This is a genomic window from Sodalis sp. (in: enterobacteria) (genome assembly GCF_036327475.1).
Lineage (GTDB): Bacteria > Pseudomonadota > Gammaproteobacteria > Enterobacterales > Enterobacteriaceae.
Genome location: NZ_CP132913.1, coordinates 57672 through 173014 on the forward strand (window position 1 = coordinate 57672; position 115343 = coordinate 173014).

Genomic DNA, 115343 nt, shown 5'->3' on the forward strand with positions numbered 1-115343 from the left:
CAGTGATTTTATGCTGGGGCGCTGTGTCTGCTGGTCACACCCCTATTTCTTTAACAAACATCTTTGTCGCCGTTTCCATCATTTGCCGCTGATGCCGCTAATTTTTACGCCGGCGGCGCTGATCCTGTTGCTGGTACTGACCTATATCTCTTACTAGTACTACATGGGCGCGGCTCCCTGGCTATTGTGGCTGCTGTGGCCGGCCACCGTTGCTTTCGCGGTACCGGTTTATGAAGATATGGCCATCATCCGTCGGCATTGACTTTACTTGAGTGCTGTGGTAATCACCTCTACCATGGTGGCAGAGGGTAGCTCGGTGTGACTGGCGCTGCCGGAAGTAGTGCAGCGCAGTTTGGCTGTGCGCTTAATCACTACTTCTTTTGCGCTAGCGGCGGCGGAGCGGGTGGGTGGTTCAGCCAGATTTGGTCGCGCCGTTCGTTGTGATTACCGGCGTGTTCGTCATAGCGCGCGGAGCGGGATTGAGTGCCTCCTCGTACGGCGCCGGCACCACCCGCACTTAGAAATAGGGCAACGCGAAGTGGTGGTGTCCAAGTCTGGTAATGATACCAGAAGAGGTGGTAACGGTGCCACTGGCGCCATTAATTGGTCATATCATGTGAGAGCGCCGGTCACCCCCGCACCGGTTGAAATTCTGCTAACTGAGAATTGCGGCAGAAACAGTTCGCATTCCCTTGCTCCTTTCGCCAAGTGATCGGTTATGGGAAACAGACAAGTCCGATACACGCCACCAGCATTGAGAACAGCGAAATCGGTTTGATGCGCCCCAACACCTGCACCTAAATGGTCTGGCCGATAATTATTAGCACTACCACGGCAATTTTCGACACCTGCAGCTCGTCACACCCCGTTGTTGGCGTACAGATCGTGTGAAATCGTGGAAAACAGCCGACACGCCGGCCAGCCTTACCCCTGCCACTACCGCTTAAATAAAGCCGAGGGAAAAAGTTGCCGCCCACCGCATTGGCCGGATGGATCGCTGCTATGTTGTTACCGCAATAAACGTTGAGAAAGTAGCTCATAAAGCCGGTGGCGTATAACACGCTTTTACTCATTGACGGTAAAACACATTAGGATATGAGGCATGCCCGCCATCCCGAACATCAGCGCCAGCTCTAGCGACGGCGCCGAGACCGGATCGGCCCCCAGTTCCGGGCCGCACGATAGTCGCGCCCTTGGCATGTATTACCATAGCATCCTGTGCTATCAGGTATAGCGCTACCACCAGCGTGGCGCAGGCGGAAAGCGTGCGGATCGATTTCTGCCGCAAGCGGTATGGCGCGACATAGGCAACGTATAGCACCCGAGATTGCGTAGCCGTTCGAGTATAAAATACCGAGGAACGATCGCGGCGGACATGAAATCGCCGGAGATCGCCAGCCCGTTTTGTAAGCTGGTGATGTTTCTGCTAGCGGTGTAATATTTGCGCGAGCAGGTCCGTTTCCAAATAGGTAATACACAGTAGCGGCGACAAACAGCACAAACAGGATAAATAGCCTTGCAGGTTAAGCGGTTGGCGCGAATGACGTCGTTGACCGTTTCGGCCTGGATGAGCAGCGGAAAGGCGGCCAGCGGCAGCGTCACGGTCCAGAAGTATTTATTGGCCATACGGCATCTCACGCAATAGCTGTTGAGACAGACGATCGAACTTACCATTGGCGCGGATGATGTAAATACCGGTAGCATGGAAGGAGGCCACAATCAGACCGATGCCGAGCTGGATGCTACGCGTCACGCTGGCACCGGGATGCTTAGAGGGTCGTAGACAAGCCCTTCCAGCAACTTTTCGACCTCGCCGGGATCGGCGAGCATGAATGTGTCGCCCAGATCGCCGGTATCGCCGGCGACGATTTTGCGCAAGATGTGGCACATGATTTTGCCTGAGCGGGTTTTCGGCAGCGAATCGGTCCAGTGCGAGATATCGTGGCAGAGATAGCGCCAATCTCCTTGCGCATCCAGGCGCGGACCTTGTTATATAATTCCTGCGGCGGGGTTTCGTTAGCGTTGAGCGTAATATAGGCATAATATGGGGAATCCCCACTACCGCTTTGGCAATTTTCGGATGTGCCCCAAGCGCCGATTCAATCTCGGCGGTGCCGTTGGCGATGGCAGGGAACGTTCAGCACATCATCCACGCGACCGGTTATCCAGTAATAACCGTCCTCGTTGCGCCGAGCGCCGTAAAATAGGTCTGCGCGAAACGATCGTGATCGCCATACAGCATGCACGTCTGGCCGGGCCAGGTGGCCGGTGTTATCCACCAGCGCGGGCTACGCGCCGAAAAACGGCAGCGCCTTCTGGATTGATCGGCTCCCCACCTAGCCCGTGATCCGCAGCGATGTACAGTGGGTTCCGTCTATCGCTCTGCCCCTTTGGCCATGAGCGCGAGGATAGCAGTCGGCACGGTATAGAGTGTATTATGTATTAAATCAAACACTTAAGTCATACAGGCCAGTTGGGTACACCCTCGAACATGAGGGCAATAGCACCGCAGGTCATCGGACCATAGAGAAGATCGCTGTGGCCGGTTACCCAACCAACGTCGGCGGTACATCAGTAAATATCGCCGGGATGATAATCGAATACGTATTTAAAGGTCATGGCGGCATAGACCAGATAGTCGTTGGTGGTGCGTAACACGCCATTCGGGGTGTCGGTCGAGCCGGAGGTATAAGGAATGAACAGCGGATCCTCTGCGCCCATCGCCACGGGCGCTCAGCCCATCATCGGCGGTTATCACCAATTTGGCGCTGAAGTCGATAATGCGGCAGTCGATAATGCAGCCGGCGATCGCCTACGGAGCAAGCCCGGCGAAAATCACCGAGTGGACGGCGCCAATGCGGGCGCAGGCCAGCATGACTACCGCCACTTCCAGCACTATGAGCATATTACATGGCCACCACATCCCCTTTACCGATCCTTTGCGTATTCAAAACCTTATCGAAGCGGCACGCCGCCTTATGTAATTTGCAGTAGGTGAGGGTCTTACTTTGGCTGACGTCACTCCCTTCCCAGATAATCGTGGTTTGATCGCCTCGTTCTGGCAAATGACGATCGAGGCAATTGGCGGCCACATTTAATGTGCCGTCTTCAACCAGCGGATATTGACGTGAGCGGGATTGAAGGTAGTATTTCAGAAAGGGTAATCCATTCCACAATTTGAGCATATTCTCGCCAAAAGGAATCGGGTAGCGATTGGGTTGACTCATAGTTTCCTCCTTGTATTTGTTAATGATATGTCAACTCTTGGCTAATTAACCCTCCTTGGATTGGTTTTGTTTCTTTTTTGCGCGACAGATCACGCATCACCTATAAGGTCTCTGCACTTATTGGAAAAAACACCCCGCCAGACCTGGGATAACAAGCATTAATGGGGCCATCTCAGACCCTTTCAGCGATATTTATCATTTTATTCTGTTTAAAAAACGTATATAAAGGCGGGTAGCGCATCTGATAGTAGCGATTTCAGCGCGTTTTCTAATCCCTTTGATAACAAAGAGTTAAAGTCAATCTCCTGTAAAATACCTAGAATAACAGAAAAAATTGTCGAAATCTCTTATAAATCAAATCTTAAAGAAACACCATGTGTGCTCGACGTTTTTGAGGTTACGGTGGGGTCACGGTGGGGTCTACTAGGAAATAACTATTGTTATGAAAAAGTTAAAAATAACACTCGCCTGGCAAATTCTCATTGCTTTAGTCCTGGGTATCCTGCTCGGTGCGGTACTCCATAACCAGGGAGAATCACGCGATTGGATGATTGCTAATATTCTTTCTCCGGCAGGGGATATTTTCATCCGCATGATCAAGATGATCGTGGTGCCCATCATGGTCGCCACGCTGGTTGTCGGCATTGCCGGTATTGGCGATGCCCAAAAGCTCGGCAGCATCGGATTTAAAACCATCCTGTATTTTGAGATAATCACGACGCTGGCGATCATTCTGGGAATTACTCTCGCAAATGTCTTTCACCCAGGCCGCGGGATTGATATGTCGACGCTGGCGGTTGTGGATATCTCAAAATACGAGCAAACTGCCGTTGCAGTGCAGTCAAGCGGCCATAGTCTAGTCGGCACCATTTTGTCGATTATCCCGGCAAATATTTTTGTTTCGATGGCCAACGGCGACATGTTACCGATCATTTTCTTCTCTGTCTTGTTCGGGCTCGGCCTAGCCTCTTTGCCGGAAAATACTCGGGCGCCGCTGTTAAATGTGTTCAACGCTGTCGCGGAGACGATGTTCAAAGTTACGCATATGGTGATGCGCTATGCGCCGGTGGGGGTTTTTGCACTGATTTCGGTCACCGTGGCGACCTTTGGCTTCGCCTCGCTACTGCCGCTAGCCAAGCTGGCGCTGTTGGTATACGGCGCCATTATCTTTTTTGCCCTGGTGGTGCTGGGGACCGTGGCGCGGCTCTGCCGGTTGCGTATTTGGACGCTTATCTGCATTTTGAGGGAAGAGTTGATTCTGGCCTTTTCCACTGCCAGTTCAGAAAGTGTGTTGCCGCGCATTATCGAAAAAATGGAGGCGTACGGCGCACCTGAGGCGATTACCAGCTTCGTGGTGCCGACGGGGTATTCGTTCAACCTGGACGGGTCGACGCTGTATCAGAGTATCGCCGCCATTTTCATCGCGCAGCTGTACGGCATTGAACTATCCATTGGCCAGGAAGCAGTGCTAGTGCTGACGCTAATGGTTACCTCCAAAGGGATTGCCGGTGTACCAGGCGTATCCTTTGTGGTGCTGCTAGCGACGCTTGGCAGCGTGGGCATTCCGCTAGAGGGGCTAGCGTTTATTGCCGGCGTCGACCGGATCCTGGATATGGCGCGTACTGCGCTTAATGTTGTAGGGAATGCGCTGGCGGTGCTGGTGATCTCAAAATGGGAAAATCAATACGACAGCGTGCAGGCGCTGGTGTATGAGAAAGAGATGTTGACAACCAAAGACTGATTGTACGCGTCTTCCCGATAGCGCCCATGGCGCTATCGGCGGGGGGATGGCGGTACTAAGTAGAGATCACAAACAGCCAGATGTTAATGACATTATGACGTTTTGTAGATCGATGAAGTGTCAAGGTGGTGACCCACGCGGCCAAAGTGGAGTAAAACCGCGGATCGACCCAGAGGTGCGTTGACGCCATCAGCCGCGGCGGTGCAACAGCTTGTACAGCGCCAAAATGACCAGCATCGACAACAGCGGCGCGTACCAGATCGATATCCACACCGGTATAGCGCCCGCCCTTCAAGCGCTCCGCTAGCGCCGGCGATCATCTGACTAAAAGGGTAATTAAGCCGCAAGGTGTTTTGGTTGTAGCATCCCGGATTTGACTCACCAGCCGGGGACGAACAGCGTACAGCGCGTACCTGGGCCATTGATGACATCTACCGAGTAGTACTCTGATGGTAATTCATCGCTCATTAACCCAGCTTGCCGGTCGAGAGATGCTTGACGCGCCGTTTGGCTTCCTCTTGTTTGCCGGTGTTAAACGACTGCACATCCGGACTGTCAAGATAACCGCAGACCCGCCGGATCATCGACATGCGCGACGGGTTATGGTTGCCGCATTACGAGCAGGTCAAGCCTTTACTGGTGCAGGCGAATTCGCCGGTAAAACCGTACTCGTAACATTCATCGATAGGAGTATTGGTAGCAGCAGTAAGGCACGCAGTGATAGCTGTGGTCAAAAACATCTTCCAGCGCGCGGATTATGTTGCAGATTAGCAAATAAAGCCGCCGCTCGCCAGCGAAGGATATGACGCTTCGAAATCCAACATATCGCAGGAATTCACTTTTTAACGTCCAGATGGAAACTGTTGGTGCAATACCCCTCATCGGTCACGCCGTCGATAATACCGAACTCGGCGGAGTCCAGGCGGCAAAAACGGTCGCACAGGTTTTCGCTCGGCGTACTGGTAGATGCTGAAACCATAACCGGTTTTCGGTTGCTGCCTGCAACCACCGTGCGACGTCGCCAGCGCTCTCTCCCGCTGGTAGACGCTGTCGTAAAACGCGGGTGCGGTTGCTAAATGGCGCATTAATGGTTTTGTGAATGCCAATATAGCCCAGCGAAATGGTGGCGCGACCAGCGCTTTCACGCCATCCAGTCGAGCATACGTGTCATCAATACTTTTAGTCAGCTGCCGCTGCCCGTCCAGTAATGTCCAGAAGCGCGCTTTTTGATTCAGCTTACAGCGCAATGCGCGACAAATTGAGGCTGATGACGCCAAGATTATTGTGGCCATCGTAGACAAGTTGGCCATTTCTCTCATAAGCACCGAGGAAACTGCGGCAACCCATCGGCGTTTTAAACGATCCGGTAACCTTCAACACCTGATTATAATTGAGTATGTCGAGGTACATCCTTTTAGTGATGAGAATTTATGATTGACACCGTCGTGAATCGCGAACACCAACTTGGGGAACATTGCGGTTTTCCGGTTTTTACCCAAACCAGCGATGCGGTTGCGCAATATGGACTGCTGAATCAGTCGCGATTCCGCGTTAGTGCCCGGTCCAGAAGTTGAAGGTGACGAACGGTGTCTGGCCATTGGCGGTGTTTAGAGTATTGATCTCATATTCTAGCAACCGGAAAGCATCAAAACATTCTTTTTCGGTATGGGAGCGGGCATAGTCTTCCACATCCGCAATATGCCATTCACCGGCGGTGTTGCGGTGCTTGTCACGACTGGTGGTGACATGGGGTACCAGGATTTCATCTATCCGATCAGTGATGGTGCCGCCGTAAATATGGCGGGCGCCCTGGGCGATAATTCGCGCGGCGACCGTGGTGGAGACAGCTGCGTGAGGGTTTTATAAAGACCCGTTAAGCTGATTTTCCACCGCGCCCTGGATATCGCGGATATTCACATGGGAGCGGGACGCATCGCGTAATAATCCGCGTCGTCTACTACTCCTGGCGTTTGTGCAGCATGCAAAATCGCCTGGAAATACACTGTTCATCGAAATTGACCTGATATCCCTCCCGCTTGATCACTACCGGTTGCATGATGTGACTCCTTCTATGCCGAAAGAGGTTAAATGCCGCGCCTGCGGGCAGCGCTTGAAAAAGAAATTGCTCATGTTGCCAAAGTCAGCTTACGCCACCACGGAGCGTTTACGCGTACAAACCACGCATGCCGGCTAGGAACGCGCTGCGACGAAGCGGCTGATTATCGGCAGTGTGCGCACTGCATCGCATGGCACTATATGTAGTTTTTGAAAAGCATCGCAACAATCGCACTAAAATTGACTTTGCGCAATAAAGTTTATGTTTGGATAAATTGCTAGTCAGCGCAATTTTACCCGTCCACGCGGTAGCACTTGAAATAGCTAGGAAAAGGGAGGTAGGCGGATTTTGCCACTTTCCGGCAGCAAATTTGGACTTGACAGCGGTGATAAATCTGCGGCGCGTTGCGGCAACGCCGCCCCGTACCTGGGCAGCGGCAATGGGTGATAAAGAGAAAGAAGCCTTGCTAGCGATTAAGGCTGTGCCGAGGTGATCCTACGTCGAGGCGACGCCGGTTAATCTGCCGGGTGATGGCGTCGTAGGTTTGCTCATGCTTAATTTGCCCGCCATGCGCTCAAGGGAAACGCGCTTTAACAGTTCGGCAGTGATGGAGCGTCTTGCTTCTCGTTGTTAAACACCATCGCGAAACTCCGTGAACGGCTGTGATTACACCAATGTCATGATGAAATTTGCCTCCGATTCATGCTGACAGGCAGGAAATAAAGGGTATCGTCCAGTATCATGGCTTGCCATTCATAGGCACCACCTTTATGAAATTAAATAACTTGTAGAAGTCTGAGATAGCTACTTTCCAGTATGCAAAGGTATAGGCGCCGGCGCTAACTACAGAGAACAGAGAAACGCGGCTTTCTTCGATAGATAACATTGTCCGGGTATCGAGTCTATCCCTATGAGCGATATCCTCGCCGATCTCTTTCTGTGTGACGATCATGACACAGTTTGCACGGCTCCTGCCTTTCGTCACATCGAAGCTTTTGAGCAGCGGAAGACGATGTCAATTTCAAGATCCACACGCTCTCCTAGGCCATTTGTCAGTAGGCCGTCAACCCCTCATGGACAGCTCCATGACATTTGAACAATTATGCTGCACGCTGGAGCCAGACGTAATGCGCACTGCAATCAGATCGCGATGGCGGAGGTACGAGTCGACATTGGCGACCAGAAACTGATCGTGAAAACCGATGGTGAACTCCGGCATCAAGGCTTCAAGACTGGCAAGGACATCACGATCTTGCGAGTCATCCTTAACGGCTACCGGCAGGACAACAAGGTAAGCTTCGACGACAGTACCCAAATGCTGCATGGCATCGATCTTATAGCAAGCGGCTCGACCAACCCGGGTGCGTCTCGCCGCTACGCTTGCCGCAGCAATTTTTGCACCACCGAAGTCTTGAAGAGCATTGCTATCCAGCTTGAGCATCCACGACGCTATTCTAACTGCCTGAGCAGAATCCATTTGGAAATATCGAAGTTGACTTTTCCGGTCAGTGCGTCCAATCCCTTATGCCCTTGGAAATTACTTTTCGCAGGCAGATTGGCGCTCTGTAAACAATCCCAGTTCGGCATTGACGACCCAATGGAGTTACCCAATAATAACCATGGCCCAGGATCGCCAGACAGCACTGCGTCCAAGTCGAGGATAGAGAAACACCTTAGTCCACTCGGGTGGCGCGACAAAGGCGCATCCGGGCTCTTCTTGCACGTATGCGGCATTAATTTCAAGGCTCAGCACATGCCGCACTGCATGGAAATGTGCAACGACGGCATCAAGGGAAGCGCCTTTGTCACAGGTGGAATTGCGAGACGTTCCGCTCTTTTTGCCGGCCATGGTCAGCACATTCTTTCCAGACCGTCCACTGCCAGACCGTCCAGGGTACCCGCCTTATTACCCCAACTGACTGCATCTGTCATTACAGTGCGCTGAGATAATGAGGTAACCTTGTGGCGACGGTTCAGCAAAAATGATTTCGGCAATATGGTTTTGGCAACGTTACGCGCTTCAATTTCATCAACGGGCAAGTTCCTTTCCTGCAGGAAGGAGACAATATCGTCAGTATTTCCCTCACTAGCAATGATTTGTCGCAGGTCACGCGACGTCCGGAAGTCGGCGGTATGGCCCTGCACACGAAATCGTGTGCATCATGTTCAGCCGGCTCGTATGGGCGAACGGATCGCTACTTTCTCATAGACAACACAATGAGGTGGTGACCGAGATCATAGATCTTCTGACGCGCCGACTTAAGATGATTACGGTTGACGGATGCTCGCAACGTTGATATCAACGTTCAAGCTCGGCAAGATCGATGCCGTTGGCCGAGTTACCCGTGTCAAATCAATAACGCTCCATGAGATGGGGGTAAATGTGTGCTCAAAATAGATCCCGACCGCCTTGCCGTTACTCATATAACGCCGGCTCATCACACTTCAGGTCAATTTTATCGGCGAACACGGGTTTCCATCAACATTGTCATTGTCGCGACCTGCAACATACCATATAGCGCACTGTTACTCTATCTCGTTTCGCGCCTTCCCGCGACCCCTGGATTGGTTGGACTCCACCTTTACCCACTCTATCTGCGCGAGCCTTTCGGCATGTGGCAGGGCGTCTTTCTTGTCATCGGTAACGATGGCGCCTGAGCCACAGTGGAGGGAGCTTGATGACGCCGGCAGGCAACGCCTGCCGGCGCTGCGCCTAGCGGCGTACGGCAATAGCTTCAATCTCGATTTTCACGTCTTTCGGCAGCCGTGTAACTTCCACGCATGAGCGGGCCGGAAACGGTGCGTTATGTTCGGTAAAAAAGGCTTCATAGTTGGCGTTAATCGTCGCAAAATCGTCAAGATCTTTGACAAACACCGTTGTTTTTACGATGTCCGCAACCTGTAAACCCGCCGCTTCGACGATAGCTTTGACATTCTCCAGCGACTGGCGCGCCTGATTGGCAACCGCTTCCGCTATCTGGCCACTCTTCGGGCACACTGGGATCTGACCGGAGGTAAGGATCATATTACCGAGATCGACCGCCTGCACATAGGGACCAATGGCTGCAGGTGCGTTTCTCGTATTTATTACGCGGGTCATGATTACTCCTGATGATTGCACATTAAGCAAAATAGCGATACCGTCTAGCATAGGTCATAGACCGGCCGCTGCGAAGGGATCAGGCGCCTTGAATCACTGGTTGGTGTTCAATTCTTTCTCGCAATATTTGCACTATAAGTGCACCTGCTGACTACGGACCTTGACGCAAAACCGGGGGCGACTGGCTCGCTGGCGGTTAATATAATTACTGCTTGGGCGGGTGAGCACCCATCTACACGTTCCGGAAATTGCAGCGTCTGTTACGCACCACATCGTAATTATCAATATGGTTGACCGTGGCGTGCGGCACATAGATGGCGAGCTGGTTGGCTTACTTTTTAGTCACAAAGACATTTTCCAGCTTGATTAGATCCTTTTGCTTTGTTGGTTGGACGGCTGCATCGCGATGGCAGTCAGCTTAAACAGGCTCAACAATTTCCAGCTACCTACGCCGGGATATGGTCGATGACCGTGCCGCGGCGTATCGCTTCGACTTGTAGTTTATTATCATGCTGTCATAGGTGATTCCCCCTTGCTGTTCCGTGTCGTCGCCGGTGGTCATAATCCTCGTCAGGCTGTCACAAGCGGCTATCGGCCCACACTGTGCCGGCGAGCTGGCGAAAAGCATAGGCAGCGCAGCACCAACGATCGGCTGTGCTGCCGTCATCGTACTGCACCCTGCCATGGATGTGCAGGGTGCAGGAAGGCATCGCCAACATCTAAAATAGAAGTTGTCGTCGAATTTGGCCAGCGCTTGGGTTAGTGAGTGCACGGTGCGGCCGTATTTCAGAGCGCCCACCATAGCGACGCTGAGATGATCTAAACGACCATGAGTTTCTTGAATGGTGAATAGATCGAAAAGCGTCCAGGTCAAATACTGCTTGGCGCCGTCGTCGGCGTTCAAAATCGGCACCTATCAGGGAATTTAGTGGTGAGCTGAACTGCCCCTTCCTGCGGATAGTGCATCACGATGGCGTCGACATATGTGCTAATGCTGTGCATGATGCCTCCCGGCAAATTACCAAGCACGCCGATGATTTTCTGCTTCAAGCCTAAACTTGTCCGACGGCAACGAAAAGGAACCGTTTAGTCGGCGCGGTAAAATAACTGACGGATCGCTCTCACCGTTCACCCATTTCTTGCTCTACACTAAGTAACGGAACCGCGCCAGGCGCGCCGCGCTAAATATCATGCCAAATATCTTGATACCCAGATTTTTCTGCCTGACACCGAATCGCAATGTTACAGCACGCTGACGGGCAAATCGGATACCGATCAGCCGGAAGAAAGAGATATCGCCTTTCTGCCGTCGGGTCAACATGAAAAACAGGTAGTGCTACAAGCTTGGGATTTCGTGGTATATTTCCCCCGTGAAGTGCATACGCCGTTGCGCGCGGTGGCAAGCCGACGACATTCGCAAGGCGGTGATAAAAATCGACGTGGCGCGGGCGATGTAAGCGTGACGCTGACCTCCGCCGCCAGCAAGAAAGGCAGTCCCCGAATTTTAGCGGAAGTCATTCGGCGTTTAAGCGAGCGCTAACTAACCGGATGACGGCTGTATCACAGCGTCCCCGCCATGACGGCTTTGATGGTATGCAGGCGGTTTTCCGTCTGATCAAATACCACGCTGTGTGCGGACTCAAATACCTTGTCTGTCACTTCCATGCCGCTCGCTAAGCCGTAGTGTTTCACTATTTCCGAGGATGGTTTGATCGTCATGGAACGCGGACAGACAGTGCAAAAAACTTCGCCGCATGGCCATATTGACCTGATAGGCGCCTAGAAGCGCGATGCGTCCTGCCATACGCTTTTGTCCTCGCCCCATGGATACCCACAATCGGTATAGATAAAGTCCACCGCCTGCACGCCGGCGGTGATATCTTCGGTAAGGATAATCTCGCCGCTGTTTTGCTACGCCAATCGAAGGCGGATTGTCACCAGCTCTTGCCAGCAGGAGCTCGGCGCCACCAACCGCAAATCGATATCAGTTTACGCTATTGCGCGCATCTCCGAGACATTTGATTAAAAGGTTTTTCCGTCAAATATTCCTGCATGGTCATTAAGTCAGCCAGTAATTGGATAGGATCGGTCGTAAGCCCGCTCCATACTGGCACGCCGGCATGACGCGCCAGCGTTTCGACGATTCCTTGACCATAGCCGCGACATTGAATTCCGTCATACATACGGCTGAGTACCCGACTATCTGGCTGCCGCTCAGCCCCACATAGGTCACGCGTGCACTCTAACCAAAGGCGGCAACTTCGAAAGAGCAGCGGGTACAGGTCGAATCTTTTTCGAAGATAAGCGCAATATTTTTACCGGCCAGGCGCGGTGTCTCGCCGCTGGCGTGCTTCTGGCGCCTCAGGTCGGTGGTCAGCGTCAGTAACTGATTAATCTCGGCAGAGGTAAAATCCATTAACTTCAGAAATTTCGTTGAAATAACTGATTTATCATCCGTTTCTACATGAATACTTTGAGCCGGAGCCACATCCGTCGGTGTGTGAAAATAGCCCTCCTACGGGCTGACGGGCAGGGGTATGGCATTTCTTGAAGAGCAACGCGATAGAGACGCGTCTGATTATTGCCGAACTGCTGGAAGACGGCAGCGATCCTAAGGTGCTTTATATCATCGAACATCATTTTTCCGCGGACAATTTTGACACCCTGGAGAAAGTCGCAGTATCAAATTGGGTTACGAGGTCACCGATGCCGCAGAGCTTACAGTGGAAGGCGGCGAAACGCTAATGTGTTGCGATGCGGTCAGTGAAGTCGCATTACAGGTGGAGCTTATCGATGCACAGGTAGAACAGCTCTTTACCCCGGCGCAGCACTTGGGGGGGTAAATTACGACAGCTGGGGCACGTATTTCGAGGATTCTCACGGAGAGGATGAAGAAGGCGATGAGTTTGCTCAAGACGATGACTCGGCGGATAGCGACGAGGTGACCGCCACACGCCATTAATTGCCACCACCTCTGACCACGAAGGTCAGCTGAAGGATGACGCAAATAACGGCCGTCGCCGGCGCTATTCGCTCCTACCTAGACGGTTTATAACGTTTTCAACATGGTGACTCCGCGGTCGACGACGTGGCCAGTATTGCCCGTTGTCAGCGATATGGCAAAAGCTCAACTGCTTACAGAGGGCAATAGTGCAAGGCGGTGGTTTCCAGATAATATTGGCGTGGAACCCAACTTGGGGGCAAATGTCAGCGCGCTTGGCCAACTTCCAAGCTACTCCCCATCCATGCAGTGCGGGTAGGAAAATGCATTTTGCAGTTCGCAAACCTCTTCGTTTTCGCCGCTTCCGCCCGCCAGCTGCCCGTGCAACTCAATGACCCAATAAGCGCTGCGCGGCTGGCTGTAGAGCTCATAGAGATGATCGAGATTGGACCGGAAACGGCATAGCCTGTATCCGCCGTCAGGTAGAATGCGGCGAGAATCCGGCGGATCACCTGCGCGATGGCGTTATTGTCTGCTAGCGTTATCGGACGCACTCGTATGGCATCTGCAGGGGTAATGGGCACGGTCGTGATCCGGACATAAATAAAGGCAGTTAAAAGCAAAGGCAGTTAAAGCAATAGCACCGCAATGCTTGGCGATGCAACTGAAACCGCCGAGACGACCGGGCGATGCTCGGAGACGGCCGCCGCCTGACGGACGCGGTGACCGAGGAACGATCACTCGCCGGTGTTAGCGTGATGCCCTGGCGATAGCACCGTTGCCGACCGGGAGTCGCGCGCTTGCCGGCTAACGTCAGTGCGATTACAAACCGGCGATGATCGTTTGTTGTTCGAGCAATTTTGCCCTAGATTGCTGATATCTTTCCAGCTTCTCGCGTTCTTTCGCCACCACTGTCTCAGGCGCGTGGCCGATAAAGTCCTCGTTGCCGAGCTTGGCGGCGATACGGCCGATTTCGCTTTCGATGCGAGCCGCTTCTTTGGCCAGACGCTCCAGCTCGGCGTCTTTATCGACCGGGCTTGTCATCGGGATCAGCAGCTCGGCGCCGTCGATAAGTTGGGTAACGGAAACTGGCCCTTTATCGTCCGCAGGCAGCAAGGTAATGCTGTCAAGTCGTGCCAGGGTGAGTATAGAGCTCAAGTTTTCGTTCACTCTGCGCGTCACCGCCGGTGAAGCCTGGCGCAGTAACACCGTCATCGGCTTACCGGGCGCAATATTCATTTCGGCGCGAATTGTGCGCACCGCGACGATAGTTTGCTTGATCCACTTCAGGTCGGTGAGCGCGTCGGCGTCGGCCAACGCCGTATCATAGGCCGGAAAAGGCTGCAACATAATGGTCTCACCCGGTTCGCCGGTGAGGAGTTTCACCCGTTGCCAGATGGTTTCGGTGATGAACGGAATGATGGGATGCGCCAGGCGCAGCAATCCTTCCAGCACGTTGACCAACGTATGGCGGGTACCGCGCAGCTCGGCGTCGCTACCGCCGCTCATCACCGGTTTGGTCAGCTCCAGATACCAATCGCAGAACTGATTCCAGGTGAATTCGTACAAAATCCCGGCCGCTAAATCGAAGCGGTAAGTGTCCAGCGCTTCTCGAAACGCCTTCACTGTCTGGTTAAATTCCGCTAGGATCCAGCGATCCGCCAGCGACAGCACTTGGTTCCCGCCGTTGAAACCGCAGTCTTGTTCCTCGGTATTCATCAGAACAAAACGACTGGCGTTCCACAATTTATTGCAGAAATTACGATACCCTTCCAGACGCTTCATGTCCCAATTGATATCACGGCCGGTAGAGGCCAGCGCCGCCAGCGTGAAACGCAGGGCATCGGTACCGTGTGGCTCGATGCCCTGCGGAAACTGTTTTTCTGTGCATTTTCGGATCTTATCCGCCAGCTGCGACTGCATCATATTGCCGATACGCTTTTCAAGCAAATCGGCCAGCGAAATGCCGTCCACCATGTCAAGAGGGTCGATAACATTCCCTTTGAACTTGGACATCTTCAGTCCTTCTTCATCACGGATCAGACCAGTTATATAGACAGTATTAAACGGCACCTGCGGTTTGCCGTTGTCGTCCTTGATGAAATGCATAGTCAGCATGATCATGCGCGCTATCCAGAAAAAGATGATATCAAAGCCGCTTACTACTACGCTTGTGGGATGAAACGTGCGCAGTGCGTCGGTGTTTTCCGGCCAGCCGAGGGTGGAGAAGGTCCATAGTCCGGAAGAGAACCAGGTATCCAGCACGTCGTCGTCCTGGCGCAGCGGAATGTCGTCCGCTAACTGATGTTGCTGGCGCACCTCGGCCTCGCTGCGGCCCACATAGACCCGACTCTCGGCATCGTACCAAGCTGGAATGCGGTGGCCCCACCACAGCTGGCGGGAAATACACCAATCCTGAATATTCCGCATCCAGCTGAAATACATGTTCTCGTACTGCTTCGGCACGAACCGGATCTCGCCCTGTTCCACCGCTGCCACCGCCACTTTCCCCAGCGGCGCTGCACGCACGTACCACTGATCGGTCAGCATAGGCTCGATAACCACGCCACTGCGATCGCCATATGGGACAGTGAGATCATGGACCTTGACCTCGACCAGCAGGCCTAGGCGGTCGAATTCTGCCACAATCGCCTTGCGGGCGGCGAAACGTTCCAGGCCACGGAAAGCAGCCGGGATAGCGTCAGACAGCGCCTCGCTGGCTTCGCCGTTGGTGTCGAATACCTCGGCTTCCTGACGGATGTCTCCGTCAAAGGTCAGGATATTGATCATCGGTAGCGCATGGCGCTTGCCGACCTCATAGTCGTTGAAATCGTGCGCCGGCGTGATTTTGACGCAGCCGGTGCCTTTGCTCATATCCGCGTGCTCGTCGCCGACAATCGGGATGCGGCGGTCGACCAGCGGCAGCATGACGAACTTTCCAATCAAATCGCGATAGTACGGATCTCTGGGATTCACCGCCACAGCGGTGTCACCGAGCATGGTTTCCGGCCGTGTGGTAGTAACCACCAGATAATCCAGACCGTCGGCAGTGTGCACACCGTCGGCCAGCGGGTAACGCAGGTACCACATAGAGCCCTTCGATTCGCGATTTTTCACTTCCAGATCCGAGATCGCGGTGCGTAATTTCGGATCCCAATTCACCAGGCGTTTGCCGTGGTAAATCAGATCGTCCTGATACAGACGCACGAACACTTCCTTTACCGCGTTGGACAGCCCGTCGTCCATGGTGAACCGCTCACGCTCCCAATCCACCGAATTGCCCAGCCGGCGCATCTGGTTGGTAATAGAGCCGCCGGATTGCGCTTTCCATTGCCAAATCTTGTCAATAAAGGCGTCGCGGCCGTAATCGTGGCGAGTTTTACCCTCTTCGACGGTGATTTTTCGCTCCACCACTATCTGTGTCGCGATGCCGGCGTGATCGGTGCCCACTTGCCACAGAGTATTTTTACCCTGCATACGCTGATAACGAATCAGGGTATCCATAATGGTTTGCTGGAAGGCATGGCCCATATGCAGACTGCCGGTGATGTTCGGCGGCGGTATCACGATGCAGTAGCTACCCTGCTGTGTATCATTGTTCGGCTTGAAATAGCCCTGCTGCTCCCAGTGCTCGTACAGCGGCTGCTCGATATTTTTTGGATTGTATGTTTTGTCCATTATGCCTAGTTAATCACTGCGTTGGCGACGTGGGCCGTGGCTAATTGGAAGCCGATGCTGCGATACGCTTTATAACGGTCGCGCGCCAGCTGTTTCAAAGTGTCTTCATCAGGGACGAAGTCTATCACTTCATGGAAAGCGGAGGCAAAATTCGCGCAGGTTGACATCAGGCTTATCAGCAGATCCCGCGGCGCGTTACCGCGGCGCTGCGGCCAACAAATTTCCACCGGCGCGCCGTAGCGCGGGCCTTCACCCGCCAGGTTATGCGGCACGAACACACCTGGATCGCGCGCCCACAGCGCCTCGTCCAGTCTGAACGCTTGGGTATCGTCCTCACAGGCGATAAGCACCCGTTTCCCCCTCCCGCCATTTACCGACCGCCAAATCGCAGGCAAGCCGCTCCACGGCGGTCAGGTCGTCGCTGGCGATGTGTTGGTCAAGCAAATAGAAGGTTGCGTTTTTCATGTACTGCCTTGTAATCAGGGGATGACGGAAAACAACAGGCGGCAAAGGTCACCAGTGCAAGCATACCTTTTTTGCGGTTACTCGTCACCGTTGAGTCCGGCGTAGTTGAGCAAGAATTGTGACAGCATTACCACCGGCCACATCCCGTGACACGCTTGGCTTTACCGGAACGCCAGGCGGTTCCGGTTATGTTTAGGTGCGTACAAATATATTTGCGCGCGAACGCGATATGCAGCCGGCGGTTATCGCGCCGCCGGGCTCGCTGCCAATTCGCCATAATCGGCGAAATTCGATTCCAACTGCTCCTGGAGCTCATCCCCAACGGCAAACGCCAGGCGTGGTCGCGATCTGCTTGGCGGTGCCGATGAGCTCATGGGCCAGCGGGTTATGATTCGACATCAGCACGGTTAAATAATGATGGCCAAGGGCAACAACGCAGGTGCCGGTCAAAGTGGCGACATCAATGACCACGTCCGAGTTGAAGTGCTCGATACAGGTGAGATCGCCGCACAGCACTGGCCGGCCTCAACGTCGGTATTCAACACTTCCACCGTTTGGTTGGAGAGAGCAGTCAATACATCGCCGGGTCGAAACGCACGACAGTTCACCATATTTTCCGGCGGCAGATCACCATATTTTCGCAGAATTCAGCGGTAGATTAAGCCTCACCGCCATGTGCATCACGCTATAGACAGACCGTTGAGGCGCTGCGCATATCTATTTCATTGCATCCATGCTGTCGGCGGGCTTGATGGAAATGCCGCCCGCGTCAAAGGTCAATCCTTTCCCTACCAGCACGATCGGCCGCACTTCGATATCGGGGCTGCCTTTACACCCAATCACCAACATCAGTGATTCAGAGATGGTGGTTTTTCTGTATCCATCGGCCAGCTGGCGCGCCTGCAAGACCAGGTAGGCCGAATTGCAATATTGGAGCTGTTGCTCAAGTCTTTAGCGGCAGCGCGTTGATATAGCCTTCACTGATTTTATCGAGCTGTTCGGTGACGGGGCAGACGACGAGGTTCAAAAGCTCCGACGACGATACAGGCACTGCGTTGGTTTTCCGTGGTATCGCTTTTACACTGAACTCCGTGCATTCTCCTGAGTCTTAAAGACAAAGGCGATTTCGCAGGATAAATGGACTTTCCTGTCATCGTCCTGCCTTTGCATTTACTCTATGTGTTAATCTGAACAACATAAAGGACGCTATTCTGTCGACAACCAGTGCGTTCTCATGGCTCGATCGATAATGTTGTTATATACTTTATTTAGCGATAAAGGTGCACAGGCGAAATAAGCGTGATAATCACTAGGTATCTGGTTCGTGAGACATTTAAAAGCCAGCTTGCCATTCTGTTCATCCTGCTGCTGATTTTTTTCTGTCAAAAGTTGGTGCGGATTTTAGGTACGGCGGTGGATGGCGATATTCCGACAAACCTGATTTTATCTTTAGTCGGCTTTGGCGTGCCTGAAATGGCGCAATTGATCCTCCCTCTAAGTCTTTTCCTGGGGTTGTTGTTGACGTTGAGCCGCATGTACGCTGAAAGCGAAATTACGGTTATACACGCTTGTGGGCTGGGTAAAGGCGTGTTGATTCGCGTGGCGCTCGTGCTCAGCCTGATTACCACGATAGTCGCGGCGGTGAATGTGGTATGGCTTTTACCCTGGTCGTCGCGTCATCAGGATTTGGTGATATCGGACGCTAAGGCCAACCCGAGCATGACGGCTCTGGTTGAGGGGCAATTCAAACCGACGGAAAACGGCAATTCGGTACTGTTTGTCGGCAACGTGAAAGATAAGGGGTTTGAACGTGTGTTTCTGGCCCAGCTCAAGCCGCATGGCAATGCGCGTCCTTCCGTAGTTATTGCTGACCGTGGTCATATAACCCAGCGGTCGGACGGATCGCAATTGGTCATGCTGGATAAAGGCATCCGCTATGAAGGGACTGCGCTGTTGCGCGATTTTCGCATTACCGATTTTACGCAATATCAGGCGGTTATCGGCCATCGGGCGGTAGCAATAGACATCACCGATGCCGAGCAGATGACGCTGCACCAGCTATGGCGCTCGCCGGAACCGGAGGCGCGCGCCGAGTTGCACTGGCGGCTCACGGTGGTGGTGTCGGTGCTGATCATGGCGATGATGGTTGTACCGCTATCGGCGGTCAACCCGCGGCAGGGCCGGGTTCTAAGCATGCTGCCGGCGATGCTGCTGTATTTGATTTTTTTCCTGCTACAAACCTCGCTGCGCTCCAACGGCGCCAAGGGCAAGCTTGACCCGATGTTATCGATGTGGTTAACCAATGTGGCGTACCTGTCGCTGGCTTTGGTACTGAATTTATGGGACAGCGTACCGGCACGCAGGCTTCACTGGCGGCTGCATGCAAGAGGAGCAGCCTAAATGTTTGGCGTATTGGACCGCTATATCGGTAAAACAATTTTTAATACCATCATGATGACCCTATTCACGCTGGTGTCGCTTTCTGGCGTTATTAAATTCGTCGAGCAGCTGCGCAAGGTGGGACAAGGTGGTTACTCGGTCCTAGGTGCAGGCCTGTTTACTTTGCTCAGCGTGCCAAAAGATATCGAAATCTTCTTCCCGATGGCAGCGCTGCTGGGCGCGCTGCTGGGGCTGGGTTCGCTGGCGACCCGCAGTGAACTGGTGGTGATGCAGGCATCCGGTTTTAGCCGGCTACAGGTGGCCGGTTCGGTGATGAAAACCGCCATTCCACTGGTGTTCTTGACCATGTCCATCGGCGAATGGGTGGCGCCAGCGAGCGAGCAAATGGCCTACAGCTACCGCACTCAGGCGATTTACGGCGGCTCCATGCTCTCAACTCAGAACAGGCTGTGGGCCAAGGACGGTAATGACTTTATTTTCATCGAGCGAGTGGTAGGTAGTGATGAGCTGGCCGGCGTCAATATTTATCATTTCGATAAGGCCGAACGGCTGCAATCGCTACGCTATGCTGCCATAGCCACCTTCAGCAACGGCAGCTGGAAATTATCGCAGGTGGATGAATCGGATTTGACCAACGATAAGCAGATAATCGGCCGGCAAGCCCTGGACGGCGAATGGAAAACCAACTTGACTCCGGATAGACTGGAGGTTGTCGCGCTGGAGCCAAATTCGTTGTCTATCTCGGGGCTGTATAATTACGTCAACTACCTCAAGCAGAGCGGGCAGGAATCCAGTCGTTACCGGCTAAACATGTGGAGTAAGATTTTCTCGCCGTTCTCGGTGGCGGTGATGGTGCTTATGGCGCTGTCGTTTATTTTCGGACCGCTGCGCAGCGTACCTATGGGGGTACGGATTGTCACCGGGATAAGCTTTGGTTTCTTGTTTTACGTGCTGGATCAAATCTTCGGGCCATTGAGTTTGGTGTACAACATGCCGCCGGTATTCGGGGCTTTGCTACCCAGTATGGCATTTCTTATCATCAGCATTGTTATGCTGTTAAGGCGTCGATGACGCTCATTTTTGGACCTTAATGCTGCGTCATGTGCCGACAGCGGCAAATTATTTCATGCTGTAAATAAACATGTCTTTGGTCAAATCTCGCAACTATTTATGCAGGGTGAATGATTATGTTTTGAATGCCATGCCTGAATACTGCGCTTACCGCTGATCGAAATCAGCGCCGAAGAATTCCACCGCCACATTCAATTTTTCATTGCGGTGACCACAAAATCGGACGTGATAGCCAGCGCATCGAAATGCGTCATGGTGTTTATCGTCGCCATGTAGCCGGGGTAACCCCATCACGTGACGCGCCAACAAAAAGTATTTCGCTGACTCGTCGGTTCCTGTCGGATACTTCTCCTTGATCTGAACAAATGATATTAGAGTAGATTGTCCATGCTTTTATCGCTGGCCAGAATAGGATGCCCATCGGCACATAAGGTATGTTCGCCGAGTGTGTAGTACGAATAGTAATCTTAGGGTTTAAATCACACATCTCGCCGATATAGAGATCAATATCAGACGAGTTGCCTAACATCTTCCTTCTCCTTTAATGCAATCGCTTTTGGTGTAGATCTTAATTTGATGACGCTAAGAAATAGCCGTACCATCGTGGTAATCGACACCGATGATGAGCGAGTGGTTGAGCGGATAGCGGCCCCTTCAGCTAACATGCATCGCCTAACCATTATGCCCTCGCCTAACCATTATGCCCGCATGGAAAAAGCTTCTTCACCGAGAATGAAAAGGACGCCGGATTACCGTGGTGTCGGTCCCGCTATATCTATGTTGTGGCCACAGCTGCTGACCATCCGGCGCCGCATAGCATATTGTCGATAGCGACGCCATCAGCTGCGCGGAACGTTACCTATTAACGATCACCATCACAACAACAGGTCGTTCGCTTTAATCACGGCGGTTCGCTGTTAGTGGTCGTGGGCGACGGCTAGCCGGTGTTAAAACTCTCTTTGACGCTGAACTCACGCCGCTAGCCAGCCTGCGCGTCGGCAATAAATCGATGGGATAGCTGCTTCAGCCCCGGGCTACTGAATCACCTTCACAACGCGCAAAGCGGCCCACTAATGGCATTGTGCCTGAATGGTGTTTAGCTGTGAGCTGCTATGGCGCCACAAGTTTTATTTGCGCGAATCTCGGTCTTCGTGATGGCGTCTCTTATAGCGGACGGTTGAACCATCTGCGCGCATTTCACGGTGAGCGTTGTGGGTTGGTATGTAAAAACAATTTTTGAACGGTCAGTCGCATAATCGCCCTCACGCTTTCACCGTAAGCGACTGCAGGCCTGCCGCTAACGATTTGCTCATGCCTTAGGCGGGCTGAGTGGCTAGCACGCTGACGCTTCTCCAGCGGTGAGCGCTTTTAAGTCGTCTTGAGGTGCTAGTATCCCGGCTCGGGCGCCTAGCATGTTTTCCGCTGGAGCGTGCAGCGACAGGCACCTCGCCGGTATACGCGTCAGGAAATTTACTCTGCTTAAAGACCAAATCGCAGGCTTTAGTTTTGATCTTTCAGCCAGCTGTGAAAGTGCTAAGGGCACTCAAATTCGCGGTGTTGCCCTGGCGGGCATTCAAGACCCCGCCAGACCGGACTGGTAATCCTGTGTTTTCGCAGCGGAGGAGCTGGTCGAGGTGTTATTATTGATGCCAAGCTTATCCAGCAACTGATCTTTCACCGTACAGTTGGCCGCTTGCGGCACACCGCAAGACATGGCGGTGCAGACGCACATCGTACATAACAGGCGGCATACCCGATCACGACACTTACATAAGTGTCGCGACCCTTAGGCGTATTGGAACAGCATACCGCATCAATACCTGCTAGGTAGCGGAATATCGGACAAACCTACTCCAATCCGCTATTTTGGGACTTATTTCTGCCGGCGGCAATATTATTATAAGCTAGCTTTCGACCGCGCGATTTAAATGAGGAGCAGTTACGGCTTTTGTGTCAGGCTATTCTCGACATTCCGCACTCATCTTATGCTACCTGAAACCAGCTGAGCGCGAAAATCGCCATGGCGCCACGTTCGCTTTCGTGTCTTTCCTCGTGCAGGTAAAGCCTGTCGCCGGCGCCGTGGATACTCTGGCTGTTAATGTAAGCCAACAAATACGTGGGCGGTAAGGTTGCTTCGCCTACCAATCCACCTTAGCCAACGGGCGCCAAAATGCATCGTAAGGCCGTTTTTCAGCAGTTGCGCACTAGATAGGTGGATTAATATTGCGCCGGAATCTGTTAACGGTATAATGCGCGTCGGGATCTGTGACCCTTGCCGAAGTGGCGAAATCGGTAGACGCAGTTGATTCAAAATCAACCACCCCTCGGGTGTGCCGGTTCGAGTCCGGCCTTCGGCACCATAGGAACATCAATGGATGTCAACGGATGTCTTTTTTATGATTGAAATCCAGTAGTTACCCATCATTATAGCCATATAAACTCTCTCAAATCGATAAGTGAAAACGCGGTGAACAAGGCGCTACGGTAATAATGGGTTTGACATAACGGTGGGGTTTGTGGCATGTAGTTCATTGATAGAATCGGAGTTATGGTTGTGAACTGCCTATCCTTATCTCCTGACAAGGAGAGCTGTTCAGAGGCCTCCGGACTGACGCCACCGAGCCCCGGTTGTAGAACATTTCAATGTAATCGCATTAGCCCAGTAGTTGCCATATCAGCTCATACTTTGCACCAGGTTGTTGGCCCGGCAGAAGCGCTACCGCACTGGTTTCCTTGATCTGAGTGTACAACACCTGATTCGTGCCACCGCCACATACAGCCACCTCTGAACTGATTAGCCCACACAAGGCAACGGTAAACTGCCACTGTACACAGTTAGGGGCAACGACTGCATGATCCGTGATTTCACACAGGTCACCGTTGACTCTGCGATTGTTCTTTCTGATGTTTCTTGTGCAATGTCTTTCGCCAATAAAACTCCTCACCTCTGAGTTTACGCGCACCAGAAAGTGAGACGGCAGGGTAGGCATCGAAGCTCTGCTTAGTTCGCTACTTGGTCTGAGGCCGTAACGGAACTGTCAGAGCTTGCTGCCGCGGGCTTTATTAGCAGAGCAAGCCCGCTATCATCACACAGCTGGTAATCGGCATCTCTGGGTTTGGGTTTTGCTTTCCGTCAGTTAACGGCTTGGTTTTCTTGCCGTGGGTAGTCTCCATGTGTTTAGGCTCAATAATAGGGCTCTCGTTGGGCCTGTCAGTGGGCTCAAAAGATTCAGATTAATTAGTTGGCTTCAGATTTCACGGGACAAATCGAAGGCACGAATAGAGCCGTGTCTTAGTGTCCCCAAGACTTCTTCACTGATAGAGAATTTTGGTGGAGCTGGCGGGATTTGAACCCGCGTCCGGAACTTCTATGCCCTCGGCACTACATGCTTAGTCCAGTCTTTACATTCACCTGTCAGCTGCGAACGGACACGCCACTAACAGACTAGCCTGATTAAATTTAACGCTTCAGCCCCAGGCAGTACATCCACGCGATCTCTTTTGGGTTTGACCTCTCTTGATCCCTGTCCTAAGAGCGGAGGCTAGAGAGAGAGGGAATCTTCAGTTTATTAGGCTGATTAAGCTGCTAACGCAGCAGATTCGTATTGCGAGTCGTTTGCAATTATTTTGAGGTTTTTTACGAGGCCAACCCCACCTCGGCATGCACCTTGAGTTTCGTAAATCCCGTCGAATCCAAGATCAGCCCCCATTTCTTCACTGCATTGTAGCAAATTTACGGCGTGGCGGCAACGTTATTGACAGGTGTGCTTCATGATGCGCGCTTTGTCGAGCTGCCATTCGCACTCCTTAATGTCAGTACGTTTATCGAACTCTTTCTTACCCTTGGCGACGCCAATTTTCACTTTCACCCAGGCGCTTTTCCAATAAAGCGAGAGCGCGACGACCGTATAACCTTCACGATTGACGTGGCCGAACAGTGAATCGAGTTCACGCTTATTCAACAGCAGCTTACGAGTTCGCCTGGGGTCATAGGCCACACTGAAAGAGATCATCATCAGCGGCTGGAAAGTGGCGCCAAAAAGATAAGCTTCACCATCCCTGAGCAGGATATAGCTATCGCTGATGTTCGCCTTGCCGGCGCGGAGCGATTTTACTTCCCATCCCTGCAGCGAAAGTCCTGCCTCAAACTCCTGTTTAATGAAGTATTCGTATCGGGCACGTTTGTTTTGCGCAATAGTGGCTGAATCGGATTTATGTGCTTTTTTCTTTGTCATAACACGCGATATTATACAGTTAAGGTCTGAGAAGAAAAGCTTTCGTCTCGCCAGAGCCTCATCATAGATGTAACGTAGCATAACGCACGTATAACTGTCTTTTTGTCTTAGTGAAGAAAATGATAATATTAGGGTTAATCGATAAGGACGGGAAAGATTATGTCATATTACGCGCTCCGAGCCGGTTTCTTATAGCGCAAAGCAAATGTTCGCCTTGATTAATGATATCAGCGCTTATCCCGAATTTATTCCTGGGTAAACCACCAGCCGGATACTTGAGCAGAACGGCAGTGAATTGGCCGTTGAAATGAATGTCTCCAAAGCGGGCATTAGTAAATCATTTAGCACCCGTAATGTTATCACTGAAAATCAAAGTATTATGATGCGCTTGGTAGAAGGCCCATTCAGCTTTTTGTCGGCGATTGGCGTTTCATGCTGCTCAGCGAAAAGCCAGTAAGGTTGAGTTTCATCTCGACTTTGAATTCAAAAGCAAACTTATCGAACTGGTGTGTAGCCGCATTTTCGAGGTGGTTTGTCGGAGCGCCAATACCTGCATCAGCTGGTGCTGCAGGAGGGAAGTACTCTGGAATAAGCGATTCATATTCCCGGTCTATTGACGCTACGGCAGGACACCGATCTCGACGTTAATAAAGCGGCATCTTCAGCCAGCCTAAACTGGAGATAAACTCAGTGACAGTGACAGGGTGGAGGCCTACCTGCCGTCGTTCATAGCTCCCAAGGAGCCGCGCCGTCAGTCCGCGGATCGCTCGCGGAAATAACCCACCGCTCTTATTCCTGCCCGCGCAACGGCAGGTGATCCCTAACGCCGTACTGGTACTGCGTCCAGCCTAAAGGCTACGGTCCTTCCGCTTTGTTTCCGGCTCACACCACTTATTGGTGGGCGCTAGAACTTTCCAGCATCGGTTTGTTGTCGATATGAGTCAGAATATCGCTACTGTTAAAGGTCAGTGTCAGCGTTTGCTGCGTGACAGATTCATGGCTCGGTTCGCGGCGGAAAATATAATACCAGATATTCGAGCCGAACGGATCTTTAATCATTGAGGTGCCAAGAGTGTAGGCTACCTGCTGCTTAGTCATGCCGGCGTGGATTTTGGCGACGTCAGTTGCGGTCAGATAATTACCCTGATTGATGTCGGGACGATAAACCACTCTCTCGAACACGGAGCAACCGGTGGTAAACATCAGCATGACGACAGCAGCGGCAGTCAACGTCTTACACCTCATAACAATTACATTCCTTTTAGGCACAGGATTCCGATGATAATACGCCGGCATTGAGAACCCCTGCAAGGCTAATCTATGATTGCAGGATGAGAAAAAGTTGAGCATTTCTAGGCTGCGAATAACTCCCTGGCGTTCGCCAGCGTGTTTTTGTTACTTCTCTGTCGCCCAGCAGGCGCGCCAGTTCCTGCAGACGGGCTTTTATCTAGTATCTAGCGCCTGCATTTGCGTTTGTGTAGCGCTGCCGTCGGTATTTTTGCTGACGAAAAGTGATGATGCCCGAACCGGCCACCTGTGGTAAATGCGTCACGCACAGGATCTGGGTGGATTCACTCAACTGACGCAACATCTTGACCATGAACTCCATGCGGTCGGCGCCATCGGCGTTAAACTGCTCGGGCTGGAAGTGCACGTCAATGGCCAGCTTACCGTGCGGCAAAGCAAGCTCGTGTAGGCTGTCGGTATGCGGTCTGCTAAACTGCTGGCGTGCTCAACACGGCGCTAATGGAGCTGGCTGGCGAGCTCCATTAGCGCCGTGTTGATGATGGCGTTCCACCGCCACAGCCAGCGCGCCGGCACTGGCATCATGCTGCGCCATTGCCGCCTGCACCTGCAAGAGGTGCTGATAGTGCTGCGCCAGGGCTTCCGCCCATACATGAGCTTGCGTGCTAGGCTGATTTGCCGAGACAGACGCTGCTCCAGCTCATGGAGGCGTCCGAAATCAAGATCGATGCGGTCGTCGTAATGGCGAAGTTCATTGCTGGCTTCGGTGAGCTGAATTGCGGCGTCTTCAAGCAGTGCCATCACCCTGAACAAGGCTGGATCAAATGTGATCAGTTCGCTCATCACATGCCTGGCGGTGTGCAGCTGACTTAGTAAATCGGTCTCCTTGCCTTCTCTCAACAGCTCGAATGTTTGTTGGGCTGCAGTGATCAATTGTCCGCTATTGGCCAGCCGCTTATATTCCTGATCGATCTGCTCATATTCGCAACCGGCGCGAAATCGTTCAACTCTTTCAATTGATACTGCAGCGATTCGCACCTGGAGTCGCACTCGGCGGCCTGCTGGCGCAGGTTGGCCAGATCCAGGTGGCTTTGGTGCCACTGGCGGTAGGCGGTCACCATGGCCTGTTGAAGGTCTTTTCATCTGCCTAAGCTCGAGCAACCGTTTTTTGGTGATCGGGACGCAACGTCAGCTGGCGGCATGCTGGCCGTGGATTTGAATCAGATGCTGACCCAGTTCACGTAATTGTGAGAGAAGCACTGGCGTACCGTTAATAAAGCCGCATGAGCAGCCATCCTAGCTCACTACGCGGCACATCAAGCATTCATTGCCGTTATCCAACGCATTATCCGCCAGCCGACGGGCGGCCAAGGGAGTATCGTTAAGTAAAAAGCGTGCGCAGATGTCCATCCTCGCGGCCTCAGGCCGTACCATACTGGCCTTGAAACGGCCACCAAGACACAGACCGAGCGCATCGATCGCAATGGATTTCCACGCGCCTGTCTCACCGGTAATCACGCCAACGGTCAATTGAGCTAGCATAGTTGCTTTCCTAATATATAAACACACGACTGTGATTAATCACAGTATAGACTGATTTTTATACACTAAAACTGTGCTGGCAAAATTTAAAATAATTTTTTCGACCAGCCAAGCTTGCTGTTTAACGTATTGAAATAGTTATAATCATCAGGATGAATCAAATCGAGGTAATAGTCGCTACGACGGATGAAAATTTCTTCACCTTCTTGGACAGGCAAGGCTATTTGGCTGTCGCAGCTGATTTCGAGATCTGGCGTCAGTTGGGAAAACTTCAGGCGTATCGTACTGCTCCCGTTAATGACCAAGGGTCGTGATGAGAGAGTATGTGGAAACATTGGCACTAACGCGATGGCGTCTACCAGCGGCGTCAGTATCGGCCCGCCGGCGGAGAGGGAATAGGCCGTGGAGCCGGTCGGCGTGGCGATAATAAGGCCATCGGAGCGCTGAGAAAACGCAAAGGTATCATCAATATATACCTCGAACTCAATCATATGCGCCACTTTGCCGGGGTGCAGCACCACCTCATTAATAGCGCTGCTCAGCCGGCCACAGATATCGCCCCGGCAGACTTGGGCTTCCAGCAAAAAGCGTTTTTCACCGCGATAGTGCCCAGCCAGCACGTCCGATAATTGCGTCAGCGCCGAGTGTGGAGCAAGGTCGGTCAAAAAACCAAGGTTCCCACGGTTGATACCAATGACCTTGACATCATAACGCGCCAAGATGCGTGCCGCGCCCAGCATGTTGCCATCGCCTCCCACCACGGTAGCCAAATCGGCCTGCTGGCCAATATCGGCCAAACTACCAGTTATGGCCTGATCCAGCGCTAGATCGCGGGCGATCTGATGCTCCATGATGACGTGATACCCTTTCTCGTTGAGCCAGTGGTAAAGCGTTTTATGCGTAGCCAGCGCATTGGGGTGACGCGGATGGCCGACGATGCCGATAGTATGAAAAGTGGTAGTCATTTGATTGCTGATCCTCGGCGTATTTTGCAAGCTTCATTATGCGTCATCCCTTGAATCCCCGCTATTCATCCCCATAGTAATCAGACTAGCGAGAACAATGCTGAACCGCGGAGAAAACTCATGATGAGTAGTAAAGAACAGAACACCCCTGACGAACAAGTCTCACAAGAAAGTGAAATAGAGCAAGGGCAGCAGGCGGAAGCGATGCCTGAGACGGTTGACGTCGTGGATCCGCGAGATGAGCGTATTGCCGAACTGGAGACTGCACTGTTGCAGGCGCAGCAGCGCGAGCGCGATAGCGTGCTGCGCGCCAAGGCGGAAATGGAAAACGTGCGTCGCCGCAGCGAGCAGGATGTCGAGAAGGCGCATAAATTTGCCCTGGAACGTTTTGCCGGTGAACTGTTGCCAGTTATCGATAATCTGGAACGTGCACTGGACATGTCGGATAAAACCAACAGCGAGTTAGCGTCCACTATCGAGGGCATCGAGCTGACGCTTAAATCGTTGCTGGATGCCGTTCGCAAATTTGGTCTTAATGTGGTGGGTGACACGCACGTGCCGTTTAACCCCGAAGTACATCAAGCCATGACCATGCAGGAGTCCGACGAACACGAGCCTAATCACGTGATGATGGTGATGCAAAAAGGCTATACCCTCAACGGCCGACTTATTCGCCCCGCGATGGTAGCGGTATCGAAAGCGAAGAACTGATATCTTGTCCACCGACAGTGCCGTTGGCGGAAACGTGGCGCACGCCATCGCCCCGGGACTATCTGCTGGCTCGCGTTCATCGGCAACTAATGCCGGTTGTACCACTTCGGCTCACAACCGCAGTGCGCTCATCATGGTTGGCTGATGAAGGTACCTTCTCAGCCAGGCTGCTTGGCACAGGCGATAGCCGCTTTACTTTTGAGCGTGGCGCCCGGACCAGTCTGCCGTTAGGCGCGTGGCAACGTTGGTATCCAGTCGATAGCGGGTTGGCCTTGACGCGTCAGCAGGGCATTAGTCTGGGAGAAATGGTGGCAGCCAAGAAAGCCGCGATGCGCGGACAGAGGCGAGGGGTGCGGCGCTTTAAGCACATGATGGCGTTTGGGATCTATGATCATGCCTTTTTTCTGGGCATGGGACCCCCACAGTAAAAACACAACCCCTGCACGGTGCGTGTTGAGTACCTTTATCACCTTATCTGTAAACGTTTCCCAACCCAAACTGGCGTGGGAATGAGCTTTTCCCGCTTCCACCGTCAGCACCGTATTGAGCAACATCACTCCTTGTTGCGCCCAGCTTTGTAGACAGCCATGTTTAGGTATAACAAAACCGGGAATGTCGCTGACCAATTCTTTATAAATATTGACTAAGGATGGCGGTGCGGGTGTGCCAGGCTTGACGGAAAATGAAAGGCCATGAGCCTGGTTTGGACCGTGATAGGGATCTTGGCCGAGGATCACGACTTTCACCGCATTCAACTCTGTAAAACGGAAAGCATTAAACACTTCCTTGGCCGGAGGATAGACGGTGATTCCCGCCGCGCGCTCCCTGGCAACAAAGGTCAGTGTTTCCTGAAAATAGGCTAGGGTTTTTTCCTGCGCAAGAGCATCGCGCCAGGTCAGCATTTGCGCCATGATACGCTCCATGATAGTGACGACATGGATTAAGCTTAACGTTTTCTCTTAATGGGTTAAACGTTTTCCCGACGGTAGCGGAGGGGAAATTCGCCCTGCCGTTGGCGTTCAGCGGCCGTGTTAAATTGACATAACTCATTAAATTTGCCAGCATTGCCATGCTTATCGGAATATAAGTTACCGAAGCTGAAAACAAAGCGCTGGTAAACTTTTCCTAGTTACTGGATTTGCTAACCATAAAGCCCGCTATCTGGTCGCCGTTGCCGGTTGCACTGACGACAAAGTGGTTCTTCTGCAGGCACTGGGCAAATTTGATTACCGCGAAATTCCGCTTGAGTAGAAGGAAGTGGTGTGTGTGAAGGTGGCAGTATCTGAACGTCAACGCGCTGGGCCGCGAGACGCCGGAAGACGCCGTGGCGAACCCGGAAAATACCAGCAGCTGACTATTCGCATGCGAGCTCGGGCTGTTTCGTTCATGTCTGAACAGCAGCGAGATGTTATTACCCCTACTTTTACAGAAAGGCATGTAATTGCCGCTTGGTTTGGCGTGGCGCCGATAAACACCGAAAAGCGCTATTAAATGGCGCTAACCGCCGAGACATCCAGCGGCAAAGCGCCTCGATGAGGTAAAAGTAACCCATGTCGTTAAATGCTGGCAGATAAGCTGTAGAGTGATGAGAAAAGTTTTTAGTTGATATGCATCACGCTTGAAACATGACAGTTACTTTCGCTAACGATTAACACCTTGACGGAGCCCGATGTAGCCTCTCTCGCGCCCTACGATAATGTAGGTTAGTGTTTTTATCAACATACCGCCGGCTACGCTTCAGGGTGACTTAAGCGCCGTTTTCGATGTGCTGTTGTTGGCCGCATCTGGCACTGCTTTCAGCAACACGGCGTTTGCCGGTAATTTTTAGCGCGCAACGCACTTTGGTTTTGTCTTTCGTGCGCGCCCGCTCTTTCTTTTCCTTAGCGCTTTCCTTTCACTCTCGCCAACTGCCACCAGCATGTTGGTGCTGCCGTCGGTCATGCGTTTGATGGCCTCATTATTATGCTTGGCTTGAACCAGATCCACTTCCAGATAACAGGGTGTGATGCTAGCATCACACAGCTAATCCAGCAGTTCATGCAGCCGCTCACGTTTGCGGACGAATATGATACTTTTGCTGAGTTGGGTTGCTTAAGCAGGTGATAAAGCGGTGTGGTTTTGTGCGTCAGATCGTCGGCGCGATAATACCCCATTGCACAATTTTTTCGTTCACGGCGCAGCGTCGATTTTGACCGGGAGTGGGCGTTCTGCAAAATCCTTGATTGCGCTCCCCGCAGGCGTGGTCAAAATAATAGTGTCTGTTTGTGCTAGCGGGTTTCTACGGCGATCTGCTTGGCGTCCTTGGCGACCCTATATCCAGCATACGATCCACTTCGTCCAGAATCGGCGTTTCTACCGCCCGGCAGTCAAAATTCTCCTCCTTGATGTATTGCAGCAGCCGGCCGGTAGTGACTACCACGATATCCTGATTCTCGCTGAACACTTCCGCATAATTCATGTGGGTCACGCTGCAGGTAATAGTGGCGATGTCTAGATGGGTGTGGGGCGTGGAGGTGACGATCGGCACGCGGGGCAGACAGAATTTCTTTCTTAAAAATCAATGAGATGATGCAAGACAGGCAGTAGATAAGCTGCGGTTTTCCGGTACCGGGCGGCGACGAATCCAATAGCGTTCGTCCATGGCTGTCGGAGTAGCTTAAGCCCGAATGGCGGCCGGACGCTCAAAGCTCTTGTCGCTCAATGTGGTGAGCAGGTCTTCGTGCAGCTCGAGTTCAGAAAATTGGGTTACAGTCGTGGGCTATCCTTGATTGAGGCGCAGGTTATAGACGGATCCTGAGTAATCTTCGTCTTATTTTAAAATAAAGGTATACGCCGACTAGAGCCAGATGATTATGTTACCAACGGCCGTCACTAAACTACCGCGGTGGGACGGATTTACCTTTAAACACTTTTATCGCCCACGATCAGTGTGCAATGAACGTGATCACCGATGGGGTGATGCTGGGCGCCTGGGCACCCCTTTGAGGTAGGCAGGGCGCTAAACATCCCGGCAGTGGCTGGTAGCGTTGATGCTGGCGCAGCACATGCACGACGCCATTCCAATCGATGCGATCGAACTAGATTCGAACGCCTATCGCCAGACGCGAGACAATTTTCCGCCAGTCCTTGGGCGATATCCCTCTGTGCTGTCAAGGGCGACATCTACGCCTATGTCGGTAGAACGTCACGGCGCTACAGGCCATTGCTAGCAACCCTCTCACTTTGATTCTGGGCCGGCCTATGTCACCCCGGCGTGCGAGCCGCTATACGTTGAGTTGAGCTATCAGGTGCTGGCGGGCCTTCACGCGCTGCTGGATAAAGGAGGTACACTGGCGCTTATCCTGTCGTACGCCGCCGGCGAAGCGCTCGTAGCCGCGCGTTGGCTCAGGGTTGTGGCTGCAGCGTCGTACCGATGTTAGCGATAGAGCAAATTGCGCCCACATTGGCGGCTGGTGGCATTAATTTACGACACGTTGACGTTGCGCGAACCTATCGGGAATAGTCGCCGATGTTTCGCACTCTGGCCTATCTTGCGTCCTAATTGACGAGCCGCCGTAAATGACCAATGACCATTGTGCGGCAGTAAGCTGTTTCCGTCCGGTCTCTGCATGACGCATTGGTGAAGGGGAAGCTTGCGCGTGTTATTTTTCCCATCTATCGATAAGCTACAAAGCTTGAAAAACCGTTGTGGGCGCCTTAAAAGCATATCTCTCTTTATCTTCAGGTTGTTCAATTTTACTCGCCACGGGCATGAATTTCCCTCGTGCTGGTTTATGCCGTCAAAGCTACTGCGGCGACGATTAAAATAAAGCGGGAAGCGGTGCAAACCATAATTTTATTGACAGTAATGAGGTTTATTTCTGGTGCGGTCCTGTCATAATGGAATAATCAATGGGTTTGATGTCTTAATATATCCGTCACGGCATTATGATTCCGCCCCTTAACAGGCACTGAAACGATGTGCAAAGTAATGATATGATGAAATATGGCCATATCACTTTCCCTGAATTATGGTCTGAAAAGATGGAGTAATGGTGAGCAAATGCGTCAGAAAGTGAAAAGTTTTTCCCCGAAACGCAGGCGGGTTTGGCCGATAACTTCGCTCTTACTGATGAACTTAATGCTCCCCGCTGCAAGATGGACAGATTGTCAGTGTCCGTTTTATGGATGGCGGTACGACTACCGCACCACTCAAACTGGATGTATACTGCAACACACGCCACGCAACGTCACGCAACGTTGGAATTATTTTATTACTAAAGAGGGTTGAAATCCCAATGAACCCTTAAGCCGCATTCAGTTTGAGAAAGAACCCTTTTTATGGTGAAAAACCTGCAGCAGCCGTATTTGGAAAGTGCAGGCGCGGCTCTCCTTGCGTAGCAGCGCGCTTTTGACGATCAACTTGGCCACCTAAACTAAATTGCGCACCTCCAGTCGATTATTGGAGATGCGGACATTGGAATAGCACTCGTCAATTTCACGCGTCAGCAGCTCATGTGGTGCAGTGCCCGCTCCACGACCGCGTACAGCCCACGTAGTCCCAATTAAAAGCCGTAGCTCGTGCCAGTTATGTTGCAGCACTACCTCTTCACGGAATTGCTGGCCCGGCTTTCATCCCAGGAATGGAGCTGGCGAACCTGGACGATGATCGGCAGCCAGAGCGGAATATCTCCGCCGCCGACCAGCCGTAGACCAAACACTCTAACAGTGAGTCGGAGATTAGACGGTTGGCGTCGTGCAGGCCAGTATAGCTAATCTTACCAATAGCGTAGCAGCCGTCTAGATTGGTGCACTCATGCTTATCCACTATAATGCCGTCGTAGGCATAATGGGCCGCCGGAACGATAGGGTCGGCTGTCGAGTCAGATCGATATCCAGCGTCAGCAGCTTGTCATAAGTGATCGGAAAATGCTGGCGGATAACGCCTCCGTCCGATGGCTGATGTCGAGGTACATGCAATCGGCACCCAGCCGCTTCATTTCATGGTCGATTACCCGGACGACGATATTTCGCGGTGCCAGTGCGCAGCGCTTCGGTTAGCAGAAAATTACCTGCCTGGAGATGGAACAGGCTGAAACTAATTAAACTCCAGGTTGGCGGATCCTGCAGCCGGCTTGCTAGGGCATGGCGATACCGTCGCCGGAGGAAGTATCGGGGTTGGTGTTGTATTGATAAACCTTAGGCGCGCCGCTGGTGACGAGCACTACCGCGCGCTGCACAGTTCCACCCCTCTTCGGCGCGGTTCCAGATGGACGTAACCAGCACCGCGTTGCAACGTTCCAAAATCTGAATGCTCGGATGCGCCACCTCTTTGCTGAGCACTGTGGTTTCCACCACATTGCCTGTCGCGTCCGCAGCGTGCAGGATGGGCGGTGGCTGTGTAGCTTCCTCTCGGGTGAGGTGATAGCGATTGCCGGTCGGCGTCGAGGCTTCAGTGTTGAACACACGCCCTGATCGATGAGCCACTGCACACAGTGGCGGGCGTTGTGCTAATTCCACCGCCTCACGATCGCAGACGCCGACGGCGGGCTATCAGCGTTCTTCCACACTGTCGGTTTCGTTGAACATCGCCGCGATATCGCCTGAGTATATAGCGTGGAGCCCTCGTCCAACGGACCATTGCTCAGGACTATGACCTCGCAATGTCCGGCCAGACACAGCGCCAGCGATAACCTGGCCGCACTGCTGCCGAGAACCAGAACATCGGTGGTGTATTCAGTTGATATTGCATAGCGGATGGTGTGCATTCCGATAGAAGAGGCTGTTTGTCATGGTTCCATCCAATGCGGCCAGGCTGTACCGCTGCTTGCCGCTTTTGACGCGGTTTTATTTATGCATGTTGACTGACAGAGGGGGCGAATTCACGTCACCCTGTGCCGTTTATTGTTGGCGTTATTGTAGCCGCGACCTTTATTTATTTTAAGAAAAATACCATGTGTGCGGAACTTTATGATTATCATTAACTCCAATCGTGAGCTTGCTCGTGATATTGCTTCAGAAGCTGGCGACACTATTTATTTGCGCGTGGAGAACACGTGGAAAAAAATTTGAGGAGACAATACTTCGATGAGCGAGCAATTAACGGTCAGGTGTCGGTTGAACAGAACCAGAAAGGCGACCAGAAAGTGTTCAATTTACTGGTCGTTCGCGCCTTTCTATGCCTGGTTATACCGTATAGCCGTCAATACGGTGAAGAATTAACTGGTGGCTCAGGAACGGCGTCAACCCTTCAGCGATGTGAAAAATGACAAAAGTGCTGGCGCATTTAAAGAAGTATCGAATCATGAGAATTTAATGTTGTCTGAGGAGTTACAACAAATAGTGTTTCTCACTATCGAGGTATTGCCAGAAGATTTGCGTATGGCGATTATGTTGCGTGAGCTGAATGGTATGAGTTATGAAGAGATAGCCTTCATCATGGGTTTCCCTCCCAGGAACGGTATGCTCACGAATATTCCGTGCGCGCGAAGCAACTGACAATAAAATTTAATCGCTTATTTAGCGTTAACGACGGCGGCAGGAGAAGGTGCCCAGGTATGCACGATGAAAAGCTTTTCGCTCTGATGGATGGGGAATCGTTTGACAATGAACTGTTTAACGATTTGTCCAGGGATGTTAAGCTGCAGCAAATCTGGCAACGGCATCACCTCATGAATGAGGTGATGCACGATGACACGGGCGAGGTCCTTACGCGTCACCGGCACCGTTGTGTTCAGGCTCGGCCATGATGAGAGAATAGGCCACCGCCATGACTTGACAGCATGGCGTTGCGCAAGTGCGCTGCGAACAGAGCGCGGTCTGCGGTGACTGCTAGAGGTAGTCTGCGCGCCGCCGCTGTTTGGGCTTATCGGCGGCGTGGTCGGTTTCTTTTCGCGCGCCATCTGGCGCGTCATACACATGAAACGCATAATAATCAGCCGGTGATTCTGCAGGTGGCGCTACCGCTCTCGTTTCTGCATGTCCGGGATACCACATTATGCGTTGTCGCATAATACGTACCTCACGGCTACAGATTGACCACGCCCTTGTGCCGCGACGCCAATCAAAGTGCGGTCCCGGCGATGTTCCGCCATTCTTCCTTGCTTCCCCCAGGCAGTGTAAGATGCGTCCATCATTGTTGTGGATCATCGGGGGTTACGTTCCTCGCAGAGTAACCATCGGACCAATCTAGAGCGCCTGCTTATATAGAAAACTTTATTAAGATGAATAAAATACGAAACTTCTCTATTATTGCCCATATCGACCACGGCAAATCGACGCTATCCGATCGCTTGATTCAGATGTGTGGCGGCCTGAGCGAGCGCGAAATGGCGCCACAGGTGCTGGACTCTATGGACTTGGAGCGTGAGCGCGGCATCACCATTAAGGCGCAAAGCGTGACACTAGATTATAAGGCGTCTGACGGTCAAATTTATCAGCTGAATTTCATCGATACCCCGGGGCATGTGGATTTCTCCTATGAAGTCTCCCGTTCGCTGGCGGCGTGTGAAGGGGCGCTGCTGGTGATTGATGTCGGACAAGGAGTAGAGGCCCAAACGCTAGCCAACTGCCACACCGCGATGGAAATGGATTTAGAAGTAGTGCTGGTGCTGAACAAAATTGACCTGCCCACCGCCGATCCCGATCGCGTCGCACAGGAGATCGAAGATATCGTCGGCATTGACGCCACCGACGCGGTGCGCTGTTCGGCGAAAACCGGTATCGGTGTCTCTGATGTGCTCGAACGACTGGTGCGCGATATCTCGCCGCCGGATGGCGACCCCGCCGCACCACTGCAGGCGCTGATTATCGATTCCTGGTTTGATAATTATTTAGGCGTGGTATCGCTGGTGCGCATCAAGAACGGTACGTTGCACAAAGGCGAAAAAATAAAGGTAATGAGTACCGGTCAACTTTACAATGCGGACCGGTTGGGTATTTTCACCCCCAAACGGCTCGATCGTGATGTGCTGAACTGTGGCGAGGTCGGTTGGCTGGTTTGCGCCATTAAAGATATTCACGGCGTGCCGGTAGGCGATACGCTTACGCTTGCCCACCAACCGGCGGATAAAGTATTGCCGGGCTTTAAAAAAGTGAAGCCGCAGGTGTATGCCGGTCTATTCCCGCTGAGTTCCGACAACTACGAGGCGTTTCGCAACGCCATGGGCAAGCTCAGCCTGAATGATGCCTCATTGTTCTATGAACCCGAAAGCTCTACTGCATTGGGTTTTGGCTTCCGCTGTGGCTTTCTCGGCCTGCTGCATATGGAAATCATCCAGGAACGGCTGGAACGGGAATATGATCTCGATCTGATAACGACCGCCCCTACGGTTATTTATGAGGTGCTGACCATCAACAACAACACAGTATATGTAGACAGCCCGTCCAAACTACCGCCGTTAAATAATATCGCCGAGCTGCGCGAGCCAATCGCCGAATGCCATATGCTGTTGCCGCAGGCTTATTTGGGTGATGTCATCACGCTGTGTATCGAAAAACGCGGTGTGCAGACTAATATGATCTATCACGGCAATCAGGTGGCTCTGACCTATGACATTCCCATGGCCGAAGTGGTGCTGGATTTCTTTGATCGACTGAAATCCACCTCGCGCGGCTATGCCTCGCTGGATTATGGGTTCAAACGTTTTCAGAATTCGGACATGGTTCGGGTGGATGTGTTGATTAACGGCGAGCGGGTCGATGCGCTGGCGTTGATTACCCATCGCGATAACGCGCTGTATCGCGGCCGCGAGCTTGTCGATAAACTTCAGGAACTGATCCCGCGTCAGCAATTTGATATTGCTATTCAGGCGGCCATTGGCAATCATATCATCGCTCGTTCTACCGTCAAACAGTTACGCAAGAACGTACTGGCGAAGTGCTATGGCGGCGACGTCAGCCGTAAGAAAAAGCTGCTGCAAAAGCAGAAAGAAGGTAAAAAGCGCATGAAGCAAGTGGGTAACATTGAGCTACCTCAGGAAGCGTTCTTGGCGATTTTACATATGGGTAAAGACAGCAAATACGTTTGAGAAATGGCATGGTCAATATGTTTGCCCTGATTCTGGCAATCGCGACGCTTATCACCGGGATCCTCTGGTGTCTGGAACGTTTCAAACTGGCACTGGCGCGCCGCCAGTTGGTGCAGCAATCCGGCCAGCAATGGGTTGACGCTGTCGGGGTGCTAGCCGGAAATGGTGTCGTCGCGAAGGTTAGCCATAAACCTGGCTGGATCGAAACCTGTGCGTCCATTTTCCCGGTATTACTACTGGTGTTTGTGGTGCGCTCATTTATTTTCGAGCCGTTTCAAATTCCTTCTGGATCGATGATGCCAACGCTATTGATCGGAGATTTCATTCTGGTGGAAAAGTTTGCCTATGGTATCAAAGACCCGATCATCCAGACGACACTCATTGAAACCGGCCATCCCAAACGCGGTGACGTCGTGGTATTCAAATACCCGCCCAATCCTAACCTGGACTATATTAAACGGGTTGTGGGTTTGCCGGGTGACCGAGTTAGTTATGATCCGAATAACAAACGCGTGACGGTGCAACCTGGCTGCGCCAGCGGGCAGGACTGCGCCACGGCATTGCCCATTACCTATAGCGAATTCGCCCCGAGCGATTTTGTACAGACCTTCAACTCGACCAGCAATGGTGAAGCCAGTAGCAGTTTCCTGCAGGTGGCTCCAGATAAGCGGGTGGATGGCGGCATTCGCCTGGCGCAGCGTCAAGAATCGTTCGGCGGCGTGGTGCACAGTGTGTTGACGGTGCCGGGACAGCAGGATCAATTGGGCATTTATTATCAGCAGCCGGGCAGTTCACTGGCGGAGTGGGTGGTGCCGCAGGGAGAGTATTTCATGATGGGCGATAATCGTGATAACAGTGCCGATAGTCGTTATTGGGGATTCGTGCCGGAAAGAAATCTGGTGGGCAAAGCGACGGCGATCTGGATGAACTTCGATAAGCAGGAAGGCCAATGGCCGACCGGCGTACGCTTAAGCCGTATTGGTGGTATTCATTAATTCCTTTTTAGCGAAGCATTGTTTCGCTTACTGATATAGAATACCTCTCAGGTTAGGAAGGGCGGGCTCAATTCGTGGGACTCACTGCAAACGAGACAGTTTTAGACAGGCGTACCATTCCCAGGTCTGCTCCGTCAGCTACGTACGCATGGTTGAGTTATTAGTAACGCATGAATCCCATCTTAATAAGTAGGCTACAGAAGAAACTGGGCTACACTTTTCAACAGCACGATCTTTTGTTACAGGCGTTAACACACCGTAGCGCCAACAGCAAACACAATGAGCGGCTGGAATTTTTGGGCGATTCGATATTGAGCTATGTTATCGCTAATGCGCTGTATCAGCGTTTCCCCCGCATCGATGAGGGCGATATGAGCCAGATGCGTGCCACGCTGGTGCGCGGTAATACACTTGCGGAAATGGCACGGGAGTTCGAGCTGGGCGAATGTTTACGTCTGGGGTCGGGAGAGCTGAAAAGTGGCGGTTTTCGTCGTGAGTCCATTTTGGCCGACACGGTAGAAGCGTTGATTGGCGGCGTGTTTCTGGACAGCGATATTCAAACCGTCGAAAAGCTGATCCTTGACTGGTACCGCACACGTTTGGATGAAATCAGCCCAGGTGATAAGCAAAAAGACCCGAAAACCCGGCTGCAAGAATACCTTCAGAGACGCCATTTGCCACTGCCTGCCTATCTGATAGTGCAGGTGCACGGTGAGGCGCACGATCAGGAATTTACCATACACTGCCAGGTCAGCATGCTGGCGCAGCCGGTAGTCGGCAATGGCTCAAGCCGTCGCAAAGCTGAGCAGGCCGCGGCGGAGCAAGCACTTAAACTGTTGGAACTTGAATGAGCAAACAGACAACCTATTGTGGGTTTGTGGCGATTGTGGGTCGGCCAAACGTCGGCAAATCCACGCTGATGAATCAGTTGTTAGGGCAGAAGGTCTCTATTACCTCGCGTAAACCGCAAACCACCCGCCACCTTATTATGGGGATCCATACTGAGTGGCCCTATCAGGCTATCTACGTGGATAGCCCAGGGCTGCACATTGAAGAGAAACGAGCGATCAACCGCTTGATGAATCGCGCCACCAATAGCTTGATCGACGATGTGGAACTTGTGATTTTCGTAGTGGAGGGCACCCATTGGGCGCTTGACAATGAAATAATGGTGAGCAAACTGCGCGACGTTTGCTGCCCGGTCGTACTGGCGATTAACAAAGTGGATAATGTCGCTGACAAGGAAAAGCTGCTGCCCCATATGCAGTTTCTCAGTCAGCAGATGTCTTTCCATGACATTGTGCCTATCTGTGCCGAGAATGGCATGAACGTCGATACGCTAGCTGGTATTGTGCGCAAGGCGCTGCCGGAGGCCGAGCATCATTTTCCAGAAGATTATATTACCGACCGCTCACAGCGTTTTATAGCGTCGGAAATTATCCGTGAAAAGCTGATACGGTTTCTGGGTCATGAACTCCCTTATTCCATTACAGTGGAAATTGAGCGCTTCGCGGCCAACGATCGCGGTGGTTACGATATCCACGGTCTGATTCTGGTGGAACGAAACAGCCAGAAGAAAATGGTCATCGGCAATAAGGGAAGTAAAATCAAAATAATCGGCATTGAAGCTCGGCAAGATATAGAAACTATGTTCGAGACACGGGTGCATCTGGAGTTGTGGGTGAAAATCAAGTCGGGCTGGGCCGATAATGAACGTGCCCTACGTAGCCTGGGTTATGTCGACGACCTCTAGGGAGCGCCGATGGACAGTTGGCAACGCGCTTTCGTGCTACATGCACGCCCCTACAGCGAAACCAGTATGCTTCTGGACTTTTTCACTGAGCATCAAGGACGGGTGCGCATTTTGGCAAAGGGCGCGCGTTCGCGCCGCTCTGCTCTTAAAGGTGTGCTGCAGCCGTTTACACCGCTGCTAGCTCGCTGGAGCGGCCGTGGCGAGATAAAGACTCTGCGCAGCGCTGAACCCGTTTCGCTGGGTCTGCCGCTGACTGGGTTAATGCTGTATAGCGGACTCTATATCAACGAGTTGCTGTCGCGCGTACTCGCCCATGAAACCGATTACTCCGCGCTGTTTTACGATTACCTCCAGTGTCTGCAATGGCTGGCGGGCGCCACAGGCTCGCCGGAGCCTGCGTTGCGCCGTTTTGAACTGGCATTGTTGACACATCTGGGTTACGGCGTCGATTTTCTGTATTGCGCCGGCTCCGGCGAGCCGGTCGACGACGCCATGACCTATCGTTACCGGGAGGAAAAAGGCTTTACCGCCAGCGTGCTTTTGGATCGCTATAGCTTCACCGGGCGCGAGCTGCGCGCCCTGGCGGCGCGCGAGTTTCCCGACGTTGACAGACTGCGTGCAGCCAAGCGGTTTACACGTATGGCGCTGAAACCCTATTTGGGCGGCAAACCGCTCAAGAGCCGCGAGCTGTTTCGTCACCAGTTTCCAGATCAGCGTCCGGTCGGCCACGGCGATGCGACGGTGCGAGCTGCGGGTCAGTCGGGGCCAAGCGGTGAAGCGGGTAAGCAATAAACTGGCCTGCGCCACAGCACTAGTTTATACTATGACATAGTATCGACAAAAGTCAGGGGAAGTGGATGTCTGAATTGCTGCTGGGCGTGAATATCGATCATATTGCAACGTTACGCAATGCGCGCGGGACGGCCTGGCCGGACCCGGTTCAAGCGGCTTTTATTGCCGAACAAGCGGGGGCCGACGGTATTACTGTGCATCTACGCGAAGATCGCCGGCATATCACCGATCGTGATGTCTATCTGCTGCACAAGACGATTCAAACCCGAATGAATCTGGAAATGGCTGTGACGGAGGAGATGGTGACTATTGCCTGCTCCCTGCCGCCGCATTTCTGTTGTCTGGTGCCGGAAAAGCGCCAGGAAATCACCACCGAAGGCGGGTTGGATGTGGCCAGCCAGCGCGACAAGCTTCGTCAGGTCGTGGCTCGTCTAAGCGATGCCGGGATCCAGGTCTCGCTGTTTATCGACGCTAATGAGCGTCAGATCGCGGCAGTGGCGGAAGTGGGCGCGCCCTACATTGAAATTCATACAGGCGCCTATGCCGATGCGGTCGATGAAGCATCGCGCACTGCGGAGTTCGCTCGCATCAGACATGGCACGCAGTACGCCACGTCTCTGGGCCTTAAGGTCAATGCCGGCCACGGTCTTGATTATCATAATGTGAAGCCCGTGGCCGCGCTGGCACCTATACACGAGTTGAATATCGGCCACGCGATTATCAGCCGCGCCGTGATTGGCGGTTTAGCGGATGCGGTAAGTAATATGAAACGTCTGATGCGGGAAGCGCGCGGCTGATGGCGATTGTCGGCATTGGTACCGATATCGTCGAGATTAGACGTATCGAGGCGGTGGTTTCCTGCAGCGGTGATCGATTTGCGCGCCGAATCCTCAGCCCCGATGAATGGTTGCAATATCAGCAGCACAACCAGCCGGTACGCTTTCTAGCCAAACGCTTCGCGGTAAAAGAGGCAGCGTCCAAGGCGCTTGGCACAGGTATTCGTGAGGGGTTGGCTTTTGCTCAGTTTGAGGTCTACAGTAATATATTGGGTAAGCCTTCGTTACGATTGTTTGCTCAGGCGACGGAGCTGGCTAGCCAATTAGGCGTCACCGCTATGTACGTCACATTGGCCGATGAGCGGCGTTACGCCTGCGCTACAGTTATCTTTGAGCGATGATGGCCCACGGTTGCAGCGGCCATCAGGTTAAAGTCTATCGGTGTGGTGCAACAGCACGAGCTTTTCATCACTATTTCACACGCTGCGGATCGGCAATGGTCGTATGACAGATATGGCATACCTACTGGTAGAGGTGGGTCGTCATGATGACTGATACGCCCCGTACGGCTGATGGCATCGATTTGATAATGCTCTGCGCCCATATTGCCCATATTGATTGATGGGCTCGTTCTGGCGCTCCGGTTCGAGCATATCGAAATTGATATGGTCTTTAGTAAAAAGTATTACCATACAAAACTTCAAGGTGTGGCGTTTTCTTATTATGTCTCGGCGGCCTAAGTTAATCGCACGTCGTCAACATCGATAAACGTCAGCGTCATTTAGCAATACGACAGCCCTCTCAGCCACAATCTTCTTTATGCAGGCATGGGATGCAACCTGCTTACGCGCCTTGGCCGATAAGGTTTGAGAATACCGTGCACTGTAATACATAAACCGAACCGGGCCCAGCGGTGACGAATTTAGAGGCGCCCGCATTGGGAACACGCCATCCGGACTCGATGGCTTTAGATGTCTTATCAACGCTTGAGATAGCAAGGGTGTTTAATGAACACAGGACAAGTAGGTGTCAGAGGCCATTACGTCTGGGTTGCCGGCCGGCGGCTGTTGCTATCGATTTGGCGGCGCAGGTGCTCGGAGGCGGAGGGCGACTTATCTATCTGGGGGCCGGCAACAGCGGTAAGCGGGGGTGCTAATGGCCACCGACCTTCGCATGCCGCCAGACAAGGCGATCGGCCTCATTGCCGGCGATCACGGCACGCTACTCAAAGAGGTGAATGGGCGGAGGACGATATGGCGCTGGGAGAACGCGACCTCCGGCACACCTCAGACACCCCGCCGATGTCGTCGTGGGGCTCGCTGGGCGGAGAGCGCACGATGGCTTCTTACTGGCGGCGTTGACGGACGCCCACAATAACAAAGGGCCGGCGGCGGTACATCGGGTAAAGCCGTCTTTGACCAGCGCCAACGCCCCGCCCAACGGCGCGCTATCCGGGCCTAACGAACGCTCGGGGTGTGTGGATATCAACGCCATCAAACGTCTGACGGGCGTAAAGACTACATTATGCAGGGCTGGCAGCATTAGCTTATCGTGGGACTGGGCCCGCGGCGAAGATCGTCGATGCCATGCGTCGCCTGCTGCCGAATGCGCCGGGCGAGTCCCCGCCATCGGTTCGACGCACCACGGCGCAGCGCAAACCCGGGATCGCGTCAAGACGTGCTATGCGACGCCCGTCAGCGGTGTTTTGCGTCAGTTGGCCAACGTGTTTATTCCGTCTCGGCGTTATTGCATCTCGGCGTTATTGACTCTGGTCTTATCGCTTGACCGATCAACTTGTTTACGCGTGCGGACGTCAGCGGCGATATAGCACGGTCCTACCCCATCCGCTCGGGCTGTTGGCGTTGTTTGGCAGTGCGGTATTCGCCATCATGAATATTTTGGTGGTGGTAAACGCGGTGCGAGTGTTCGGCAGTTAACAGGTTATGGAGTGATGGCCGCGATTTTGCGCAAATCCAGTTTTTCGACGAGTCGCTACAGTTCGACCGTGGCGAGGTGATCGCCGTGTTGCTGGTGGTTGCCCTGATGTGTTGGGTGGAATAGTGTTACGGCGCTATTTACCGGGGGTCGATGGAGCTGATAATTAGTCCGCTTCTGACTACGCAGATAACTGCGTCGCTGGCGATAGCCGTTCTGAAACCGCTCGGTGGGGCGGTATCCGCGCTATTGCCCAGGAGTGAATATCGCGATTAATCACGATGGCGTGGTGGTCGGCGCTTTACTAGCGGGAAGTTTTCGCCATCGCGGCGGGATTGATTTGACATGACTGATAGGATTCAACGATCCAGAGGAGTAGCTTTTAATTAACCCAACCGCTCCGCGCGTCGTGTTCTTTGATTTGGACGGTACGCTGCATCAACGGGATATGTTCGGCTGCTTCCTGCGTTATCTGCTCGCACATCTACTGCTGAATATCATTCTGGTGATCCCCGTTCTGCTAGTGGTGGCTCTTGGACCGCTAGTAAAGGGCCGCCCAGCCCGCTGGCCGATGAGCCTGCTGTTTGGTCGATTACCTTTTGTCACAGCGAAGTTCTGACAAGCGTTACAAGCGGCGTCGTGGCGGTCTTTCGTCAGCACGTGCGGTGCTGCCCAGGTGTGACCTATTACCAGCTGGAGTCGCTGGTGGAAAAAGTTTACCACGATGTGGTTTTCTTACCACGGGTACGACTTATTGGCGGCCATATGCATCGGTATTTACGGTGGCTTGGTGCTAACTCTGCGCTGTCTTGACCATGAGAAGTGGCGCAGTTGGAGCGAAAGCTAGGGACCCCGGCGGAATGGTATAGCGGTCACAGCGACAACGTATTCACGACAATCCGCCGCTTTATTTTGCGAATATCTCTGGTGGGGTCACTCATGGAGGTCAACTTACACGGCTGGATTGAACCCTCTCTTCCTAACTCGCGGCCTGGCCGGTATAATTTGCTGCGGTTGTCAACCGGGGTGGTCATGAGCGAGCATTGCAGCGATGAATTTTGGATGCGTCACGCCCTGATGCTAGCGGGGCGTGCGCAAGCCGAGGGTGAAGTGCCAGTCGGCGCGGTATTAGTGTTGAACGATGAGATTATCGGTGAGGGCTGGAACCGCTCCATCGGTCATCATGATATCACCGCCCATGCTGAAATCATGTCGCTGCGCCAGGGGGGGCGACGGGTGGGTAATTACAGGTTGTTGAACGCAGCGATGTACGTGACGTTGGAACCGTGCGTGATGTGCGCGGGGGCGATGATTCACGCTCGCGTCGGCCGTTTGGTTTTTGGCGCGCATGACGAAAAAACCGGCGCGGCGGGATCGCTGCTGGATGTGCTCGGCCATCCGGGCATGAACCACCGAGTCATACTCACCGGCGGCGTGCTGGCGCAGGCATGTTCGGCTCAGCTCAGCGCTTTCTTTCGCCATCGTCGGGCGCAGCATAGGGCACACCGCCTTGGGCTGCAATCGCCGCTGCCTAACGATCCACCTTGACACACCACCGCGTGCGCACACAGGACACAACGGAAAAAGCGCCATGTTAAGGGTAGTACTTGTGCTCGGCGGCGTTAGCGTCTGCAGATCCTCTAATGTGATCACCGGGTAAACATTGGCGGGAGCGGCGTTCCAGGCTGCCAATTTCGCCGCCTTTTTCTTTTTCCTCAAATATCTCACCAGACTGATTTCATGGCGGCGGAATCTTTCACGTAGTTATACGCCTGCTAGCCGCGGGCGTAACCGTACAGCGTTTGTTTGTAATAGCGTGGCTGGCTTGAGCATCGGCAGCCGCAGCTTCACGCTTCACGTCAACTCAACTGCCGAGGTTACCCTGCTGCTTCGACGTTAGGGCGCGGGCATCCAGCATATGGGTATAGCCCATGTTATAGGCCGCCAAGGCAAACCAAAGCTCTTCATCTTCCGAGAAAATAAAACGCGTCGCCGCGCACGCTTTGCTCGGCGTTGGTTAGATCGCCCATCTCCAGACTGTCGGCGAGGTGGCGGCAAGCATCATCAGCCCGCGTACCCTGATGGTAGCCGATGTGGCTAGCGGATCCAAATAGGATTTTGATAGGAAATGACCGCCAGCAACCTCCAATTGATATCGCTGGCATAGCGTTCAAATAGTGGTTGTAGCGCGGGCAAAATCGCATCAATTACCTTAAAAAAGGTTTTGGTATCCACATAATCGAACCTGCTAACGTGATCGAGATACCTTTCAGCCGCGCCATGATGCCGTTGTCGTTTAACCGGCTGAAGAAGTCAAGCAGCGCGGTCGACAAACCCCTCGCCATCACTGCACCGAAGATACCGAATAATCGCTTCTTCCTCGGTAATATCAGACGCAACCGCCAGCTGCGGGTGCACTCGCTGCAACAGCCAGACGGTATCGGGGTCGGCCAGAGTATTCCAGCTTACCCTCCGTTACTTTTTCCAGCAGCGGCCGGCTGCTTAAATCCAATGAGACTTCCCGTGATAACTGTGGATATTGTTCCTTTTCAACTGCCGAAGCTGGGATCGGCCGTGCCTTGTCCAAGCGGTATATCAATTGCTGCAATACCGAATAATAGGACGGCAAACTGTGAATCTGTTCAGCCGTTCAGTGTTATAAATCAAGCTAGCGGCCAGAAGATCGGCGTTGTCATTATCCAGGTCATCAAACAGCTGATTCAGATTTCTGCGAACGCGCATCTTGAGTTTGACGCTGAGGTAATCGGCAAAGCGTTGCGCCAAGATCGTAATCGAAACCCGTCAGTTGATTATTGACGCGATAATAGCTCAGCAGTGCGTCCAAAGTGCTGATATGAAGCTCGCTGTGCGCTTTAATGAAATGATCGGCGGGCTTCCTAATGGATGTTCGCCATGGGCAGTAGTCAAGAGTGCTCATGTGAGCAAAATAGCGATAAAGCCGATAATAAAATTATTTAATTTAAAGCGCTTTCAAGAATTATCTCATACCGTAAGCAGACCTCGCTGTCATTAACGGCAGTATTATTATGGTTTTTCTCCGAACAGAGAGGGCATTTTGCGCAACAAAGCGCCAACGTGTAACAAGATTGATGTATGCGCTCAGGTACTCATGGGTCAAGGAAGATGAAAGAATAACTGCACAAACGGTTTTTTGTCCGCGGCCTGGATTCTCTATAATGGCGTACGTCTTCCCTTTTTGTTACGCCCTATCAATGGTCGAGACGCACACTCTCGGCCAGCGGTTCAAAAAGAGAGATCTGTTGCTATGGAAATATTGCGCGGTTCGCCCCCGCTCTGTCCGCATTGCGCATTAATAAACCGCTGTTCCGCTGTCAAGACGCCCGTCCTGCCGGTCGACGAGATCTATGTCGAATATCTATTTCGCTGATGTCAGCACGGCGCTCAGTGAGGATGCGTTAAGTCAACTGCAGCGACTATTACTAGCCTTCTTTCGCCGGACATCTACTTGTGCGCCACGACCAGCCGCACGGTCTCCACAGTCGTCGAAGGTGACAGATATTTGCACAACTGCGCCTTGCCCCAGGTCATGCATCTAGAGTGTGGTCAGGCGCCGCGGCTGAGTTGGCCCACATGGCTCCAGTCGCGCTCTGTTGCATGATCGGATGATGGAAACGGTGTTTACCCGTTTTGGAGGAGGTGTGGGAGTTATTTGCTCAGCACGCGCCTGCACCGGTGACGTTGGTGGACGTGATGGGCGAAGGGCGCGGCACGCTGGGGGCGGCCAATTTGGTGCTGGGTCTAATGCTGGAGCAAGACGAAATCGATTATCTCCTCGCGGCCTTCACCCGTTTGCGGCGTAACCACAGCAATACATGTTCGCGCAGGCCAACTCAGAGTATTGCTAGCACAAGATTTTCAACGCCGATCAGGTTATCGACGACTAGCCGTAAACGAAGTCGCTGTTCAAAATGATCAAATACCTACGAGCAGGCGCCCGAGTTTATGTTGTCCGCCTATACAGACAACGGCGTGGTGATGAAGGATCGGCGATTGGGCATTTCTTTCCCGATGCACAGACGGGGCGCTATGACTACCATCAGGAAGCGGCGCACATTTTAATCCATAATCACCTGACCGCCATCTCGCCCTGGCTCGGCGCAGCGACCGACTCCGGCGACGAAATCTGTGATGAAGGCGCCACCGGCCGCGACGCTAAGCCGAAAGCCGGTCTGGTCGGTTTTTCGGTCTCCAATTTGCGCATCTCGGACTTTGAACAGCCGTGGGAAGAAGACTGCACCCATCCGGCGCTGACCGGTTATTTCCGTACCTAATGGGAAGCGCGTCGATGGCCACAACGGCGTGGAGCAATCAGCGTAGGCGCCAAGCTGATTGCTCTGGGCGGACCAGCGTGAAATACGGCCTCGGAGATGGCGCGGCGTCTTCGATGGCTTCCTGGCAGTCAGACGCCGACCTGGATTTCACCTCGGTGCAACAAGACAATCCGGCAATGGAACGCCGTTGCCAGGAAGTGATCAACCATTGCTGACAGCGGGCTAGAAAGATCCAATTCTATTTATCCATGACGCGGGCGCCGGCGGCTTGTTCAATACGGTAGCTGAAATGCGGGAGCTGATCAGCGACGACGGGCGCGACGGCCGTTTCCAATTGCACGCAATTCCCAATGACGAATCGGGCATGAGCTCTCCAGAAGTCTGGAGCAACGAATCCCAAGAGCGCTTGTCATGGCGGTTGCCTGGATCGACTGGCGGAATTTGATTTTATCTGCTGCGGTGATCTAGGCAGCAATGCAAGCATTGACTTGGCTTGGACGACGACCATTTCTGCGACCGGTCGATGGATTTGTCGTTCGGCAAGACGTCGCAAATGCTACGTGATGCCATCAGTCTACAGGCATCTGGTCGTGCGCTGGAAAGCCTTCCTTATCACCCATTGGCGATTGCAGCGTAATCGGCATAGCGGCGCACGATCAGATGGTTGGACTCTGGCAAGTGCCGGCGGCAGACTGCGCTGTTACCACCTTCAGCCTAAATAGCTATTACAACAAGGCGTCTCCCTTAGCGAACAGCGCCGGTGGCGAATTTTGCCGTTTCTGCCAACCTGGCGGTGAGCGAAGCGCTGACTAACTTGACCGCGATGCACATCGGCGAGATCAAGCGGGCGAAACTTTCGGCCAACTTATAGCGGCAGCGGGTCATTCCGGCGAAGACGCTGGCCCGTGGTGAAAGCCGTGAGTAAGGAGCTTTGCCCGGTGCTGGGACTGTTATCCAGTGGGCAAGGATTCCATGTCGATGAAAACGCGCTGGCAGCGGGGAGCAGGGCGGCGGGGAAATGACCGCGCCGCTGTCGCTGCTTACGCTGCTTATGTCACTGCTTATTATCACCGCGTTCGACCGCGCGGAAGATGTGCGTTCGACCGCGACGCCGCAATTACAGTTGACGCGCGATAATGCACTGCTTATTGATTTTGTAGCTGGGCATCAAGGCGGGCCACTACAGCATTGATGATGATATCGGTGCTCTGAGGGAAGATACGCTTGCTGCACTGTTTAGCGAATCGGATACCGATTTTCGAGTCGTTTTATCAAGGCAGCATACAGCGCAAACACGCCAATTTATTGCTGGTGTATGATGATGCCAGTCGAAGCTGATGGGCATGAAGCTGACAACGGGGTTCGCGGTTGCGACCGCGGAAAACGGCCAAGAGACGCTGCGGCAGCTTCTGTGCATAAAATCGACTCGGTCATCTCGGTCATCTTATCGCGCCATTGACGAAGCGCTGGCGTTTGACGAAGCGCTGGCGTTGACCCAACCCGCAAGCGATAAACGCTGGCTGGAGGCCATCGTTACCGGTAGCCCGCTGATGATGCGCTCGCTGGAGCAAGTGAAAGATGATCGTCAAATCGGACGCCAGCATCCTCCTGACGCCGCTAGAGAGGTTGTGGCGAAAGCGTTCCACTCGGCAAGTTGCATGCACATGCCCCGTTCGTGGTAATAAGTGGCAATAAACTGCAGCGCCTTACCGGAGCCACTGCCGGAGTCTAAGCTGTTTAGCCATGCCAGCGGCGCTTTCACCGCTGTCGTTGCAGGTCAAATTGCTGCGGGTGTTGCAAGAGTGCAATGTGTGCCCGTTCGGCAGCGATCACGCTATCGATGTGCGCATTTTGAATATCGTCAGCCTGATCTGCCGCCCTTGCATGAACATGCCGAGGACATGCCCCCGCTGGCGCGGCATTTATTACGTATGGCGGCACAGTGCTATAAACTCTTCGTACGCAGTTTTCCGCCGATGCCATGAGACGACTAGTGGCCACCGGCTCTCCAACTGATAAATGTGATAGAACAGCGTGTGGCGTTAGTCTCTACACTGGTGATCGGTGATATGCTGATAGTACAGGCGCTAGCTGATGATGCCACGGTGATGCCGGCCTTCGCTGAAGCACGCTATCAATTCGAGTTGCGCTTCGAGTTGCGCTATTTACGTAAGTTATTGGAAATAACCTGCGGAAATGTAACACAGCGGGTCGCACGGATGGTTGGTTGCAACCGCACAGAATTTTATAAACTCTTGTCTCGCTACACGCTGGACTCGAATGATTTTAAACATTGATCAGTCCTAGTTTCCGATGATTGACGGCAAGCACCGGTAATCGACCAAGTAGGTGAAATAATGAAAAAATTGCTGCGATAATCAAACCCTTTAAGTTGAATGGCCTGCGCGAAGCGCTGGCAGAAGTCGGCATTAACGGGATGACGGAATCGGAGTGAAAGGATTTGGACTGCAATAAGGGTATGCTGAATTGTACCTGCCAGGGGTGAAAATTGAACTGGTGGTGCTGTATGATATCGTCGACAGCTGCGTCGACGCCACTATGCAACAAATGTATACAAATTTTGTCTTCGACGTCGCACGCGTCGTGCGCATTCGTATCAGCAAGCAAGAGGAAGAAGCCGTTTGACGCTCGCTGCCGGCGGCTCAATCATTGAAAAACTGACGCCGTTCGCCGGCCCGACCGAGGAACGGCACACAGTGCATCTCGGCAAATGGCCACACGTAGGCGTGAGCGCCGTGAGTACGCAACGTACCGGGGATGCCCGCTGTGAGTCCGCGCATGAATTTTTCGTCTTCGCGATAAAAATATTTCGCTACAGCAGTTTAAAGGAAATCGTTTGCGTAAAAGCGGCATCGGATCCTTTTGGAATGTAAAAAGATTACACTAACGGCCGTCATTCCACCCCAATTAATCGCTGTGGTAGGTTAGCTGAGAGTCAGGAGAAACAGATGTTAAAGCGTGATATGAACATTGCAGATTACGATGCCGCACTGTGGCAGGCAATGGAGCAGGAAGTGATGCGCCAGGAAAAACACATTGAACTGATTGCATCTGAAAACTATACCAGCCCGCGCGTTATGCTGGCCCAGAGCTCACAGTTGACCAATAAGTACGCGGAAGGCTATCCCGGCAAACGCTACTACGGCGGATGTGAATATATCGACGTGGTAGAGCAGTTGGCCATCGAACGCGCCAACGCGCTGTTTGGCGCCGATTATGCGAATGTTCAGCCGCATTCTGGATCGCAAGCCAACTTTGCCGTTTATATCACCTTGCTGCAGCCGGGTGATACCGTGCTGGGGATGAATCTGGCGCACGGCGGTCATTTGACCCACGGTTCCCCGGTCAATTTTTCCGGAAAATTGTATAATATCGTGCCTTACGGTATCAATGAGAGCGGCTATATCGATTATGAGCAGCTGGCCGAACTGGCGAAAACCCATCAGCCGAAAATGATTATCGGTGGTTTCTCCGCTTATTCCGGCGTGGTGGATTGGGCTAAAATGCGGCAAATCGCCGATAGTATCGGCGCTTATCTGTTCGTAGATATGGCCCACGTGGCGGGTCTTATCGCCGCTGGCGTGTATCCTAACCCGGTGCCCCATGCGCACGTGGTGACCACCACGACCCACAAGACGCTGGCCGGCCCACGCGGCGGTTTGATCCTGGCCAAAGGCGGCAGCGAAGAGCTGTACAAAAAGCTGAACTACGCCGTGTTTCCTGGCGCGCAGGGAGGTCCGTTGATGCACATGATCGCCGCCAAGGCTGTCGCGCTGAAAGAGGCGATGGAGCCCGCGTTCAAAGCCTACCAGCAGCAAGTGGTCAAAAACGCTAAAGTCATGGTGGAAGTTTTCTTGTTACGTGGGTTCAAAGTTGTTTCCGGTGCTACCGATAATCACCTGTTCTTGCTGGATTTAGTGGATAAAAACTTGACAGGAAAAGAGGTGGACGCGGCGCTGGGCCGCGCCAATATCACCGTTAACAAGAACAGCGTGCCGAACGATCCAAAAGGTCCGTTTGTTACCTCCGGGGTGCGTATCGGCACGCCAGCGGTCACCCGACGCGGTTTTACCGAGGCTGATGTGTGTGAATTGGCCGGTTGGATATGCGACGTGTTGGAAAATATCAACGATGACGCGGTGATTGAACAGACTAAAAATAAAGTGCTGGATATCTGCGCCCATCATCCCGTTTACGCCTGATGGCACTGACGAAATAAGGGAACGACGGGGCGCTTGTTGGCGCGCCCCGTCACAAACTGCTAACTGGGCCCTGCAGGGTCGGGTTTTGGGGGGCTCGACAGCATCGCGCTCTGGTTCAAGATTCGCGCCTGTGGCGCGTATAAGGGCAATTACATCTGGAACGGTGTGATCACCAGCGCAGTATTTTCGGCGCACCTCACGTTGAAAGACGGTGACCGATTGAAATTTGATATTCAGCGGCAACAGCGTCAGCCCCCGAATTTTCAGCTCCAGTTTACGCTCCTGATCTCCCTCTAATTGGCTTGAAATCACTATCTGTTTAAATCCGTTCTTGCATTAATCAGGCGCCGAATATGAGCACAATTAGACCCATCTCCTCTCGGCTGAAATGAATAGATACTCTGCTTCCAGCAGTATTATAGCTGCACGGGTAGCGCGCAACAGGGATATTCTTCTACTTTGCTTTGCAGGTTGCTTCGATGCCCATGTGGAAGTCGCGCAACCGCCTGGCTCAGCCAACGATTGTCGGCTGAGTTCGAATCAGCGAGCTGAGGATGCTTCAACAAACTGATCAACAGCGTGAAGCCAGAACACTTCGCTGTCAGTCGCGAAACGCTGCCTGTACTGCCTGATATGCTTGTTTCTGACTGAAACATTGCCGCTGGTGCTGATTAAAGCCGGTGTTTACTAGCAGTGGCACTGTAACAGCAGGTAACGTAGCCAGAGGTAAGGAACTGGCGGTTATTTTCGATACGTTGGACGACCATAGGGTAAAAGGTGCTCAAGCGTGTCCGCCAGGCACGGCGGCGGAAATTGCATTGCAGTGCGGACGGCAGGTGGTGCCACTGCTTGGTCGAAATCGCGTTCGACGCGACGATGCACAACTGCCGCCCTCAATACGGTATTCCGCCTCTCGGCGGCGTAGGGCGTGTCGATTTCGACGTCGAGTTGCACGAGATCACGTTGCGTGGTCTCAATATCTGTCCCGAATTGATGCGCCAGCTGTGTCAGTGAGCAAAGCGTCATCGTCGCATACAACAGCAGCAACAGATGGTTGAGCCTGCCGGAAGCGGACAGCGCGGGCGCCTGTAAACTGAGCGGACTCATTGGTCGTATAACCCTTTAGTTATCGTAATAGCCTTAATCATAGTTAACCGCCTCTGCTTGTTTGCCAACGCGATATTTTTTGTTTTACAGCTTGAAGCCGCGTCATATTTTTCCGCTTAGCCGCGTTAGGATTTCCTTTTTGGAATCAATTATTCCTTTCTCGTCGCCTCTTTCTCAGCTCGGCCTGTGCGGCCGTGACGTTTGCCGGTCTGGTGAAACCAGTGGTAAGACCCTCACCTAAGTTATGTTGTTTTCAACACTATCGGGCTATGGGCATCGAGCGCCAGCCGGAAGAGGGTGTGACAAAAGCTAAGTGATTACGCGGTTCGCCAGTGGATGTCCCATTCGTTTTGTGCTTGGCGGAATTTTTATGGCCTCTATGGTTTTGGGGCCCCGACAGTGGCAGGGCAGAGATTTGGCTACTAGGCGCAGTTACTGTTGCACATGGTCGTGCTGTTGCAGTGAGTGCAAGGCACTCCAAACCATTATGGTGCCGCGCTACTGCTTTCAGTTCCGTCTATGGTATCCCGCATGCGCAGATCATGGATAAAAGCTTAGCGTTTCAGTGCTTCGCTCAGCTCGTCGCGCATGGCCGAAAGCATAGCTTTAACGATACGGGGATTACCCGCGACAATATTGCCAGAAAGTGTGTGATTATGGCCACCGGTAAAATCAGTGACCAGACCGCCCGCCTCACGCACCAGCAATTCACCGCCGGCAAAGTCCCAGGGCTTCAGGCCGATTTCAAAAAAACCATCTATGCGGCCGGCAGCCACATAAGCAAGATCTAGCGCCGCAGAGCCGGTGCGACGAAAATCCGCGCACTGTATGAACAGTTTGCTTACCAAGGCGATATAGCTGTTGGCATGCTGTTTCTGCTTGAAAGGAAAACCGGTGGCCAAAATGGTGCCATCTAGATCGCGTGCGCTGCCGACGCGCAGGCGATGGCCGTTCAACTGAGCGCCCTGGCCGCGGGAAGCGGTGAACAGCTCATTGCGCATCGGATCGTAGACCACAGCCACTTCCGTGCGGCCTTTAATGCGCACGGCAATGGAAACGGCAAAGTGAGGGAAACGCTTGATAAAGTTGGTGGTACCATCCAGTGGGTCAATAATCCATTGTACGTCGGTGTCTTCGCCGGCCAGCTCGCCGCTCTCTTCGCCGATAATGGCGTGCCGCGGGTAGGACTTGCAGATAACTCCAACAATCAAACGTTCCGCTTCGCGGTCAACGTTAGTGACAAAGTCGTTGCTGCCTTTTTGACTGGCTTCGACGGCATCATGAATTTCGTAATGTTTGGCAATGAAATTAGCCGCCATTCGCGCTGCGCGAATGGCGATATTGAGCATCGGATGCATGAATATCGTCCACTAAGATGTTAAAGAACTAAAACAGTGCAGAGTATAGCAGAATGTCAGCAAAAAACCTACGGCTATGCTACCCTATGTCACATTTCCTCTTACCTGTAAGATTATGCTGCACAATATCCGCATTGTACTGGTTGAAACGTCTCATACCGGCAATATTGGTTCCACCGCCCGCGCGATGAAAACCATGGGGTTAAATAACCTCTACCTGGTCAATCCCCTGCATAGGCCTGATTCACAGGCCATCACCTTATCCGCCGGCGCCAGCGATATTATCGACAAAGCCAGCCTAGTTGATTATCTCGACCAGGCGCTGGCCGACTGTAGCCTGGTGATGGGAACCAGCGCCCGTTCCCGTACGCTTCCCTGGCCGATGCTGGAGCCGCGTGAGTGCGGCGTGAAAAGCGTGCGGGAGGCGGTGCGAGCCCCTGTAGCGCTCTTGTTTGGCCGTGAGCGCGTTGGCCTTACCAATGATGAATTGCAAAAATGCCATTTCCATGTCCAGATCCCGGCTAATCCGGAGTACAGCTCTCTCAACTTGGCGATGGCGGTGCAGATTTTGGCGTATGAAGTCCGCGTCGCCTGGCTTGAAGGTCAGCGCCAGGACGCGACGGCGCCGGACGCCTCGGCTTATCCTATGGCAGAAGATCTGGAGCGATTTTATCAACATTTAGAGCATGTGCTGAATACCACCGGTTTCATCCATCACACCCATCCGGGACTGGTAATGAACAAGTTGCGTCGGCTGTTCAATCGCGCGCGGCCGGAAGGCCAGGAGCTGAATATTCTACGTGGCATGTTGACCTCCGTCGAGCATCCGCAAAAGCCGCAAACGCCCCTTGCGGATAACGGCGACGCTCGCCTGGTGAATTGACTTAGTTTGGATGCCGTTGGTGCTCGCATGTCGGATGGGTTTATTCTGAACGCCACCAGCGCTCACTTTAAGTATCGACCGATTCCGAACTTCTACAGTGAGCGCCCGGAGAGGTTAGCCTATCCTGGCCGCTGGCAGTGCTGCGTGCAGGATGACCTATTCCAGACGCCAACAGCTGTTGTCAGCGACATTGTGCGCTTTCGCCACGGTCAGCCTCCTTAGAGAAAATTACTCGGTTAAGTAGTTGATTCTTTTAGTCAGGAATGGCAGACTTTTTCTACGTTATTTTTACCGGTATTCTGATCATGAGACTGACTTCCAAAGGCCGCTACGCGGTTACCGCCATGCTTGATATCGCCCTGCACTCCGGCAGGGGACCCGTGCCGCTCGCCGAAATTTCCGAGCGCCAAGGTATTTCCCTTTCTTATTTGGAGCAGCTTTTCTCCCGCCTGCGCAAACATGAGCTGGTGGCAAGCGTTCGAGGGCCGGGTGGAGGTTATTTCCTGGGTCGCGACTCTGATCAAATTGCCGTCGGCGCAATTATCACCGCCGTAGATGAATCGGTGGACACTACCCGCTGTCAGGGTAAAGAGGGCTGCCAAGGTGGCGATCGTTGCCTGACACATACCCTTTGGCGCGACCTTAGCATACGCATTAGCGAGTTTCTTAACAATATCACACTGGCCGAGCTGGTTAGTAATGAAGAGATCATCGATGTTGCCGATCGTCAAGATAATGATACGTGCCATCCGATCGCAGATGGTCGACCGCAGGAAACGATTAACGTCAACGTGCGCGCTTGAGTACAATAAAGGGCATTCGTCGTTATTGATGCCCGGAGTTAACGCTTCATGAAATTACCGATTTATCTTGATTACTCCGCTACTACGCCGGTTGATCCACGGGTGGCGGAGAAGATGATACAGCATCTTACATTGGACGGGATTTTCGGTAATCCAGCTTCCCGCTCCCACCGTTACGGCTGGCAGGCGGAAGAAGCTGTCGATATTGCCCGCAATCAGGTCGCTGCCCTGGTAGGTGCCGATCCTCGCGAAATTGTTTTCACATCTGGTGCCACCGAGTCCGATAATCTAGCCCTGAAAGGGGCCGCTCACGCCGGCCGCGCTAAAGGCCGCCATATCATTACCGCCGTCACCGAGCATAAAGCGGTGGTCGATACCTGTCACCAGCTGGAGCGAGGAGGTTTCAACGTTACCTGGCTGGTGCCGCCGGCGAATGGTATCATTACCCCACAACAGTTAAGCGATGCGCTGAGGGATGACACGATTCTGGTGTCGTTGATGCACGTTAACAATGAAACCGGCGTGATCCAGGATATCGCAGCTTTTGGCGAACTGTGCCGTGCCCGCGGGGCGCTATTCCATGTGGACGCCACTCAAAGCGTCTGTAAACTGCCTATCGATCTGGCCACATTGCCAGTGGATCTCATGTCGTTCAGTGGCCATAAAGTCTATGGCCCGAAGGGTATAGGCGCTTTGTTTGTGCGCCGTAAACCTAGAGTACGGATCGAGGCCCAAATACACGGCGGCGGTCACGAGCACGACATGCGCTCCGGGACGCTGCCGGTGCATCAAATTGTTGGGATGGGGGAAGCCTATCAACTCGCGGCGCAGGCGCTGACGAGCGAAATGCCGCGCCTGCGGGCGCTGCGCGACCGGCTATGGCAGGGGCTGCAGCAGATAGGTGGTGTGTTCGTTAATGGCGACCTGCAACAAGGCGTGGCGACGGTGCTTAACGTTAGCTTTCGCGATATGGGGGGTGAGTCTCTTATCATGGCGCTTAAGGATCTGGCGGTCTCGACGGGATCCGCCTGTACTTCCGACAGCTTTGAGCCGTCTTATGTCCTGCGCGCTATGGGCCTGGATGATGCGCTTGCCCATAGCGCCATTCGTTTCTCTTTGGGGCGGTTTACCACCACGGAAGAAATCGATTACGCCATCAGCCAGACTCGAACGGCCGTTGCGCGTATGCGCGAGGTCGCACCGCAGTGCGCCGCCGGCGCTGGCGCGAAGATGTTGCGCTAAGATCTTAGCTCGCCAATACATTGTCACAGCATGCGGTGTCCAGTATTACCAATGCTGTCTCTCTCGAGATTGTGTCGTCTGGCAATCGAGCCATGTCTGTGCCCTGCAGTTTTGCAGCGGCAGAGAGCACCTTGGAGGAGCCGCGCCGCGGCACGCGCAGCTAGGGCCTGCAGCTCGTATTTGTCATTTTCTGTCGTCTGTTTCAACGACCATAACCCCGCCGATGCTTTTCACGCCAGTTGCCGGCGTCGTAAGAAAACTGCTGGCGGCGACTGTTAGGGTCTGGTTGGTGAAGCACATCAGTGGGCGGTTAGACCAGCCAGGCGGCCATAGGTCGCTTTGACATAGGCAGCCTGGAATCAGCTATGACACCCCACTGCACCGGATACGCACAGACGGCATTACTACGCTAATTTATTGGAGCAGTCTCATAATGACCGACGCGATGCAGCTCACGCCTCCATCGTACCTACCGACCCGCGCTGGGGCGAAAGGCGTCATTCAGCGCGCCGGGCGCAAAATTGACTGCTAGGGGATAAAACAGGGTCGCGCCGGTGGGAGAAGGATAGGATTTGATGCGGTGCTGCGCGTTTTGACGGGACTATCTGGCACCTAAAGGCGAGCGCAATGTGGCGTGGTCGCATTGCCCAAGGCGCCGCGCCAGGAGTCGGATAATCGGCTGCAAATCGTTGACTGGGTACGCTATACCATTAATACCCGACGGAGGAGCTTGATCCGGACAGCTGGCGCAGGATGCGGTGTGGATATTATGTCACGACGCCATTAGCTATCGTATCATGAAAGCCGACGATCTACTTGATAACCAGTATGTGGGGTTGTATATCGTCGGCCGCAGCTCCGATCAGTAGCCAGTCTTATTGCAGTAGCCAGTCTTATACAAGTGCTGGCGCAGGACTGATGCCTGTTTTGGTTTGCGCACGGGCCGTTTCCCGCTTGACATGTGGACCGTTCATGCGGTGTTTGGAATCGCTAAGTATGACTATCTCACAAGATAATGCACTAGAACAGGCGCTCAAACGCGCCACTGCCGAGCCGGTTTATCGCCCGGCTTTTCCCAGTACTGGGAAAAGCGAGATGACGGATCGGTGATTTCTTTTTTACTTCGATGGCGATGCTGGGGCAGTTGGCTGCTGTCGGTGAAGGACGACGCCCGTCATAAGAGATGCTGGCGGCCGCGTACGGCGCCGAGATTGGCCTCCTACGCCGGCGAGGTCAACATAATAGGACAGGAGAGTCGCTATCAGACAAGAGCTCGATATCAAAAACACCGCGCCGGGAAAATGGATGGCCGGCGCGAAATTCCGCCACGATATCGCGCGGCCTATGAACCCGAGCTGCCGGCGCTATCGCGCTACCAGGTGTTGTCGGATTTTTGCCGTGTGTTTCAAGGCACATCCGATAGCGGACGTGGCAGGGAAAGCGAAAAACGACGTGGCAAAAGTTAAGGGCGCCATTTATTTAATTAACTGTTGTTTTAAGGATAGTGGAGCCCTGCACGCACCCCTATAATCCGCGCAACTTGCACCGGCCGGCATAACAGCGAATTGGCACGGCCATAATAAAAACCACCTAGAGGTTCTCATGACCATTGAACGCACCTTTTCCATCATCAAACCGAACGCCGTGGCCAAAAACGTTATCGGTGCCATTATCCAGCGCTTTGAAAGCACTGGGTTGATCGTGGTCGGCGCCAAAATGCTTCAGCTCACCCGTGAGCAGGCCGAGGGATTCTACGTCGAGCATAAAGGCAAGCTTTTTTTCGACAGTCTGGTGGATTTTATGATTTCCGGTCCGATCCTTGTGCAGGTGCTTGAAGGGGAAGACGCCGTGCGCCGCAATCGTGAAATCATGGGTGCCACCAATCCCGCCAATGCGCTGGCCGGTACGCTGCGTGCCGACTATGCCGATGGCTTTACTGAAAACGCAGTACACGGTTCGGATTCCACTGAATCCGCCGCGCGCGAAATCGCTTATTTTTTTTCCGACAACGAAGTTTGTGCCCGTATTCGCTAATTGTCGCCGTACTACAGTCGCCGTACAATGGCGAAAAGGCTGTTTCACCTTTCCAGCGAGGCGGCTCTGCGCTAAAATCAGTCCTAAATGCGCCACGGACGAGGTAGTAGTCCGCACTCTGCCGGGACAATTTCTACTGTATTTCGCGCCATAACGTGTAATAACGAGACCTACAATAAAATGATGTCTGAACAAGTGGTATCTGAACGCTCACCTGTGGCGCTAATGTCCGCTTCTCCCGCGCCTGCGGTCAAGCAGAAATTGAACCTACTTGATATGAACCGCCGGCAGCTGCGCGAATTTTTCTCATCGCTTGGGGAGAAACCTTTTCGCGCCGATCAAGTGATGAAATGGATCTATCACTACTGCTGTGATGATTTCGATCAGATGACGGACATCAACAAGCATTTGCGCGCCAGGCTGAAAATACTAGCGGAAATCCGTGCGCCGGAAGTCGCCAAGGAGCAGCGCTCCTCCGACGGTACCATCAAATGGGCCATCAAGGTCGGCGACCAGCAGGTAGAGATGGTCTGCATCCCCGAGGATGACCGCACCACGCTGTGCGTTTCCTCCCAGGTGGGTTGCGCACTGCAGTGTACCTTTTGTTCCACTGCGCAACAGGGTTTTAATCGCAATTTGCGGGTGTCGGAAATTATCGGCCAGGTTTGGCGCGCAGCCAAGATCATTGGAGCAGTCAAGGTCACAGGCCAGCGACCTATCACCAATGTAGTCATGATGGGCATGGGTGAGCCGCTGCTGAACCTCACCAACGTGGTGCCAGCGATGGAGATCATGCTGGATGATTTCGGTTTCGGGCTGTCCAAGCGTCGCGTTACGCTGTCGACGTCAGGCGTGGTGCCGGCGCTTGAAAAGCTCGGCGATATGATAGACGTAGCGTTGGCGATTTCACTTCACGCGCCGAACGATACGATTCGTGACGAAATTATGCCGATTAACCGCAAGTACAACATCGATACGTTTTTGTCGGCGGTACGCCGTTATCTAGACAAATCCAACGCCAATCAGGGACGCGTGACGGTGGAGTATGTCATGCTCGACCACATTAATGACGGCATACAGCATGCGCATCGCTTGGCGGCATGTTTAAAAGAAACGCCGTGCAAGATTAACCTTATTCCTTGGAACCCGTTCCCTGGCGCTCCCTATAACCGCAGCTCCAACAGCAGGGTGGATCGTTTCGCCAATGTACTGATGGGGTACGGATTCACCACCATTGTGCGAAAGACGCGCGGTGACGATATTGATGCCGCCTGTGGACAACTGGCGGGAGAGGTGATCGACCGTACTAAGCGGACGTTGTGCAAACGCTTGAACGGCGAACCGATTCAGGTGAAGGCGGTCTGATTGTCGGCACTGGCGCTGATGTTAATCCTCGTTAGCGATACTGATGGGGGACCGGCATGAAGCTGTTTTAGATGAGTGGACTAGCAGTCATGATGCCCTGCTGGACGGTTGTCGGCGAGCACGGGGCGACGCGTGCCGCTGGCAACGCCGCAGTCTACCCCAACCCGCTTGCAACTGGGGATGGCCTATCTGTCGGCGGGTGGCCTGGACGCCGCCCAGAAGAATCTGTCGATGGCGGTGAAGGCCATCGCTGGGCGATTATTGCGCCCAGTTAGCAGGTAGTGGAAACCGCCACCGCACAGAATCGCTATCGGCTAGCCCTGAAACTGGCGCTGCAAATAGTGAAGTTCTGAATCATTACTATGCGTTAAGGCAGTATTATACAGGTGAAATAGCAGTTTGCCGCCACCGTGCAATCAGCGGATTATAGTGAGATTACCGATAATCTGAAGAGCGCTAGTCAGTGTTTTTAAGGCTAGATGCGCAGACATGTAGTTTACTAATGCGTGCGTTGAAGTATGATCCCGAAAATGGCGTGGCGATGGCGTCTGAGGCGAACCGGCAATTAACGGCCGATCGGCCTAACTGGCGCAGCGGCTTTGGATGTTTGCCAACATGCGCTCCGGGCGGCGCTGAAAGTTTATAGTTACAGATTTGTTTCGCTGCGTTAACCGATATAGCGTACGCGAAGCTTTCCACAATTCAAACAGTACCAGAATTCTTAGCTAATGAATACTGAAGCTCTCCAACATCAAGCACCAACCACCACGGGTGGGCGTCTGCGTCAAGCCCGCGAAAATATGGGATTAAGCCAGCAGGCGGTGGCCGAGCGGCTGTGCCTGAAGGTGTCCACCGTGCGTGATATCGAAGATGATCACGCCAATCCTAACCTTGCCTCGACGTTCTTGCGCGGTTATATCCGCTCTTATGCACGCTTAGTGCATGTTTCTGAAGAAGAACTGATACCGATGATGGCTAAGCAGACGCCGATAAAAGCTTCTACTAAGGTCGCGCCGATGCAGAGCTTCTCGCTGGGTAAAACCCTCAAGAAGCGCGACGGCTGGCTAATGGGGTTCACCTGGTTTATCCTATTTGTAATAATTGGTCTGACGGGCGCTTGGTGGTGGCAGAACCATCAGGCTCAGCAGCAAGATATCACCAACATGGCCGATCAATCCTCCGCCCAGCTTTCCAAGGGCGATGATACAATCGCGCTCTCCTTTGGCGACAGCGCTGACGACGTCGGCCAGCCGCCGGCGGAACAGTCGGCCGATGCCGGAGCGCCGAGCGCAACGCCGTCCATCCCAGACACCGCCAGCGCCGGCGATGCATCGCCGGCGCTGGCGGTGGTCAGTTCCTCCGCACCGCAGAGCGTCGCCGCAAAAGCAAACGACAAAGTGCTGACAATGAATTTCACTGGCGATTGCTGGCTCGAGGTGTTTGACGCCGGCGGTAAGGAACTGTTCAGCGGTATTCAGCACAGCGGCGCCACACTGAATCTTACCGGCCAGACGCCGTACAAATTGAAAATCGGCGCCCCGGCCGCGGTGCAGGTCCAATATCAAGGCAGGCCGGTGAATTTGAGTCGGTTCGTCCGATCAAAGCAGGTTACGCGACTGACTGTAGCCGACCAGTAAGTAAGGAGTAAAAGTCAGTCGGCAAGGTTGGAGAAAGATCAATGCATAATTCCACACCCATAATCCGTCGAAAATCGAAACGTATTTACGTCGGCAAGGTGCCGGTAGGTGGCGACTCCCCCATCACGGTACAATCAATGACCAACACACGCACTACCGATGTCGCGGCGACGGTGAAGCAAATACAGGCGCTGGGGCACGTCGGTGTTGATATTGTGCGCGTGTCGGTGCCCACCATAGACGCCGCCGAAGCATTCAAATTTATCAAGCAGCAGGTCGCTGTACCGCTGGTGGCGGACATCCATTTTGACTATCGCATCGCGTTGAAAGTTGCCGAATACGGTGTCGACTGCCTGCGTATCAATCCCGGCAACATTGGTAACGAAGAGCGCATCCGTTCAGTGGTGGATTGCGCGCGCGATAATAATATTCCGATCCGCATCGGCGTCAACGCCGGTTCTCTTGAGCGCGATTTGCAGGAAAAATATGGCGAGCCTACTCCGGAGGCGTTGCTGGAGTCCGCTATGCGTCATGTGGATATACTCGACAGACTCAATTTCGACGCGTTCAAGGTCAGCGTGAAGGCCTCAGATGTGTTTCTGGCGGTGCAATCCTACCGCCTACTGGCGTCGCGCATCGATCAGCCGCTGCATCTGGGTATCACCGAGGCCGGCGGCGTCCGCAGTGGGGCGGTGAAATCGGCTATTGGTCTGGGGTTGCTTCTCAGCGAAGGCATCGGCGACACGCTACGCATTTCGATGGCGGCGGATCCAGTGGAGGAGGTGAAGGTTGGTTTCGACATTTTGAAATCGCTGCGGATTCGCGAGCGCGGTATCAATTTCATTGCCTGCCCAACCTGTTCGCGCCAAGAGTTTGACGTTATCGGCACCGTCAACGCCCTGGAACAGCGACTGGAAGACATCGTTACGCCGATGGATGTCTCTATCATCGGCTGTGTGGTGAACGGTCCCGGCGAAGCACTGGTTTCCACGCTTGGGGTGATCGGCGGCCATAATAAAAGTGGCTTTTACGAAGACGGCATTCGCCAGCGCGAGCGTTTCGATAACGAACTGATGATCGACCAATTAGAGGCCCGCATTCGTGCGAAAGCGGCAATGTTGGACGAGAATAATCGCATCGCGGTCAATCTGATGGAAAAATAACACGGGTACGGTATGGCAAAGAACATCCGGGCCATTCGCGGCATGAACGATTATTTACCAGAAGAGACGGTATTCTGGCAGCATGTTGAAGGAGCGCTTAAGAGCGTGCTGGCCCGCTATGGCTACAATGAAATCCGCCTACCGATCATTGAGCAAACCCCCCTGTTCCAGCGGGCCATCGGTGAAGTCACGGATGTGGTGGAAAAAGAGATGTACAGCTTCGCCGATCGCAGCGGCAACAGTCTGACCCTACGTCCGGAAGGGACCGCCGGCTGCGTGCGCGCCGGGATCGAGCACGGGTTACTGTATAACCAGGAACAGAGGTTGTGGTATGTCGGCCCCATGTTCCGCTATGAGCGTCCGCAAAAAGGGCGCTACCGGCAGTTTCACCAAATGGGCGCCGAAGTGTTTGGTCAGCGGGGGCCGGATGTTGACGTCGAGCTGATTCTGCTTTCCGCTCGCTGGTGGCGAGCGCTGGGCATCAGCGGGCATGTAGCGCTGGAGCTGAACTCCATCGGGTCGCTGGAGGCGCGCGTCCGATATCGCGAGGCGCTGGTGGCGTTTCTCGTGCAGCATGAAGATCGTCTGGATGAGGATTGCCGCCGCCGTATGCACACCAATCCGATGCGAGTGTTGGACACCAAAAACCCTGATATCCAGGCACTGCTCAACGATATGCCGGTCATTATAGATTATCTCGACGACGATTCCCAGAGCCACTTTTCCGGTCTGTGTGAACTTTTAGATCTGGCCGGCATCCCATATACGATTAATCCACGTTTGGTGCGCGGTCTGGATTACTATAACCGGACGGTTTTCGAGTGGGTGACCACCTACTTGGGTTCGCAGGGTACCGTTTGCGGCGGCGGTCGTTATGATAATCTGGTGGAACAGTTAGGTGGTCGCCCCACCCCCGCAGTCGGCTTCGCCATGGGGCTGGAGCGGCTGGCGCTGCTGGTGCAGGCGATTAATCCGAATTTTGTCGCTGAGCCACGTGTCGACGCCTATCTGGCGGCGGGGGACGGCATGCAGCGCGAGGCGCTGCAGCTGGCAGAGCAGCTGCGTGATGCGCTGCCTAACCTGCGACTGATGACCAATTACGGCGGCGGCAGCTTTAAAAAGCAGTTCGGTCGCGCTGATAAGCACGGTGCGCGCGTCGCGCTGGTGTTGGGAGAAAGCGAAGCGGTGGCGCAGCAGGTGGTGGTGAAGGATTTAGCCACGGGCAATCAGGAAACGCTGGCGCAGAGCGACGTCGCCTCGCGATTGGCATTGATTTTAGGTTAAGGAGAAGAACACCGTGGAAGTCTACAGCACTGATGATGAACAACGTGAAGTGCTGCGTCATTTCTTTGTCGATAATAGCAAAGTGCTGGTGATAAGCGTCGTGTTAGGCGTTGGCTCTCTGGTGGGCTGGCGTTACTGGTATAATCATTATGACGATGCCATGACGGCGGTATCCAGCTCCTGGCAGCTGGTGAACATTGGTCTTGCCGGTCAGGCAGGACAGGCGCAGTTGGACGCCGCCCAGCATTTTGCCGACTCTAACGACAATAATTATGGCGCGCTGACCTCCCTGTGGCTGGCGCGGCAGTACGCGGAGCGAGGCGATTTCGCCGTCGCCCAAACGCACCTACAAAAGGCGCTCGGCCAAACCCGCGAGGCCAATCTGCAATCGATTATTAATTTGCGTTTGGCGCGCGTGCAGCTACAGCAGAGCAATGTAGATGATGCATTGGAAACCCTCGACGACGTGAAGGGGAAGGGCTGGACGGCGCTGGTGGAGGATGCCCGCGGCGATGCGCAGGTGGTTAAAGGCGATCATCATGCCGCGCGCGCCGCTTACGAAAAAGCGCTGCAGTCCGGCGCACTACAGGCACTGGTACGCATGAAACTGAATAATTTGTCCAGCTGAGCCAGCTGAGTGAGCCAGCTGAGATGGACCCCATGCAATTACGTAAGACGATGTTTATAGGACTGTTATCGGTCATCCTGCTCAGCGGGTGCGCGTGGTTTAGCGACGAAGAGGACCTGGTGACCATGTCGCCGCTGCCTAAAGTAGATAATCAGTTTCAACCGACGACAGTATGGATCCGCTCGGTCGGCGGTGGCTCCGGCGATTTCTATTCTAATTTGCACCCGGCCTGGCAGGATACCCGCGTGTTCGCGGCCGATCGTCGAGGCGTACTGAAAGCGCTGGATGCGGACAGCGGTAAAGAAATCTGGTCAACGGATCTTTCCATTCGCACCGACTTCTTTTCGCGTAACCGTCCGGCGAAGCTCTCCGGTGGCGTAACAGCGGTGGGGGATCGGGTTTACGTGGGCAGCGAGCTGGCTAAAGTCTACTCCCTTGACACACAGGATGGCAGTCTCGCCTGGGAGACGACGGTTGCTGGCGAAGCGCTATCCACCCCGGTAGTGAGCGATGGCGTGGTGCTGGTGCATACCAGCAACGGCATGTTGCAGGCGCTTAATGAGACCGACGGCGTGGTGAAATGGACCGTTAACCTCGATACGCCGTTGCTGACGCTGCGCGGTGAATCCGCGCCGACCACGGTGCTTGGCGCCGCGATCGTGGGCGGCGATAACGGCTGCGTCAGTGCGGTGACGATCAATCATGGCCAGCTGATTTGGCAGCAGCGCATCTCGCAGCCGAGTGGCGCCACGGACATCGCCCGCATCAACGATGTGCAAACGACCCCAGTCGTTGTCAATGGCGTCGTTTACGCTCTGGCCTATAACGGCAATCTCGCGGCGCTGGATCTACGCTCCGGCCAGGTAATGTGGTCGCGGAAAATCGGCTCCGTCACCAATCTGCTGGTGGACGGCGGACGAATTTATTTGGTGGACCAGAACGATCGAGTAATTGCTGTGGATACCCAGGGTGGAATGACCCTTTGGCGTCAGAGCGACCTACTGCACCGTAATTTGACCTCCCCAGCGCTGTATAACGGCTATATCGTTACCGGCGACTCGGAAGGCTACCTCCATTGGATCAGTGCCGATGACGGCCGGTTTGTCGCGCAGCAAAAAGTGGACAGCGCCGGCCTGCTGGCAGCTCCCATCGTTGCCGGCGATAAACTTATCGTGCAAGCGAAAAATGGCGCAATTTACGCCATTACCCGCTAAGGTGTGCTATTATCCGGCGCTAATGGCCGGATAGACGCTTTCAGAAACGGCTCCTGAGATATTCGGAGCCGTTTGTCTTATACAATCAGTTCTGTTGCTGTATTACCCGTTTTACCTGATGAGGCTGTAAATAATGGTACCTGTCGTCGCCCTGGTTGGGCGTCCGAATGTAGGAAAATCCACTCTATTCAACCGACTGACGCGCACCCGTGATGCGCTGGTGGCGGATTTTCCGGGACTGACGCGTGACCGTAAATATGGTCGTGCTGAATGGGAAGGCCATGAATTTATCGTTATCGACACCGGCGGTATTGATGGCATGGAAGGAGGGGTCGAGACCCGGATGGCAGGGCAATCGCTTGTAGCGATTGAAGAGGCCGATATCGTGCTGTTGATGGTAGACGGACGCGCTGGGCTGATGGCTGCCGACCAAAGTATCGCTAAACATCTACGTAGCCGCCAGAAAACCACGGTCATCGTCGCCAATAAAACCGACGGCATCGATGCCGACAGCGCCGTAGGAGATTTTTATGCCTTAGGCATGGGCAACATCGTGCCCATCTCCGCTTCGCACGGACGCGGTATCAACAACCTGCTGGAGCAAGTTCTGCTGCCGCTGGACGATGCGGATGACAAAGACGAGTTTGACCTCTGGCCGGACGATGAAGCCGAGGCGCTGGCACAGGAAGAAGAGGAAGAACCCTTTGACCCGCAGTCGCTGCCGATAAAGCTGGCGATCGTCGGCCGCCCCAATGTCGGTAAATCCACTCTGACCAACTGCATTCTCGGCGAAGAGCGCTTAGTAGCGTATGGTATGCCCGGTACCACCCGCGACAGCATTTATATTCCGATGGTGCGTGACGAGCGGAAATATGTCTTGATTGACACTGCCGGTGTGCGTAAGCGCGGTAAGGTCACGGAAATGGTGGAAAAATTTTCCGTCATCAAAACCCTGCGGGCTATCGAAAATGCCAATGTTGTGTTGCTGGTCCTTGACGCGCACGCAGGTGTCTCCTATCAGGATTTATCGCTGTTGGGCTTTATTCTCAACAGCGGGCGGTCGCTGGTAATCGCGATCAATAAATGGGATGGCCTGTCCAGCGAAACGCGCGACAACCTAAAACAAGCACTGGATCACCGCCTGGGCTTTATCGATTTCGCCCGAGTTCATTTCATTTCGGCCCTGCACAGCATGGGTATCGACAATCTGTTTGAGTCGGTAAATGAAGCTTACCAATGCGCCACTAAGAGGGTGAGTACGGCATTACTGACGCGCATCATGCGTATGGCGGTAGATGAACATCGGCCGCCGCTACTGCGCGGACGGCGCGTAAAACCTAAGTATGCTCATGCCGGCGGTTATAATCCGCCAATCGTGGTGATTCACGGTACGCAGGTTAAAGATCTGCCAGACAGCTATAAACGTTATTTGATGAACTATTTCCGCCGCTCTCTGGAGATAATGGGCACACCCATCCGCATTCAGTTCAACGAGGCCGCCAACCCCTTTGCCGGCCGGCGTAATACCCTGACACCAGCGCAACTGCGTAAACGTAAACGGTCAAATAGGCGCATACGCATGTGAGGTCTGCCAGCACGCACTGGTAGCGCTGGGCTGCACTGTCCAGCCTGCGGGCGGGATGCCGTAACGGGCGTGTTGCCACGGTTGCCGGCAGCCGCTGGAGATACCAAAGCCTGCGGCACGGTGGATTGTTTTGCCCTCATGGCGACGGTCTGATCACCAAAAGGCGAGTGACGCTGTGGCTTGTCACCCGCTGTCGATAAACCGTCGTTGTCCAGCTGTCGCCGGCATCATAACGCCTGGAGTTAGGCGGTGCGCTTTGTTCCGGCGCCAGTAATTCCAGGGCAGTGATGCTGGCTTTTCCAGCATCGTGATAAAACAGCTGAATACGAAAATAATGCTGGTCGCCCGCCAGCGCGAAGCGCTACGGACTCAGCAGCGTGGGAATATACGCAAGGTGGCCCTCATGCGACATCGCAATCACGCTACAGTCATCCAAACCGGTATGCTGTTCTTCCTGGAGGTTGCGGCCTCTTCCGCAAAGCTGGCCTCATTGGGAGCATCGAATTGCTCTGGGCTGTGGCTCATTGCCAATTGAGGGAAATCAGCAAAACTGGCGTTTTGAAGCAGCTGTTTATCTGTCAGCGAAGCATACCAAATGGCGCCGCTTTTCCCTAGACATTGCCGCCAAAGGCGATAGACGCCAGATAGAATACGCGATTAGGGACACCGGAATTGAGGTGGACACCGCCATTATCTTCCCGCGTATGGACAAATCCAGCGAGTCGTTATAGGCGGTGCCGGGAGCCGACATCGAGCATGGCCCCCAGCAGGCCCGTGCCGGTGAGCCAGTCCACCTGATGGGATACCGTTTCATCAGCGAACCGGATACATCATAGATCAGGCCGGTTTCATGTTCCGTTACGCCATGGGTCAACTCACTCATGCGCCACCGTAGTGGCGGTGGCGACTAGCGGTAACCGGCGCATCCAAGAATTACGTTGAAAGACGCGCTAGTAAAAAACGTAGGTGATACCGAGATCATAGGCTTCATTGACTGCCATATCTTTCCCCGTCGGCGACCTTTCTTGCCGCACTTTGATGCCGGACAGATTCATATTCATATTGTTGTGGGTATCGTATCAGCAGACGTTGCTCACTGGGCATCACGATCCATTTCCGGCCAATCCTCTTGTACCGGCTGCAACGGATCGATCCTGACCCGATTCATTATCCAACGACCAGATGATAATGCTAGCGTGATAGTGGTTACACTGCACCATCCGGCTGACTCACTCGCCTAAAAGCGTGGGACCATAGCGGATTGTCCGCCAGCCGGCCTATGAACTCCATGCCGTGCGTCTCAGTGTTGGCTTCCGTACACCACATGCAGGCCGTAACGATCGCACAAACGATACCAAAGGAGTGTCTGGATATGTGGGCAGCACACGACATTAGAATTATTCTACTTCTATTAATAAGATGCCTTGCACCATGATCTACTCATCCATGGTCTGGCTATTGGCCGGGTGGTTTTCATGGCGATTGACGCCGCGTATCGGCAGCGGTTTGCCGTTCAGTTGCAACAGTCCGTCGCGCGCGATAACCTAACGGAACCTTATGTAATAGACTTCCGCCTCAACCAGTTGGTCTTCACTGTCACAAAGCGCTACGACCACGCATAGGCCATGATCGCTCCACAGCTGCGGCGCCGTGATCGGCACTTGCAGCTATGCCCGCTCGGCATAGCTGCTTCGCTCATCCGCCGGCGCTGCGCCAACGTCTGGCTCTACTCGGCGATAAGAAGGCAAGGGGCGAGGAGCTGATGTTGCGACCACCTGGCTGAAGCCCCTCATAGCCCGCGACCTACAGCAGCTGGATCCGGTGCGAATAGGCGCCGGTAATAGGGATCACATCTGGGGGTTGATGGGCGCGGCAATCATCATGACCTGCGCCTAGTCGGCACCGAGCGTTGACAGCAGCGCGACAGCGCGCGATTCATCGCCTTAAATCGCTTTCTGTAGCCCTTGTTGTTTACCGTCCGCTGGCTCGCCGGGCAGCAGCTTGGCTTCGATAAAGGCCAGTTCTAACACCTCGGAGGTATAGTGGCGGACCTCGTTGGTTATCGCGAGGTTGTCGTTGATCATCTGGCCGTAGGATGGCACCATCTCTTTAAGTTTACGCTGCCAGGTATCGCTGGCAGCCCGTTCTTTAAACATGGGCGCCAACAACTCTAGCATGATGGGCGCGGCAATTGAATCGCCTGGCGAGGCGCCAACCAACGCCGCCAGCGAGCCGTTGGCCGAGCTGACCACTTCGGTGCCGAACTGTAATACCACCTTTGCCGGCGTCTTTTTTAATGACCTACGCCCGTTGGCCGGCCTCAATCAGCGACCAATCCGCCGTATTAGCCTACGTATAATATTCGCGCAGGGCGTTGATGCGATCTTTATTCGACATTAACAGCTGGCTGGTGAGATACCTCATCAGCGCGAAGTTATCCAAACCGACGCACAGCATGGGCAACAGATTTTGTCGCGTAAGTGAATGAAGCAGATCCCACCAGGAGCCCTGCTTGAGGAATTTGTTGCTAAAAATGGAAAAGGGGCCGAACAGCAGCGCTTGCCGTCCAGGATACGAGTATCGTGTGCGGCACCGACATCGGTGGCGCACCGACCGAGGCCTTCCCGTACACTTTGGCGTGATGATTGCCAACGACCGCAGGGTTGGTCGCCACCAGAAATTGCCCGTCCACTGGAAAGCCGGCATAGCCGTTCACCTCGGAAATACCGGATTTTTGCAACAGTGTCAACGATGCGCCACCACCGCCGATGAAAACATGGCGCGCGCATCGTTGACTGCCACCATCATTGGCGAGCAGTTGCTGAATTATTTCCCCGAAGTTCACGTCGGTGCCCATGTCCATGCAGGTGGCGGCCACTTTTTGGAAGGTATCGCGCCCGTCCATAACCAGCGGTGCTCACACGCGGATTTGCTGGGGATTTTCAGAGTAGCCCATACCGCGAAACAGCGTACTGGTTTGTAGCGCATTGAAGCGCTGACGCAAAAGCAGATATTATCCTCGCCCCAGACGAAGCTCATGTGCGGCACATCCTTGATAAAGGTATGCGGATTGGTGAGGATCTGTTGTTTAATCAGATATGCCCATAACTGGCGTGAGATTTCAAAAAATTCGTTTACCGCGACCGCTTTAGTGATATCCATCGTACCCGCTGGGGTGAGGGTCGTGTAGTTCAGCTCGCAAAAGCGGCATGGCCAGTGCTGGCATTGTTCCAACCGTTGGAGCTTTTTCCGCCGTTTTTCCAGGCGTTCATACATATGAATCGTCCAGCCCGGCTCAAGCGCTTTCAGATAGGTTCCCAGCATAGCGCTTATGACTCCACCGCCACCAGTACCGCTGGTGGTTTATCCGCAACCTGCTGCTGTTTGGCTAACGCAGAGAGGGTCATACCAAGGGCTGCAATAAAATGCTCTTTCATTCGCGGTATCTCTTTTAAAAAAATGAAACCGGCGCCCGAGCCATTTTCGTTTGGATTGATGCTCATGGAGGTCTGCCAATACTCTTCTATTCTATTAGCTATCACCGATTAGGTAAAAATTATTGCAACTGAGACTAACAGTAATGAATGTAAAAATAAAGTAAAGGTCTAAATACTATAAAAATACATTTTGCATCTCATAATGTTATGCTTGGGTAAATCCATCATTGAGTTGTTTTCATTACCCGGCTGCTGATTATGATTCTATTACTACAGGGGTAATCAGGTTGCCCGGGTGCGCTTTCACGGCGGCGCTGCTGAGGGGCGAGCAACGTCAATTGACGGACCTGGAGATGCCAGGAAATGACGGGTAATTGGGATCAGATTGCATCAGGAGCAGGACAAACAGGCAGTGGCGGCCATCATTTGCCTATCCAGCAACAAGAATTCGGTGTCGCTATCAATGCCGTCGACCAACCCGATCTCCAAGATATCCGGGGATTTCACCAATCCGGCAATGGCGGGTTTTGGGTGCCTGCTGCCAGGGAGAAGTGGCGGCATTGTAGGTTTGAAAAATATCAGCGCCGTCCAGGCCGCACTGCGTAAAATGTTCGCTGGGCTCGCTGGACCAACGGACTCGCGCCCGTGCATGCACGCATTGCATCAGCGATATCTATCTTGGCACCACCAACCAGTTTATTTCCGCTCAGCATTTTACCGCAAGCAGGGGTTTGGCGCCGTTACCCGAGATAACCTGCTCGCCACATATTTCCCTTGATGACACTCGATTCCCTCTTTTCCATTTATCGTTATCGCCGCAATAATGCCCGTCGCGAATGCGGCTCCGCCTGCGTGGCGTCGCCAAGCGCGAAGATGTTTCCCTGTCTTGCCCTTGACGAAGGGTTGGTCCGATGCAAGCGATCTGATGCTAATGATTATTAATGCTGCCATTTAGTCGTCTTGTGTGTTTGCCGTTTTTCCTCTTTGTGTTGAGCAATTCGATGTCACCGGTCATGTGGCTATCAGCGAGTGGTCGGAATGGCCTATGAGGCGGCCTTTTCCACCACCGCGCTGACCGCGTCGCTTGGTGGGCAATCAGGGATCGGCCATGGCTGCAAGCTAATGCTCATCTGGGTCAGTCGGTATGGCGGTGGCGATGACGCTGCTAGGCATGGCGAAAAGTGTATGGCAATTTGGTGCCACTGCGCTTTTGCATTTGGCTGGCGTTGGGCGTGGTCGGCGGCCCTTTGGGTGTGCGCCCGATCTTCCTCGGTACCGGTCTGCTGCTGGCTATCAGCGCTGGCTTCAATCAGCTGTGTCGTAACGCCACCGCCCGTTCGGAGGGGATGATCAAGACGACCGTGATGCGTGATGGATGGACCAATGATGCCAAGGCGGCCTACGCCCGCGTGGGGAAGGAGGTTTGTGGGAGGTGCGCCGCGACCTAAGCTTTGTGGGCCGGGCCGGGATGTTGCGGTAATTCTGCACTCATGTGCTAGTTGTATGAGTGGCGTAATATGCGTACGATTATGAGTGGCGTAATATGCGTACGATTATGCGGGTCGCACGGTACCACAGCAACCTTCTGTCATGGACTGAGCATTGTGACGGGTGGGGCAGGCGTTAGGGAGCGCCGTTGAATCAGCCATTTGAGCGCCGCTGGCGTTTTGCCGGTTGCCGGGTAATCTGGGTAACCTGGCTCTCCACCCAGCCATCGCTCAACTGTGTCGTCAGATGATCGCCGGCGCTTAGTTGGCGGGTTTGTTTCACCACCGCGCCGTGGCTATCGGTCGTGACGCTGAACCCGCGCGCCAGAGTTTTCAGCGGGTTAATACCTTCTAGCCGGGAGCAGAGCGCTATAAAGGCATTATTTTGCCGGCTTACGCGGCGGCTTATGCTCTGGCTCAGTTGGTAACGCAGCGCCTGCAATTGCTGCTGGGCATGGTTGATGCGCGCCGTGGGCGCCTGCTGCTGCAAACGTTGCCGCAAATGTTCGTGACAGCGCAGCGCTTGGCGCAGTTGCCTTTGGAGACCGTCGTCCAGGCGACGGCGCAGGACCATCAGCGCGGCTTGCTGGCTGGCGAGTCGTAATCGAGGATGCTGCTGGTGCAGGCGATGCTGAAGACGGCCGTAGTGTTGTTGGCGCTGCGCGAGAAAATAATCCATCGCCATTTCCAGCCGCTGCCGTTGAGACCGCAATTGATGCAACAGTTCAAACTGGTTGCGACTTACCAGCTCGGCTGCCGTCGATGGCGTTGATGCGCGCAAATCAGCGACAAAATCAGCAATGGTCACGTCGGTTTCATGGCCGACCGCGCTGACCACCGGCAAGCGGCTGGCGAAAATCGCCCGTGCCACCCGTTCATCGTTGAAGCTGGCGAGATCCTCCAGCGAACCGCCGCCACGACCTACGATCAGCACATCGCACTCAGCGCGCCGATTTGCGGTTTCGATGGCGCGCACGATCTGCACCGGCGCTTCCTGCCCCTGCACCGCAATGGGGTAAACCACCACCGGCAGCGACGGATCGCGGCGTTTTAACACCTGCAAAATATCGTGCAGTGCCGCGCCGCGGGCTGAGGTAATCACTCCTACACGGCGGACAGGGCTGGGCAGCGGCTGTTTATACTGTTGACTGAACAGCCCTTCATCGCTTAATTGCTGTTTAAGCTGCTCGAACTGCTGTTGCAGTAACCCGTCGCCAGTCGGTTGCATACTCTCGGCAATAAGCTGATAATCACCGCGCGGCTCATATAGCGTGAGCGTTGCGCGCACCAATACCTGTTGACCGTTGCGTGGCGAAAACGTAGTACGACGATTAGTGTTGCGAAACATGACGCAACGCACCTGGGCGCGGTCGTCTTTGAGCGTGAAGTACCAATGACCCGATACAGGCTGAAAAAAATTGGACATCTCTCCCGTCAGCCATATCTGACCCATTTCGCCTTCCAACAGATTGCGTACCGTTTTATTGAGACGGCTAACGGTAAAAATCAGAGAAGTGGGCGAGATAGGCATGCGGGCGGGAAACTATATTGCAAAGTCTTAATCCATCAGTATTACTCATTGCGAAACAGTAAGCAAGTATTTTTTGAAAATAGTGCTGGAGGCAATCGATTACGTTCTGTATAATGCCGCGGCAATATTTTATCTGTTTCACATTCACCTTGGTGAGATATTGCCATGTTACGTATTGCTAAAGAAGCTCTGACATTCGACGATGTTCTGCTCCTTCCCGCTCACTCCACGGTACTGCCCAACACGGCCGATCTCGGCACTAGATTGACTCAGAAGATACGCCTGAATATACCTATGCTATCCGCGGCAATGGATACGGTAACCGAATCAAGCCTGGCTATCGCGCTGGCGCAAGAAGGTGGTATCGGCTTCATTCACAAAAACATGTCCATCGAACACCAGGCCGAGGAAGTCGGTCGCGTAAAACGCCATGAAAGCGGCGTCGTAACCAATCCTCAGTGCGTCACGCCCAATACTACGCTTTCAGAGGTAAAAGAACTCACCGTGCGTAACGGTTTCGCCGGCTATCCGGTTGTAACGGAAGATAATGAACTGATCGGAATCATCACCGATCGCGACCTTCGCTTCGTCACCGCTCTTGGCCAGCCGGTTTCCGCTGTGATGACGCCGAAAGAACGCCTGGTGACAGTTAAGGAAGGAGAGGCTCGTGAAGTGGTGCTGGCCAAGATGCACGAAAAGCGCGTCGAAAAAGCGCTGGTAGTAGATGAGCGATTTCATCTGCTCGGAATGATAACGGTAAAGGATTTTCAAAAGGCCGAACGCAAACCCAATGCCTGTAAAGATGAACACGGCCGCTTGCGCGTCGGCGCGGCAGTGGGTGTCGGAGCCGGTAACGAAGAGCGCATCGATTCCCTGGTGGGTGCCGGTGTTGACGTCTTGCTTATCGACTCTTCCCATGGTCATTCCGAAGGCGTGCTGCAGCGTATCCGCGACACACGCGCCAAATACCCCGACCTGCAAATTATCGGCGGCAACGTTGCTACCGGCGCTGGCGCGCTCGCACTGGTTGAGGCTGGCGTCAGCGCGGTGAAAGTAGGCATCGGCCCCGGTTCCATTTGTACCACCCGCATCGTCACCGGTGTGGGTGTGCCGCAGATCACGGCCATTTCTGATGCGGTCGAGGCCCTGGAAGGTACCGGGATCCCAGTTATTGCCGATGGCGGCGTCCGTTTTTCCGGCGATATCGCCAAAGCTATTGCCGCCGGTGCTGCCTGCGTTATGGTGGGATCGCTGTTGGCGGGCACCGAAGAATCCCCCGGCGAAATGGAACTGTTCCAAGGCCGCTCTTTTAAATCCTACCGCGGCATGGGGTCGCTTGGCGCGATGTCCAATGGATCGTCGGACCGGTATTTCCAGACCGACAACGCCGTTGATAAATTGGTGCCGGAAGGCATCGAAGGCCGCGTGGCGTATAAAGGACGTCTGAAGGAAATCGTCCATCAACAAATGGGCGGCCTGCGTTCCTGCATGGGGCTAACCGGTTGTGCTACTATCGATGACCTTCGTACCAAATCGGAATTTGTCCGTATCAGCAGTGCCAGCATTCGTGAAAGCCACGTTCATGACGTCGCCATCACCAAAGAATCCCCGAACTATCGCACGGGTTAACGAATTTCACCGGCGCGGGCCGTGCCAGCTCGGCGTCCAGAGGCTGTTCTGTTCAGTACTTTCCTGACCTGGCAGTGACCTTTTTGCTATACGCTCTCGAAATACGCCATTCATGACAGAAAATATCCATAAACACCGCATTCTAATTCTGGACTTCGGCTCGCAATATACCCAACTGGTGGCCCGCCGAGTACGTGAACTTGGCGTCTATTGCGAACTTTGGGCATGGGATGCAACCGAAGCGAAAATACGCGAATTCCATCCTGACGGTATTATCCTTTCCGGCGGCCCGGAAAGCACTATCGAGCAAAACAGCCCGCGCGCACCGGACTATGTGTTTCAGGCGGGCGTGCCGGTGCTGGGTGTCTGCTACGGCATGCAAACCATGGCGATGCAGCTCGGCGGTAAAGTGCAAGGCTCTTCCCAGCGCGAATTTGGTTATGCCCGGGTAGAAGTGTTGACCGACAGTTTGCTGGTGCGCGACATCCAGGACAATATCGACACCGTCGGCGCGCCGCTGCTGGATGTCTGGATGAGCCATGGAGACAAGGTTACCGCTATTCCAGCGGATTTTGTCACCGTCGCCAGCACCGAAACCTGCCAGTTCGCCATTATGGCAAATGAAGAAAAACGGTTTTACGGCGTGCAATTCCACCCTGAAGTCACCCATACCCGCCAGGGACAGCGTATGCTGGAACGCTTTGTGCTCGATATTTGCCAATGCGACCCGCTGTGGACGCCGGCCAAAATTATCGAAGATGCGGTGACGCGCATTCGCCAGCAGGTCGGCGATGATCGGGTTATCCTTGGCTTATCCGGCGGCGTGGACTCCTCGGTGACCGCGATGCTGCTGCATCGGGCCATCGGCGATCAATTGACTTGCGTGTTCGTCGATAACGGCCTGCTGCGCCTCAATGAAGCCAGTCAGGTGATGGGCATGTTCGGCGATCATTACGGCCTGAACATTATCCATGTGCCGGCGGAAGACCGCTTCCTCTCCGCGCTGGCTGGCATCGACGATCCAGAAATTAAACGCAAAACCATCGGCCAGGTGTTTGTTGAGGTGTTTGACGAACAGGCGCTGAGCCTAGTCGGGGTAAAATGGCTGGCGCAGGGCACCATTTACCCTGATGTTATTGAGTCGGCCGCCTCCGCCACCGGTAAAGCGCACGTCATCAAATCACACCATAATGTCGGCGGCCTGCCGAAAGAGATGAAAATGGGCTTGGTGGAACCGCTTAAAGAGCTGTTCAAGGATGAAGTGCGTCAAATAGGCCTGGAACTCAGCCTGCCTTACGATGTGCTTTATCGACATCCGTTCCCTGGACCTGGTTTGGGAGTGCGCGTGCTGGGCGAGGTGAAGAAAGAGTATTGTGATCTGCTTCGCCGCGCCGACGCGATCTTCATAGAAGAGCTGCATAAGGCGGATCTGTACAACAAAGTCAGTCAGGCCTTCACGGTCTTTTTGCCCGTGCGCTCCGTCGGCGTGATGGGCGACGGCCGCAAGTACGACTGGGTTGTGTCGCTGCGCGCGGTGGAAACCATCGACTTTATGACCGCCCATTGGGCGCATCTGCCGCACGAATTCCTGGGGCACGTCTCCAACCGAATCATCAATGAGATTGACGGCATTTCCCGGGTAGTTTATGACATTTCAGGCAAGCCGCCGGCAACGATAGAGTGGGAATGATGAATAGGCCCAATATATCCCTTTATATATGCTAAACCACTTGTTTTACGAGATATTTTCTTTTATATCTACCTATTGGCTAAAGCAACGTTTTTGACGGTACTATTGTCGGTATTACTCTTTAGGCAGTATTTGCGGGGACGAAATATTGTACACCGACAGAATCATCTAACGGTATAGAAAAGTTGACGCAATGCTTACCAACACCAAGTTTAAAAGCTTTAAAACCTCGAGAAAAGCTCCACAAAGTCACAGATCGTGATAGCCCCTATGTTGCCGTCACGCCCAGCGGTACCTTTCCAATCTGACTAGCTATATCAATGGTCGTAGAGAAACTGTGACACTTAGGAGTTATGGTCCTGACGGTATTATGGTAGCTGAAGCAAGGGAAAATTGCATACCGTCAAAAGCAGGCAAGCCTAGGCGTGCCGTCGGCTACCGCCAAGCGTGACGGAGAAAGATCGTAAAAGGAAAGGGGTAAAACACACGTCAGACAGACAGTACTAAAGCGATGAAACAGGCAGTCATTTATAGAGACATATTGCCTGTTTTTGGTAACCGTCTTATGCATGAGATCAATCCCGCGGGCTGCGAGCGATATGCGATAATCTTGCTGAAAATAAGCTTGTTGAAAACCGGGACGCCAAAGCCATCCTTTATAGGTAAGGGAAATCGTCGGCAGCGTGTTAACATACGCAATTGATCACGGTTTTGATGTCGTCAATACTGCTGAGAAACGCCTCTTCGACAACCACGTTCGAGACGCGGGAAAGCGTTAAAGCCACGTCAAAGAGACAGTGGCGATCCACTTTGTTTTTATACTGGTTCGAAAAAGCGAATCGACACAAGCAGAATAGAGAGGCGATTTTATTTGTTAAAGCCGTTTGAACGACTCTCTCTCAGCGTATGAAGGCAAGTCGGGAGCACAACGTGATTTTTCCAAGCGGGCCATGAACATTATTGGCCGCAGGACGGCCTGGCAGCGTGCCGCTGCCTTGGAAGATAACGCGCTTGAGCGGCATTTTCAATTGCAGGCCATCGTCTCCGCCTGCCATAAAACACAATATTCACGTCTATTCCGTTCCTAATCGTCCACGCCATCCATAAGGTGCCGGCACGATGCAGGAACGGTATGTTAATTCGATTACACAGAGTCAAGATGGCACACTACAAACAACCGTTGCGCGTCGACGGACCGGTCGCTCGGATAAAACCGCGTTATTGGAAGCCTTATGCAAAGGAATTTGCGATCGCTACCAGTTGGCGGTGGTGACTAACGATACCAAAGAAGATCAAGATATCTTGACCGATGCTGGTGCGCTGGAGGCAGAGCGTATCGTCTGACAGCCAGCTGTGAGGCAGTAGCGCGGCCGATGCCGCGCGATCCGCCGGTAATCAGCGTTATTTTTCCATAATACGTTCTTTAGTGAAGATCTGAAGAGGGCTTTGATGATAGATAGGCCGCGTTAATGCGCAAGAAACAGTGTCGTCAGACCGAGAAAAATAAAACCGCCGGTATCAGCAATGGCGATAATCATCACGCTCGAGCCTACCACCAGATCGTGGCCGATGCGGATCATTAGCAGCCATATCAACATGCCTATCAGCGACGCTAACAGCGGATTAAGCAGTATTGCCAGCATCATCACGCCGCCGAGACCGGCATCACCATGCAGCAGCCAGGTAACGATCCCCATAATACCGCCCCACACCAGACCGTTGATGATCGCCACGCCCAGTTCGCGCAGAATGAGAAAGCCGGAGTTGCCTTGTTCCAGCTGATGTAGTGCCGCAGCGTGCACGATCATGGTAATAATGGTCTGATTACCGGTGTTGCCGCCAGCGAGACCAACTGGACAATGGTACTGTCGAACAGGCCAATGCCCGTGAGGCGATGAACGCGGTTGCAGAGGTTCACCGTCAAACCAAGTCCAACGGGTGTGCACCACTTTACGTACCAGCGCAAGAATATCTTTCTCCGGGCTGCTTCCAAGCCGGTCCATCTGTTCAACGAGCCCATTTGCCTTACTGTCGATCGGATCATCGGAGTTAAAGTGTTAGAGTGCGCGTCCATTACCCTTGCTCACCCGCCGGTTGAGTGAATTAAGCAGTAGCGCTGATAGGGTCAGTTACTGATCAGGGCATTATGCCGGTCGACGACGACAGTGGCTTTTTACGCTAGCGCCGTACCGTTGTCAGCGGAAATGAGCCATCACTAGCTCAAGATCCATATGATGATCGACACTTCCCCGGTTGAAATGCATCATTTCGCGCACCTTGGTGCGCCGGTGCGGTTCGAGGGCGGTCTAGGCTTGCTCATCCACGTCCGGTTGGCTGAGGCCCCAGAGAATATCGCGGTTGGACATCTCGGCGATAAGGTTTTCCCAAACGTTCTCCGAGGCTTCCATCAGCGTTTTGTCGATAAGCGGACGGCTTGCCAGTAAAACACTTAAGGTTTGATGCCCTAGTTCGGCGAGTTGCGGAGCCGGAGCCTGACGTTTTACGACCGGCATGGTTTCCCTGTTCCCTCTCGGCTGCTCGGACGATAAAGAGTAACGCTTACTCGGTAAAGATAGCATAACTCCATAAAAAGTAGATTGGTCGCAATTTGCCTGCAATGGGGCTGTGAGGATGTTCAGGGATGCTCAGGCGGCGTCGGCTTAATGGTTGTTCCGCCGATATAGCGCGTTTATTTTTATGATGCCAGGCGCGACTCTGGCATAGAGCAGGCGACCTACGAAATATCGCTTTCACAGGATTGTCCTCTTACGAGCGGAGGCAGAAACGGGTTCGGGGCGATTGTAGAGCATAAGCATAAGCTGTCTCAAGGACGCCACACCGTGACAACGTACGCGCGACGGGCTCGGAGGCGCTACGGTCGGCCGCTGCCAGAGCGCAACGGCGGGCGATGTGCTAAAAGGCCTCGGTCAGCTTGCATTCCAGAGCGTTTGCTAGTGCACCGAAGGCAGCTTTGGCTAGCATGAGAACGGCATCGCGGACCGGTGCGTAGAGCGGATCCTTAGCCCGCAAGGGCGCGGCAACACCTGCAAAGCTAAAGCGCTACCGCCAGCCAGGCTGCCCCTAAGCGCCAAGCTCACGACAGCGTTACCGATTCATCGACGGCGTCGGCTTCCTCAACGCGCAAACACCAGCCCGGGGTATCCGCCAAATACGCTCGCTCGCGTTCCAGATCCAACTGCACCAAATTGTTTTGAGCGCAAGGCCGCTGGGAAACGAGCGTTCAGTGATTAGCCTTGGTAGTAAGCCTAAGCCGCACTGTCACCGGTGAGGCGGCCTGTCGCTGGTTTTATTAAGCAACACGCCGAGGTGCAGCAGCTGCAGACAAGGCAAAAATGCTTTTTCTTGAAGAAATTGAAGCGGTGAAAATCGTCTATCTTGATCGCTTTGCGATGGATGAGCCGTTCATGTTGCTCTGCTGCAAAATATAAGCCGAATGGCGCTGCATACTACTGTGGTTGATACCCAGACCACCTCGTGCAGTTGTGCGGCCCATTTCAGCAGAGCCACAAGCTGCGCCTGTTCACGAACGGCTTTTGCACTTTCCATTGCTGATAAAGCGCGTTGGTGGCTTTCCACACTCGCCGGGCCGATGACGAAACCGGCCTTCTATTTCATACAAAACACCTTCGCACAGGGCGCAGTCAGAAAGTTTGAGTTCCTTAATCGCCAGGGTATCCATGACGCTACATAGACTGGCAAGTCCCGTACAAAACCGATTTACGTTCATCGGATAACCCAAGTATGCTGAGCGCAGAGCAATGCCTGAACTGCAGCACCTGTTCACACAGCATTTCCAGTCGCTCGGGGGTGATCAAGCCGTCTTTGGCGCTCATCTCGATTAACACTTCATAGGCCGCCTAAAGGTGCCTGAAGCGCCGAGCGCTATCTGCTAACCCATCAGCGTATTGTGTGCCAGGCCAGTGTCTCGAGTTTTGCGCCGCTATCTCACCGCCAGGCAAAACAAGCGGCCGAAGCTGATGCAGTCCATGTGGCGGCTTTCCGCCAGTAGCGGCTCGAATTTTCGCCTATGACCAATTCGATGAAGCCGCCGACGATATCACTCATCAGCTTACGGCCATAGCTTACGGCCATTTTCCGCCTGAGTGTGCTCGACACCCACAAAAAAATCAGCCGTGCCTCTATCATAACCGGAAATGATCTAAATAGGGTGGGGGATCGCCTCCGCCGCCAGATCAAGAAAGGTCTTCGCATTGACCGCCTCACACAAAGCATGGGTGCCGACGATCATCACCCGCAGCGGCGAAAGGCTTTGCAGGTGTTCAGCGAACAGAGCCAGGCAGGCCAGGGCACGTTCCATCACCTGCATGGCGCCGTTGACCTCGCGCGCCACCGCCATAGAAAACTGTTAGAGCTAAGATCGATGGCAGCGGCGAATTCTTCGTTGTTAAGGACATAAATTAGTTATGCTCTCCGGCGTTTTCCAATTGCTTGATATAGTGATAAATGGCTATTTGTGCGCGCACCTTGCGGCGGTTGCCGCGAGGAACATAATAGTTGTTCAGATCGGCATCGATATATCTGGCTTTAACAGTATCGCTGAACAAAAGCGCTAAGATATCCAGAACCTGCTGTTTTAATCGCGGATCTAGCAGCGCCACGCCCACTTCAATGCGGTGATCAATATTGCGAGTCATCCAGTCGGCGGAAGAGAGAAATACCTTTTTATCACCGCCGTTCTCGAACACATAGACCCGATCGTGCTCCAGGAAACGGTCCACGATACTGGTCACCTGAATATTATTGCTGATATCCGGCAAATCCGGGATAAGCGAACACATCCCCCGCACCAGAATGCGGATGTTCACTCCCACGCCGGAAGCGGTATAGAGACGATCAATCAACCCCCGATCGACCAGATTATTGACCTTGAGGGTAATTTCCGCCGTTTCGCCCGCTTGAGCATTCGCAATCTCTTGATCGATCATCTGATACAGCATATGGCGCGAATTTTGCGGCGACACCATCAAATAGTCGAATTTGACCGGGCGATAGGGGTTCTCGATGAAATTAAATACGCGCCGCACTTCGTTAGTGATGCGCGCATCAGACGTCAGCAAGGAGTAGTCGGTATATAAGCGCGCGGTTTTTTCATTGAAATTGCCGGTGCCAATATGGGCGTAGCGCACGATATCGTCGCCTTCGCGGCGGGAGATAAGAAACAGCTTGGCATGTATTTTCAGCCCAGGCGCAGAGAAAATGACGTGCACCCCAGCTTCGGTAAGCCGCTTGGCCCAATGGATATTCGCCTCTTCGTCGAAACGGGCCTGTAGCTCTACCACCACGGTCACTTTCTTACCGTTATGAGCGGCATGGATCATCGCGTCGATAATATGTGAGTCCTTGGCGACCCGGTAAATATTGATTTTTACCGACAGCACATTAGGATCAAACGACGCTTGACGAAGCAGCTCCAGCACATGGCTGAATGTGTGGTAGGGGAAATAGAGTAGTATATCATGATGGCGAATGGCGTCGAACGCGTTGCGGAATTTATCGAACCAGACATGGCGCAAGCGCGGCAGCGGCCGGTTAACAAGATTGGCTTTGCCAACGTTAGGGAAGCTGATAAAATCCTTAAAATTGTGATAACGGCCGCCTGGGATGACCGAGTCATAGGAGGAGATGCCAAGTTTTGACTTAAGCAGCTCCACCATGGCGTTGGGCATATCTCGCTGATAAACAAAACGGACTGGCTCCGCGGTCAGCCGCTGCTTCAGACTGGAGGACATCAGCTCCAGTAGACTCGATTCCATTTCGGTAACCAAATCGTATTCGGCATCGCGCGTCATTTTCATCGAATAGGTGTTAAGTATGTCGTAATCGAAAAAGCCGGTAAAAATATCATCCAGGCAATAGCGCAGAATATTATCCAATAGGATCATCGGTCGACGCCGATGAGGAGATTCAGCTGGCAAATTAATAAAGCGCGGCACCTTATCGGAGGGGATTTCAAGCAGGGCGTAACGCAGCGTTTTCCCTTGAATGATCTCTACCGCCAAATAGGTGTAATCATCTTTCAGGAACCGCACTAAATTGGTATCGTGCTGGATAAGAATCGGCGTTATATGTTGGCACAGCTGTTGTTTGAAGTATTGCCGCAACCAGTCTTGTTGGCGAGGGGAAAGTTGGCGTTCGTTGATGAGGAAGATCTGGTTACGTGCCATCTCCAGCAGTAGATCATTGTAAAGGTTATCAAATTCCTGCTCTGCGTTAAGCACTTTTGCCTGGATGCAATTGAGCAAATGGCGTGAGGCGCCTCGAGTGCCCTGTTCTTCACTTATCAGAATACGCCGTTTCAGCTCCGCGAAACGAACTTTATAAAACTCATCTAGATTATTGGAATAAATGCCTAGAAATCGCATGCGTTCTATCAACGGATTGCTTTTATCGGCAGCTTCCTGCAACACCCGTTCGTTGAAAGACAACCAGCTTAATTCTTTCTCTATATAGAGCTTTTTCTGACCCATTTCCACTCCATTGATCTGTTCAGGAAGGGAAAATCCTGCGCTAAGCTATTATCGTCTCTCGTGCGACAAAATCCAACATAACCCACAAACCACGGATTGTTATCTTATTTTCAGGCAACATAAGCTTTTCCATTGTTTTGACCGCTCTTCTGGTCGCTGGCTAATCGATGTCTATGAGCCCAAAAAGGATTTCTCACATCCGCGCCGCAGCATCGCGTCGTGTCATCGGATGCCGATTTTCATCCACAATGTCACTCTGGATGCCGGCGCGTCTGGGAGGCTTTGCCATGCCGACTCTGCAAGGATGTTAACCGTGTTTAGCCTGCGCGATGCGCATCCGCGCGACCGCCCGACGATACCAGACATGACCCCAGACAGGCATGCTCGCGGCAAGTTCGACACTGTCAGCGCGCAGCGATAGGTTTACCGTGGTGGCAACCCACGGTGGCGCGGCACCGCCAAACTCCGCTGATGGCGACCTGGCGCCGCGGGAGCGCTCATTGCGTGCCGGTTCTGACCGAAAAAATCTAGTATCCCAGTTATTCAGCGCTGACGTGGGTACGGCAGTCCAGGCCGGCCGGCGACAATTTTGCCGCGAGAAATTCGGCCTGGTGCCGTCGGTTGGTGGAACGCTGAAAGTCGCTTTTGCCAGGCCGTTTGCTACTCATGGCGCTGGCCGCTGCCATGTATAGCGTTTAGTTCATGTCTGCCAGGCTGCGCCGCTGGATAAATGGAGATTGGGGCGTAGTGCCGAGCGTGATCATCGGCGTCATCACCGACCTGTGGCTCGCGCCGCATTTGGCCGGGAGTGCTCGGCAGCATTATGCTGTTACCGGTGTCGTTGCCGCTGCTCGTGCTTGCCATGGCCACCTAGCCGGCTGCCGCGCGTTGACAATAGCGTGTTCTAGGGGGCTGCTCGCGCCACTTAGTGGCCAGTCTCTGCAGCTGCTGCGGACACAGCCCTCTACTTCTACTGTTCTACTTTACTGTCCGTTTTGAACCAATCAGCCCACCTGTCATGCTTTTGGATGAGCGCATTGGTGTGCAACGACCGCCTGTATCGACGCCGATGTGCTGGTGGTATAGCGCCGAAGCGGCGCGCGGCTTTGCGGCTATCTAGCGGGTATCGTGAGGAGGCAAGCAGCCGTTGACCGCCGCTTCGATGTTTGCTGTGCTGGAACAGCAGCGAAATGTGGTGCGCGCGCGACGGGCGCAGCGGCAATCGCTGCCACTGCATCGGCAAGGTGTGCCCAGTAAGTGGCGCAAAATGAACGGCAAACGGCCTATGAGGCATTAAGCGAATAACTGGCCGCGCTATCGAACGGAAGTGGGGCGGTGCAACCGGTGCTAGCCGATGCGCAGGGATAGCACCAGGGTGATCTAGCTAAGCGATATCGATAAAGCCTTTGGTATCCAAATGCGATGAGCCAAAAACTGCGGCATCTGGCCACGCAGACCTGTCGTTTCGTTAGCCTACATGACACCGTGTGAGAGGGCGACTGGGTCTTTGCGGCAATGCCGGCACACTGCTGCTGGTGATAACTGCTGTTGGTGATCGTCATGCCCCTTGGAGTTGTGGCGGCCATTTACTTGCATGAATATACGGCTCGACACTGGCTGACCCGACTCCGTATCGTGGCGAGCCACTTGGCCGGCGTGCCGTCAATTGTCTATGGTATTTTGGTCTGGGGTTTTTATCCATACGAACTTGCGGGATAAACTCTTTTATGCCGACACCTTGCCGTCACCGACCTTCGGCACTCCGGATTACTATGGTCCGTGCTAACGCTGGCGCTGCTGACCCTGCTGGCGGTGATTATCGCTACCGAGGAAGGACTGGAGAGCATCCCTTCCTCCCTGCGCACGAGACGCTGTCGCTCGGCGCGGCGTCGGCGATGATGACTGGGCTGATTCTGACAGTGGCGTACGCGGCAGAGGAAACCACGCTGCTGATGTTGGTAGGCGTCATCAAATCGGCACTGAAGCTTCCTCTGGACTGGACATTGCATTTTCTACCAAATGCACGATTGGCGTTTCAAAGCCAAGATGGCGATGCAGTGCAACCGATGGCTTCGCCACCGCGTTGCTGTTAATTGTCATCGTCGTGTTGTTGAATCTGGCCGCAATGGGCTTACGCCCCGGCTGTGTGAAAAGTATCGTGCGTTAACATTACGATAGGGAACAGGCTGTGATGTCCCGAGTCCTCCCTTTACTCTTTCACGGTGCGGTCGCCACACCAGAACAGAATACGCAGCCGGTGGCGCTGGAAACCGAACATCTGCGGGTACGCTATGGCACAACTTGTCCTCGACAATGTATCGCACCGCCGGCCGTTGCCAGCTGTTTTCATCGATCACCGCCTGGGCCCAGGCCGGCAGAACGCATGGGATATTCTCCCAGAAAGCCGCCGCCGATTAAATACGCGGATCGCATGTACCTCGGTCTGCTCAATAAGGGAAGCAGCGCTTTAACGTGAATGCGCATCGGCGTCAGCAGGTGATTCGCCAGCGATTCGCCCTCTGTCCGCGTCTGTTCTGGTCGATCTGGCTGAAGGGCAAAATCCTATGCACCAGTGAGTAACCGTTGGAATGTGGGCCGCTTGAGGTCAGTGCCCAGTTTTCCACGACGCCGCGAAAAGCCGGCGACGTCATAATCCTCACTGTGATACATGCCCGGCATTTCACGGCCGCGGTATCGACGTCCAGCTTGCTGGTGGCATGATAATCGAAAACAATGGCGCACGAATCACCAGGTCGTTAACGCACATTGCCCCTAAATCGATGCCGATGGTATCGTGGCGTTTTAACTCCATGACCAGACGCAGTTTGCAGAATCAGCTCGCGGCATTTCCGTGGCAGCGCGCACAGCGCACTATGAAGCCGGTCAGCCCGCCACTACTTCTTCTGGGCGCTTGGTCTGTTTACAACACCTTTAATACGGTCTACCACAACATCTGCGCCTTTGTAACCGAGAGAGAGGTTTTATCGGTTACTGCAAGATCTCCACGGAGATAACCTGTTGCTTGAAATGGGCGCAGCCAATTCTAACAGCGTGGGCAATCGCGAGAGCTGTTGCATTCGCGTCGGCATTTTGTTGACTATGGTCCCATAGGCTTGATCCCAATCAGGCAAATACGTATGGTGCGGCTCGAAAAGGGGTTATAATCTCGCGATTTTTTGGCCGTTCAGTGGCCCTAGGGGGAGATAACATGAAGGTCGTTGAGATTAAACACCCGCTGGTCAAACACAAGCTGGGATTGATGCGCGCTCACAATATCAGTACCAAGCGCTTTCGCGAATTGGCGTCAGAGGTGGGGAGCCTATTGACCTATGTCGCCACCGCCGATATGGAAACCGAAACGGTTACCATCGAAGGCTGGTGCGGACCGGTTGAAATTGACCAAATCAAAGGAAAGAAAATCACCGTCGTACCTATCCTCCGCGCCGGCCTCGGCATGATGGATGGTGTACTAGAAAATCTCCCCAGCGCGCGCATCAGCGTAGTCGGCGTCTACCGTGACGAAACGACGCTAATGCCCGTACCTTATTTTCATAAGCTGGTATCAAGTATCGACGAACGCATGGCGCTAGTAGTGGATCCGATGCTGGCGACTGGCGGCTCGATGATCGCCACCATCAATCTCTTGAAGAAGGCCGGCTGCCGTTGTATCAAAGTGTTGGTGCTGGTGGCGGCGCCAGAGGGCATTGCGGCGCTGGGAAAGGCACACCCTGACGTGGAGCTTTACTCTGCTGCTATTGATAAGGGACTCAACGAAAAAGGCTATATTATGCCGGGCCTGGGTGACGCAGGCGATAAAATATTTGGTACAAAATAATTTTGATTTGACACTGAATTTGAGGAAAGTCGCCATTACCCGTCGCGCCATCAGAGTGTCGGAATGCCCGCCGCTGATGAAAACCATCCCACTGAGTTTGCAGCACCTGTTCGCCATGTTTGGCACCACGGTGCTGGTGCCAATTTTATTTGCACCGCCCTGCTGTTTAATGGTATCGGCACCTTGTTGTACCTGTTATCTGCAAGGCTAAAATCCCCGCATATCTCGGCTCCAGCTTCGCCTTTATTTCGCCTGTACTGCTGTTGTCGCCGCTCGGCCATGAGTAGCGCGCTATTTGTCGTCAAGAAGGCGGGAAGCGGTTGGATCGACATCATTCCCCCTGCCGCGATTTGGGCAATAGTGGCGGTCATCGGCCTGGAGCTAGCTGGTGTCGCGGCCAATATGGCAAGTCTGTTGCCTGGCGTCGATGGACGCTACCGCCGTGGCCATATCCCTGGCCACCCTCGGCGTTACGGTGCTGGGGGTTTGTATTGCAGGTTTTGGCCATCATTCCGCGCTAGGTATCGTGGATTTTCGGCCGCCGCCCCTAGTTCGCGCTGCCGACATTTTACCACTCGCGCTTTGAATGGATAGCTATTCTGACTACCCTGCCGGCGGCGCTGGTGATGATAGCTGAACATGTGGGGCACTTAGTGATAGCCGTCAATATTGTGAGCGCGACTTATTGCGCAATCCTGGCCTGTGCCACTCGCTGTTCGCCAACGGCGCGTCAACCCTGCTTTCGGGCTTTTTGGGTCGACGCCGAACACCACTTACGGTGAAAATATCGGTGTCATGGCGATAGCCCGCGTTTACAGCATCTGGGTCATTGGCAGGGCGGCGTCCAGACGGTGCCGCTACCGGTGATGGGCGGAGTGTCGTTGCTATTGTACGGCGTCATCGCCGCCTCTGGCGCTCGGGTGCTAATCGAATTGAAGGTCAATTATAACAAAGTGCAAAACCTGCTTCTGATCTCGGTTATCCTGGTTATCGACGTCAGCGGCGCCAAAATCCATCTGGGCGCCGTCGAGTGGAAAGGTATGGCGCCTAGCAACGGTGGTTGGTATCGCGCTTAGCCTGATATTTCGCGTTATTACGCCGCTGCTCGGCGAAGAGAAAATCCTCGAACCCGATGAAGGAACGCCATACTGACGGCCGCGCCGTCCTCGCGGTGCGGTAAAGTTATGGTAAACTGGCAAAGTTCTTTACCAGAACGCAAGAGGTACATCTGAATACGCCGACGCAGCTTTCTTTGACCGCTCTATCTACCCGATGGAAACCTTCGCCAGCTTTTATCCTGGCGAAAATGGCGCACTGCTGGCGGCGCTACAGGAAATGCTGTCCCATGAACACAGCAGTTACCTCTTTTGGTCATGCAAGGGGAGCAGCCGCAGCCATTTATTGCGCGCCGCCTGCGCGGCGCTGTCGGCGCGCACTCAGGCGGTAGGCTATGCGCCGCTGGATAAACGCACCTGGTTCGTTCCTGAAGTGCTGGAAGGAATGAAGCAATTAGCGCTGATGACCATCGATAATATCGAGTGTATCGTCGGCGATCCATCGTGGGAAATAACAATTTTCAATCTCTATAATCGCATTCAGGAAACCGGGCGCACCCGACTCATCATTAGCGGCAATTGCCCGCCACGTCAATTAAATCTTAACCTACCTGACCTGGCCTCTCGTTTGGACTGGTGGCAGATTTATCGTTTGCAGTCGCTATCTGATGAAGAGAAGGGCGCGGTCCTGCAACTGCGGGCGAACCTGCGTGGATTTAAGTTGCCGGAAGATGTCAGCCGCTTTTGTTAAAACGATTGGAAAGAGATATGCGAACGCTGTCGGCGACGCTAGATCAGTTGGATCATGCGTCCATCTGTGCGCAGCGCAAACTGACCATTCCGTTCGTCAAGGCCATTTTGAATCTCTGAGGCTTTGATGTGCTTTAACCCTGAACACCGCCTATTCTGGTCGTCAGTATGGTACGCCATGCAAGTGTTCCGCAGTGGCGCGCGGTTTAGGGGCGCGCGCCTTTCTCATACTGCGCGAAGCGTAGCTGCAACTGCCCAATCTGATCGATACGTGCGTCATAATGCGCCTGCTGTAAGCTGCTAAATTTAACCCGGCTACTGGCCTCGCTTACATGTCCGCACCGTTTGATCCAACTGCCCCGTTAACCCAGCCGTTCGGCGTGCGCTGTCAGCTCCTGATCCCCTAGGCCCTATCAGGCGCATGCCTGTGTCAGAAGACCCCAGCCATTGGTGTTGTCAGGGTGAGAAAGGTGTAGCGATTGGGGAACCGTATAACATCGCTGTAGCGATACCATTCGACATAGGAGTTGGCGAGGTTGAGCAGCAACACCGGCTTGGCATCGCGCCCATTGCCACCCAGCGCCTCAAGTCGGTTGGTGGCCTATCCCATCTGTTTTAGCGCCAGATCGATATCAGTCATCAAATCTGCCAGCCAGATGTTGGACGGTTGCCAGGTTAACAAGGGTTGCAGCGTATGTTTGGCGTCGTCATATTTTTGGATAGAACAAAACGCCTGCCCGTACTGCGCAGCTAATGATGTATGATCTAATAGCGGATCGTTGATAATCGTGGCGCTGAGGCACAGTAGGTGCACGAAGCAGTCCCCCATTTTTGCCCAGGGTGTTGCCGATAGCGGTACCCATATCCAGCAGATTGTCCTGGATTTCATTGGTCTGCGTCTGGAGTGTGCCGACGAACGCGGTCAGCAACAGCGCGATAAGGCTTTTTCAACCGAGTAACCAGAGTTAACCCATGTTTCCGACGGCGGCCGGCCGTCATCCTACACTGCAGATTGCATATCAGACGCTTTTCAAATAGGCCAACACGATATCATGGTGATTGCTGGTTTTGAAATCATCGAACACTTTTTCGATGGTGCCATCGACACCCACCAGGAAACTGATGCGGTGAATACCATCATAGGTTTTGCCCATAAAGCTCTTCTCGCCCCAGACGCCGAACTGGCCGGCGACCTGATGCTCTTCATCGGAGAGCAAAGTGAAATTCAGCAGCTCTTTTTCGGCGAAGCGGGATAGTTTCTCAGGTTTGTCGGTACTAATGCCAAGGACTTCCACTCCGGCCCTTTTCAGGTCGTCCATGTTATCGCGCAACCTGCACGCTTGTACGGTACAGCCTGGCGTCATCGCTTTGGGATAAAAGTAGACCAATACTCTTTGCCCCTGGAAGTCAGTAAGGTTGATGAGTTCACCGTCCTGATCGGGTAGGCTAAATTGTGGTGCTGTATCACCGGCTTTCAGTGGGGTCATTACAATACTCCGTCTCTTTCCTGATGCTGTGGATGATTGATAACTCTAATACTGCCCTGCGCATGCAGTTCTGTACAGAGTTGATGAAACCCCTGTTCAATCAGCACAACCTGACCCCAGACCGACCGTGTGCGATCATCGAGAGTATCAGCCGAGGCGGTGATTGCGGGCTCACCGATTGCGCTTTCGACGCCAGCTCCGCCAATGTCATCTGATGGCTATTAAACAAATCGGTATAGCGCTCAATGATGTGAGGAAAGTCACCCATTTCCACCGTGACCCACACCGTCTTCGGCGTCGCCGGTTTCTCCTGGGCGTTGGTACGCTTCATGGTAATCAATAAATCCAGCTCGGCCCCTTTCAGCGGCAGAGTAGATTCAATTTGCCGGAAAGTAGCATAGTAAAGATAAATTCTTCGCCCAGTATGGCGAGTTGGCTATCTTCAATATTACAGCCGCAGCGGATGACATGGTGGGTAATAGAACAATGCCAGGCCGGTCTGTGCCCAAGAGTGGTGATAATCAGATAATGTTGCTGTAACGGCGGCAAATGGCGCTTCCTGTCCGGCGGGTTGTGATTTACTGTGATTTCAAAGTACTATTAATAATCTGTTGGTGAGGGGATGGTTAATGTTTACGGGAAGCATAGTTGCACTGGTTACTCCGATGGACGAAAAAGGCGCCATCGACCGGGTCAGTCTAAAAAAAATAATCGATTATCACGTCGCCAGCGGCACAGCAGCCATCGTGGCCGTGGGAACGACCGGCGAAACGTCTACCCTAACGCATGAAGAGCGTGGCGATGTGGTGATGTGGACCCTTGAGCTTAGCGACGGGCGCGTGCCCGTTATCGCGGGCACAGGTGCCAACTCTACCTCCGAGGCGCTGTCGTTGACTCGCCGCTTCAACGACAGCGGCATCGCGGGATGCCTTAGTGTTACGCCATACTACAACCGTCCGAATCAGGAAGGGTTGTTCCAACACTTTAGAGCTATTGCCGAAAGCAGCGATTTGCCGCAGATCCTGTACAATGTGCCGGTGCGCACCGGCTGCGATATGCTGCCACCGACCGTCGCCCGACTGGCGGAAATCAAAAATATTATCGGTATTAAGGAAGCGACTGGGAATTTAAGCCGCGTTAGCCAGATCCAAGAGCTGGTCAATGCCGATTTCCTTTTGCTAAGCGGCGACGACGCCAGCGCATTGGACTTCATGCAACTCGGCGGCAATGGGGTGATTTCTGTGACGGCGAACATAGCTGCGAAGGAAATGGCGCAGATTTGCACGCTGGCAGCCGACGGCAATTACGCCGCTGCTCGCCGTCTGAATCAGTGCCTGATGCCGCTGCATCAGAAATTATTCTTTGAACCCAGCCCCATACCGGTTAAATGGGCTTGTAAGGCATTGGGATTAATAGCGACTGATACCCTGCGTCTGCCGATGACGCCCTTGACCAAGGCGGGCAGCTGTGTGATGAGGCAGGCGTTAACGGATGCGGGTTTGCTGTAATTCTTAGGGAGATTTAATGGCTTATTCGATGCAAAAGTCGTGGGTAACGAAAGGGGTAGGCGTCACGCTTATTGTACTGCTCGCGGCCTGTACCGGCGATAAGCGCTATAAACGTCAGGTAAACGGCAATGAAGAATACCTAAAAACACCGCCGTTGCACGCACTGTTCAGTCCTTCCAACATGATTTTGCCTCTGCAGAACGGCGACTATGAGATTCCCGCCATCACGCGAAACGGCGCCGTGGGCAAAGGGCTGGACATCTACCCACCGCACAGCCACTGACGTTGCTGAACGGTTCTTGCTCGCAATATTCCGGCAATAACTCTGTTCTCCAGTTGGAAAAAGCAAGGGCGATCTCATCGCCCCACGTCAGGACGCGCAGCAGAGGTTGAATATCGATTGGATCCTCTAGAGGCGGACGAAGACGAACGGCACAACGGCTGTACCAGAAAGCTTGGCGACGCAGGACTATCGGACTTCGCTGCAGGTAACCTCTCTTGGCTGCAGGTAAGCTCTCTTGGCTGCAGGTAAGCTCTCTTGGTCTGCGGCAGTAGGACAAGCTGGTGACTAACCCCGCGCTGATGCAGTGCTATACCGTGAGATGCCCAACGGCGTCGTGAACGGGCTTCAACAGCTTAACGACGAGCGCGCCAACCGTCTCTCATAGGGGTGAGACCGCCGTCTGATCGTGAAAAGCGGCGCTGACAAAAGCGGGCTGCCACTGCCGGTGGTGCGCTCCCGTACAATATCGTGTGGACCCATCTGCCGGCGGCGTTCTACGTATCGGCAGGACAGCAGCCGCCCACTCGGTATCATCTCAGTGATTTATGATACCCATGGCAGCGGCATCTGGAACGGATCTAGGCGCCAAAGATCCGGATTTACGCAATGGCGACTATAAACTGCACGCTACAGTTCATCAATCCTTACCTGTATTATAGCGTTATTTGCCACTGTTTGTCACTGGAGTATGCAAAGATGCAAAAGTTAGCTGAGTTGTATTTCGGCAAAGCGAAAACGATCTATACCACTGAGGATCCGGATTTTCTGATCCTGACTTTACGTAACGATACGTCAGCGCTGGAAGGTCAGCTTATCAAGCAATTCGAGCACAAGGGCATGATCAACAATAACAATTATTTCATCATGACCAAATTGGCCGAGGCCGGCATCTCAGCCTAGATCATGCACCTGCTTTCCGACAATGAAGTGCTGGTGAAAAGTGCCGGTGGTGCCACTGGAGTGCGTAGTGCGCAACCGCGCCGCCGGTTCGCTGATGAAGCCATTGGGGTGGAAGAAGGGCTAATCCGGTGGTGTTCGATCTGTTTTTGAAAAACAACACAATGCACGATTCGATGATAAACAGCTCCTATTGCACCACCTTCGGCTAGGTCAGTGAACACCACTTGACGTGCATTAAAGCAATTGACCTATCAGGGCAACGATGTGCTGTGCAAAATTTTTGATAATGCCATGCTCGTTCCGGTGGACTTCAAGCTGGAATTCGGCTCATTCAACGGCGAAATTGTGCTGAGGGATGAGTGCCCATGGACGGCAAAAACACGCAAAAGTCATCGAAGCCTAGAACTAACCGCGCAATCGTTTACTTGGCGCAGCGGCAGCCTGCCACTTGTCCGTTGTTATATACCTACCGTCCTCAATAAATTGGGATTACGATGCGTTGGCAAGACTGTCGCAGTATCCGGTCTCGGTAGCGGGCTCAGGCTACCGATTTGTGGTAAAGGCAGCATACCATACTGCTGGTTGTGGTGGCGGGCTATTATGGCGTCGGATCTCACACCGCGCTTACCGGCGACCAGTTAAGTTCACTGTGGCTATACCGAAGATATCTGGCAGCAGATTTTCCAGCAGATGTGCAAGTCTATCAACCGCCGAAGCTTGTGATGTACTACGGCGCGACGCGTACCGGCTACAATGCCGGCCAGTCGGTAATGGGGTTGTTTTATTGTCCGACGGACGTATGGTGTATATCGACTTATCGTTTTATGAGGATATAAAATAAGCTCGGCGCCGGCGGTAATTTCGCCCAGGGTGATGTTGTTGCTCACGCAGTAGGGCAACGCGTCCAAAATGCTCGTCATAGAAAGTCAGGTACGGCAACTTCAACATGGCGCGCTGGCCAAACCGTGAATCAGCTGTCGGTAAAGCTGGGGCGCAGGCGGACTATTTCGCCGGCGTATGGGGCCATAGCATGCAGCAGTGATAGATTCTAGATGAACAAGATCCCCAGGAGGCGCTGAATACCGAACAGGCTATCGGCGACGACCATTTGCAGCAGCACGGACAAGGAGGGTCATGCAGGACAGTTTTACCCATGGCACCTCCCAGCAGCGTTATAGTTGGTTTAAACGCGGATTCGACAGCGGTGATATCAAGCAGTGTGATACCTTCGCCAATCGCTAACTTACTTGCTCAGGGACAGCGTATGAATTTTTCCGATCCGACGCTGCTGATCCTGCTTGGTCTGGCGGCGATCGGTATTATTAGCCACAATAGCACCGTGACGGTGGCGATCCTGGTGTTATTAATTATTCGCCTTACGCCGATGGAACAGTATTTCTCATGGGTGGAAAGCAGGGATTGACCATCGGTATTATTATTCTCACTATTGGCGTACTGGTGCCCGTCGCTAGCGGCACGCTGTCCGCGTCTACCGTACTGCACTCCTTTCTGCACTGGAAATCGCTGCTGGCGATCATGATCGGTGTGGTAGTGTCCTGGCTGGGCGGTCGCGGCGTCTCATTGATGTCCAGCCAGCCCTCCGTGGTCGCCGGGTTGTTAGTGGGCACAGTGCTCGGGGTCGCGCTGTTTTGCGGCGTGCCTGTTGGGCCACTGATAGCTGCGGGGCTGCTGTCTTTGCTTGTGGGCAAAACCTGAGGTAACGGCGTCGCAGCGTGCTGGCGTGCGGCGTTTGCTGGTCATAAGCGGCGAGTCCGGCTGGTGCTCTCAGCAGGCGGCGGCGCTCTGCGATGTCCCAGCAGGTGATTGGCTGTTGGTGGTGAGCAAAGTGAACGCAGTGTCGGCTGCTGCCCGACGGCACTGAAGACCCTGCTCGGTCGCGAGTTTTTGTGTGGTATTCGACGCCCGCCAGGCACTGTCGGTGGATGCGCTGGCGGTGCTGGCCGGTACATTGGTGGCCGGCAGTTGGCTGCTGCTGGTGCCGCCATGGTCGATCTGGCCTCGCGTGCCCGTCGGCGATTCACTGCGTTGGAGTGAACAGTCGCAGCCGATTTCCACCCGTCTTTTACCCACTATTTTCGCGCTTCGCTGTTAGCGGACTCGGTAGGTGGCGCTGCTGTGCCAGAACTGCGCGCCGCAGCTCACGCCGCTTCCAACCGGCCGTGGCAGGCGCCCGTCCGCGACCGGCCACTGCCGATCAGCGCCGGCTACTACACCGGTTCAGGCAGAGCCCAGCATTAATTGCGTAGCGCGGACGCGGCAAATCGGCGCTGGCTGGGATGTTCGTTCATAAACTAGCCGATGCCTGCTGTATAACCTGCTCTCGCCAAAGCTGACGTGGACGCTCTGCGGCGTTACGCGAGGCAGACGCCCCTTGCCTTCGATGCGCTGTTGGCCCGCTGCCGAGATGGGGAAAGGCGCGCTGACAGCCGGTAAACGAGGCCGCCGCGCCGCCACTGCCGACGCTGCGCCTGTAGCTAACGCAGTTGCTATCGGATGAGGCGCTGGCGATGCATTTGGGATTCAGCAGGAAAAGTGCTGCGGTAATGCTGGCGACAGCGTGCGCTTAACGCGACATTGGCGATTTTTAGCCAAAAGTCGGCGCAATAAATAAAAGTTATTTCTTTTTCCAAGTCGTCTTCCTCGTCTCATTGTGCGTTGTTGTCCCAGTGCGGGCAACTCGGGACGATTTTCAGGTGGTTGGTCGCATCCAGCCGACGCAGTGCTTTTACGCCACCTATTAACATGCCTGCCAGAACTAATAACACCACCGCCAACAATTCGCTACCGATCTCATAGACTTACTCCTTATCGATATTATCAATGTAGCGCTGGAAGATATCGTCCAGCCGTGGCGCCAGCCATCTACTACCCGCCACGTCCTGGCCTTACCAGGCCTTCAGCAGCATGGCGCGGTCCGCCAGTAGCCAGTAGCTGTGTGCCATAGCTCCATCGCCACATCGACGCGATCGCACGCATAGGGGCGGTAGAAGCCGTAGAAGCCGTATCCGCCCAGATACTAGCCAAACAAGCGGGCGCAAAACAGCCGCCGGGCAAATACTCATCGAGCGTAAGCTGCAATTGTGCGTCTGGGCGCAGTAAATCGGGATAAAAGATATCCAGATCGGTACCGTAGTGGTGTCGGCGCCTCCGCGATCGGCTAAAGTAATCCAACAATGGCCACTGACTGTGAAATTTGCCATTCCAGATACGCAATTGGCGATCAAAGTCACGAAAACTGGCTGGCCGGGGCGCAAGGAGAACCTCGCTTATGTCACCGTTTGCTGCAATCGTGCAAAGCCGTCGCAGCAAGCGGGATAAAATGCCGATCGGTGAGGCCTGTCACCATCAGAGTGTCCATCATAGGACCAATTGTTCTATGATGCGCTGGTATATTCGGCTTAACAGCTGTAAATCGGCGGTGCTTACATGCTCATTGGCCTTATGGATGGTGGCGTTAACCGGGCCGAGCTCCACCACCTGCGCGCTCATGCGTGCAATGAACCGACCATCGGAGGTGCCACCGGTAGTTTCCAGACGCGGCGTTAACTTCTGATAGTGCTCCACCGCGCGCACCGCCGCGTCCACCAGCTCGCCGCGCGCTGTCAGGAACGGCTGGCCGGATAGCGACCAGTCAATGCGATAGCGCAGCCCATGTTGCTGCATTAATGCTTCTACCCTCTGACGAAGGGTGGTGTCAGAAAGCTCGGTACCGAAACGAAAATTGAATTGCACCTGAAGTTCGCCGGGAATGACATTGCTGCTGCCGGTCCCGGCACGAATATTGGCGATTTGCATCGTCGTGGGCGGGAAGAATTCATTGCCCTCGTCCCAGCGGGTTGTCACCAGTTTCTTCAGCGCGTCCATGGCGCGATGCACGGGATTCTCCGCCAGATGCGGATAGGCGACATGTCCCTGCACGCCCTGCACCACCATATTCGCGGTGAGCGAGCCGCGGCGGCCGTTTTTGATGGTATCACCGACCTGACAGCTGCTGGACGGCTCGCCCACCAGGCAATAGTCCAGCCGCTCCTGACGGGCCATCAACGCTTCCACCACCTTGACTGTGCCGTTGCGCGCGTCGGCTTCCTCATCTGAAGTGATTAGAAACGCCAGCCGGCCCTGATGATGAGGATATTGAGCGACAAACCGTTCGGCGGCGACCACCATGGCGGCTAGCGACCCTTTCATGTCCGCCGCGCCGCGGCCGTAGAGCAGGTCGTCACGTAACGTCGGCTCGAACGGCGGATGATCCCAATATTGTGTCTCGCCTGTCGGTACCACATCGGTATGGCCGGCAAAGGCCAGGGTGTGGCCTTTGCCGCGCCAGGCCCAGATGTTAAGGGTGTCGCCGAACAGCATCGGTTCAATGGTGAAACCCAGCGCCCGCAGGCGCGCCGCTATGATTGCCTGGCAGCCGGCATCGTCAGGGCTTAAGGAGGGGCGTTTGATTAATTGCTGTGCGAGCTCCAATACGGGACAAGACATGTTAGACTTCGCTGGCGGTAACCTGCTAATAATCTTGCGAAGAGAACCCCAACAGCAGACGGCCATCCGCTTCAGCAGGGGCGCTCGATGATGGTCGATTGACTGAGCATTAGCGCTGGCGCACCGCGCGCGTTACCAGCCTCCGCACGCTGTTAGCCGATGAGTGTACGCCAGGTGGTGTCGCGGATGTTAAGCAACGCTTGCTAACCCAGGCGGCCGAATGAAGCGCTGCAAAAGGATGGCGTCAAGGCCATCGGCGTGGTAATCGTGAAAGCGGTAGGGCATCTGCCGTTCGTTGAGCCAGCAGCGGGCTTTTTACCGTATTGCGATTTTTGATGCCATACAGCATGGCGATGGGGTACTGTAAATCGTTGGACATATCTAAAGCTACCTTAAGCGGGAAAAGGGCGCCTGACGGCTCTCAGTAACGACCGACCAGAGTAACAAAGGTTCCATGATGAGGGAAAAAGAGCGCGGGATCCAGCGTTGTGGAACGCTTGTGCAGTGGGCTTCGTGGGAAGGTTGCCCCACACAGATGCCGCGGCCAGTTGACAGGATTACGACTGGACAGGTCGGCTGTTAAAGTTGGTCCTGGGCTGCCGCCAGTACGTCATGGCCGATGCCGCTATTATTAAAGGCTCTAGTTTCGTGTTCGATAAGGATGAGCGGCCAGCGATCGCGAGGGTCCTCAAAGTTTTCAGCCTGATGAACTGACGCGCCAAGTTCTTGTCGTCGTCGGGACCGGCGGCCATCTTGCTATCCTTTTCATGGGTCATGAAATAGTTCTCGATCTTCTCAACCACTTTAATGTCTGTTGTTGGGTGGAGACAACTGGCAATTACCCCTGCGCCATAAAGACGTCTCGATCCTTCATCGGGGAAACGAGGTGCGAGGTGGCAAATAGATAAACATCCATGCTATGGCGCCAATCAGCAGTGTTGAAGCAGCAGCCAGCGGATTAGCACGCTTGTATTGCGCCGGCTACGCTGCGTTTACAGCGCAAGGCACTTGGTTGAAACAGCAGTTGAACAAGCCGAAAAGTCGCGTCGGCCATGTGCTGAGCGGCTGGTTGGGGCTCAGCACATGGCGCACAAGGCTGGCATCAGGATCATCGCCACCGATACCCGGCATCGCCATCGCGCCGCCACGATAGTCACGGAAAATTGGTGATAAATGGCGCCGGTGATGCCGTCGAAAAACACCATCGGCACAAACACTGCCGAAAGCATCATTGCAATGCCTACCAATACGTCTTAGATCTGGCCCGTGGATTTGTATGTCTCACCCGTTCGACGTCCTACACCACGACAACCGCATCGTCCACCTAAAGACCGATAGCCAGCACAATGGCGAATATAGTGGGGTATTAATGCTAAAATTAAACAAATAAAGCACTGCAAAAGGTGCCCAACAGCACCACAAAGACGGCGATAGTAGAGATAAGCGTGGCGAGCAAGTTCCGCAAAACAGGCACATCACCATAGGAGGTTTTCGCCTCCAGACCGCAGAACAACTCCAGCTCCGCGATTTTCTTTTTCACCACCAGATTGGTCCTAGTTCCACCGTCGCGATATCGCTCAGGGTGATATACGAACAGTTCTGATTGACAGGCAGTATAATGGGCGCGGAATTGAACCTGCGTTTCAAGCTGCGCTTGGGCATAGTGACGTTGGGGGTTTGATCGGGGTTGAGCCAGTAGGCATCGATACTGCTGGCCATCGGTCGAGATGAAAGCCTCCATCATCAAATTGGCGTCGCCGGTTTTGCTTGCCTGTCACGCCATGGCTTTGTAGCGCGCCTGTGGCAAGTGGCGCTGTTCGGCCTGCAGCTGATTTGTACCTGCTGCATGGCTTCATTGGGATCGGTGCCCGCCAAAGGTCAGTGTGGTGGCGCGACCAGTATTGGTACTTTCGAGGATATATACAACAGATTATCGAGACCGATGATATGGGTAACGGTATTTCCAGCATGTGTATGGAGGCGCCTGTATAATTGGACGAAATACGGATCGTTAGTGGCATCGGCCGAGGATATTGCTCAATCGGCAGCAATATGATAGCCATCACTCCAGTCAGGCAAATAATTGCCAGCACCCAGCAAAATGGAGTGATAAATAACAATATCCAGTCATAACCTCAAGGCAATGGCTTATCGGGTCAAGTGGATATTGCAAAAACTGATCCCTTGGACTAGCCTGACGTCACGGGGCTGGATTAGGTTATGATTGTTTACGCTAGCTATTCTCCTGAAAGCACCATCGAAAAGGTTATGTCTTTTAAGATTAAACGCATTAAAACTTGGTTTGTTCTACGCGAAATTATCTACGATCTGATGAAAAAGACGGCAGCAGCAGCCAGCATCAGATACGAGAAGTGTACGATCGCGGTAACAGTGCAATAATATTTCTTTATCACCGCGGGAAACAGCGTGGTATTAATCAGCCAGTTCCGCATGCTGACGCATATCAATGGTAATGCCAACGGTATGTTGATTTAAACCTGTGCAGGCCTGTTGGGCGATAACTCTCCAGAGGAGAGTATCAGGCGCGAAGCGATGGAGAAGACCGGCTTTGTTGTGGACGAAGTGGAAAACTGTTTTCGGCCTATATGCCCCAAGGCGGCGTGACCGAGCTGGTGCATTTCTTTCCTGTCGAACATGACAATACTTCGCGCCGCAGCGCCGGCGGCGGAGTTGAGGATGAGGTTATCGAAATGCCTTTCCCGCAAACGTTGCCGATAGTGAGTGATAGACGCATCTGCGACGGCAAAATGATTATGTTTGATTATGTTATTGTAGCAGGCCTAGCTTCACGGCTGCTTGATGGCGGCCGAACAACAGTCACGCGAAAAAACGCGCGGCGGGCGTAGGAGGGAGGGAATCCGGCGGCTGGCTAGTGCATTTCACGATAGCGCCGACCATCGCCGTCCTACCATTGCTGGCTGCGATGTATGGAGGGTTGTCTCCCGCCAGGTTCACCGTGTTAACCGCCGCGCCATTTTGCGCCAGCGGACCAATCACGCAGAATAATTGGCTGCTGCACCGCCAGATACAGCACGATATCGCCCTGAGCGTTGCGTAACGCGGCGTCTATCGCCGGATGAGCTAGGATATTACGATGCAGCTACTGATTTTTCTTGCTTATTGCTATCATTAACATAATCATCCCGTTCCGGTCTTGGCGCTTAACGTCGGCGTGGGCGTCCCTAAGCAGCAATGCGCCTGCCCACTTTATCGTGTCTGGCAGCGTACATCAGCGACAATATGCCATACATATCGACGCAAGTGACGTCAATATCTTTTCGGCAAGGTAGCTATCGTGTCGGCACCGTTGAAATCCGTGGCTAACCACAGCGCGGTGAGATGATGAGCATCCGGCGCGTCGATCGTCGAGTTATTGCGCAGCCAGGCGTTAACGCAGGGGATACTCTACTTGTTCGGCAGCTTTCGACAGGGTAAGGAGGGAGGGAAGTGGAGCAGGTGGGGATGCCGTGTGCCGATGTATCTGGCACGATAGCGCGAGGCTCCAACGAGCGGCGGGTGACCAGAAAACAGCCGCGTTTCCTTAAGGGGTGCATTTCGGCAGTTCGGCAGTTGTTTCATACACGAAATGGAAGGCTTGAGCTAGTCCTTACGCAGGCCGGGTGGAGTGGGATAAGGATAGGGCGATCTCGAGCTTGCGCAGGCTGTCTGCCTGGCTAACGCTGAGCGATGAGACCATTTTGGCGCTCTGGTGAAGAGCGATCCGAGGACTAAATGCCGGGAAGGGGTTGCGTTGGTTCAGTAGCAACAGTCCAACGAATGCGATCGGCATCGGGCGCGATGGCGCGAATCCCTACACCAAAGTATTGGGGGTGAGAGGTTTGGCGGCACAGTGGGACGGGAGCAGTGGGCGCAGATAATGCGCCCCAATATGGCGACGATAGGAGGTAATTTATTCGACATAATTCCTCCTATTACATCCCCTGTTATTGCATGATGAAATATCTCAGGAGCATGAACATCACGGCGCTCTATCCCGGTTTTCTAATGAATTAACTTTTTCTGATGGCGGTCAACGACTTCTTCGGCAAAAATAATCACGATGGCGCGAAATGAATCGTGCGTGAAATAAGCGTGCAATATCACGAAGATTTATTATTATTCCTTGATCAAGGTGTACCAACGTGAATAGTCAGTTAGGGTGCAGTGAGCGCTGTGCGCAATAGACTCACTCGTGACAACGGGCGGGTTTATTCTCCCAGATTAGACAACAGAAAATAATTATGGCTCGGCGTTAGCAATGCAGGCCGAAAGCAGCGAAGGTATAATGGCGCGCTGTATGATGCTGTGGTAAACCTTCGTTTCCGGCCATACGGAGACGTCACCGTGCACTAACAGATTGTAGCGTGTGCGGGCTCTGCGCCGAGGGCGGGCATTGCCCCCACAACACCTCAGCGGCGGGCTTAACAGAAGGACGCCGCCGCGTCAGCAGCATATCACTCGAACAGTGCCGCAATACGCGGATACAGCATTGTTGTACCGCCTTGGTATGACCCCTTTCCACTACTAACGACAAAGCGCTCATTCCACTGATATTGCGCAAGTTTATCGCGATGACGGGATGGATTAACAGTTCTATCGCGGCGTGAGGGTTGCCCTGCGCCGCACGCATTATCGGCGTAAAGCTCAACTGATCCACGCGGTTTATATTAATATCATTATGATTCAGCAATATCTGTACTGTCATCGCGTTGCTGCTCCTGTCTCGGCGGTTGACGTTAACGCCAGGCGCGCGGACCATATTGACGACGTAAGGGTGGTATCTCTTTCGATCGCCTGCATCAACGCAGTTTCGCCTAATCCAATCAGAACGGTTCATTGACGTTGATGTTGGGCAATTTCAACAAGTGGAGGGTAAGGTCGCGCTTCTTACTGGACAGCGCCAGCGTCATGGCAAAATACCTTTCGGTTATGCTGGTTATAGTCAATTCCGAAAGTATTGAACAGCAGTTTCACGCAGCGGCGATGATTATTGCGTGTTGCCACATGCCGCTGCGCATTGGCGTTGCGGCCGGGCGCGAAGGTGATAGCGCGTACGATATTAGCTTCGCCGTTTTCAGCGACTATCATCAGCACCATCGTGCTCTGCTGGTTAGTGAAATTATTAATAGGCGTGCATAAGTTGGTGTCGGAGAGATTGATTTGGATGCCCTTAGCCTAGAGCAGCGTTTGTAAGATCGCAGGATAATCGTCACTTGCGGCCCACAGCAGGGCGCTAGGTCCATGGTCCAGCTGGTTCAACCAATCCGTCGTACCGCCAGCAGGAGTCGAACCGCTTCGGTGTCGTGGCGCATTACCGCCATCACCAACGGAGTTAGCCTTTCGTTGTCGCTGCTATTGGCCTAGCCCGCGCAGACGCCAGATGCGGTAGATGCTGCCGATGGCCGCGCGTCAACATGGCTAATCACATTGCAAAGCGTAAGTAGAGCCGGCTGCAATTGACACGTGACCCCCATAAGTCGCGCCGACCCGTTCAATGTATTCCGGTCATTCAAACCCGGGATCTGGGCTGCACAAGGTTGCGATGCCGAGCGCGGCAAACGCCAGCGGCGTTAATTGCCGCGCGCGAATACCGCGCCACTCTGTTTAAGCGTCAACGCAGACAGTTGTTCGCAGGTCGTGACTTTCATCGCGCGACGGATGGCAAGTTAAGCCGCCACGTCCAAGTGCAGAGTCGAAATACAGGCTGATCGCTAATGTCTCGCCAACAAAACTAGCGCCAGCGAAAGCGCATCTAAGGCGTATGGCAACAGCGCATTGGCCGTCTCGCCGCGGCTCAGGAGGCTGATACAGTCGTTGAAGGAAACCAGCGACCGCAGGAAGTCCAGCGCCTGTTTGCGAAAGGTAACATTATAGCCTTGTTGATACAGATGGATGCTGGATGCGTCTGGTGGTGAGTAGCCAAGGTCATCGCCAGTGCTTTTAGCGGTGCGCCAGACTGCTTAGCCTTCTTGCTGCTTGTGCATTTTTAAATCATAACGTTTGTAATGATAGCAGTACGGCGCGGGAAACAGATTGTGATAGCGACTAGCGGTCCTCGCGGCTTAAGAGATACCCGCCCTCCTGAAGCTTCAGGGCATAAATTCGCCCCTTCTTATCTGATGACGCGTAAGCAATAGTTCCACACCAGGTAGGAGTTCTAGTACTAAATCTACGACTGATTGCCTGCTATGCGTAGGCTGCTTAGCTCAAAAGCGGAAAGCGTGGCAACCGGTGAGCACTCTACCCGCGCGAAGGTGACCTGTGCAATAAAATTCCTCTTCACCTCGTTTATCTGGAAAGGTATGGCTCAAGATCAAGAGATCAGCAGTAGTATAATGGCAGGCTAGTTCAACATTTTGTTCTTCAAAACACCCGTCGATATCGGGTAAATTCGGTTCTTTCAGCGGCAGGCAGGAACAGTGATAGGGGACTGGGTATTGACTTCCGTATCGGTCTGTAATGCCGCCGCCGCGTCGGTGTGGATCAGCGAGACAGCGGTGAACAATAGCGTCTTACGATAGCTGACGGCGGCTATGCCTGGCGTCCAGTGCCATGCTAAATTGACGTACGGGTTGGCTGCACTCGGTATCCACATCGAGGATAAAGTGTTACGGTGCGCATACGTAGCTCCTCTTCCGGGTAAGCGGCATCGGGAAAGTGACATAGCGCAGCAGGGCAGGGAGCTGAAAAATTTCCAGATATTCCGGCGCGGCAGTGCGTTTTTCTCCAGCAGCACTAGCGCGAATCCGAGACGACGTCTTCATCCACTGAGAGGGCATGAGGCGTGCTGTGCTGTGCCTCATCAGCACGCGCCATCTTCGCCAGCCTCAGCCCCGCATAGGCATACACGGGTAGGGCGCTTTGACGGCGTCGTAAGGCTAGTTCATCGGCCACCTCTTCCAGCAAATATTGACGCGCTGGGTAGTTTAACATACCGCCCTGGACGTCGTGTTTGTGTAGCAATTGATGCAGCTAGTGACACATTTGCCCAACTATGGCGGTATGCGGCACCAGGCCTCCGCCCGGCGTCGGCTAATGTGTCCGCCAGCAACGCCTCGAAAATTTGAAAGGACGCCCGTTAACGAGCTGTTAAACATCAGCTGTTAAACAGCTGATGTTGAGTGTCGTGGCTGAGCCACTCCCCGGGGTTAGCGCCATATAGGCCCGCGGGCCGCAGCAGTTCTTGTACCAGCTAAATGCGCCGGCCGGCGGACGAATTTCACCACCAGTTTCATCCGGTGAAGCGATAGCACCGCTTCGTCCTGCGGATCAAGCCGGCGATGCTGTAGCAGTAGAGTATAAATGGCCCGCGTTTGTGCCTCAAGTCGGGTGGACCTCATACCAATGAGCAGCGTTATGGCTGCGGAATCGGAACTCAGGACAGCAGGAGCCTGCCTGCCGCCAAAGAAGAACGGGGCGGACGATGTTCCTGGCGTGCTATCACCCAGCTGCGGTAAGATCGTGACGACATCTTCATCGCCTGCGCGCTTCAATTCTGGCGGTGTCGTCGTTGCCAGATGTGAGAGGTGCGCCATCCCAGGGCTGCTCCAACGTCAGCGTACTCACCAGCCAGAGCCCCGATCCTTTGCCAAGGATCAACCCCTTTGCTAATTTCGCCCTCCGCCGGTGGATCGCACCTGGTCACCTTCTGCACAACGGGGTATCGGTACCGGTTGTAGCTGTACTGAGAGAGGCGCCAGAATAAAAATATTCGCCATGGTTCTATGATGGCCGCTGTGATTTCGACGAGTAGCTTCAAATCATTATAGTAATGCCACATACATTCACGATGGTGGTCAATACTGGTTGGCATAAGCGATCTCTAGACTATTAACGCTAAAGCGCAATAAAGTGGTCGGTAAGCGTCAAATTAAGATGAAAGAGGTCTATCGTTTGTTGCAACTTATTTATTTTTCCACAGTATAATAAGCGACCTGCTCTGCTAGGTAGGCGCAGAAGTTTTTCCAAAGAGACTTAGAAATAATGAGTCAAATGTTAAAGTCAATGAGGGTTTGGATTGTGGTACCAAACGTACTGTTAGCTATAAGCTGTTATAGCTATTTTTATTATTTTTCTTCTCAAGTTTGTTATTATTATCGTCTGTTATGCTGTGTTTTGTTTTATTTCTTGCTCGGGTGTTGTCGTATAAAATGTTAATTCGTTCCGGCTGGTGATGGTTGAAGTATAGTTCATTCCTGTTATCGTATTGCATGGCTAATGGATAGTTGTTATCCACAGAAATAAAGGATGGACGCATGATTACCCGCTTTCCTAAGCGAAAGCTGCGCGCCAGCGATGCTCGCCTTTGGTGTAGGACACACGCCAGAGCAACCCGCGTTTTCCAGCCGGTCACACCGGGACCCGTATTACAATGTAGGGATGCGTCCCCGACCCGATTACCTTTGTCTCTCGCGCAAGCCGCCAAAGAGGGGATCTCAGTTGCGGTTAATGCTTGCTTACGCGCGGTAGCGTTGTCAACTGGCTTGATGAAAATAATTACACGCCGCTACAGAGTTGGCCATAAAATAGCCACCTTGCCGTGGTAGAGACTTTGTTGCGCCATAACGTAAGCCTTGCGGTTGTCACTCAGGATAAGAATGCCACCGAACACAACAAACTCCGGATGTTTGATTCATTACTTGCGGCTGACGGACAAGACCCCAGCCTTCACGGGTGACATGGCGAAACAGCACTACATATGGCGGTAAAATCGGGTAATTTATGCTATATTCAGAAGCTCATGGCCAAAGCACTGAAAACACTCTGTTGCATATGGTGACCCACACCGAGAATTGCGCGACAACGGCGCCGCCGAATAGCTGCCCGTCGGCAAACCGCCCAGTAGCGCGCAATGAGCTGTGTGCTGTGAAATGAGATAGGCGGTATGGGCTCTCTGGGCGAATGCGGTCCAAAACGCCGGGACCCGAGGGTTGTCGGTAAGGTAAGGCGAGGACTTATTTCAGCAGCAAACGCGCCTTGCTCAGCACATTATCAACGGTAAAGCCGAACACTTTAAACAACTCTGCCGCTGGCGCCGATTCACCGAAGGTGGTCATGCCGACAATCTGTCCGTTCAGACCAACGTACTTGTACCAATAATCGGCGATACCGGCCTCTATGGCGATACGCGCCGTCACCGCTTTCGGCAATACCGACTCGCGATAGGTCTCGTCCTGCAAATCAAAGACGTCGGTGGAGGGAAGTGATACCACGCGCACCTTGTGCCCTTCATCCTTCAATTTCTGATAAGCGGCCACCGCCAGCCCCACTTCCGAACCGGTGGCGATAAGGATCAGTTCCGGCTGCCCGTAGCAATCTTTCAGCACATAACCGCCACGGGCGATATCTGCCAGCTGCTGCGTCGTGCGATCCTGCTGTGCGAGATTCTGACGCGACAAAATAAGCGCGGTAGGACCGTCATGGCGCTCGATGGCTTTCTTCCAGGCAACCGCCGTTTCCACCTGATCGCAAGGGCGCCAGTTACTCATATTCGGCGTCATGCGCAGGTTGGCCAATTGCTCCACCGGCTGGTGGGTCGGACCGTCTTCACCTAGGCCAATGGAGTCGTGGGTATACACCATGATGTGACGCGTCTTCATCAGCGCCGCCATGCGTACTGCGTTACGGGCGTATTCGACGAACATCAAAAAGGTGGCGGTATAGGGCACGAAGCCGCCGTGATTGGCGATACCATTACCAATGGCCGTCATGCCGAATTCGCGTACGCCGTAATGAATATAGTTACCGGCGTGATCATCGGCGATAGAGGTGGATTTCGACCAAATGGTCAAATTGCTCGGCGTCAGATCCGCCGAACCGCCCAGAAATTCTGGCAGCATGGGGCCAAAGGCCTCCAGCGCATTCTGCGAGGCCTTACGGCTGGCGATCTTTGCCGGCTTGGCCTGGAGCTGCTCGATAATTTTCTGGCTTTCCGCCTGCCAGTTTGCTGGCAGTTCACCCTCCATTCGACGTTTGAACTCGCGCGCTAGCTCTGGGAAAGCGTTTTTATAGGCGGCGAATTTATCATTCCAGGCAGCTTCTTTTTGCTTGCCCGCCTCTTTTGCATCCCAACCTTTGTAGATTTCCGCTGGGATCACGAACGGCGGCTCGTTCCAGCCGAGCGCTTTGCGGGTAGCAGCGATTTCGTCGTCACCCAGAGGCGCGCCGTGGGCGCCGTGGGTGCCGGCTTTGGTGGGGGCACCGAAGGCGATAACCGTTTTACACATCAGTAGCGACGGCTTATCGGTGACGACGCGAGCGTTCTCGATGGCCGCTTTGATCGATTCACTATCGTGGCCGTCCAAGCCGCACACAACGTGCCAACCATAGGCTTCAAAACGGGCGGCTGTGTCATCGCTGAACCAGCCTTCGACGTCGCCGTCGATGGAGATGCCGTTATCATCGTAAAACGCCAGCAGTTTTCCCAGCTTCATGGTGCCGGCCAGCGAGCAGACCTCGTGGGAGATGCCTTCCATTATGCAGCCGTCGCCGAGGAAAACATAGGTATAGTGATCGATAATCTTATGGCTAGGGCGGTTGAACTGCGCTGCCAGCGTGCGTTCGCTAATCGCCAGCCCCACGGCGTTGGCGATGCCTTGGCCCAGCGGCCCGGTGGTGGTTTCCACGCCATCAGTGTAGCCGCATTCCGGATGCCCCGGCGTTTTAGAATACAGTTGCCGGAAGTTTTTCAATTCTTCCATCGGCAGATTATAGCCGGTAAGGTGTAACAGGCTGTAAAGCAGCATCGAACCATGCCCGTTGGAAAGAATAAAACGGTCACGGTCGGCCCATTTCGGATTGGACGGATTATGGTTCATGTAATAGCGCCATAGGACTTCGGCGATATCCGCCATGCCCATCGGCGCACCAGGGTGGCCAGAATTGGCTTTTTGCACAGCGTCCATGCTTAACACACGGATAGCGTTGGCCAGCGCTTTTCTTGATGTCATTAGATGCTCCAAAGGTTACAGTTTTGCTGCCAAAAGTTCTTCCGGGTTTGGTTTCAATTGCGAACTGGCGCGCCGGCTAATGAAAACCTTCTGAGGGAGACAGTTTACGCTCAACGCGCCTATTGCCTTTGCGCAGTTTTCCAGCATGGCGTGGAAATGTTCAGGTGGATCGCAGTCGACCAGAGCCAGAATCTGCTTCACTTTGCGGAAGCTGGCGCCAATGATATCAGTCTGATAACGGTGTTGTTTATAATAATCACAGATTTTGCGCACCGGCATCAGATACACGCCCGCTTCGTCGTAGGCGAGTGCTTGCGCAAAGGAGACTAGTAGTGTCAGATTACAGTTAACGCTTCCTTGTCTAGCTCTTCTTCGAGGCTTGCTCCTTCTAGGCAGGAGCAAGCCTCGAAGAAGAGGCGCGCATCCATTTCGGTAGAGACACGCTAGGCACGCTTTTCAGAATTTCCACTCCGATATTGACCGCTAATTTATTGCTGGCGTTAATAATCTGGGTTTCGCATGTACAGCCCTGCTTGCGGGTGTAGGCCAGCGCGTCTTCAAACAGCGGCTGATGACTTCAGCAGAATTGGTGGTGGCATCTTGCGGTGTGTAATAACGGATCGACTCGATATCTCCGCTGTCGGCCACGATGGTGGTAAATTGTTTCAGACCTTCTGACTGGTTCATTTCTCTGCTCCGTGAGGTGAATACTATCACCAGGTAAGTGACGGCTAACTCTAGGATAACACTGCATCAACAAGAGAATGAAATACACTTTTCTGATTATTATGATGACTCTAAGCGATAGCCAGGCAGAAGACAGGCGGTTTGGGGATGGCGCTGCCGCGTAGTGTGTCCATAATCTACCTTAATCTTGTCATAAATAATTGTGAAATAGCGCTATATATTCGCGTCGCGTTCAAACCTGATGCAGCCATTTATCCAATTGACTCATAAATTCCTGGCGTTCTAGCTGCCCGAGCGGCGGACGGACCGCCCGCCTGTATACCGCTGCCGCGTAGTGTGTCCATAAAATCCCGTAGGGTCAATTTTTCGCGAATCGTAGCCTGCTGATAAAACTCACCGCGCGGATTGAGCGCCAGCGCGCCCTTTGCCAGCACTTCCGCCGCCAGCGGAATGTCTGTGGTAATGATCAGATCGCCAGCGCCGGCGCGTTTGACGATTTTATTGTCCGCCCAGTCGAAACCGGCGGTCACCCACAAGGTGCGAATGAAGCGTGACGGAGCGCGAAACAGAATGTTTGTAATTCCCGTGGACAGGCATCGGCATCCATCCGCGTCACTCCTGCAGCCAGTCGCGGACCGGCGAAAGTTGCGATATAGCGCAGTTCAGAGCTATTGGGCGCCATCTCGTGATGATATTCCCAGCGAGCCAGCGGCGGCATTCCCACACCAGACTGAACTCGACATAGCGAAGGATTTTCCGGATGCACGATCAGTGAGACGCTCGTGGCTTGATACGATCGTCCGCCCAATTCCGGTCGGTTGCGGTGTCGGAGGCCGACAAGACGCCGCCATACACCCACGAGAAATTCACCCCGGCCGAAGACCTGGCCTTGGCACAGTACTCGCGTCTGTCCACTGCCACCCCAGGCACGCCCAAAGATTCTCACGGAAAACGGCACTGCCGTCGGCGGTGGTCAATGTAGCGCAAATCGTTTCCTGCGGCCCAAGGAGATAGGCATTGATCGCCAGCTCCCTGTATATGAACGGCGAAAAAGTGGAGCCGCGCCAAATATAACCCAAGTGGGGCTATAGCGGCGCTTTAGGCCCGGCATGAACGTCTGGGCGGGGCTAACAAACGACGTTTAAAGAGAGGAGATTTCGAGCGAAAGCGCCATGAACCGCGCTGGAGTTATTTGTCTTCATCGTAAATAACGTGATAATCAGCTGAATCATTCATTACTCTGTAGTGGCGGCGGCAATTATGGAAATTCGAGTATTTCGTCATGATGATTTTGAAGAGGTTATTACGCTATGGGAACGCTGCGATTTGTTGCGATCGTGGAACGATCCAGAAATGGATATCGAGCGTAAGCTGAACCATGATCCCGATCTTTTTTTGGTGGCGGAAGTGGCCGGGGAAGTGGTGGGGTCGGTGATGGGCGGCTATGACGGCCACCGTGGCTCCGCCTGCTACCTGGGGGTGCGCCCGGATTATCGCGGTCGCGGCATCGCCAATGCGCTAATAAGCCGGCTGGAGAAGAAATTGATTGCTTGCGGTTGTCCAAAAATAAATTTAATGGTACGCGGCGAAAATGACATGGTGATTAGCATGTACGAAAAGCTGGGATACGAAATGCAAGATAGCGTATTGCTCGGTAAACGGCTTATTGAGGATCAGGAGTATTAAAGCGACGCGCGATTATTGCTTTTGCAGTTGCTCAATCTACACTGAGCCTGTCTCTGACAGTAATGAGATCGTCAGAATGGCATATCGCCCCGTACCAACAGCCCAGGGCGATATGCAGCGCCAGTGAACCGGTTTGTCGTGAAATTCATATTATCCTTGCCTAACTGCTGGCTGGTGAATATTCCGATCAGCGTTACCTACGCACCGCAAGGTTTTCACCTGTTTGATTGAGGTAGGGCGCAGGCCCTCGACGCCGTGAATGCTGTCGTCCTGCTTTTGCGGCAGCGGTGTGGCTTGTCGGTGCAGCCAGAACGGCGGGGCTAAACAAAGACAACAGAAGCGCGAAAATAGTTTTCTTCATCCGGACTCTCCTTTTTATATCAACCTGATTTATCTGGCTATAGCCGGCCAGGGATAGTAGCATCGTCAGATTGACGCCATGTCGATACACCGTTAAGCATAGTACAGCGACGCCGATTTGCGAGCCGACATCGGTTTCAAACTACAAGGAGAAATGATGAAGTCTCGTTCCATTCGTTAATCATTGCCAATAACACTGCCGGCCGTGGAGGAGATGCTGGGAGGCGATTACCGATTGTGTGGCGATATAGAAACCCGCGACGGCGATGTCATCAGCGTGTATCAGGCGATGAACAAGGGACAGGTCAAACTGACCGTCTACGAGCCGTCATAGGGCCGGGTCGCGGAGGTGGTGGTAGCCGAGGCGCCATCGAAAGCGCTTGGAGCGTCAAGATCGGTACGCCGTTTAGCGCTGTTATCAGAAAGCCTATGGTTCCTGCCACAAAGGTGGCGAAGTGGTGGTATGTCAGGCCCCACAAAGTGGCCACGTTAGTTACGTCTTCAAGGGCATTTGGCACGGTCCTGAATTGCTGATGCCGCTGACGATCAGTTGCAAACTTGGCAAGTGACAAAACCTCTGGCATCTATCCATCACGCGTTAACGCCGCCCCTGGCCCATTTAGCGCCTCGCCAACCCGGCGCGCTGCATGATGCTGTATGGTGTTGCATAATGTTGTCTGCAAAATGTTATCTGCAAAGGGGCGCTTCCACCTGATGCGCGCTTCGCGGCCTTGTCTTGGCGACTGCGGCGCTAGGTGATCATCGTGCGCCTGGCGCGCCTGGAGGAGTCGTATCACCATTCGTACGTGCTTTGCATCTTTACCATAACCGCCAGGCGGTCTGTTGTGCGCGAGCACTCCTGTAAATCACAAATCGGTATGTAAAATCGCTACAGATTATCTATCCGTTATAAATAAACTGTAAGGCTATCGGAGCGGCCTTTTGTCCTTCACAAATAGGACACTTTATGATCTTTACGCTTTTCCGGCTGGACCACGGTGTTGCTTAACAGCCCCTATGACGTGGCCCGAGAGCTGTTAGCGGCTCTGAACCACGGTTTATCGCGTAATGGCAGCAGGCGCATTTTAGCCGCCTGGGGCGTGTAAAGCAGGCATATAAGGCGATCGCGCTACAACTTGCGCTTGGATGCAGAAATTTTTCTCGAGGTCTTTGATACCGTTGGGCGCTGCGCGACGACGATCTTTGTTGGGTGCGGGCAGGGGGATACACTGGTAAGTTTTGAGTCGGAGGCCAATGCGCTGCGCGATCAGGTCGGCACCGGCGATTATGACGTCACTGCGCCGGCCACAAATATCTTGGCGGAGTTTCCGGCGGTCTGGGTGGATAAGAATATAGAAAAAACAGGACCACCTGGGCGGCGAAGACTTGTTCTATCTCTATATAGCCCGGCGGCACAACACATTATCTCCGGGTTTATTATCCGGTAAACAATACGCAGATGATGGATGAAGGCAAATGAAAACAAATTCCCGCCGACCCGGCTATCAGGGTTGAAGACCGGTTCGGTGAATAGCCGTCGGCTATGGCGACACATTTC

General features: G+C 53.6%; 77 protein-coding genes, 1 tRNA gene, 1 other RNA gene and 42 pseudogenes (1 of these 121 only partly in view). 64 read left to right on the top strand and 57 right to left on the bottom strand.

What is annotated here, in order from left to right; translation table 11 throughout:
• A pseudogene (locus GPOALKHO_RS00345) lies at positions 1 to 620 on the top strand (LrgB family protein) (it extends 5 nt beyond the left edge of the window).
• Between the two features lie 348 nt (positions 621 to 968).
• Here GPOALKHO_RS00345 and GPOALKHO_RS00350 read toward each other — a convergent pair.
• The 3 pseudogenes from GPOALKHO_RS00350 to GPOALKHO_RS00360 form a co-directional block, all read right to left on the bottom strand.
• Positions 969 to 1626: pseudogene (locus GPOALKHO_RS00350) on the bottom strand (sodium:solute symporter family transporter); the annotation flags it as partial.
• Positions 1616 to 1768, bottom strand: a pseudogene (locus GPOALKHO_RS00355) (DUF485 domain-containing protein); the annotation flags it as partial. The pseudogenes GPOALKHO_RS00355 and GPOALKHO_RS00350, both read right to left, overlap by 11 nt.
• Positions 1750 to 3228, bottom strand: a pseudogene (locus GPOALKHO_RS00360) (AMP-binding protein); the annotation flags it as partial. The pseudogenes GPOALKHO_RS00360 and GPOALKHO_RS00355, both read right to left, overlap by 19 nt.
• Before the next feature lie 441 nt (positions 3229 to 3669).
• On the opposite strand from GPOALKHO_RS00360, the gene gltP reads away from it, so the two are divergent.
• On the top strand, positions 3670 to 4968 hold the full coding sequence (gltP, locus tag GPOALKHO_RS00365; protein WP_406702457.1) for a glutamate/aspartate:proton symporter GltP: 1299 nt from the start codon (positions 3670 to 3672) through the stop codon (positions 4966 to 4968).
• Between the two features lie 55 nt (positions 4969 to 5023).
• Here the strand turns inward: gltP and GPOALKHO_RS00370 are convergent, their stop codons facing one another.
• The 8 genes and pseudogenes from GPOALKHO_RS00370 to GPOALKHO_RS00405 all read right to left on the bottom strand — a co-directional run.
• Positions 5024 to 5263, bottom strand: coding sequence for a hypothetical protein (locus tag GPOALKHO_RS00370; protein ID WP_406703517.1), 240 nt, complete (start codon positions 5261 to 5263; stop codon positions 5024 to 5026).
• 25 nt (positions 5264 to 5288) lie between these two features.
• Positions 5289 to 5429 (bottom strand): annotated as a pseudogene (locus GPOALKHO_RS00375) (4Fe-4S cluster-binding domain-containing protein); the annotation flags it as partial.
• A 6-nt stretch (positions 5430 to 5435) separates the two neighbouring features.
• Positions 5436 to 6816, bottom strand: a pseudogene (nrdD, locus tag GPOALKHO_RS00380) (anaerobic ribonucleoside-triphosphate reductase); the annotation flags it as partial.
• Positions 6817 to 8087: 1271 nt separating this feature from the next.
• Positions 8088 to 8465, bottom strand: a complete 378-nt coding sequence (locus tag GPOALKHO_RS00385) for a hypothetical protein (protein WP_406702458.1) — start codon at positions 8463 to 8465, stop codon at positions 8088 to 8090.
• 410 nt (positions 8466 to 8875) lie between these two features.
• Entirely contained in the window at positions 8876 to 9169 is a 294-nt protein-coding gene (locus tag GPOALKHO_RS00390; protein ID WP_406702460.1) for a hypothetical protein, read from the bottom strand.
• Between the two features lie 568 nt (positions 9170 to 9737).
• On the bottom strand, positions 9738 to 10124 hold the full coding sequence (ridA, locus tag GPOALKHO_RS00395) for a 2-iminobutanoate/2-iminopropanoate deaminase (protein WP_406702461.1): 387 nt from the start codon (positions 10122 to 10124) through the stop codon (positions 9738 to 9740).
• Between the two features lie 132 nt (positions 10125 to 10256).
• Positions 10257 to 10609 (bottom strand): annotated as a pseudogene (locus GPOALKHO_RS00400) (aspartate carbamoyltransferase regulatory subunit).
• 236 nt (positions 10610 to 10845) lie between these two features.
• Positions 10846 to 11126, bottom strand: a pseudogene (locus GPOALKHO_RS00405) (aspartate carbamoyltransferase); the annotation flags it as partial.
• Positions 11127 to 11337: 211 nt separating this feature from the next.
• Here GPOALKHO_RS00405 and GPOALKHO_RS00410 point away from each other — a divergent pair.
• Complete coding sequence (locus GPOALKHO_RS00410) at positions 11338 to 11664, top strand: YhcH/YjgK/YiaL family protein (RefSeq protein ID WP_406703295.1); 327 nt, start codon at positions 11338 to 11340, stop codon at positions 11662 to 11664.
• 20 nt (positions 11665 to 11684) lie between these two features.
• Here GPOALKHO_RS00410 and GPOALKHO_RS00415 read toward each other — a convergent pair.
• Positions 11685 to 12540 (bottom strand): annotated as a pseudogene (locus tag GPOALKHO_RS00415) (ornithine carbamoyltransferase subunit F).
• A 121-nt stretch (positions 12541 to 12661) separates the two neighbouring features.
• Between GPOALKHO_RS00415 and rraB the strand changes: the two are divergent.
• A pseudogene (rraB, locus tag GPOALKHO_RS00420) lies at positions 12662 to 13086 on the top strand (ribonuclease E inhibitor RraB).
• Positions 13087 to 13173: 87 nt separating this feature from the next.
• Here the strand turns inward: rraB and GPOALKHO_RS00425 are convergent.
• From GPOALKHO_RS00425 to GPOALKHO_RS00440, 4 genes and pseudogenes are all read right to left on the bottom strand, one after another.
• Positions 13174 to 13643, bottom strand: a pseudogene (locus tag GPOALKHO_RS00425) (GNAT family N-acetyltransferase).
• Between the two features lie 244 nt (positions 13644 to 13887).
• Positions 13888 to 16743: a valine--tRNA ligase gene (locus GPOALKHO_RS00430; RefSeq protein ID WP_406702462.1), complete on the bottom strand. Its 2856-nt coding sequence runs from the start codon at positions 16741 to 16743 to the stop codon at positions 13888 to 13890.
• A 5-nt stretch (positions 16744 to 16748) separates the two neighbouring features.
• A pseudogene (locus GPOALKHO_RS00435) lies at positions 16749 to 17208 on the bottom strand (DNA polymerase III subunit chi).
• Between the two features lie 77 nt (positions 17209 to 17285).
• Positions 17286 to 18069 (bottom strand): annotated as a pseudogene (locus tag GPOALKHO_RS00440) (leucyl aminopeptidase); the annotation flags it as partial.
• Positions 18070 to 18507: 438 nt separating this feature from the next.
• Here GPOALKHO_RS00440 and lptF point away from each other — a divergent pair.
• Both lptF and lptG read left to right on the top strand, forming a co-directional pair.
• Complete coding sequence (lptF, locus tag GPOALKHO_RS00445; protein WP_406702464.1) at positions 18508 to 19608, top strand: LPS export ABC transporter permease LptF; 1101 nt, start codon at positions 18508 to 18510, stop codon at positions 19606 to 19608.
• A complete protein-coding gene (lptG, locus tag GPOALKHO_RS00450) occupies positions 19609 to 20679 on the top strand; it encodes an LPS export ABC transporter permease LptG (protein ID WP_406702465.1) in 1071 nt (356 codons plus the stop codon). It begins immediately after the preceding gene.
• 1573 nt (positions 20680 to 22252) lie between these two features.
• On the opposite strand, the gene GPOALKHO_RS00455 is transcribed toward lptG, so the two are convergent.
• Both GPOALKHO_RS00455 and GPOALKHO_RS00460 read right to left on the bottom strand, forming a co-directional pair.
• The gene (locus GPOALKHO_RS00455; RefSeq protein ID WP_406702467.1) at positions 22253 to 22411 is read right to left on the bottom strand and encodes a DUF2501 domain-containing protein; all 159 of its coding nucleotides are present in this window, start codon (positions 22409 to 22411) and stop codon (positions 22253 to 22255) included.
• 251 nt (positions 22412 to 22662) lie between these two features.
• Entirely contained in the window at positions 22663 to 22824 is a 162-nt protein-coding gene (locus tag GPOALKHO_RS00460; RefSeq protein ID WP_406702468.1) for a hypothetical protein, read from the bottom strand.
• A gap of 129 nt (positions 22825 to 22953) precedes the next feature.
• Here GPOALKHO_RS00460 and GPOALKHO_RS00465 point away from each other — a divergent pair.
• Positions 22954 to 23039 (top strand) — tRNA-Leu (locus GPOALKHO_RS00465).
• 969 nt (positions 23040 to 24008) lie between these two features.
• Here GPOALKHO_RS00465 and ssrA read toward each other — a convergent pair.
• Both ssrA and smpB read right to left on the bottom strand, forming a co-directional pair.
• Positions 24009 to 24386, bottom strand: a transfer-messenger RNA (tmRNA) gene (gene ssrA / locus GPOALKHO_RS00470).
• Positions 24387 to 24431: 45 nt separating this feature from the next.
• Positions 24432 to 24914 carry an SsrA-binding protein SmpB gene (gene smpB, locus GPOALKHO_RS00475; RefSeq protein WP_406702470.1) on the bottom strand — a complete coding sequence of 161 codons (483 nt, stop codon included), beginning with the start codon at positions 24912 to 24914 and terminating at the stop codon, positions 24432 to 24434.
• A 205-nt stretch (positions 24915 to 25119) separates the two neighbouring features.
• Between smpB and GPOALKHO_RS00480 the strand changes: the two are divergent.
• Positions 25120 to 25371 (top strand): annotated as a pseudogene (locus tag GPOALKHO_RS00480) (type II toxin-antitoxin system RatA family toxin).
• Between the two features lie 434 nt (positions 25372 to 25805).
• Here GPOALKHO_RS00480 and bamE read toward each other — a convergent pair.
• The 3 genes and pseudogenes from bamE to nadK form a co-directional block, all read right to left on the bottom strand.
• Positions 25806 to 26159, bottom strand: coding sequence for an outer membrane protein assembly factor BamE (bamE, locus tag GPOALKHO_RS00485; protein ID WP_406702471.1), 354 nt, complete (start codon positions 26157 to 26159; stop codon positions 25806 to 25808).
• Between the two features lie 107 nt (positions 26160 to 26266).
• A pseudogene (recN, locus tag GPOALKHO_RS00490) lies at positions 26267 to 27701 on the bottom strand (DNA repair protein RecN).
• A gap of 86 nt (positions 27702 to 27787) precedes the next feature.
• Entirely contained in the window at positions 27788 to 28666 is an 879-nt protein-coding gene (gene nadK, locus GPOALKHO_RS00495; RefSeq protein WP_406702473.1) for an NAD(+) kinase, read from the bottom strand.
• Positions 28667 to 28789: 123 nt separating this feature from the next.
• On the opposite strand from nadK, the gene grpE reads away from it, so the two are divergent.
• Complete coding sequence (gene grpE / locus GPOALKHO_RS00500) at positions 28790 to 29377, top strand: nucleotide exchange factor GrpE (protein WP_406703296.1); 588 nt, start codon at positions 28790 to 28792, stop codon at positions 29375 to 29377.
• A gap of 227 nt (positions 29378 to 29604) precedes the next feature.
• Here the strand turns inward: grpE and ung are convergent, their stop codons facing one another.
• On the bottom strand, positions 29605 to 30288 hold the full coding sequence (gene ung, locus GPOALKHO_RS00505) for a uracil-DNA glycosylase (protein WP_406702474.1): 684 nt from the start codon (positions 30286 to 30288) through the stop codon (positions 29605 to 29607).
• A 200-nt stretch (positions 30289 to 30488) separates the two neighbouring features.
• Here ung and GPOALKHO_RS00510 point away from each other — a divergent pair.
• Positions 30489 to 30868 (top strand): annotated as a pseudogene (locus GPOALKHO_RS00510) (autonomous glycyl radical cofactor GrcA).
• 399 nt (positions 30869 to 31267) lie between these two features.
• On the opposite strand, the pseudogene GPOALKHO_RS00515 reads toward GPOALKHO_RS00510, so the two are convergent.
• The 3 genes and pseudogenes from GPOALKHO_RS00515 to GPOALKHO_RS00525 all read right to left on the bottom strand — a co-directional run.
• Positions 31268 to 32102: pseudogene (locus tag GPOALKHO_RS00515) on the bottom strand (DEAD/DEAH box helicase); the annotation flags it as partial.
• A 538-nt stretch (positions 32103 to 32640) separates the two neighbouring features.
• Positions 32641 to 32820 carry a hypothetical protein gene (locus GPOALKHO_RS00520; protein ID WP_406702476.1) on the bottom strand — a complete coding sequence of 60 codons (180 nt, stop codon included), beginning with the start codon at positions 32818 to 32820 and terminating at the stop codon, positions 32641 to 32643.
• Positions 32821 to 33673: 853 nt separating this feature from the next.
• A pseudogene (locus tag GPOALKHO_RS00525) lies at positions 33674 to 35124 on the bottom strand (FAD-binding protein).
• A 319-nt stretch (positions 35125 to 35443) separates the two neighbouring features.
• Here GPOALKHO_RS00525 and GPOALKHO_RS00530 point away from each other — a divergent pair.
• From GPOALKHO_RS00530 to tadA, 12 genes and pseudogenes are all read left to right on the top strand, one after another.
• Positions 35444 to 35867: pseudogene (locus tag GPOALKHO_RS00530) on the top strand (sigma-70 family RNA polymerase sigma factor).
• A 73-nt stretch (positions 35868 to 35940) separates the two neighbouring features.
• Complete coding sequence (locus GPOALKHO_RS00535; protein WP_406702478.1) at positions 35941 to 36105, top strand: RseA family anti-sigma factor; 165 nt, start codon at positions 35941 to 35943, stop codon at positions 36103 to 36105.
• 474 nt (positions 36106 to 36579) lie between these two features.
• On the top strand, positions 36580 to 38385 hold the full coding sequence (gene lepA / locus GPOALKHO_RS00540) for a translation elongation factor 4 (RefSeq protein ID WP_406702479.1): 1806 nt from the start codon (positions 36580 to 36582) through the stop codon (positions 38383 to 38385).
• A gap of 8 nt (positions 38386 to 38393) precedes the next feature.
• Entirely contained in the window at positions 38394 to 39380 is a 987-nt protein-coding gene (lepB, locus tag GPOALKHO_RS00545; protein ID WP_406702481.1) for a signal peptidase I, read from the top strand.
• Positions 39381 to 39550: 170 nt separating this feature from the next.
• Positions 39551 to 40231 (top strand): ribonuclease III, encoded by a 681-nt coding sequence (gene rnc / locus GPOALKHO_RS00550; protein ID WP_406702482.1) that lies wholly within the window; start codon positions 39551 to 39553, stop codon positions 40229 to 40231.
• The gene (era, locus tag GPOALKHO_RS00555; RefSeq protein WP_406702484.1) at positions 40228 to 41133 is read left to right on the top strand and encodes a GTPase Era; all 906 of its coding nucleotides are present in this window, start codon (positions 40228 to 40230) and stop codon (positions 41131 to 41133) included. The genes rnc and era overlap by 4 nt, the downstream gene beginning before the upstream one ends.
• 9 nt (positions 41134 to 41142) lie before the next feature.
• On the top strand, positions 41143 to 41925 hold the full coding sequence (recO, locus tag GPOALKHO_RS00560) for a DNA repair protein RecO (protein WP_406702486.1): 783 nt from the start codon (positions 41143 to 41145) through the stop codon (positions 41923 to 41925).
• A 65-nt stretch (positions 41926 to 41990) separates the two neighbouring features.
• On the top strand, positions 41991 to 42722 hold the full coding sequence (pdxJ, locus tag GPOALKHO_RS00565) for a pyridoxine 5'-phosphate synthase (RefSeq protein ID WP_406702488.1): 732 nt from the start codon (positions 41991 to 41993) through the stop codon (positions 42720 to 42722).
• Complete coding sequence (gene acpS / locus GPOALKHO_RS00570) at positions 42722 to 43102, top strand: holo-ACP synthase (RefSeq protein WP_406702489.1); 381 nt, start codon at positions 42722 to 42724, stop codon at positions 43100 to 43102. Before pdxJ ends, acpS begins: the two co-directional genes overlap by 1 nt.
• Positions 43103 to 44482: 1380 nt before the next feature.
• Positions 44483 to 44638 (top strand): hypothetical protein, encoded by a 156-nt coding sequence (locus GPOALKHO_RS00575; RefSeq protein ID WP_406702491.1) that lies wholly within the window; start codon positions 44483 to 44485, stop codon positions 44636 to 44638.
• 446 nt (positions 44639 to 45084) lie between these two features.
• Positions 45085 to 45604 (top strand): annotated as a pseudogene (locus GPOALKHO_RS00580) (phosphatidylglycerophosphatase C).
• 64 nt (positions 45605 to 45668) lie between these two features.
• Complete coding sequence (gene tadA, locus GPOALKHO_RS00585; RefSeq protein WP_406703298.1) at positions 45669 to 46184, top strand: tRNA adenosine(34) deaminase TadA; 516 nt, start codon at positions 45669 to 45671, stop codon at positions 46182 to 46184.
• Between the two features lie 99 nt (positions 46185 to 46283).
• Here the strand turns inward: tadA and mltF are convergent.
• Positions 46284 to 47603: pseudogene (gene mltF, locus GPOALKHO_RS00590) on the bottom strand (membrane-bound lytic murein transglycosylase MltF); the annotation flags it as partial.
• 319 nt (positions 47604 to 47922) lie between these two features.
• On the opposite strand from mltF, the pseudogene GPOALKHO_RS00595 reads away from it, so the two are divergent.
• From GPOALKHO_RS00595 to glyA, 5 genes and pseudogenes are all read left to right on the top strand, one after another.
• Positions 47923 to 50099: pseudogene (locus GPOALKHO_RS00595) on the top strand (AIR synthase-related protein); the annotation flags it as partial.
• A 193-nt stretch (positions 50100 to 50292) separates the two neighbouring features.
• A complete protein-coding gene (locus tag GPOALKHO_RS00600) occupies positions 50293 to 50631 on the top strand; it encodes a hypothetical protein (RefSeq protein WP_406702492.1) in 339 nt (112 codons plus the stop codon).
• A 3-nt stretch (positions 50632 to 50634) separates the two neighbouring features.
• Positions 50635 to 51246 (top strand): annotated as a pseudogene (locus GPOALKHO_RS00605) (two-component system response regulator GlrR); the annotation flags it as partial.
• A gap of 68 nt (positions 51247 to 51314) precedes the next feature.
• Positions 51315 to 51595 (top strand): annotated as a pseudogene (locus GPOALKHO_RS00610) (P-II family nitrogen regulator).
• A gap of 323 nt (positions 51596 to 51918) precedes the next feature.
• Positions 51919 to 53172, top strand: coding sequence for a serine hydroxymethyltransferase (gene glyA, locus GPOALKHO_RS00615; protein WP_406702493.1), 1254 nt, complete (start codon positions 51919 to 51921; stop codon positions 53170 to 53172).
• Between the two features lie 741 nt (positions 53173 to 53913).
• Here the strand turns inward: glyA and GPOALKHO_RS00620 are convergent.
• Together GPOALKHO_RS00620 and suhB are read right to left on the bottom strand one after the other, a co-directional pair.
• Entirely contained in the window at positions 53914 to 54279 is a 366-nt protein-coding gene (locus GPOALKHO_RS00620) for a hypothetical protein (protein ID WP_406702494.1), read from the bottom strand.
• A gap of 554 nt (positions 54280 to 54833) precedes the next feature.
• Positions 54834 to 55637, bottom strand: a complete 804-nt coding sequence (gene suhB, locus GPOALKHO_RS00625; protein WP_406702496.1) for an inositol-1-monophosphatase — start codon at positions 55635 to 55637, stop codon at positions 54834 to 54836.
• Between the two features lie 115 nt (positions 55638 to 55752).
• Between suhB and trmJ the strand changes: the two genes are divergently transcribed.
• From trmJ to der, 12 genes are all read left to right on the top strand, one after another.
• Positions 55753 to 56520 (top strand): tRNA (cytosine(32)/uridine(32)-2'-O)-methyltransferase TrmJ, encoded by a 768-nt coding sequence (gene trmJ, locus GPOALKHO_RS00630; protein ID WP_406702497.1) that lies wholly within the window; start codon positions 55753 to 55755, stop codon positions 56518 to 56520.
• A gap of 305 nt (positions 56521 to 56825) precedes the next feature.
• Positions 56826 to 57323 (top strand): Fe-S cluster assembly transcriptional regulator IscR, encoded by a 498-nt coding sequence (iscR, locus tag GPOALKHO_RS00635; RefSeq protein ID WP_406702499.1) that lies wholly within the window; start codon positions 56826 to 56828, stop codon positions 57321 to 57323.
• A 48-nt stretch (positions 57324 to 57371) separates the two neighbouring features.
• Positions 57372 to 58565, top strand: coding sequence for an IscS subfamily cysteine desulfurase (locus tag GPOALKHO_RS00640; RefSeq protein ID WP_406702501.1), 1194 nt, complete (start codon positions 57372 to 57374; stop codon positions 58563 to 58565).
• Positions 58566 to 60167: 1602 nt separating this feature from the next.
• Positions 60168 to 60599 carry a nucleoside-diphosphate kinase gene (ndk, locus tag GPOALKHO_RS00645; protein WP_406702502.1) on the top strand — a complete coding sequence of 144 codons (432 nt, stop codon included), beginning with the start codon at positions 60168 to 60170 and terminating at the stop codon, positions 60597 to 60599.
• Between the two features lie 183 nt (positions 60600 to 60782).
• Positions 60783 to 61964, top strand: coding sequence for a bifunctional tRNA (adenosine(37)-C2)-methyltransferase TrmG/ribosomal RNA large subunit methyltransferase RlmN (locus GPOALKHO_RS00650; RefSeq protein WP_406703300.1), 1182 nt, complete (start codon positions 60783 to 60785; stop codon positions 61962 to 61964).
• Between the two features lie 132 nt (positions 61965 to 62096).
• Positions 62097 to 62246, top strand: coding sequence for a hypothetical protein (locus GPOALKHO_RS00655; protein ID WP_406702504.1), 150 nt, complete (start codon positions 62097 to 62099; stop codon positions 62244 to 62246).
• Positions 62247 to 62692: 446 nt separating this feature from the next.
• Positions 62693 to 63601 (top strand): cytoskeleton protein RodZ, encoded by a 909-nt coding sequence (gene rodZ / locus GPOALKHO_RS00660; RefSeq protein ID WP_406702505.1) that lies wholly within the window; start codon positions 62693 to 62695, stop codon positions 63599 to 63601.
• Between the two features lie 41 nt (positions 63602 to 63642).
• Positions 63643 to 64764 carry a flavodoxin-dependent (E)-4-hydroxy-3-methylbut-2-enyl-diphosphate synthase gene (gene ispG, locus GPOALKHO_RS00665; protein ID WP_406702507.1) on the top strand — a complete coding sequence of 374 codons (1122 nt, stop codon included), beginning with the start codon at positions 63643 to 63645 and terminating at the stop codon, positions 64762 to 64764.
• Between the two features lie 12 nt (positions 64765 to 64776).
• Complete coding sequence (gene hisS, locus GPOALKHO_RS00670) at positions 64777 to 66048, top strand: histidine--tRNA ligase (protein WP_406702509.1); 1272 nt, start codon at positions 64777 to 64779, stop codon at positions 66046 to 66048.
• Positions 66049 to 66061: 13 nt separating this feature from the next.
• A complete protein-coding gene (locus GPOALKHO_RS00675; RefSeq protein WP_406702511.1) occupies positions 66062 to 66676 on the top strand; it encodes a YfgM family protein in 615 nt (204 codons plus the stop codon).
• A gap of 32 nt (positions 66677 to 66708) precedes the next feature.
• Positions 66709 to 67890 (top strand): outer membrane protein assembly factor BamB, encoded by a 1182-nt coding sequence (gene bamB / locus GPOALKHO_RS00680; RefSeq protein ID WP_406702513.1) that lies wholly within the window; start codon positions 66709 to 66711, stop codon positions 67888 to 67890.
• 133 nt (positions 67891 to 68023) lie between these two features.
• Positions 68024 to 69475, top strand: a complete 1452-nt coding sequence (gene der, locus GPOALKHO_RS00685; protein WP_406702514.1) for a ribosome biogenesis GTPase Der — start codon at positions 68024 to 68026, stop codon at positions 69473 to 69475.
• A 611-nt stretch (positions 69476 to 70086) separates the two neighbouring features.
• Here der and GPOALKHO_RS00690 read toward each other — a convergent pair.
• The 3 genes and pseudogenes from GPOALKHO_RS00690 to GPOALKHO_RS00700 form a co-directional block, all read right to left on the bottom strand.
• Positions 70087 to 70149, bottom strand: a pseudogene (locus GPOALKHO_RS00690) (hypothetical protein); the annotation flags it as partial.
• A gap of 429 nt (positions 70150 to 70578) precedes the next feature.
• Positions 70579 to 70695, bottom strand: a complete 117-nt coding sequence (locus GPOALKHO_RS00695) for a glycoside hydrolase family 2 TIM barrel-domain containing protein (RefSeq protein WP_406702516.1) — start codon at positions 70693 to 70695, stop codon at positions 70579 to 70581.
• A 216-nt stretch (positions 70696 to 70911) separates the two neighbouring features.
• Complete coding sequence (locus GPOALKHO_RS00700; RefSeq protein ID WP_406703301.1) at positions 70912 to 70977, bottom strand: hypothetical protein; 66 nt, start codon at positions 70975 to 70977, stop codon at positions 70912 to 70914.
• Between GPOALKHO_RS00700 and GPOALKHO_RS00705 the strand changes: the two genes are divergently transcribed.
• On the top strand, positions 70951 to 71097 hold the full coding sequence (locus tag GPOALKHO_RS00705; protein ID WP_406702518.1) for a hypothetical protein: 147 nt from the start codon (positions 70951 to 70953) through the stop codon (positions 71095 to 71097). The two genes, GPOALKHO_RS00700 and GPOALKHO_RS00705, sit on opposite strands and share 27 nt — an antisense overlap.
• Positions 71098 to 71418: 321 nt before the next feature.
• Here GPOALKHO_RS00705 and GPOALKHO_RS00710 read toward each other — a convergent pair whose 3' ends face one another.
• The 3 genes and pseudogenes from GPOALKHO_RS00710 to GPOALKHO_RS00720 all read right to left on the bottom strand — a co-directional run bounded on the left by GPOALKHO_RS00710 (position 71419) and on the right by GPOALKHO_RS00720 (position 72799).
• The gene (locus tag GPOALKHO_RS00710) at positions 71419 to 71751 is read right to left on the bottom strand and encodes a malate:quinone oxidoreductase (RefSeq protein WP_406702520.1); all 333 of its coding nucleotides are present in this window, start codon (positions 71749 to 71751) and stop codon (positions 71419 to 71421) included.
• Positions 71752 to 71824: 73 nt separating this feature from the next.
• Positions 71825 to 72380, bottom strand: a pseudogene (locus tag GPOALKHO_RS00715) (malate:quinone oxidoreductase).
• Positions 72317 to 72799 carry a malate:quinone oxidoreductase gene (locus GPOALKHO_RS00720; protein WP_406702522.1) on the bottom strand — a complete coding sequence of 161 codons (483 nt, stop codon included), beginning with the start codon at positions 72797 to 72799 and terminating at the stop codon, positions 72317 to 72319. Before GPOALKHO_RS00720 ends, GPOALKHO_RS00715 begins: the two are co-directional and overlap by 64 nt.
• Before the next feature lie 498 nt (positions 72800 to 73297).
• On the opposite strand from GPOALKHO_RS00720, the gene GPOALKHO_RS00725 reads away from it, so the two are divergent.
• Together GPOALKHO_RS00725 and GPOALKHO_RS00730 are read left to right on the top strand one after the other, a co-directional pair.
• Positions 73298 to 73690 (top strand): hypothetical protein, encoded by a 393-nt coding sequence (locus tag GPOALKHO_RS00725; protein WP_406702524.1) that lies wholly within the window; start codon positions 73298 to 73300, stop codon positions 73688 to 73690.
• 415 nt (positions 73691 to 74105) lie between these two features.
• Complete coding sequence (locus tag GPOALKHO_RS00730) at positions 74106 to 74360, top strand: hypothetical protein (RefSeq protein ID WP_406702526.1); 255 nt, start codon at positions 74106 to 74108, stop codon at positions 74358 to 74360.
• A gap of 193 nt (positions 74361 to 74553) precedes the next feature.
• On the opposite strand, the gene xseA is transcribed toward GPOALKHO_RS00730, so the two are convergent.
• On the bottom strand, positions 74554 to 75930 hold the full coding sequence (gene xseA, locus GPOALKHO_RS00735) for an exodeoxyribonuclease VII large subunit (protein ID WP_406702527.1): 1377 nt from the start codon (positions 75928 to 75930) through the stop codon (positions 74554 to 74556).
• A 165-nt stretch (positions 75931 to 76095) separates the two neighbouring features.
• On the opposite strand from xseA, the gene guaB reads away from it, so the two are divergent.
• The 4 genes and pseudogenes from guaB to GPOALKHO_RS00755 form a co-directional block, all read left to right on the top strand.
• Complete coding sequence (gene guaB, locus GPOALKHO_RS00740) at positions 76096 to 77559, top strand: IMP dehydrogenase (protein WP_406702529.1); 1464 nt, start codon at positions 76096 to 76098, stop codon at positions 77557 to 77559.
• Between the two features lie 112 nt (positions 77560 to 77671).
• Complete coding sequence (gene guaA, locus GPOALKHO_RS00745) at positions 77672 to 79249, top strand: glutamine-hydrolyzing GMP synthase (RefSeq protein WP_406702530.1); 1578 nt, start codon at positions 77672 to 77674, stop codon at positions 79247 to 79249.
• Positions 79250 to 80199: 950 nt separating this feature from the next.
• Complete coding sequence (locus GPOALKHO_RS00750) at positions 80200 to 80337, top strand: hypothetical protein (protein WP_406702531.1); 138 nt, start codon at positions 80200 to 80202, stop codon at positions 80335 to 80337.
• Positions 80338 to 80408: 71 nt separating this feature from the next.
• Positions 80409 to 80590, top strand: a pseudogene (locus GPOALKHO_RS00755) (GTP-binding protein); the annotation flags it as partial.
• 125 nt (positions 80591 to 80715) lie between these two features.
• Here the strand turns inward: GPOALKHO_RS00755 and GPOALKHO_RS00760 are convergent.
• The 4 genes and pseudogenes from GPOALKHO_RS00760 to ppk1 all read right to left on the bottom strand — a co-directional run.
• Positions 80716 to 81240: pseudogene (locus GPOALKHO_RS00760) on the bottom strand (magnesium transporter); the annotation flags it as partial.
• A gap of 315 nt (positions 81241 to 81555) precedes the next feature.
• Complete coding sequence (locus GPOALKHO_RS00765) at positions 81556 to 81762, bottom strand: hypothetical protein (RefSeq protein ID WP_406702533.1); 207 nt, start codon at positions 81760 to 81762, stop codon at positions 81556 to 81558.
• Positions 81763 to 82343: 581 nt separating this feature from the next.
• Positions 82344 to 83689: pseudogene (locus tag GPOALKHO_RS00770) on the bottom strand (exopolyphosphatase).
• Complete coding sequence (gene ppk1, locus GPOALKHO_RS00775) at positions 83689 to 85758, bottom strand: polyphosphate kinase 1 (RefSeq protein WP_406702535.1); 2070 nt, start codon at positions 85756 to 85758, stop codon at positions 83689 to 83691. Before ppk1 ends, GPOALKHO_RS00770 begins: the two are co-directional and overlap by 1 nt.
• A 229-nt stretch (positions 85759 to 85987) precedes the next feature.
• Between ppk1 and GPOALKHO_RS00780 the strand changes: the two genes are divergently transcribed.
• Positions 85988 to 86179, top strand: a complete 192-nt coding sequence (locus GPOALKHO_RS00780; protein WP_406702537.1) for a hypothetical protein — start codon at positions 85988 to 85990, stop codon at positions 86177 to 86179.
• 118 nt (positions 86180 to 86297) lie between these two features.
• Here GPOALKHO_RS00780 and GPOALKHO_RS00785 read toward each other — a convergent pair whose 3' ends face one another.
• Positions 86298 to 86444, bottom strand: coding sequence for a hypothetical protein (locus tag GPOALKHO_RS00785; RefSeq protein ID WP_406702538.1), 147 nt, complete (start codon positions 86442 to 86444; stop codon positions 86298 to 86300).
• A 1086-nt stretch (positions 86445 to 87530) separates the two neighbouring features.
• On the opposite strand from GPOALKHO_RS00785, the gene GPOALKHO_RS00790 reads away from it, so the two are divergent.
• Positions 87531 to 87851, top strand: coding sequence for a hypothetical protein (locus tag GPOALKHO_RS00790; RefSeq protein WP_406702540.1), 321 nt, complete (start codon positions 87531 to 87533; stop codon positions 87849 to 87851).
• 228 nt (positions 87852 to 88079) lie between these two features.
• On the opposite strand, the pseudogene GPOALKHO_RS00795 reads toward GPOALKHO_RS00790, so the two are convergent.
• A pseudogene (locus GPOALKHO_RS00795) lies at positions 88080 to 88795 on the bottom strand (phosphoribosylformylglycinamidine cyclo-ligase); the annotation flags it as partial.
• Positions 88796 to 88966: 171 nt separating this feature from the next.
• On the opposite strand from GPOALKHO_RS00795, the gene upp reads away from it, so the two are divergent.
• From upp to hda, 3 genes and pseudogenes are all read left to right on the top strand, one after another.
• Positions 88967 to 89593, top strand: a complete 627-nt coding sequence (gene upp, locus GPOALKHO_RS00800) for a uracil phosphoribosyltransferase (protein ID WP_406702542.1) — start codon at positions 88967 to 88969, stop codon at positions 89591 to 89593.
• A 34-nt stretch (positions 89594 to 89627) separates the two neighbouring features.
• Positions 89628 to 90745, top strand: a pseudogene (locus GPOALKHO_RS00805) (solute carrier family 23 protein).
• Between the two features lie 76 nt (positions 90746 to 90821).
• Positions 90822 to 91518 (top strand): annotated as a pseudogene (gene hda / locus GPOALKHO_RS00810) (DnaA inactivator Hda).
• A 481-nt stretch (positions 91519 to 91999) separates the two neighbouring features.
• Here hda and GPOALKHO_RS00815 read toward each other — a convergent pair.
• The 3 genes and pseudogenes from GPOALKHO_RS00815 to GPOALKHO_RS00825 form a co-directional block, all read right to left on the bottom strand.
• The gene (locus tag GPOALKHO_RS00815; RefSeq protein ID WP_406702543.1) at positions 92000 to 92287 is read right to left on the bottom strand and encodes a hypothetical protein; all 288 of its coding nucleotides are present in this window, start codon (positions 92285 to 92287) and stop codon (positions 92000 to 92002) included.
• 130 nt (positions 92288 to 92417) lie between these two features.
• Entirely contained in the window at positions 92418 to 92885 is a 468-nt protein-coding gene (gene bcp, locus GPOALKHO_RS00820; protein ID WP_406702544.1) for a thioredoxin-dependent thiol peroxidase, read from the bottom strand.
• Positions 92885 to 93434 (bottom strand): annotated as a pseudogene (locus GPOALKHO_RS00825) (ACT domain-containing protein). Before GPOALKHO_RS00825 ends, bcp begins: the two are co-directional and overlap by 1 nt.
• 80 nt (positions 93435 to 93514) lie before the next feature.
• On the opposite strand from GPOALKHO_RS00825, the gene dapA reads away from it, so the two are divergent.
• The 8 genes and pseudogenes from dapA (at position 93515) to GPOALKHO_RS00865 (ending at position 97689) form a co-directional block, all read left to right on the top strand.
• Positions 93515 to 94393, top strand: a complete 879-nt coding sequence (dapA, locus tag GPOALKHO_RS00830) for a 4-hydroxy-tetrahydrodipicolinate synthase (RefSeq protein ID WP_406702546.1) — start codon at positions 93515 to 93517, stop codon at positions 94391 to 94393.
• Positions 94394 to 94409: 16 nt separating this feature from the next.
• Entirely contained in the window at positions 94410 to 94676 is a 267-nt protein-coding gene (gene bamC / locus GPOALKHO_RS00835) for an outer membrane protein assembly factor BamC (RefSeq protein WP_406702548.1), read from the top strand.
• Between the two features lie 696 nt (positions 94677 to 95372).
• A pseudogene (locus GPOALKHO_RS00840) lies at positions 95373 to 95936 on the top strand (phosphoribosylaminoimidazolesuccinocarboxamide synthase); the annotation flags it as partial.
• A 362-nt stretch (positions 95937 to 96298) separates the two neighbouring features.
• Positions 96299 to 96628 (top strand): annotated as a pseudogene (locus GPOALKHO_RS00845) (neutral zinc metallopeptidase).
• Between the two features lie 82 nt (positions 96629 to 96710).
• A complete protein-coding gene (locus tag GPOALKHO_RS00850; RefSeq protein ID WP_406702549.1) occupies positions 96711 to 96818 on the top strand; it encodes a neutral zinc metallopeptidase in 108 nt (35 codons plus the stop codon).
• 22 nt (positions 96819 to 96840) lie between these two features.
• Positions 96841 to 97292: pseudogene (locus GPOALKHO_RS00855) on the top strand (DUF441 domain-containing protein).
• A 34-nt stretch (positions 97293 to 97326) separates the two neighbouring features.
• Positions 97327 to 97458 (top strand): hypothetical protein, encoded by a 132-nt coding sequence (locus tag GPOALKHO_RS00860; RefSeq protein ID WP_406702550.1) that lies wholly within the window; start codon positions 97327 to 97329, stop codon positions 97456 to 97458.
• A gap of 27 nt (positions 97459 to 97485) precedes the next feature.
• Positions 97486 to 97689 (top strand): hypothetical protein, encoded by a 204-nt coding sequence (locus GPOALKHO_RS00865; RefSeq protein ID WP_406702552.1) that lies wholly within the window; start codon positions 97486 to 97488, stop codon positions 97687 to 97689.
• Between the two features lie 553 nt (positions 97690 to 98242).
• Here GPOALKHO_RS00865 and GPOALKHO_RS00870 read toward each other — a convergent pair.
• The 5 genes and pseudogenes from GPOALKHO_RS00870 to GPOALKHO_RS00890 form a co-directional block, all read right to left on the bottom strand.
• Entirely contained in the window at positions 98243 to 98365 is a 123-nt protein-coding gene (locus tag GPOALKHO_RS00870) for a hypothetical protein (RefSeq protein WP_406703303.1), read from the bottom strand.
• A gap of 589 nt (positions 98366 to 98954) precedes the next feature.
• Positions 98955 to 100082 (bottom strand): succinyl-diaminopimelate desuccinylase, encoded by a 1128-nt coding sequence (dapE, locus tag GPOALKHO_RS00875; RefSeq protein WP_406702553.1) that lies wholly within the window; start codon positions 100080 to 100082, stop codon positions 98955 to 98957.
• 25 nt (positions 100083 to 100107) lie between these two features.
• Positions 100108 to 100461: pseudogene (locus tag GPOALKHO_RS00880) on the bottom strand (ArsC family reductase).
• Positions 100462 to 101158: 697 nt separating this feature from the next.
• Positions 101159 to 101329, bottom strand: coding sequence for an efflux RND transporter permease subunit (locus tag GPOALKHO_RS00885; protein WP_406702555.1), 171 nt, complete (start codon positions 101327 to 101329; stop codon positions 101159 to 101161).
• Between the two features lie 467 nt (positions 101330 to 101796).
• A pseudogene (locus tag GPOALKHO_RS00890) lies at positions 101797 to 102205 on the bottom strand (efflux RND transporter permease subunit); the annotation flags it as partial.
• Between the two features lie 145 nt (positions 102206 to 102350).
• On the opposite strand from GPOALKHO_RS00890, the pseudogene GPOALKHO_RS00895 reads away from it, so the two are divergent.
• Positions 102351 to 102949, top strand: a pseudogene (locus GPOALKHO_RS00895) (NUDIX domain-containing protein).
• A 1493-nt stretch (positions 102950 to 104442) separates the two neighbouring features.
• Here GPOALKHO_RS00895 and GPOALKHO_RS00900 read toward each other — a convergent pair.
• From GPOALKHO_RS00900 to GPOALKHO_RS00925, 6 genes and pseudogenes are all read right to left on the bottom strand, one after another.
• Positions 104443 to 104808 carry a hypothetical protein gene (locus GPOALKHO_RS00900; protein ID WP_406702556.1) on the bottom strand — a complete coding sequence of 122 codons (366 nt, stop codon included), beginning with the start codon at positions 104806 to 104808 and terminating at the stop codon, positions 104443 to 104445.
• Between the two features lie 182 nt (positions 104809 to 104990).
• Positions 104991 to 105200 (bottom strand): hypothetical protein, encoded by a 210-nt coding sequence (locus GPOALKHO_RS00905; protein WP_406702558.1) that lies wholly within the window; start codon positions 105198 to 105200, stop codon positions 104991 to 104993.
• A 1638-nt stretch (positions 105201 to 106838) separates the two neighbouring features.
• Complete coding sequence (locus GPOALKHO_RS00910) at positions 106839 to 107066, bottom strand: hypothetical protein (RefSeq protein WP_406702559.1); 228 nt, start codon at positions 107064 to 107066, stop codon at positions 106839 to 106841.
• Between the two features lie 1991 nt (positions 107067 to 109057).
• A complete protein-coding gene (gene tkt / locus GPOALKHO_RS00915) occupies positions 109058 to 111052 on the bottom strand; it encodes a transketolase (protein ID WP_406702560.1) in 1995 nt (664 codons plus the stop codon).
• A 180-nt stretch (positions 111053 to 111232) separates the two neighbouring features.
• A pseudogene (locus tag GPOALKHO_RS00920) lies at positions 111233 to 111739 on the bottom strand (transaldolase family protein); the annotation flags it as partial.
• Between the two features lie 232 nt (positions 111740 to 111971).
• Positions 111972 to 112346: pseudogene (locus GPOALKHO_RS00925) on the bottom strand (DUF188 domain-containing protein).
• Positions 112347 to 112999: 653 nt separating this feature from the next.
• On the opposite strand from GPOALKHO_RS00925, the gene GPOALKHO_RS00930 reads away from it, so the two are divergent.
• The 4 genes and pseudogenes from GPOALKHO_RS00930 to GPOALKHO_RS00945 all read left to right on the top strand — a co-directional run bounded on the left by GPOALKHO_RS00930 (position 113000) and on the right by GPOALKHO_RS00945 (position 115233).
• Entirely contained in the window at positions 113000 to 113425 is a 426-nt protein-coding gene (locus tag GPOALKHO_RS00930) for a GNAT family acetyltransferase (protein WP_406702562.1), read from the top strand.
• 544 nt (positions 113426 to 113969) lie between these two features.
• Complete coding sequence (locus tag GPOALKHO_RS00935; RefSeq protein WP_406702563.1) at positions 113970 to 114119, top strand: DUF1131 family protein; 150 nt, start codon at positions 113970 to 113972, stop codon at positions 114117 to 114119.
• A 91-nt stretch (positions 114120 to 114210) separates the two neighbouring features.
• Positions 114211 to 114354: pseudogene (locus GPOALKHO_RS00940) on the top strand (DUF1131 family protein); the annotation flags it as partial.
• Between the two features lie 567 nt (positions 114355 to 114921).
• Positions 114922 to 115233 (top strand): hypothetical protein, encoded by a 312-nt coding sequence (locus GPOALKHO_RS00945; protein WP_406702565.1) that lies wholly within the window; start codon positions 114922 to 114924, stop codon positions 115231 to 115233.
• Positions 115234 to 115343 lie beyond the last annotated feature (110 nt).

Excerpts from the sequence above, each read along its gene's own strand:
- gltP (WP_406702457.1), top strand. The coding sequence starts at position 3,670 with ATGAAAAAGTTAAAAATAACACTCGCCTGGCAAATTCTCATTGCTTTA.
- GPOALKHO_RS00385 (WP_406702458.1), bottom strand. The coding sequence starts at position 8,465 with ATGCTCAAGCTGGATAGCAATGCTCTTCAAGACTTCGGTGGTGCAAAA.
- ridA (WP_406702461.1), bottom strand. The coding sequence starts at position 10,124 with ATGACCCGCGTAATAAATACGAGAAACGCACCTGCAGCCATTGGTCCC.
- GPOALKHO_RS00430 (WP_406702462.1), bottom strand. The coding sequence starts at position 16,743 with ATGGACAAAACATACAATCCAAAAAATATCGAGCAGCCGCTGTACGAG.
- lptG (WP_406702465.1), top strand. The coding sequence starts at position 19,609 with ATGTTTGGCGTATTGGACCGCTATATCGGTAAAACAATTTTTAATACC.
- GPOALKHO_RS00455 (WP_406702467.1), bottom strand. The coding sequence starts at position 22,411 with ATGTGCGTCTGCACCGCCATGTCTTGCGGTGTGCCGCAAGCGGCCAAC.
- smpB (WP_406702470.1), bottom strand. The coding sequence starts at position 24,914 with ATGACAAAGAAAAAAGCACATAAATCCGATTCAGCCACTATTGCGCAA.
- bamE (WP_406702471.1), bottom strand. The coding sequence starts at position 26,159 with ATGAGGTGTAAGACGTTGACTGCCGCTGCTGTCGTCATGCTGATGTTT.
- nadK (WP_406702473.1), bottom strand. The coding sequence starts at position 28,666 with ATGACTACCACTTTTCATACTATCGGCATCGTCGGCCATCCGCGTCAC.
- grpE (WP_406703296.1), top strand. The coding sequence starts at position 28,790 with ATGAGTAGTAAAGAACAGAACACCCCTGACGAACAAGTCTCACAAGAA.
- ung (WP_406702474.1), bottom strand. The coding sequence starts at position 30,288 with ATGGCGCAAATGCTGACCTGGCGCGATGCTCTTGCGCAGGAAAAAACC.
- GPOALKHO_RS00520 (WP_406702476.1), bottom strand. The coding sequence starts at position 32,820 with ATGTGGGCGCAATTTGCTCTATCGCTAACATCGGTACGACGCTGCAGC.
- GPOALKHO_RS00535 (WP_406702478.1), top strand. The coding sequence starts at position 35,941 with ATGGATGGGGAATCGTTTGACAATGAACTGTTTAACGATTTGTCCAGG.
- lepA (WP_406702479.1), top strand. The coding sequence starts at position 36,580 with ATGAATAAAATACGAAACTTCTCTATTATTGCCCATATCGACCACGGC.
- lepB (WP_406702481.1), top strand. The coding sequence starts at position 38,394 with ATGGTCAATATGTTTGCCCTGATTCTGGCAATCGCGACGCTTATCACC.
- rnc (WP_406702482.1), top strand. The coding sequence starts at position 39,551 with ATGAATCCCATCTTAATAAGTAGGCTACAGAAGAAACTGGGCTACACT.
- era (WP_406702484.1), top strand. The coding sequence starts at position 40,228 with ATGAGCAAACAGACAACCTATTGTGGGTTTGTGGCGATTGTGGGTCGG.
- recO (WP_406702486.1), top strand. The coding sequence starts at position 41,143 with ATGGACAGTTGGCAACGCGCTTTCGTGCTACATGCACGCCCCTACAGC.
- pdxJ (WP_406702488.1), top strand. The coding sequence starts at position 41,991 with ATGTCTGAATTGCTGCTGGGCGTGAATATCGATCATATTGCAACGTTA.
- acpS (WP_406702489.1), top strand. The coding sequence starts at position 42,722 with ATGGCGATTGTCGGCATTGGTACCGATATCGTCGAGATTAGACGTATC.
- tadA (WP_406703298.1), top strand. The coding sequence starts at position 45,669 with ATGAGCGAGCATTGCAGCGATGAATTTTGGATGCGTCACGCCCTGATG.
- GPOALKHO_RS00600 (WP_406702492.1), top strand. The coding sequence starts at position 50,293 with ATGAAGCTGACAACGGGGTTCGCGGTTGCGACCGCGGAAAACGGCCAA.
- glyA (WP_406702493.1), top strand. The coding sequence starts at position 51,919 with ATGTTAAAGCGTGATATGAACATTGCAGATTACGATGCCGCACTGTGG.
- GPOALKHO_RS00620 (WP_406702494.1), bottom strand. The coding sequence starts at position 54,279 with ATGAGTCCGCTCAGTTTACAGGCGCCCGCGCTGTCCGCTTCCGGCAGG.
- suhB (WP_406702496.1), bottom strand. The coding sequence starts at position 55,637 with ATGCATCCGATGCTCAATATCGCCATTCGCGCAGCGCGAATGGCGGCT.
- trmJ (WP_406702497.1), top strand. The coding sequence starts at position 55,753 with ATGCTGCACAATATCCGCATTGTACTGGTTGAAACGTCTCATACCGGC.
- iscR (WP_406702499.1), top strand. The coding sequence starts at position 56,826 with ATGAGACTGACTTCCAAAGGCCGCTACGCGGTTACCGCCATGCTTGAT.
- GPOALKHO_RS00640 (WP_406702501.1), top strand. The coding sequence starts at position 57,372 with ATGAAATTACCGATTTATCTTGATTACTCCGCTACTACGCCGGTTGAT.
- ndk (WP_406702502.1), top strand. The coding sequence starts at position 60,168 with ATGACCATTGAACGCACCTTTTCCATCATCAAACCGAACGCCGTGGCC.
- GPOALKHO_RS00650 (WP_406703300.1), top strand. The coding sequence starts at position 60,783 with ATGTCTGAACAAGTGGTATCTGAACGCTCACCTGTGGCGCTAATGTCC.
- rodZ (WP_406702505.1), top strand. The coding sequence starts at position 62,693 with ATGAATACTGAAGCTCTCCAACATCAAGCACCAACCACCACGGGTGGG.
- ispG (WP_406702507.1), top strand. The coding sequence starts at position 63,643 with ATGCATAATTCCACACCCATAATCCGTCGAAAATCGAAACGTATTTAC.
- hisS (WP_406702509.1), top strand. The coding sequence starts at position 64,777 with ATGGCAAAGAACATCCGGGCCATTCGCGGCATGAACGATTATTTACCA.
- bamB (WP_406702513.1), top strand. The coding sequence starts at position 66,709 with ATGCAATTACGTAAGACGATGTTTATAGGACTGTTATCGGTCATCCTG.
- der (WP_406702514.1), top strand. The coding sequence starts at position 68,024 with ATGGTACCTGTCGTCGCCCTGGTTGGGCGTCCGAATGTAGGAAAATCC.
- GPOALKHO_RS00695 (WP_406702516.1), bottom strand. The coding sequence starts at position 70,695 with ATGGTGCAGTGTAACCACTATCACGCTAGCATTATCATCTGGTCGTTG.
- GPOALKHO_RS00705 (WP_406702518.1), top strand. The coding sequence starts at position 70,951 with ATGGCGATTGACGCCGCGTATCGGCAGCGGTTTGCCGTTCAGTTGCAA.
- GPOALKHO_RS00720 (WP_406702522.1), bottom strand. The coding sequence starts at position 72,799 with ATGCTGGGAACCTATCTGAAAGCGCTTGAGCCGGGCTGGACGATTCAT.
- xseA (WP_406702527.1), bottom strand. The coding sequence starts at position 75,930 with ATGCCTATCTCGCCCACTTCTCTGATTTTTACCGTTAGCCGTCTCAAT.
- guaB (WP_406702529.1), top strand. The coding sequence starts at position 76,096 with ATGTTACGTATTGCTAAAGAAGCTCTGACATTCGACGATGTTCTGCTC.
- guaA (WP_406702530.1), top strand. The coding sequence starts at position 77,672 with ATGACAGAAAATATCCATAAACACCGCATTCTAATTCTGGACTTCGGC.
- GPOALKHO_RS00750 (WP_406702531.1), top strand. The coding sequence starts at position 80,200 with ATGAACATTATTGGCCGCAGGACGGCCTGGCAGCGTGCCGCTGCCTTG.
- GPOALKHO_RS00765 (WP_406702533.1), bottom strand. The coding sequence starts at position 81,762 with ATGCCGGTCGTAAAACGTCAGGCTCCGGCTCCGCAACTCGCCGAACTA.
- ppk1 (WP_406702535.1), bottom strand. The coding sequence starts at position 85,758 with ATGGGTCAGAAAAAGCTCTATATAGAGAAAGAATTAAGCTGGTTGTCT.
- GPOALKHO_RS00780 (WP_406702537.1), top strand. The coding sequence starts at position 85,988 with ATGCCGATTTTCATCCACAATGTCACTCTGGATGCCGGCGCGTCTGGG.
- GPOALKHO_RS00785 (WP_406702538.1), bottom strand. The coding sequence starts at position 86,444 with ATGGCAGCGGCCAGCGCCATGAGTAGCAAACGGCCTGGCAAAAGCGAC.
- GPOALKHO_RS00790 (WP_406702540.1), top strand. The coding sequence starts at position 87,531 with ATGGTCCGTGCTAACGCTGGCGCTGCTGACCCTGCTGGCGGTGATTAT.
- upp (WP_406702542.1), top strand. The coding sequence starts at position 88,967 with ATGAAGGTCGTTGAGATTAAACACCCGCTGGTCAAACACAAGCTGGGA.
- GPOALKHO_RS00815 (WP_406702543.1), bottom strand. The coding sequence starts at position 92,287 with ATGAAATCCAGGACAATCTGCTGGATATGGGTACCGCTATCGGCAACA.
- bcp (WP_406702544.1), bottom strand. The coding sequence starts at position 92,885 with ATGACCCCACTGAAAGCCGGTGATACAGCACCACAATTTAGCCTACCC.
- dapA (WP_406702546.1), top strand. The coding sequence starts at position 93,515 with ATGTTTACGGGAAGCATAGTTGCACTGGTTACTCCGATGGACGAAAAA.
- bamC (WP_406702548.1), top strand. The coding sequence starts at position 94,410 with ATGGCTTATTCGATGCAAAAGTCGTGGGTAACGAAAGGGGTAGGCGTC.
- GPOALKHO_RS00850 (WP_406702549.1), top strand. The coding sequence starts at position 96,711 with ATGCAGGACAGTTTTACCCATGGCACCTCCCAGCAGCGTTATAGTTGG.
- dapE (WP_406702553.1), bottom strand. The coding sequence starts at position 100,082 with ATGTCTTGTCCCGTATTGGAGCTCGCACAGCAATTAATCAAACGCCCC.
- GPOALKHO_RS00900 (WP_406702556.1), bottom strand. The coding sequence starts at position 104,808 with ATGACAGTACAGATATTGCTGAATCATAATGATATTAATATAAACCGC.
- GPOALKHO_RS00905 (WP_406702558.1), bottom strand. The coding sequence starts at position 105,200 with ATGGTGCTGATGATAGTCGCTGAAAACGGCGAAGCTAATATCGTACGC.
- tkt (WP_406702560.1), bottom strand. The coding sequence starts at position 111,052 with ATGACATCAAGAAAAGCGCTGGCCAACGCTATCCGTGTGTTAAGCATG.
- GPOALKHO_RS00930 (WP_406702562.1), top strand. The coding sequence starts at position 113,000 with ATGGAAATTCGAGTATTTCGTCATGATGATTTTGAAGAGGTTATTACG.